The sequence below is a fragment of the Edwardsiella piscicida genome (assembly GCF_001896205.1).
Classification (GTDB): domain Bacteria; phylum Pseudomonadota; class Gammaproteobacteria; order Enterobacterales; family Enterobacteriaceae; genus Edwardsiella; species Edwardsiella piscicida.
This window is the reverse complement of record NZ_MPNU01000001.1, coordinates 1330945-1446287: the sequence shown is the minus strand read 5'-3', so window position 1 is coordinate 1446287 and position 115343 is coordinate 1330945. Positions and strand designations below refer to the sequence as shown.

The following is a 115343-nucleotide window of genomic DNA, read 5'->3' as shown; positions in this document are numbered from 1 at the left end:
CCGAACCACCGCAGCGTCTTCAGCGCTGCCGGACTGGAGGTGTGCGAATACGCCTACTATGACGCCGATAACCACTGCCTGGACTTTGCCGCCCTGCAGGAGAGCCTCTCTCAGGCACAGCCTGGCGACGTGGTGCTGTTCCACGGCTGTTGCCATAACCCGACGGGGATTGACCCGACCACGGCGCAGTGGGAGGCCCTGGCGGAGATGTCGCGTCGCAATGGCTGGCTACCGCTGTTCGACTTCGCCTATCAGGGCTTTGCCCATGGACTGGAAGAGGACGCGCAGGGGCTACGCCTCTTTGCGGCCCGTCACGACGAGCTGATCGTCTGCAGCTCCTACTCCAAGAACTTTGGTCTGTACAACGAGCGCGTCGGCGCCTGTACCCTGATCGCCGCCGATAGCGACAGCGCCGCCAACGCCTTCAGCCAGATCAAGGCGGTGATCCGCGCCAACTACTCCAACCCGCCGGCCCACGGCGGCGCTATCGTCGCCACCATTCTGGGCAACGACGCGCTGCGCGCCATTTGGGAGCAGGAGCTGACCGATATGCGCCAGCGTATCCAGCGGATGCGTCAGCTGTTCGTGAATACCCTGCAGGAGAAAGGCGCCGATCGGGACTTTAGCTTTATCATCCATCAAAACGGCATGTTCTCCTTCAGCGGGCTGACCAAAGAGCAGGTAGGCCGTCTGCGCGACGAGTTCGGCGTCTACGCCGTCAGCTCCGGGCGCATCAACGTGGCGGGGATGACGCCGGACAATATGGCGCCGCTGTGCGAAGCCATCGTTGCCGTACTGAAATAATCCCCATCGACGGCTGTGCCGCGGGCTACCCAGAGGGTGGCCCGTTTTTTTATCTCGCGGCCGCGCCCCGTTCACAAACGTGGGCAACGGTGCTATCCCCCCGCCCCCCATCAAGGGGGCGTCAGGCCAAAGGCCGGCGAGCGGGCTTCATCGTAAGGGCAGCGTTTATCGAGGATTATGGGGCAGCCCACGAAGGCCGCACGAATATAGTGCGGGTTATCATCAAACGAAGCGGGAAAATGCGACGGGAAAAACGCCAGCGCGGTGGCCTGCCGGCGCTGACCACGACACGTTATCGCTAACGCCTGGCGGAAGGCGCTACCGCCCCCCGGTCTCGCAGGGATGGGGTTTCCAGGTACAAAAAAGCGCGGCTCCAGGCCGCGCCTTCTACACGTCAGGCGGTACGCTTAGCGCATCATCTGAAACAGCGACATGCCCTGCATATCCGAGAAGACCTTATAGGAGGCCTGCAGCGAAACCTGGCGGAAAGAGTAGTCGGAGATGGCCTGCGTCCAGTCCACATCCTGCACGCTGCTGATACGCGTCTTATAGGTGATCGCATTCTCATCGCCGATGGCGTCCAGCGAGTCCAGCTCGTTCAGCTGGGTCCCCAGCTCGGCGCGTACTCGTGAGACGTTATTCAGCGAATTACGCAGCCCGCGGTTGGCCGAATCGAGGTCGTCTGACACCGCTTTCTTCGCGGCGTCATCTTTACCCTCCAGCGGCGTCTTCAGCGCATCAATCGCCTGCTGCAGCGAGGCAAAGATATCCTGCTCGCCCTTGCCAGGCTGGAACACCTGGTTGCCCGTATGGCTCACGGTCATGGTGCGCGCCGCGTCCACCTGCTGGGTCAGCGCCTTGTCACCGCCGCTATAGGTGACCTCGCTTGCCGCCCCCTTCGTGAACGGCGCTGCATCGCTCTTATAGCCAGCAAAGATGTAGCGCCCGTTGCCGTCGGTGCTGTTGGCCAGGTTAAGCAGCTGATCGCGCATACTCTCCAGCTGGGTGGCGATCGCCGCGCGATCGTCGTCGCTCTTGGTCCCGGAGGACATCCCGTCGACCAGCACCGGCGTGGCGTTCTGCAGCACGTTGGTCACCTGCTGCAGCACGCTCTCTTCCATAGAGGTGCTCTGACGCGCATAGCCACGGGCCATGCCGTACTGTTCGTTCATCGACTTAGCCTGGTTCAACCCCACCAGTTGGGAGGAGCCCAGCGGATCGTCCGAGGGGTTGATCACTTTCTTACCGCTGTCCAGCTGCGCACCGATGCGCTGCCACTCCGACTGCGCATCGAGAACGCCGCTCATATTCTGCTGATATATCATGCTAGTGCTTAAACGCATGGCGGTGTATCCCCTTATCGAATGTCAAGCAGAGCATTAAACATCGACGTGGCAGTCTGAATCACCTGCGCATTCGCCATGTAATACTGTTGAAAACGCACCAGATCGCCGTACTCTTCGTCCAGGTTGACCCCGGAAACGGACTGCTGCTCTTTGGTCAGCTGCTTCACCACGTTGCCCTGGGCCGTGCTGTCCACCTTGGCGCCGTTGGTCTGGTTACCGATAGTGCCCACCAGTCCGGCATAGGCGCCGCTCAGGGTAGCCTTGCCGCCGACGATCTTCTTATTCTGCAGATCCAGCATCTTCTGCGCGTTGGTGTTGTCGCCAACTTCGTCTTTCGTGCTCCCGGCGGCAATCTTCGCCGGATCGCTGATCTTGACGTCAAAACCGTTGATAACGGTGGAGGTGGTGCGCAGCTTAAAGCTGTCGTTCTCCGCCGGCGTGTCGTTAATCTTCACCTTCAGGCCGTCGAACTTCAGCACCGTATCGCCGCCGTCGGCCTCTGGCGCTATCGTCTGCTGGGTGCCATCCGCCAGGCGGGTGACGTTCCACTTACCGTCTTTAAAATCGATGCGATAGTCGGTGGCCTGCACCTTGGAGATATCGTCATAGCTGGCCGACAGCGACGCTTTCGAGGCGTTATTGGTATTGGCCAGGCTCTCCGGCTGACCAAAGCCAAACAGATCGCCGCCCTTGTCGCCGTTAAGGTCGAACCCTTCAGACTGAACCTGGTTAAACGCGTTGGCCATGCTCAGCGCAATCTGCCCCAGCTGGTTACGGGTATTATCCAGCGCCTCATTGCGGAAGCGGAAGATACCGGCCATGCTGCCGCCGCTGATGCGCGCTTCGGGCACTTCGCTCAGGCCGTTGCCGCGATCGTAGGCCAGCGTGGTCCGCGACGGATCGCTGCTGGAGGGCACCGCCTTCACGCTGTAGGCATCGCCACCCTGCACCAGCGACAGGCCGCCGGCAAACGAAATATTCATCGCCCCGTCCTGCATGCTGATATCGACGTTGACGATCTGATTCAGCTCGCTGGCCATTCTATCGCGCAGATCCAGCAGATCGTTGGGCGCGGTGCCGCCGCTGGCGCCGGTCAGCTCAGAGATACGGTTGTTCAGATTGGCGATTTGCTTGGCATAGTCGTTAATCTGTTCGGCGTTATTGCTCACCGTCGCGTTGGTGCTGCTTTCCAAATTACGCAGATACGCATCGGTGGTTTTAAACTGGGCCGTCAGGCCATTGGCATTGGAAATCACCGTCTGACGCGCGGCGGAGTCGCTCGGATAGCTCACCAGGTTTTGCAGGTTCTTAAAGAAGTTCTGCATATTGGCGGACAGGCTGTTAGTGCTGTCGGCCAGCAGATCGTCAATCTGGGAGATCTGCTTGTGATAGGTCGACGTCGTCGCGAACTCACTCTGTCCCTGGCGCAGCTGATTAACGATGAACTGGTTGTATTCGCGGTTGATCCCGCTGACCACCACCCCGTTACCGATAAAGCCGGCCGGCGTGCTGGTGCCGTTATTTTCGGCAAAGCTGACGCTTTGGCGGTTATAACCGGCGGTATACACGTTATTGATGTTGTTGCTGGTGACAGCAAGCGCCGTCTGCGCGGCGCTCAGACCGCTCATTGCGTTATTGATTAAGTTGGCCATGCGGTTTCCTTTGCACTAAAAAAGCCCGCTGCCGGGAAATCTACGGGCTCTTACTGTTACTCTGTTTATCGGCCGGGCGGCTCAAAACTTAAATCTTTTTCGCCGCCCGTCGCTGCGCAGCGGGGACTAAAACAGATTCGCCAGATCGTGGGTATAGGCCTGCACCACCCGGTGACCGGCCTGCTTGATCTGACCGATCAGCTGCACCAGCTTGCTGGCGTAGTTCGGGTCCGTGGCGTAGCCGGCGCGCTGCAGGGCATGCGCCGCCTGCTCCGGGGTATCGGCGTTGACCACCGCCGCGTAGCGCGGATTGTTGGTCAGCATGCCGATATAGTCATTGATCGCCTCGAAGTAGGAGCCGTAGACCCGGAAACGGGCGCGGGTTTTCACCGCCACGCCGTTCTCATACTCGGTGGTGGTGACCTCGGTGGTCGGACCGTCCCAGTTTTTCCCGGCCTTAATACCGAACAGGTTATAGCTGCGCCCGCCGTTGGCCCCCGGGATCTCCCGCTGCCCCCAGCCCGACTCCAGCGCGGCCTGCGCCATAATCAGCTGATGGGGGATCCCGCTCTGGCGGCTGGCCAGCTGGGCCGGCAGGCTCAGCTGGGAGACGAACTCACCGTTGCTGTTAGGCAGCGGCAGCGCCGCCCCGCCGTGGGGGATGCGCGGCATCGCGCGGCGCATCACCTGCTCCAGGGCATGAATGGGCATGCTATTAATGGTTTCGCCATCCAGCGCCATCGGCGCCACCCCGACGCTATCGGGGATATGCGCCTCGGCCTGATGGGCGCCGCGCATCTGCTTATACAGCATATCCGCGATCCCCATTCCCTTGCCGGCCGACATCTCCTGCGCCACCTGCTGATCGTAGAGCGAGGTGTACAGGCGGCTCTGTTCGCTGTCGAGGATCCCCTCCTGCGGCGTCGCCTGACGCATGCTTTTCAGCATCATCTGGACGAACATCCCCTCCATCTGGCGCGCGGTTTCCCGCAGCGCCTTATCAGAGCCGCCGGCCGCGCTGTACTTCAGCGAGTTGAGCGCCTGCGCGTCATAGGCCGCGCTGCTAAACGCCAGGCTATCGTCGGCCATTAGATGATCTCCAGCTTGGCGCGCAGGCAGCCTGCGCTTTGCATCGCCTGCAGGATCGACATCAGATCGTTCGGCGTCGCGCCCAGCGCGTTCAGCGCGCGCACTACGCTGTTCAGGTTGGCACCGGCCCGCACCTGATGCAGGGCTCCGCCGCTCTGATTGACCGAAATCTGGGTATTCGGCGTCACCACCGTCTGCCCGCCGCCAAACGGCGTGTTCGGCTGGCTGACGTTCAGCTGGCGATCGACGACCACCGACAGGTTGCCCTGCGCCACCGCGCACGAATCCAGTTCGACGTTGCGGTTCATCACCACCGACCCGGTGCGCGAGTTGATGATCACCTTGGCGTCGAAGGTACCGACGTTCACCTCGATATTCTGAATATTGGCCAGCGCACGTACCTGATTACTGCCCCCCTGCGGCACCAGCACCTGCACGGTGCGGGCGTCCAGCGGCGTCGCGGCACCCAGACCGTTGGCGCGGTTGATGGCATCGCTGATGTGCTGCGCCAGGGTGAAGTCCTCGTTATTCAGCTCCAGGTTAATCACGTTACTGTTGCCGAAGGTGGTCGGCACCGCGCGCTCAATGGTGGCGCCGCCGCTGATACGGCCGCCGGACAGCTGGTTGACCTGCACGCTGCTGCCGCCCGCCGACGCACCCGCGCCGCCGACCAGTACGTTGCCCTGCGCCAGCGCGTAGACCTGATTGTCTACGCCTTTCAGCGGCGTCATCAGCAGGGTGCCGCCGCGCAGGCTCTTGGCGTTACCCATCGAGGAGACCACCACGTCGATGGTCTGCCCCGGACGGGAGAACGGCGGCAGGTTGGCCGTCACCATCACCGCCGCCACGTTTTTCAGCTGCATGTTGGTTCCAGGGGGAACGGTGATCCCCAGCTGGGACAGCATGTTGTTCAGACTCTGCGTGGTAAACGGCGTCTGCATGGTCTGATCGCCGGTGCCGTCCAGTCCCACCACCAGGCCATAGCCGATCAGGGCGTTGTTACGTACGCCCTGGATGGAGGTGAGATCGCGGATACGCTCGGCCTGCGCCCCCTGGCTCAGCAGCCCCAGCGCCAGCAGTACGCCGGTCAGCCAGGCGCCGGCGCGACGCCAGCGGGTGTCTAGTCCAAAATTGCCCATAGCCAAATACCTATCAATAGGGGGAGAGATTGAGGAAGAAGCGCTGCATCCAGCCCATATTCTGCGCTTCATTGATATAGCCGCTGCCCACATATTCGATGCGTGCGTCCGCCACCTGCGTGGAGGGCACGGAGTTATTGCCGCTGATGGTGCGCGGATTGACGACGCCAGAGAAGCGGATGTATTCGGTGCCCTGGTTGATGGCGATCTGTTTCTCACCGACCACCTTCAGGTTCCCGTTGGACAGCACATCGTCCACGGTGACGGTAATGGTGCCGCTAAAGGTGTTGTTGGCGTTGGCGCCCCCTTTACCGTTGAACTGGTTATCACCGTTGGCCTCCATGTTGGCCCGCGCGTTGCCGAACAGACCCTCCAGATAGCGGGGCACGGTGGCGAAGTCGAACTTCGACGTCCCGTTGCGGCTGGCGTTGGCCGACGAGCTCTTGCTGGCGCTGACGTTTTCCTGCAGCACGATGGTCAGGATATCGCCGATATTGCGCGGGCGGCGATCCTCAAACAGCGGCTGATAGCCATAGTTCATCGGCTGGACGCCCTGGAAAATGGAGCCGTTGGGGCGCGGCGGGGTCGCCGGCGCCGGCGTGGCAGTCGTCGGCCCGGTCACCACCCGATCGTGGGGAATGTAGGCACATCCCGACAGCGCCAGCGCGCATAACAGCGCCACTCCCGAATGTTTTTGCATCGTTTTTCTGCCTTTTCTGCCATTACCGTCGATGTACGGTACCCCTCGGGTACCGGTGCGACAGACCCGGCGCATACCTGCGTCCGGGCCGGTCACCTGATTACAGCTGCGTCAGACGCTGCAGCATCTGATCAGAGGTACTGATCGCCTTGCTGTTGATTTCATAGGCACGCTGAGTCTGGATCATGTTGACCAGCTCTTCGGCCACGTTCACGTTGGAGGTCTCCACATACCCCTGGTACAGCAGACCGGCGCCGTTCAGGCCCGGGGTGCTCTCCGTCGGCGCACCGGAGCTTTCGGTCTCCTGGTACAGGTTCTCCCCCACGCTCTCCAGACCGGCGTCGTTGATAAAGGTGCTCAGGGTCAGCTGGCCGACCTGCTGCGCCGCCGCCTGTCCCTGCAGGGTGACGCTGACGATACCGTCACGGCCGATGGTCATACTGGTCGCGTTGGCCGGAATAGTGATGGCCGGCGTGACCTGAAAACCGCTGGCGGTCACCAGCTGGCCGTTCTGATCTACCTGGAACGAGCCGTCGCGGGTGTAGGCCTGGCTGCCGTCCGGCAGGGTCACCTGAAAGAAACCCTGCCCTTTGATCGCCACGTCCTTGCTGTTGTTGGTCTGCGACAGGTTGCCCTGGCTGTGCAGGCGCTCGGTGGCGACCGGGCGAACGCCGGTCCCCAGCTGCAGGCCGGACGGCAGGGTGGTCTGCTCTGACGACTGGGCGCCCGGCTGACGCAGGGTTTGGTACAGCAGGTCCTCAAACACCGCACGCTGACGCTTAAACCCATTGGTGCTGACGTTGGCCAGGTTGTTGGCGATCACGTCCATGTTGGTCTGCTGGGCTTCCAGCCCGGTTTTGGCGATGTATAGTGATCGGATCATGATTACTCCTGCGCTGTTAGCTCAGCGATAACAGCTGATTAGCTTTCTGTTCGTTGTCATCCACGCTGCGGATGACCTTCATCTGCATCTCAAAGCGGCGGGCGTTGGTGATCATGTTCACCATCGCCTCGACCGGCTGTACGTTGCTGCCCTCCAGCACCCCCGGCATCACCTTCACCGTCGGGTCCAGCGGCAGCTGGGCACCGCGCTTCTGCTCGGCCTCCGGCGTCAGGTGAAACATCCCGTCATCGCCGTGTACCACCTCTTGGGCGCTGGCCTTGACCAGCTTCAGACGGCCGATCTGGGTGGTGGCATTGGGCTGATCGCCCGCCCCCAGCGCGGTGATGGTACCGTCGGCGGCGATGGTCAGCTGCGCGCGATCGGGAATGGCGATCGGGCCGTTGTCGCCCATCACCAGGTGCCCCTGCGAGGTCAGCATCCCCTGCGGGTTAATCTGCAGGTTGCCGTTACGGGTATAGGCCTCGGCACCGTCGGGCATCTGCACCGCCAGCCAGCCATCCTGCTGCAGCGCCACGTCCAGCGGGCGCTCGGTGTAGTCCAGCTTGCCCATGCTCAGGTCGTGCATCGGCGTCGATGCGGTTACCAGCGTACGGGTCTCCACCGACTCACCGTCGACCGGCACGGCGCGCAGCGCCGCCAGCTGGGCACGAAACCCCGGCGTGGTGGAGTTGGCCATATTGTTGGCCGCGATGGCCTGCTGGTTCAGGGTCTGACTGGCAGCCCCCATCGCGGTATAAATCGCATGATCCATTTAACTCGCCTCGCTATGCCGCCCGCTAAGCGGGCGGCTGTCATCCAAAATTAACGCAGGTTGACCAGGGTCTGCAGGATCTGATCCTGCGTCTTGATGGTCTGGGCGTTGGACTGGTAGTTACGCTGGGCGACGATCATATCGACCAGCTGCTTGCTCAGGTCGACGTTGGAGGCCTCTACCGCCCCGCTGGTCAGCGAGCCGAGGCCGCTGGTGCCGGAGGTGCCGACGATCGGCTGGCCAGACTTGGCGCTCTCGCTCCACACGTTGTTACCTTCAGAGACCAGCCCTTCCGGCGCGGCGAAGTTGGCCATCACAATCTGCCCCAGCAGCTGTTTCTGCTGGTTGGTATAGCTGCCGGTGATGGTGCCATCGTCGTTGATCTGGTAACCGGTCAGCTCGCCGGCCTTGTAGCCATCCTGCGTTTTAGAGGTCACGCCGTCCTTGCCGGTGTTCTGCTGGCGAGTACCGGTAAAGTCCAGCTTGAAGGTCTGCGCCGGGGCGCCGTTGCTGGCGGCCATATTCAGGGTCAGCGGCGCGGTTCCCTTCGCCAGCTCACCGTTGCTGTCAAAGGTCAGATCCCCGGCGTCCTGCGGCTTCCCAGCCGGATCGGCGCTGTCGATGGAGTAGACCTTCCAGGTGGTGCTGATCGGCGCCGTCGTCGTTGACTCCCCTTTGACAAAGTACAGATTCATATTGTGGACGTTGCCCAGCGAATCGTAGGTGGTCATCGAGGTGGCGTAGGTATAGCTGTCAACCTTGCTAGGGTCGAAGGCGACGGTCTTATCGACGGCCTTATTCGCCGAGTTCAGGTTCAGCACCATGGTGCCCTGGGTGCTGGCCTTGGCCGGCATCAGCCCGGTCGGGATCTGGATCGGTACCGGATCGGCGCCCTGCTGAATGGTCGGCGGCGTCCCCGCGGCCGGATAGCCGGTCAGGTACATGCCCTGGGCGTTGGTCAGGAAGCCTTTGGCATCCTTGGAGAACTGCCCGTTACGGGTGTAATAGACGCTGCCGTTGGGATCCTGCATGCGGAAGAAGCCCTGACCGCTGATGGCCACGTCCAGACCACGGTTGGTGGTGGTGGTGGTCCCGTCTTTAAAGTCTTGGTTAACGCTGGCGACCGTGACCCCCAGACCCACCTTAGAGCCGGCAAACATGTCGGCAAAGGTGACGGAGCCTGATTTAAAGCCCACGGTCTGCGAGTTGGCAATGTTGTTGCCGATGACGTCCAGCTGGCTGGAAGCGGCGTTCATGCCGCTGATTGCCTGAGAAAATCCCATTTTAAAATCCTGTATCTAGAGTTCGGATAAAGGCCGGCACCCCGGCCGCCATTATAAGATCTGGCGTACGTCGGCCAGTGTGGCTGTTCCGGCCAGTCCCAGCTCCAGCAACGCACCTTTGTTGCTTTGGGTTACCCCATTTACCATGGCGAAATGCAGCGGCTGTACCACCGCCTGCTGGCCCTGGTTCGTGGCGCTGACGCTAAAGTTATACGCGCCGTCGGGCACCTCTACGCCGTCATCGCCCTTACCGTCCCAGGTGTAGCTAAACACCCCGGCGTTATGGCTACCCATATCAATCTGCTTGACCACTTTCCCGGTATTGTCGCTGATGGTCACCACCACGCTCTGGGCGCCGCTCTCCAGCTCAAAGCCAAAGGGGGTGGTGCTGACTTTCTCATCGCCCTCCCCTTTGCCGGTCAAGATGGTTTTCCCCGGGATCATCACGCCGTGACCGATCAGGCTAGAGGCCTGGATCGACTGATTGCTGTTGATCTGCCCGGAGATGCTGCCCAGGGTGGTATTCAGTTTTTCAATACCGCTGACGGTGCTGATCTGCGCCAGCTGAGTGGTCAGCTCGTTGTTCTGCAGCGGGTTGGTCGGATCCTGGTTGCGCAGCTGCGCCACCAGCAGAGTCAGGAAGCTGTTCTGTAGGTCCTGACCGTTATCCGCCACCAGCCCGCTTTTACTGCTGGCATTGACCGGTGAGCTGGTATCTACCGGATCGTTAAGCGATACCGAAATGGCCATCACGCCTCCCGCGATTATTGTCCAAGGGTTAAGGTTTTCATCATCAGTGACTTGGTGGTGTTCAGCACCTCAACGTTGGCCTGATAGCTACGTGATGCGGCGATCGAGTTCACCATCTCACCCACCACATCCACGTTGGGCATGCGCACATAGCCTTTGGCATCCGCCAGCGGGTTGCCCGGCTGGTACACCAGACGATCCGGCGCCGGATCGTCGACCACCTGAGAAACCTGTACGCCGCCGATCTCTTCGCCGGCGCCCGGCTTAACCTGAAACACCACCTGCTTGGCGCGGTAGGGTTCGCCGTCGGGACCGGTGACGCTATCGGCGTTGGCCAGGTTACTGGCCGCCACGTTCATACGCTTGGACTGCGCGGTCAGCGCCGAACCGGAAATATCAAAAATGGATAAAAGAGACATGGATTACCCCTGTTGCAGCACGGACATCATGCTTTTGATCTGGCCGCTGAGTACGGTGAGGTCGGTCTGATAACGCAGGCTGTTGTCGGCAAACTGCGTACGTTCGCGATCCATATCGACGGTGTTACCATCCAGCGACGGCTGATCCGGTACGCGGAACAGCAGATCCAGCGACGGCGGCTGCAGCGTCTGCGCCGGAATATGGCGCGATGAGGTGAGTGAAAGCGCAATGCCGCTGCCGTCAGGGCGCCCCTGTTCAAGGACCCGCGACAGCTGCGAGGCAAAGTCAATGTCCCGGGCCTGGTAGCCGGGGGTATCCGCGTTGGCGATGTTCGCCGCAAGGATTTCCTGACGCTGCGCACGCAGGTTCAGGGCCTCCTGTTGGAAACGAAACGCGGCATCCAGTTTATCGAGCATACCGTCTCCGCTATCGGTTAGCTGGGATGGCGGAAAAGCTCCCCCCACCCTGTGTCAATGACAATTTGGAGTGCATAGGATAGGACCGGTGCGGTAAAGCCGATGGCGGGAATAAGGCGTAAATGGCGCGCTATTTATCGCCTTTACTTTTGCGCTGCGCGGGTAAACTAGGGCGCGTCTCGACACTGTCCGCGGCGCCGATGCGCTGCTCGGTGCCAGAGTACAGCCGCATTCGGCGGACGCAGGCCATCGCCTGTCGACGCCCGTTTATTGACCGGGAGAACACCATGCTGCGATCCACGTTTGGCCTGATGGCCCCCCTTACCGCCGCGCTGTGGCTGGCGCCGCCAGCCTGCCTGGCGGCGACGCCGCTCCAAGAGGCGGTGCAGGGCTATTTTCAGCAGCAGTTTCCCGGCAGCGACTACCAGGTGAAGGTCAATATTCTATCGGCGCCCGATCAGTGGCCCAACTGCCTGCAGCCGCGGGTCAGTCAGCTTTCATCGCCCCGCCGCTGGGGTCGCCTTAGCGTGCTGGTACAGTGTCCGCAGGAGAAACGCTACCTGCAAACCGAGGTACAGGTAACGGGCAGCTATCCCGTCGCCATCCACGCGCTGTCGCGCGGGCAAAACCTGACGCCGGCGCAGCTGCGTCTGACCCGGGGTCGACTCGACAGCCTACCTCCCGGTACAATTCTGGATATTGCGCGGCTGTCCGGCGCCACCATGCTACGCAGCATCGGCGCCGGGCAGCCGATCGCCGCCACCATGCTGCGGCGCACCTGGGTGATCCGCGCCGGACAGCAGGTGCAGATCCTGGCCCAGGGCGATGGCTTCAATGTCAGCAGCGAGGGACGCGCGATGAACAACGCCGCGCTGGCCGATGTGGTACGAGCGCGTACCGCCTCCGGTCAGGTGATCAGCGGCAAGGCCAGCGGCCCTGGCACCCTGACGCTGGTTCTCTAGCCCGCCGCACGCGCGCGGGAGCCGGCCAGATTCAGCGATTGGCGAAATTATCGGTACATTTTTCTAAAGTTATTGATTAATTTGCCGATGGTATAGCTAAAGAAGAGAAAGACCGTATAACCACCCGCAACGCCAGGTGGACAGGTCAACCAGAGAGACCATAACGATGAGCATAGATCGTACCTCCGCACTGAGTGCCATCAGCCACCTTCAGGCCCGGGAGCCGCAGGATGCGGCGCAGCAGACCCGCAAGATAGCGACCAGCCAAGAGAGCGTTGTCGGTACCCAGGTCAAGCTGAGCGACGCACAGGCACGCCTGATGCAGCCCAACAGCCGCGACATCAACACCACCCGTGTTGAGGCGCTGAAACAGGCTATCCGCAGCGGTGAACTGAAGATGGATACCGGCAAAATCGCCGATGCCTTACTGCAGGATACGTTCGCCTATTTAAAGGATAAGTAATCTCCATGGCAGACACACTCGTTCACCTGCAGCAGATGGTTGAAAACCTGCAGGCCCTCAACGCCACCCTGGCCCAGGAGCAGCAGCTGCTGTGTGCCGGACAGGTAGACGCGGTGCGCCTACAGACGGTGACGCTGGAAAAAGAGAATCTGCTGGCCGATCTGCGCCACCTCGATCAACGCCGCCGCGACGATGCAGCCCAGCCGCCCTACGCCGAGCCGCAGCAGGCCGCTCTATGGCAAACGATCCTGACGCTGACCCGCCAACTGCATGACATGAATCAGCACAACGGTGACCTGCTTAACCGCCATTTATCCCATAATCAACAGGCGCTGGGTACGCTGAAAAGCCGTCACGGCCAAACCCTGTATGGTCCCGACGGACAGACCCAGAGCGGCCTGTTCAACGCCCGTAAACTGCGTGTTTAACGCTGGCCCTTTTGGCCAACGCCAGGCTGTGCCCTGAACAGGGCACAGACAGAGTATCGGGCGCCCCTATCGGCGCTCGTTCGATAATAAAATTAATGATAATTAACGATAACCTGCTGACTGACAACGTTGATCGGCGGGTAAATCGTCCCCTTTCCCGCCACCCACATCACCAGTCGCAGCGGCACGGCGGCGCTTTCCCCGTTTAATCCGGCAGAACGACCGGACAGACCATCCAGCGCCATGCAGCGTCGCGCGCTGCACAGCTGTAGCGTCAGCCCGTTCGGCGCCGGGCTCAATAGGGTTATCTGCCACACCACGTCATCAATCGCGGCCGCCGGCGGTACGCTCCCCGCCGGCGGCGCCAGCGGGGGCTGGTTACTGGCCATCCCCTTCTGACTCAGGATCCGACCATTACCGTCCGCAGACCAACTGCCGCCGCCGGCCTGTACCGCCCATGGCGCCAGCAAAATAGCCAGACAGAGTAGTCGCTTCATTTATTACGCTCCTTACTCCACGCCACCGATCGTCGAGGTCATGCGGATCTGGCGGTTGTCGCTGATCTCCAGGTTGGACAACACCACCAGCTGCGGCAGCGAGCGGTGCAGGAAGCGCGCCAGCAGCGGCCGCAGGGCATGATTCACCAGCAGCACCGGCGGTGCACCGAGCAGCTCTTGGCGCTGCAGCGCCTGACGGGCCTGATCCAGCAGGCGATCCGCCAGCCCCGGCTCCAGTCCGCCGCCGCCCTGCAGAGCCTGCAGCAGCAGACGCTCCAGCGGCGTATCCAGCCCAATCACCTGAATCTCACCCTCGCCCGGGAACCACTGCTGGCTGATGGCGCGCCCCAGCGCCACGCGCACCAGCGCGGTCAGCTCATAGGGATCTTTCTGTATCGGCGCGTGTTCGGCCAGGGTTTCAATAATGGTACGCATATCGCGGATCGAGACCTTCTCGGCCAGCAGATTCTGCAGCACCTTGTGCAGGATCGTCAGCGATACGACGCCGGGGATAAAGTCTTCCGTCAGCTTCGGCATCTCCTGAGAGACCCGATCCATCAGCTGCTGCGCCTCCTGACGACCAAACAGGTCGCTGGCGTGCTGGCTGATGATATGGTTCAGGTGGGTCGCCACCACGGTACTGGCCTCGACGACGGTGTAGCCCTGGATCTGTGCCTGCTCACGCAGCGCGCTGTCGATCCAGATCGCCGGCAGACCGAAGGCCGGATCGGTGGTGACCTGCCCTTCCAGGGTTCCGGCGGCGCTGCCGGGGTTGATCGCCAGCCAGCGCCCCGGGTGCGCCTCACCGCGCCCGGCCTCGATCCCCTTCAGCAGGATACGGTAGCCGGAGGGCTGCAGCTCCAGGTTATCGCGGATATGAACCACCGGCGGCAGAAAGCCCATGGTCTGGGCAAATTTCTTACGAATACTGCGGATACGTCCGAGCAGCTCGCCATTTTGCTGGAAATCCACCAGCGGGATCAGGCGGTAGCCCACCTCCAGACCGAGCGGGTCCTCCAGCTGCACGTCCTCCCAACTGGCCTCCATCACCGGCTGGCTCTCCTGCAGCGGCATCTGCTCCTGCTGAACCTCGGCCTTCGCCGCCCGCTTGCTCATCCACCAGGCGGTCCCCAGCAGCGCGGCGGTAAACAGCAGGAATACCAGGTTCGGCATGCCGGGCACCAGCCCTAACAGTCCGAGCACCGCGCCGCTTAAGATCAGCACCCGCGGGTTATTGAACAGCTGGGTCACCATCTGTTCGCCCACGTCCTGATCGGTGCTGACGCGGGTCACGATCACGCCCGCCGCGGTAGAGATCACCAGCGCCGGGATCTGGGCGACCAGACCGTCACCGATGGTCAGCAGGGTATAGGTTTCCGCCGCCTGGCTAACCGGCATACCGTGCTGGATAACGCCGATCAGCAGACCGCCGATGACGTTCAGCGCCATGATCATCAGACCGGCGATGGCATCGCCGCGCACAAACTTACTGGCACCGTCCATCGAACCATAGAAGTCGGCCTCTTGGGTGACCTCAGAGCGGCGCTTCTTGGCTTCTTCTTCACCGATAAGCCCGGCGTTGAGATCGGCGTCGATGGCCATCTGCTTACCCGGCATCCCGTCCAGCACAAAGCGCGCGCCAACCTCGGCGATACGCCCGGCCCCCTTGGTGATAACCATAAAGTTGATCAGCACCAGGATAATAAACACGACGATACCGATGGCGAAGTTGCCGCCCACCAGAAAGTGGCCGAACGCTTCGATCACCTGCCCCGCCGCCGCGCCGCCGGTATAGCCGTTCATCAGGATCACGCGGGTCGAAGCGACGTTGAGCGACAGACGCAGCAGCGTCGAAAACAGCAGGATGGTCGGGAAAGCCGCAAACTCCAGCGTTTTCTGGGTAAACATGGCCACCAACAGCACCATGATCGACAGGGCGATGTTAAAGGTGAACAGTAAATCCAGCACGAAGGGCGGCAGCGGCAGCACCATCATGGAGAGGATCATCAAAATAAGGATAGGCCCGGCCAAAACCTGCCATTGAGAGTCTTTCATATTGCCGGGTAGGCGCAGTAGCGCGGCCAGATTAGCCATCTATCGGTGTTCCTTCTTCGGAGTCAGTAACGCCAAAATCCAGTGCGGGCGGCACCGGTAAGTTTGCGGGTTTTTTCGGGGCCTGCCCCCCTTCGAGCCGCCAGCGCTTGAGTTGGTATACCCAGGCCAGCACCTCGGCCACGGCGGCGTACAGGGTGGCGGGAATGGCCTGGCCAATTTCGCTGTGACGGTAAAGCGCACGCGCCAGCGGCGGCGCCTCTAGCTGGGGAATGCGATGCTCCGCCCCCAGCGCCTTAATACGCTGGGCTATCTCCCCCGCGCCCTTGGCCAGTACCTTAGGCGCACTCATCTTGTTTTCCTGGTACTGCAGCGCCACGGCGTAGTGGGTCGGGTTAGTCACGATCACATCGGCCTTGGGGACATCGCTCATCATGCGGCGGCGCGCCGCGGCGCGCTGCTGCTGGCGGATCCGCCCCTTAACGTGCGGGTCCCCCTCTTGTTCTTTGAACTCATCCTTAATCTCCTGCTTAGTCATACGCAGCTTGCTCAGGTTGCTCCACACCTGATAAAACACGTCAAACCCCACCATCGGCAGCAGGCCCAGCACCACCAGCAGACCGCACATTCCCACCAGATGCAGGGCATCGCCCATCGCATCCAGCGTGGGCTCGGTGATCAGGCGCAGCATCCGCGGCCAGTAGTGCAGCAGAAACCATCCGCACACCCAGCCGACCAGCGTGGCCTTCAGGATCCCTTTCAACAGCTCGGCCAACACCTGGCTGGAGAACATGCGTTTAAACCCGCTCAGCGGGTTTAAACGATTCAAATCGCATTTGATGGAGCTGGGGCTGAACAAAAATCCGCCGATCAGCATCGGTGCGCACCAACCGACCAGCATCAGACCGAGCAGCACCGGCATCAGCGCCGCTACCGCCTGCTGTAGCAGCATGCCCAGCTGGATCAGCATCTGACGATCGTTACTCAACAGCAGGTGGTCGAAGTGCAGCCCCTGGGCTATCATCACCGCCAGCGCCCGCGCCAGATACTCGCCACCCAGCAGCAGGATAGCCAGCCCCGTCGCCAGCATCAGTATCGAGGTCAGCTCACGCGAACGCGGGATCTGCCCCTTCTCCCGGGCCTTTTCTATTCGGTGGGGTGTGGGGTCTTCGGTTTTTTCCAGATCGCTCTCTTCTGACACGGCGTCCCCGACTGCAATACCTAAAATTACGCAGTGCATAGCATGCCAGAGTAAAAATGAAGCGATGGCGAGAATAGACGCCGTGAAGCGGGTTTTATTGGCCGATCGCCCCGGCAGCCCGCGCCCCCAGGCGGCGGGCCGCGCAAAAGCCGCCACGCTTAAGGCTATTTTAAGTTTCTCTGCTTAGCCTTAGGCCATTTTTGAATTTGCCCCACGGGGCCATTGCCAGACGCCAGGAGTCCTCTTTGTCGCATAAAGGTCTTTCCGCCAGCTTTCTGACGGTCATACTGCTATTGGCCGGTTATTTTACGCTGATACTCAATATTCCCATCCTGCTCCATTTTTACCGCATCCTGCACGCGCTGGGGGAGTATCGCCTCGGCTTCGCCCTGTCGATCCCGGTGGTGCTGTTCGCGGCGTTAACCTGCGTGTTTATGCCGTTCAGCTTCCGGCCGATCCTGAAGCCCTTTTTTATTCTGCTGCTGGTGATCACCGCGCTGGCCAGCTACGCCCAGTACAAGTATCAGGTGATTTTCGACCGCTCGATGATCGAAAACATCTTTGAAACCAACAGCGCCGAGGCGGGCTCTTACCTAAATATCTATGTTATCGCCTGGGTGCTGCTCGCCGGGGTGCTGCCCGCCCTGCTGCTGCTGCGCACTCGCATCATCTATGGCCATAACGTCCTGCTGCGACTGGGGATCCGGCTGTTGGCCATGCTGATCTCACTGCTGGTCATCGCGCTGGTTGCCTGCCTGTACTACCAGGATTACGCCTCCGTCGGGCGCAACAACCGCAGCCTGAACCTGGAGATCCAGCCCGCCAGCTACCTGTACAGCACCGGACAATATATCAACCGCCGCTACCTCACGACGCCAATGCCGTTCCGTAAGGTGGGCGAAGACGCGAAGCTGGTTGAGCCGGCGGGCGAGAAGCCGACGCTGGTGTTCGTGATCCTGGGCGAAACCGCCCGAGCCCAAAACCAGTCTCTGGGCGGCTACGCGCGCGAAACCAACCCCTACAGCGCCAAACAGCCTGGGCTCATCTACTTCCGCAATGTCACCTCTTGCGGCACGGCGACCGCGATTTCGGTCCCCTGCATGTTCTCCAACCTGACGCGTGAGCACTATGATGGCAACATCGCGCGCAACAGCGACAGCGTGATCGATGTGCTGCACCGGGCCGGCGTCACCACCTTCTGGCGTGATAACGACGAGGGCTGCAAAGGCGCATGCGATCGCACGCCGAACGAGCTGGTGTCGACCAAGGCCGATAATCCGCTGTGCAACGGCAAGACCTGCTATGACGAGGTCATGTTGAATAACCTGCAGCAAAAGATCCCGGACGACGGCAAAAGCAAGCTGCTGGTGTTCCATCTGATCGGCAGCCACGGCCCGACCTACTATCTGCGCTATCCCGCGCGCTTCCGCGTCTTTATGCCCGACTGCGAGCGCAGCGATATTGAAAACTGCACCCAGCAGCAGCTGGTCAACACCTATGACAATACCCTGGTGTATACCGACTACGTAGTGAATCAGTTTATTGCGCGGCTGAAAACCTACGAGAAGCAGTACAACGTGGCGCTGTACTATGTCTCCGACCACGGTGAGTCACTGGGCGAGAAAGGGCTGTATCTGCACGGCACCCCTTATCAGTTCGCCCCGGCAGAGCAGACCCATGTCCCGATGTCGCTGTGGCTGTCGGACGGCTATGCCAAGGCCAATCGCATCAATCTGCAGTGTCTGCAGGAGGCCGCCCGTGACGGCAGCTTCTCCCATGACAATCTCTTCCCTACCCTGCTTTCTATGATGCATGTCACTACCAGCGCGGCAAATCCACAGTTGGATATTCTGCAACGCTGCCGTAACTGATCGCCACGCCGCCCCGTCCATCGGGGCGGCGTTATGCTTAACAGCGCGATACATATCACAATCCTCTCAGAACAACCTTTTTAATATCAACAGGTCACGCATAATATCCCAACGCGTATCACTCACCGCCAGCCTCTGAGCACCGGGCCATTCGCGCCCCGGCAACCGGCGGCTATCCCGGTACACTGGAACGGCCCCTACAGCCCGTAAAGAGAGGATCGGAACCCGTCATGATTAAGTGGCCTTGGCGCACACAGCTCCCTGCCCAGCAGGACAGTTATCCCTGGTCGGAGGCCTGCGCGATCCCGCTGCTGGCGGCGCTGAGCGACGACGAGCAGCGGCGGCTCATCGCCCTGGCGCGACAGGTGATCCGCCAGAAGCGCCTGGTCCCGCTGCAGGAGCTCCGAGTCACCCCGCTGATGGAGGCGCGCATCGCCCTGCTGTTTGCCCTGCCGGTGCTGGCACTGGGCATTGAATGGCTCGATGGCTTCCATGAAATCCTGCTGTATCCCGAACCCTACGTTCTGCACGAAGAGTGGGAGGACGATATCGGCCTGGTGCACTGCGGTCCCTCGGTACAGGCCGGTCAGTGCAGCGCCCAAGGGCCGATCGTGCTCAACTGGCTGGACGTCCGCGACTCCTTCGATCGCTCCGGCTATAACCTGGTGATCCATGAAACCGCGCACAAGCTGGATATGCGCAGCGCCGGGATCGCTAACGGGATCCCCCCGATCCCGCTGCGCGAGATCGCCGCCTGGGAGCAGGCGCTGCACGCCGCCATGGAGGCGATTCAGGAAGAGGCCGACCTGCTCGGCGAGGCGGGGGCCAGCCTGGACGCCTACGCCGCCAGCGAGCCGGCGGAGTGCTTTGCCGTCCTCTCCGAATACTTCTTCAGCGCGCCGGAGCTGCTGGCCGAACGCTTCCCTGCGGTCTACCACCACTTTGTCGGCTTTTACCGCCAGGATCCGCTGCAGCGCCTGCGCCAAAGCGGCCTTCTGCTCCCCTGACCCCCGCGTTCGGCGATAAAATCGCCGCTTGAAACACGTGCCCGAGGTTAGCTGTTGACAGGCTCCGACGGGATCGCTATGATGCGCCCCGTTGTCACGATTCCTCTGTAGTTCAGTCGGTAGAACGGCGGACTGTTAATCCGTATGTCACTGGTTCGAGTCCAGTCAGAGGAGCCAGATTCCTGAAAAGCCCGCCTTGCGCGGGCTTTTCGTTTTTGCGCTTCCCGTCAAAAGCGCCCCTTACGCCGCGCGGCGCTGCTATATTCGCCAAACGATCGCTCACCCCGGGATATTCCCTTTACAGCGGCGGCCCCCTTCGCTATGATGCGCCCCGTTGTCACAATTCCTCTGTAGTTCAGTCGGTAGAACGGCGGACTGTTAATCCGTATGTCACTGGTTCGAGTCCAGTCAGAGGAGCCAAATTTAGAAAAGCCCGCGTAAGGAAACTTATGCGGGCTTTTTGCATATCAATGACTCGATTGTTTCAAGCCACTCTCGCCTCCGCTCGCACGCGACTCTGGCAGCAAATGCACCTGCTATTTCCAACGCAGCTTTCCGCAGAGGGAAATAAGCATTTTGGCGAGATAGTGGTACCGAAAGTAAAGCTACGTAGGACTCTTGGTACAGAGCGCGCTTATTTGAAGAAATGCTCGTTAAGGCCAAGATCGGCTGCCCGGCTCGTCAGGGTGAAACGCCTTCTTTTCTCGCTGATACAACTGTTTCAGCGCTAAGGAGAAAATTCCGCCCTATCTCTAGCGCCACGCATAGAAAGCGATACAAGGGGGTCTCCCCGCTTACGATAGACTTTCAGCACAGCAGTCCTCCACGCGGTGACGACAGAGTAAAGACAACCTATCTCGGTGCAGAAGCGTGACGCTTTCATCGATACGGCTGCCGCTCAGAGAGTCGTTTATCATGCTGTAAGCCTGTTTCTACATGGAGAAGAATTTTGAGTCAGGGCGATTCGCGGGCCGTTTCCCCTGGGCATCTCTTACCATCAGGGCCACCCCCACCTTCCCCAGCTTGCTTAAAAGACGGAGCATGTCGTCCGTCAATTCACCGCGTAGGTATTCTCCTCACATTACGGTTCTGAGCCAATGTCATCGGTAAACGGGTAAGCGTCGTGAAGGTTTATCGGGCGGTAGAGCGGATCCTTCGCCATGCGCTCCCGCACCGAAGCGTGTATCAACGAACCCGCGGGAATAGCACGTGGTTCGCCCAGCGGCAAATAACGCCCCAGAAACGCGGGCCGTGAAGTACGCCACTCGCGCCAGCGTTTATTTTTGGGGATGAACTCAAGGATCCACCACAGCCCCGTCAAGGAACGGTGAAGTATTCCGGTCGCATCCGGGGGGACAAATATTTCACCGCCGAGACGCATTTTTCCTCCCATGCTGATCGTGCGACGCGTCTCTTCATCGTAGGTTAGGCCAGCCTTTTGCGCCTCTTCCAACATCCAGATGAGAGGATATTTGGAGAGTCCACTTTCACTTTCAGGATATCCTCCGCCAACATCAGCGTGAACGCCTGCAAACCAGACCTGCTGAATATCCTGGGCTATTTCGCTCTCTTTCCGATAAGGAATAGGACGGTAGGGTTGCGGGTCTATCCATCGGTTGAGACGAAACATACGCCGTCGCTCATCAATAGAAATAGCCTGCCGAAAACACTTCACCGCCTTGTTTGTTCGAGTGAAGCGAAGCGTTTGTATCTTCGGTAGCAGACAATCACGGTGAGGCACTATCACTGAAGATACGGTATCCCACACGCCGATAAATTCGATTCTCGCCGGCCGCCCGCCCGCAATACGGCCAAAGAGCCACGCATCCTCCAGCCCATCATCTGGAGCGGTGGCAACCCCGTCGCCACTGGCCTTTTTGTACGCCGTCAGGCCGTATTCAGCCAGATTACTCTGCTCCGGCGCGATGATGCCAATAGTTTCAATCAACGCGGCCAGAACACGTACCGTATAAGCACCTCGGCTGAACCCAAGCAGATATATTTTGTCGCCCTCATGCCAGTTCTGGCACAAAAAATCATATGCCTTGAGTACATCGTTATCCAGGCCATACCCTGTCCCCAGTCCTAATAATAGACGACACTGCTGTTTAAACCGTTGCCAAGGATTATCCAGCCCCAGCGTACCGACTCCCGGCGTATAGAAAACCTGTTGCTGCGTGTTTTTTTCTAGAATTCGATAAAATTTAAGTACGTTTGACATTGTCCGGTTTAGCTCATTACCGGTCCCATCGCAGCAAATAACAATACGCTTATCCATGCTTATCTCCCGTAACGTGATTTACAAAAATAGCATAGAATGCAGATGAGTACATTACGCCACGTAAAGAGTTTAGCTCAAGATTGTTATTAGTGCTTTTGTGTAAAACCAACTCAATAAAATCAAAACACGTTTAATTTCACTTAAAATACCCCAACAACATTGCTTAATGAATTTATAATCAAATCAAAATATACTTAATTAACGATAACTAGTTATGCCTATAGTTATTTATCTGTCCGAGCTCACAGCGGATGGGGTTCAATGGTAAAGTTATTCATCAGCGAATCACCTTATTTAGGTATCACCGGATAACGAAACCATCTCAGAAGCAAGCAGAATCGTTATCTAAAATAGCTTTCTAAAATGATAGTCATCGTAGCGCTATCGTTTCCTGATAATCAATGGAAAGACGTAGTATCGAATCTGAACAAAAAACCGCTTACTCTCCATCGATAACCACCTCTCTGATGCCATGCAGCATCCCTAACGCAATAACTTCGCAGCCATCGCTGTACACGACCTGATTCGAAAGAAAGTACGGCCAAATCAATATAGGGAAAGGAAGCCGTGTTGATATACCAACCACGGCCCCTAGCGTTGTCTTCTGGTGGGAAAAACTGGAGAGGTTAATTCTCACGCTAGAGATATTGATAGACTGAAGTGTAATTTACGATTTTTAATCAATAAGTTGCTTTACCATATACGCGAGGAGAGAGACGTTAAACTCAGCAACGTCAAGGTAACTGACCTTTTGCATTAACGGCCGCGTAGCCCCGGGCAGACAAGCGTGCCTGCTGTTCCAACGCCGACGCACTGCTGTGATTATCGGCAAACGAGCCGTAGACGACATCTTCAGCCTTTACAGCCGCGCATCCCTTCGCTATGATGCGCCCCGTTGTCGCAATTCCTCTGTAGTTCAGTCGGTAGAACGGCGGACTGTTAATCCGTATGTCACTGGTTCGAGTCCAGTCAGAGGAGCCAAATTCAGAAAATCCTGCTTAAGGAAACTTAAGCAGGACTTTTGCTATTTAGCCCTTTTTAAACGCACACGCTCTACAGTTCGCCAAAAAAATCAGCATATTGCTGTCAATCCATCCGAACGATCGCTAAACCGCATTTGCCACTTTACAGGCATCGCCCCCTTCGCTATGATGCGTCTCGTTGTCACGATTCCTCTGTAGTTCAGTCGGTAGAACGGCGGACTGTTAATCCGTATGTCACTGGTTCGAGTCCAGTCAGAGGAGCCAAATTCAGAAAAGCCCGCTTAAGGAAACTTACGCGGGCTTTTCGTCATCTACCGTCCTCTAACGCAGTTTTGCTATAAATCGCTAAATAAATCAGCGCATTGCTCTTATTGTAGTCAAACGCACGCGGGTAGCAATATCCCCCCTTTACAGCGGAGGCCCCCTTCGCTATGATGCGCCTCGTTGTCACAATTCCTCTGTAGTTCAGTCGGTAGAACGGCGGACTGTTAATCCGTATGTCACTGGTTCGAGTCCAGTCAGAGGAGCCAAATTTAGAAAAGCCCGCGTAAGGAAACTTACGCGGGCTTTTTGTCGTGTAGCCTCCCGCAGTCGTCCTGTCACGACAAATTGACAAAAAAATCAACATATTGCCTTAATTCCATCCGAACAGATCGATAAGGCGGTTTCCCCCTTTACAGCGGCGGCCCCCTTCGCTATGATGCGCCCCGTTGTCACAATTCCTCTGTAGTTCAGTCGGTAGAACGGCGGACTGTTAATCCGTATGTCACTGGTTCGAGTCCAGTCAGAGGAGCCAAATTCAGAAAAGCCCGCGTAAGGAAACTTACGCGGGCTTTTTGCTACCGTAGGATTCTCCAGCCGCAAGGCATAAAAAAGCGGGATCCCAGGATCCCGCCCGTTGCCGTTGTCTTACGTACGGCAGATTACTTCTCTTCTTTATGCTCGCCTTCGCCCAGCGCCTTCAGCCGCTTGGAGAGCTCGCGGCGCTCTTTGGACAGATCGGCGTTCTTGATGATGTACTCATCCACGCGATCCTCGTAGTTACCGCGCATATCGGCAATGATTGCCTGAATCGCTTCAACGCTCATGCCCGGCTTGATGTAGTCGCTCAGGTTGTCCAGCAGCAGAACGCGCTTCTGGTTATCGCGGATTTTCTTCTCAACATCCGCGATTTCGCGCTGCAGCTTGTTCTTGCGGCGGAAGGTACGCACGAATTCCAGTACGTTCTGGAACGTCGGCTTGTTTGCATTTTCCATATCAACACCTTTGCTTAAGTTAAAAAACCAAACCCGGCAGCCCATGGACTGGCGTTAATCGCTCTACTGCTGTTTGTACCATCGACGGGCGCACAAAAACAGCCCATTATCACAAGAAAATGGAATGACTGCCGAGTTTTTATGCAACAAGATGCGGCGTTACTTCGCAATCTCTCCACAAAATAAAAAAATCCGGGCACAGGCCCGGATTGGCATCATTGCGTCACGAATGACCGCTGACTTACTCCGCCAGCCATTCGGTATGGAACACCCCGTCCCGATCGGTGCGCTGGTAGGTGTGGGCGCCAAAGTAGTCGCGCTGGGCCTGAATCAGGTTGGCCGGCAGCACCGCGGCGCGGTAGCTATCGTAATAGGTGATCGCCGCGGAGAGGGTCGGTACCGGGATCCCCTGCTGTACGGCGTAGGAGACGACGTCGCGCAGCGCCTGTTGGTACTCATCCGCAATCGCCTTGAAGTACGGTGCCAGCAACAGGTTGGCCAGCGCCGGATTTTCGGCATAGGCATCGGTGATTTTCTGCAGGAACTGGGCGCGGATAATGCACCCGGCGCGGAAGATACGCGCGATCTCGCCAAAGTTCAGCGCCCAGTCATATTCGTCAGAGGCGGCCTTCAGCTGCTGGAAGCCCTGGGCATAGGAGACAATCTTGCCCAGATAGAGGGCGCGACGCACCTTCTCGGCAAAGGCCGCACGCTCAGCCGCCGGCAGCGCCTGCGCCTGCGGGCCACTCAGCACGCGAGAGGCCGCCACGCGCTGCGCCTTTAGCGAGGAGAGGTAGCGGGCAAAGACGGATTCGGTGATCAGCGTCAGCGGGATCCCCAGATCCAGCGCGCTCTGGCTGGTCCACTTGCCGGTGCCTTTATTCGCCGCCTCGTCCAGGATCACGTCGACCAGGTCATTCCCTTCGTCATCTTTCTTGGCGAAGATATCGGCGGTGATCTCGATCAGGTAGCTGCTCAGCTCACCCTGATTCCATTCGGCAAAGGTAGCGGCCAGCTCGTCGTTGCGCATCCCGACGGCGTGCTTCAGCAGGGAGTAGGCCTCAGCGATCAGCTGCATGTCGCCGTATTCAATGCCGTTGTGCACCATCTTCACATAGTGCCCGGCACCGTCCGGCCCGATATAGGTCACGCAGGCCTCACCGTCTTCGGCAACGGCAGCGATCTTCGTCAGGATCGGCGCGACCAGCTCATAGGCCGCCTTCTGTCCGCCGGGCATAATAGAGGGCCCCTTCAGCGCCCCCTCTTCACCGCCGGAGACTCCGGTACCGATAAAGTTAAAGCCCTGCGCCGATAGCTCACGGTTGCGGCGAATGGTATCCTGGAAGAAGGTATTCCCACCGTCGATCAGAATATCCCCCGGCTCCAGATAGGGCGTCAAAGAGGCGATGGTCTTGTCTGTCCCCTCACCCGCCTTCACCATCAGCAGAATACGGCGCGGCGTCTCCAGCGAGGCCACAAACGCCTGCACGGAATGGTATGGCACCAGCTTCCGCCCCGGATTCAGTGCCATCACCTCATCGGTTTTCTCGGGCGAACGGTTAAAAATCGACACCGTATAACCGCGGCTTTCGATGTTCAGCGCCAGGTTACGCCCCATCACCGCCATTCCCACTACACCGATCTGTTGTTTGGACATGACAAACTCCTGTGTAACACATACCGGCTGCGCCACCTGCGCAGCATAATTGTAGGTAATATGTTAACTCATCTTTGCACGTCAGGGGTATCGATTGCTGCCATCGGCCGATGAATGGCACGGATTGTGTAGCCTTTTATTTTTTAATAAACCTAACAATAGGTTTCAATAAAAACCTTATTGGTTGGAGTATTTTCATCTTAATCCGAGTAAAACGGCATGATATCAAATCATATAATGATATAGTTATGCCTAACTCACTTAATTTGTTGATATATTCTACTTTATAATCTCGACAGTTCATAACCACAATACTTAACTCAGCAGGTTCTCTAAGTTTGATATTATATCGAGAGAACACATCCCGCAATTTTAGAAATTTTAAGCCAATAATAAAATCCTTGCTTATTTTAACATATCGACTATTAGGATTATCTATTAGCAAATAATTGCCTATCCCCATATCCTGCTTCATAAACTTCATATGGTAAAAAGCAAAACATCCACCATACTTTGTCATATTACTTAAATCCATAACTTCAAAGGCAGGACTATGCAAAAATATATTTTTTGGCGATACAGGGAAAACCCACAAATCATCACACATATTGCAAAAAGTACTAGTAGATGGTAAGAACAACTCGCCTTTATTATCAATTAAATTAACACCATGCAAACTAAAATACTTATCATCACATTCATCATCTAGATATTTTTTTATTAAGAAATTAGCCGATGGATCAAATATAATATCACCATCAATCTTTACAGCATATTTTCTCGTCGTCATTGATAATGCATAATTATAATAATTGACTAAGCTATTAACACTGTCCGGCGGTAAGGATATATGCTCTTTAGAGCCTTGGGGGTATACTTTCGGAATATAATGATAAGCGCGAACTCTATCGCCAAAGGCTAAAATTGCTCGGGATATTTCAGACTCAGTATTATCAGTACAGTCATTAAAAACAATAACTATTTCATCAACCAAATCTAACCATGACTCAATAACAGCATAAATATACTCTCCCTCATTCCTAGCCCGAATAAATCCACTTAACCCTTTCTCCCGCTGATTACCATCCATCAAAGAGAAATCAACAACTGGTTGCTCAACTTTCAGAATCATTTCTTAACCCCCAAGGCATAGGATAGACCTTATTAGAGATATAGAATGTAAATACGAAATGGATACATTTCGCGAGTGCAAAAGCCACCGCAGCCCCAAGCAAAGAGAAATATGTCACACCGATAAATAATAGAGCCACGCCCAGCATGCCAGAGATAATTGTCGTCAGTGACAGATACTGCGTTTTTTTGGCATAAAAAATATAGTTAGTAACCATAAGATACATACCAGAAAAAATCTGTCCAAGGCAGACCCATCCAATAATCCTACCTGCCTCAGTATACTTATCACCAGCAATCATTACAACAATATATGGAGCAATAAAGAACGCCAATAACGCAATGAAAAGCAAAGACAGCATATAACAATATGTAACTTTCACGATCTTTAGTTTTTCGAAAAAACACTCATTTTTCAATCTATCAAATAACCATGGAACAAACGCTTTGTTGATTGCATCGAATATGACGGCTAATGCGGAACTTAGCTGAAGAGCAACCATATAGATTCCGACATCAGCAACACCAAGCTTATGATTAATAATAAACCTATCACTCATAGTTAGCAGCAACATGCCCAATGCATGAGGCAGGAGAGGCACCCCAAAAAGCAATGCTTCCTTTAGATACTTCAATCGAAAGGAGAAGGCATCAATTAATTTATCACGATAGAGAAGAGCCATGCTTAATACAGCACTTAAGGCCGAACTGATTACAATAGCATCTATGCGCCCTTCTCCGCTTTGCTGAAGAAAAACCACAAAAATAACTGACAGCAGCATATTTATAATGCCACTACCGACTTGTAACAAACCAAATAGCTTCGCTTTATTTCTAATCTGCCACTGGCCTAACCTCATATTTGTTATAAATAAAAATGAAGCGCCCAGTACCGCATACAATACCCACCCATCGGGTATTGATAATAATTTCGCCAACTGTGCTTTAAACAATATTCCAACAAGAGAAAGAAGCAAAAAGCTAACCAACAGGATCTGAAAGCAGCTTCCATTAAACCTCATCAGGACTAACTGATCGACATTCCCATCATAGTACTTACGATTTGCTGCACCTATTGTATTTAATCCAACGATTGCTGAAATTGCTGATAGAAATGTCTGAAACATCACAACCTGCCCATAGTCTGCAACCGATAGATTGCGGGTTAATATTGGCAAGAGTAAAAACGGGATCAGTGCATTTAATATATTCGATGTAAGATACACACCAATTCCTTTAAGTAAATTCACACCCCCTCCTAAGAAAAGAGAAAAACAAATAATTATATATTAAAATCGACATCATAAAAATCCTTATAATCCGCATCTTTTTCTGAGTATAAAAAACGGACAATAGCATCTCTTGCATTTTTTAACGAATCTTTTTTATAATAAGGATTATTGATTCCGGTTATTTTTTGATGAAAACTAACCGATTGACTTAGCTCAATCGCCGCGATGATTGCAGCTTTTGTACAGGCAGCATCAATCACGCTCTCACCATGAACCCGCCCCTTTTGCCGATCCCCAATATTAATTGTTGAAATATTTAACGAAGGTGCCTCAATAATTCCTGAAGAGGAATTTCCTATCAAGCCACAAGAATATTTCAATAAGGCCAAATACTCTTCAGAACTCACTGAGATCATATAGCGAGATGCACTACGTAAACAGAATGACTTAATAATATCAATAATCTTTTCCGATCCGGTATCGGCATTAGAGCCAATAAATATAAAATCATACTCTTCAGAAAATACTGTTAACGCCGCAATCAAGGCTAATGTTTGCTCCGTCAATGAGACTTTAGTCAGCGTTTCCGGGTGGAACACCACCACAAAATACGGCTTAACCAAAGAACCGAAACGAGACTCCAATTCCTGTTTATCAGGCAATGTGAGGCTAAGACAATTTTCAGCCCCTAATGCACCGATATTAATAACTGAGCTAGGATGCTCTCCTAATTGAATCACTCGCTTGCGGTATTCTTCTGTCGAAACAAGATGAAGACTACTCATTTTAGTGATTGCATGTCGAATAAATTCATCATAATTCCCTAACGTTTTCTCGCCACCGTGAAGATGAATCAGGGGAATATTATTCATAGCTGCCGCAGTGGCAACAGAAAAAATCTCATAACGATCACCTAAGATCATGACTGCATCATAATCTTGATTAGCGAAAATTGAGGCAAACGCATTTTGACAAAGCGACATTGAATTTATTATTTTTTCATTGCTTGATGAGTCTAAATTAATATCTATAACTTTACTTAAATCAAGTCCATCACTCGCGATATTTTGATATGTGCTCCCATATTTAGGGTCACAATGCATGCCTGTCGCGATGATGCTTAACTTGACCCCCTCCGTACGAGATAGCAATATTAATAATCGGCGTAAAATTCCATATTCAGCGCGTGAACCGGTAACACATAGTAAATGCTTCATGACAATACAGCCTCAATGTTTTCTTTCAGTTTAGAATAGGCCAATGGTGAAAAATGTAATCCATCATGGGTATATGATGCAGGTAAATTCCCATATTCATCATAAAACTCGCGTGAAAGGTCGATCCAATGAATAGATTTATCCACGCAAACCCTCCTTAAGACCATATTCAATTGAGTTATAATGTCATTATTTCGATCAACTCGCCCCCTCACTGGTGGTACTGCAATAAAATAAATAGCCACATCACTTTTTATTATTCTAATTTTATCAATAAACTCCCTGACCCATTCAGCAGAAAATGTAACATTCCAGTCATTGAGCACCATATCATTCGTACCCAGCATGATAATAGCAATATCACCAATGTTTTTTATTAAAGACCTATCTAAAATAAGATCAATATACTCCCGAGTATTAATTCCAGCAATACCCAAGTTATTTACTTTCTCACCATTAATATGATCAACCAGCCAATAATCAAAAATGGAATGTCCAAGCAATGTTATCGAATTCTTTAAACACATTAGATCTTTCTTTTCTGCGATTCTATTTATGATACTCTCTCGCAAAATTTCTTTTTTACGCCGCCGCATCTGTATATTTATAGCGACTTCAAAGTCATATCGGTCATCAATATCAAGAGAGTCTTCTTTATTCATTATAAAAGCGATACTATCACTACCAAAAAAATGCCGCCTCTTCAGATAAGCATCCGGCTTAGCCATAAATATAGCACCATTTGGAAAGTATTCTTTATTATCCTGCCGACGATATAAGCTAAAATCAATATCAAAATGTTTTAAAGTCAGATCTTCCGCCAATGGTTTAATAAGAGAAGATGGTTTATCACTTTGTACCATTGAGACTAAAAAACTATATTCCGATGAATAAAATAAAGCAGCAGCAGACTTAATATGCTCCGCAGTACGAAAAGGAGATGTTGGCTGCAGCAACGCAAAATACTGTATATCACTAACTTTACTCAAAACATCCTCAACCACCATATAGGATGTTGCTGAGTCAGAGGCTAGCGCCGCATCTCTAATAAAAACCTCTGCGCCAAATGACTCTGCAATGCTTTTATACTCATCTGAGTCAGTAGAAACAATAACTCTATCAAACACACCAGAGTTTATAGCAGCCTCAATAGTATACGCAATTAATGGCTTATCCATTAACATTAGAATATTTTTATTGTGCAATCCCTTTGAGCCTGAGCGAGCTGGAATAATGGCGACTTTCATATATATTATAGCTCCTGCATGCTCAAGTTAGAACAACAGATCAGTTCATCTTCACAAAAATCTCGCTCTGCAATGCTGCCTAAAACCTGATACCAATGCATAGGACTAATTCCATTACCTGGACGCTTAGTTGTAATATTCTCTAAAGTAAAAATCTCACCTTGCTTTATATTCCGTTTGGCAACGATCGATTTTCGAGCAACTATTTTATTCTTGCGTTCAGAATTAGTCACAATTTTATCATAGCTGCCTAATGCTAATTCAATAGCCCGAATCCCCTGACATAAGAGTCGCAATTCATCTGGCGTCACCGATGCTTTATGATCTGGGCCGGGAAAGTCTTTATTTAAAGTAAAATGCTTCTCTATGAAACAAATGCCATAAGGCACAGCCGCAATCCCTGAAAAATATCCAGGAGAGTGATCAGAGAATCCAATCTGATATTCTTTGAAAATACTCTTAAAACTAGATAATGTATTAAGGTTCACATCAGAATAGGGTGTCGGATATTCTGTATTACAGTGTAGAATGGTAATATCACTTGCTTTAATACCATTATTATGCAATACATGCAGTGCCATGTTAATTTCATCTAGCGTTGCCATTCCAGTCGATATGATAATTTTCTTATCAGAAATATCTAGTCTTGCTATTTTTTCAAGATAAGGAAGATTTAATAACTCTCCAGATGGGATTTTCCATACGCGTTGTTTTAATGAAGCAAGAAAATCGATTGAATCAAAATCAAACGGCGTAGAGAAAACATCCAGACCAAGATTTTTTGCATATTGTGACAGTTCAATAAAATCATCATAGGCAAGCTCCAATTTACGCGTCATCTCAAGCTGAGACTCTTCGCAGCCAGTTTGCTTTATCTGATACTCCGCCTTTGGTGCATACTTTGAAATCAGCAAATCCGCTTTAAACGTTTGAAACTTAACTGCATCCACCCCAGCGGCTTTTGCCTGCTCAACCATTTTTTTAGCTAGTAGAGGATCGCCATTATGGTTACAGCCAATTTCAGCAACGATATACACTTTATTCATCATAATTCTCTCTGATTAAACGTGTCGGGGAGCCCGCAACTACAACATTATCTGGAATATTTCTAATCACTACAGAGCCTGAACCAATGATTGAGCCATTGCCAATAGTTAGCTGTCCATTAATCACGCTACAACTCCCGACAAATGTTCTCTGGCCAACCTGAACGTCACCATTAAGAACAGCATTGGTTGATATATTAGAGCAACACCCAAGAGTGTTTCCATGCTCAACTAAAGCTCTAGTATTGATCACAACGGCATCATGTATTATCGTGTCACTATTGACTATACACATTTTACCAATATATATTCCATTGCCTAATGTAACATTGGGATCAATCAATGCTGATGAGTCAATTATATTGACCAACGATAATCCCTTGGACATTAATCGTTGGTAAAACCACCAACGATGCTTTGGCTCTCCGATACCGATAAAATAAACATAATCGTTAAAATCATCTATTTTTTCGATTGCATTAGCCAGAATTGGATATCCTTGATGAACGCCTTGCTTATACGTATCGATAAACCCAATCAATTCAAGCTGATTAACATCGATACTACTAATAATAGATTTAGAAAACCCGCCGGCACCTATAATTATCAATTTTCGCATGCCATAATCCTTTTTATTGCACTAAATCTCGATGCATGGAGATCCCATTGCCATCAACTTTGCTATATTTTCAGAGGTAACGGCATCGATATGTTTTGCTTTCACGGCAATACAATTCACCTTTGGCATATCGAACATATTAAACTGTACACTACTCGCTATTCCATACACATTGATCTTTGCGTATTTTTTACATAACGAAATAATGACATGCTCTGCGATGATATTGTCATATTCACTCGGCAGAAAAAAACCATTAAATAACATCACACGCTCTCTAGGGTGTGGGATATAATAAGTGTTATTATTTTTTTCTAAAAATTCAAGAATGCTTTTTTCTAGCTTAGCGACATGATTTTTTCCGCTAAGCATCTCGCTATATATTCCACCAAGAAAGAGTGATACTTCGCCATTGCTAACAATATGATTACTATCATCTATATTAAACAAATTTACCAACTGGGTATTTTGAATAATATTCTTGCGATCTTTATAGATCGTATGATGCAAGCATGATTCATTCAAGATCCTATGCTTATCAAACTTCCGTCTTAATAGCGTATGAACGACTAACTTCCATCGTTTCTGCGCCACATCATTATAATATCTTCCGTTATAGCTTATATTGACTGTCCCATCATCAAACGTCTCTATTCTTTTAAAGTTACCATAGGAGAGAACATAATGTATAAATGGATGATCGATATTGGCAAAATAAATAGTATCAAATGATTTGTTTTTCACAAATCGATAAATATCGATAAAGGTTTTCACTTTCAACGGTGCAAAGAAAGCCCGGGATTCTACCATATGCTTACCTAAGTCAGCATAATATTTTCGATTCACCTCATTATCTTTAGCGAAAAAATAAAATAGCTGTGCATCAGCATCTTTTTTTGCTTTATTTTTTCCGCAATCAGCGTTTGGAGTGGTGTCAAACAAATATACAGATCCACAGAGAAATCTCACATATTAATGTTAAAACAAGAAAATATAAAAAAACCGTAGCTATTTATCATAGCTACGGTTAAAACGTAACAAACTTTGTTGTAAAAGTGAACTGTTTTAAGCGTTATAATAGTCACGATACCAATTTACGAAAGCCTGTACCCCCGCCTTCACCCCCATCTGCGGGCGATAGCCGGTCACCGCGAACAGATCCTCGGTATCAGCATAGGTCTGGTAAACATCCCCCGGCTGCATCGGCATAAAATGCTTCAACGCCTCGATCCCCAGAGCCTCCTCCAGCGCCGTGATGTAGTCCATCAGGCGTACCGGGCTACCGTGACCGATATTATAGATACGGTATGGCGCGGAGCTGGCGGCCGGCGACCCCTGCTCGACCCGCCAGTCGGCATTCGGCTGCGGCACAACCTCCATAATACGCAGCACCCCTTCGACGATATCGTCGATATAGGTAAAGTCACGCTGCATATCGCCATGGTTGTAGATGTCGATAGGCTTGCCTTCCAGCATATTCTTGGTGAACTTGAACAGCGCCATATCCGGGCGCCCCCACGGCCCATAGACCGTGAAGAAGCGCAGACCGGTGGTCGGCAGTCCGTACAGATGGGAGTAGGAGTGCGCCATCAGTTCATTGGACTTCTTGGTGGCGGCATACAGGGAAATCGGGTGGTCGACGCGATCGGCGGTCGAAAACGGGACCTTGTTGTTCAGCCCATACACGGAGCTGGAAGAGGCGTAGACCAGGTGACCCACCTTACCATGACGGCAGCCCTCCAGCACGTTGACGTGTCCCAGCAGGTTACTCTGGGCATAGCTCAGCGGGTTAGTCAGCGAGTAACGAACCCCCGCCTGCGCTGCCAGGTGAACCACACGATCAAAGTGAGCGACACTAAACAGCGCCGCCATGGCCGCGCTGTCGGCGATATCGATCGGATGGTAGGTGAAGTTAGCATCGGCCTGAAGCGGCGCTAAACGCGCCTGCTTGAGCGACACATCGTAATAGTCGTTCAGGTTGTCGATGCCCTCGACCTGATGCCCCGCCGCCAGCAGACGGCCACAGAGATTGGCACCGATAAAGCCGGCGCAGCCAGTTACTAAAACACGCATAAATTATCCTGTAAAAATCTCCCCCCGGCTGAAACGACACGCACGCCCTAGGGCGCGCGTTGGAGGCAGGTGTTAGTCAGTACGATCCAATGGACATTATGCTAACCTCGCCAGCCAATATTGTCTTACAAAATTTGCCGGTAATGGTTAGTCATTGCCAAAGATATCGCGGGTGTAGACCTTGTCCGCCACATCATCCAGCTCCGGCGCCATGCGGTTCGAGATGATCACATCCGACATCGCCTTGAACTGCTCCAGGTCACGGATCACCTCGGAGTGGAAGAAGCTATCCTCTTTCATCACTGGCTCAAAGATCACCACTTTAATCCCCTTGGCCTTGATACGCTTCATGATCCCCTGAATCGAGGAGGCGCGGAAGTTATCCGAACCGCTCTTCATGATCAGCCGGTACACACCCACCACCTGCGGATTACGCGCAATAATCGAGTCGGCGATAAAGTCTTTACGCGTACGGTTGGCCTCAACAATCGCCTGGATCAGGTTATTGGGCACCGAGGAGTAGTTGGCCAAGAGCTGCTTGGTATCCTTCGGCAGACAGTAGCCGCCGTAGCCAAACGAAGGATTGTTATAGTGGTTGCCGATACGCGGATCGAGGCTAACCCCCTCAATGATCTGACGGCTGTTGAGCCCCAGCGCCTCAGCATAGCTATCCAGCTCGTTAAAATAGGCGACCCGCATCGCCAGGTAAGTGTTGGCAAACAGCTTGATCGCCTCTGCCTCCGTCGAATCAGTCAGCAGGGTCGGGATATTCTGCTTAATCGCCCCCTCCTGCAGCAGCGCAGCAAAGCGCTCCGCGCGCGCGGAGCGCTCACCGACCACGATACGCGACGGGTGCAGGTTGTCATACAGAGCCCGCCCCTCGCGCAGAAACTCCGGCGAAAAGATCAGGTTATCGATCCCCAGGCGCTCACGCAGCTGCTGAGTGAATCCGACGGGAATGGTCGACTTGATGATCATCACCGCCGCCGGATTGATCGCCAGCACATCACAGATCACCGCCTCTACGCTGGCGGTGTTAAAGTAGTTGCTCTTGGGATCATAGTCAGTCGGCGTCGCAATGATGACAAAATCTGCGCCGCGGTACGCCTCTTCCTTGTCCAGCGTCGCACGGAAGTTCAGGGACCGGTGAGTGAGGTACTCTTGGATCTCCTTATCCACGATCGGTGACTGACGCCGGTTAAGCATCTCGACCTTTTCCGCCACGATATCCAGGGCGACGACCTCATGATGCTGAGCCAGCAAAATTCCGTTGGACAGGCCGACGTAGCCCGTACCGCTAATCGCAATCTTCATCACATGCCTTTGTGTTAATAAAATTAATCTTGATACCCATTCGGGTTGCTCTGCTGCCAGCGCCAGGTGTCACGCATCATCTGATCCAGATCGTACTGCGCGCACCAGCCGAGCTCCCGCGCCGCCAGCGCTGGATCGGACCAGCATTCGGCAATATCACCGGCGCGACGCGGCGCAAAGCGATAAGGTATAGTAACCCCAGAGCACCTCTCAAATGCGGCAACGATATCCAAAACGGAATATCCTACCCCGGTTCCCAGGTTATACACTTTGTAGCTGGCCCCCTCATCGCGACGATCGAGCGCGGCCAGGTGACCCGTGGCCAGATCCATCACGTGAATATAGTCACGCACTCCGGTGCCGTCGTGGGTAGAATAATCATTACCAAAGATGGACAGGCAGGCCAGTTTCCCTACTGCCACCTGCGCAACATAGGGGATCAGGTTATTAGGGATGCCGTTAGGATCTTCACCGATAAGCCCCGACGGATGAGCCCCTACCGGGTTGAAGTAGCGCAACGCGGTAATACGCATCTCAGGTCTAGCGCGGGATACGTCCTGTAGGATCTGCTCAACCATCAGCTTGGAGGTACCATAGGGGTTGGTCGTCCCGCCGGTACGGCTGTTCTCCGTCAACGGCACTGACTCGGGATCGCCATACACCGTCGCAGAAGAGCTAAAAATAAAGCCCTGCACGCCGGCTCGACGCATCTCCTCTAGCAGTACCAGCGTACCGCTAACATTATTATCGTAGTACTCCAGCGGTTTTTCTACCGATTCCCCCACGGCCTTGAGACCGGCGAAGTGGATCACATCGCTAATAACGTGCTGGGCAAAAATTTGCTGCAAAATCGTCCGATCGCGCACATCGCCGCGGTACACGTGAGGCTGCCGATCGCAAATCTGCGCCACTCGCGTCAACGCCTGCGCAGAGGCGTTAACAAAGTTATCCAGTACCACCACTTCATCCCCGCGGGACAGCAGCGCCAGCACCGTATGAGAACCGATATAACCGGCGCCGCCGGTCACTAAAATTGCCATGCTAAATACCCTGAATCAATCAATTCGCGTCTGCAAATCCCGCAGCCAGGTGGTAAAGGCCTCTCCCTGCTGAGAGTGACTCAACCCACCGGCGACAAAGGCTTCAGCATACCCCAATTTCTCACCGCAGTCATAGGACCGCCCGACCTGGCGATAGGCCTCAACCGGACGGTGCTGCAGCAGGGTGGCGATAGCATCGGAGAGCTGGATGCGCTCCCAGGCGCCAAAGCCGGTGGCGGCCAAGATTGGCCAGATAGCAGCAGACAAAACATAGCGCCCGACCGCGGACAGGTCAGACTGGTATTTCTCGGCGTCCTCGGGTTTTTCTACAATCGAGGTCATACGGGCGCTCTGCCCCGGCTCCAACACCGCATCGGCACAGTTGATCACCGAGTACTCCGGCAGCACTTCTAGCGGCATCGGCTGCACCAAGACCTGACTGCGGCCACTCTCTTCGAAGCGCTTGACCATCGCCGCCAGGTTCTGGCTAGCGGGATCGAAGGTGCTGGTGTCTAGCCAGATATCCGGCAGCGCGACAATAAAGGGATGCTCCCCGACCAGAGGACGGGCGCAGAGGATGGCATGCCCCAGCCCCAGCGGCTTATGCTGACGCACGCTGTTAATAGTCACCCCCGGCGGACAGATGGAACGCACCTCATCCAACAGCTGACGCTTGACGCGCGCCTCAAGCAGCGCCTCCAGCTCAAAAGACGTATCGAAGTGGTTCTCGATGGCATTCTTAGAGGAGTGGGTCACCAGGATGATCTCTTTCACCCCCGCCTGAACACATTCGTGTACTACTTTTTGAATCAACGGCTTATCGACGATGGGCAGCATCTCTTTCGGGATGGCCTTAGTCGCTGGCAACATCTTCATCCCCAGTCCGGCGACAGGGATCACGGCTTTAAGTGTGGTCATTAGAATTAATCCTAACCAAGAAGTATCTTAATAAGCTTATCGCAGAAAACATCTTCATCAAATTTTCTTTCTGCTAGAATACGACTTTCTTTTCCCATTCGTTCAATTTCACTCTGATTCTCTATAAAATAGATCATCTTTTCAGCCAAAGCCTGAGCATTCCATGGAGGAACGAGGAAACCATTAACGCCATCTATTACCGTCTCTTTACAGCCTGGCACATTCGTAGTAATAATTGGACGGCCAATAGCCATAGCCTCCTGAGTACTTCGTGGAACTCCTTCCCTATATGACGGCAATACAAAAACACTCGTTTCTGTCAAAACTTCATGTATATTATTTGACACACCTCTAAAGTTAACATGGCCTTCATCAATCCAGCTTTTTAATTCTGTTTTACTTACACCACCAAGATTATCATCGATTCCACCCACAAAATCGAACTTTACGTTAGAGTATATTTCGCGCACATAATTTGCCGCCTTAACATACTCTCTAACACCTTTATCGATTAACAATCTAGAGACCATTGTAAAGCGAATTTCACGAGGGAGAGGTTGATACGAAAACTTATTCAAATCAACACCAATCCCGCCTATAACATAGGTGCATTTAACTCTAACATTATTATCAATAATAATTTCTCGCCTATCATCATCATTTAAGAAAATAACACAGCGAGAATGAGGCAATGCTAATTTATACAATAAAACCTGAGAGTGTCTTAATATTTTCTTCTTTAGCGAGTCGGCTTCTAACCGTCGAGTAAAACAATACCCTAAGCCTTCTAACATCGAGTAATTACATTTTACCCCTGCATAATGCGCAGCCAATGTACCAAAAATGACAGGTTTTGGAAAAAAAGAAAACGCAATGTCAGGGTTGATCTCTTTTATTTTTTTAATCATAGAGCATATGGTCACCACTGCTTGAAATGGATTGACGCTACTACGATTCAATTCATAAAAAACAACATGAATACCCAACTGATTAAGTTCTGATATTCTAGATGCATCTGTTTTTGGCAGCAATAAGTAAACAATATGCCCATCATGAATCAGCCGCTCAATCAACCTCAGCCTAAAGTTAAATATTGATGCAGCAGTGTTTGTTATTAATAGTATATTCACGAATAGGTCACCGAATCAAAATAACATAACATTATGAGTGCAATCATACTACCTTATTATATAACTGCATCCACTCATCGGACACTGCACATAATGAATACCGTGTTAAAATACGATCTCTGGCCTTATCTGAAATTATTGCTCTCTGCTCTGGCGTCAACTCTATTGCTGATTTTAATGCATTAGCTAAAAGCGTAGAATCAGCTTTTGGAACAAGAAACCCAGCATCACCAACAATTTCTTTTGTCCCACCACAATCCGTAGAGACTACGATACCACCGCAACTCATCGCTTCACACAAAACCAAAGGCATCCCCTCCCATGAAGACGACATTACATATATGTCCATTGCAGACATCAACTCTGCCACATCATATCTTAACCCGAGCCAACGGACACTACTCTCAATGCCTAATTCGATGGCTAATTGTGCTAATGACGCCTTATCCTCCCCAATACCTGCAATAGCTAACACTAAGGAACGGCCTTCACATTTGATTTTTGAAAAAGCCGACAGCAAGTTTTTATAATTTTTAGCTTCAGTCAGTCGGCCTACGGCAAGTATTAACACGTCATCATTAGACAGAAACAACTCACGTCTTTTATTTACTCTTTCACTTTCCGAATATTTATATTTATCAGTGTTAACTCCATTATACATAAGTATCATCCTCCCTTTTTTTACTGCATTAGCCTGCTCAAAAGATGTTACAGCCTCTTGGCTGACATTAGTAGATATTGAAGCAAGCCAATCTGTTAAACGATAGGACAACATTCGCCACCGCCCCCCTTCATTCGTATTATGAGCGGTACAAATCAATTTAAAGGATGGGTCAAGCATACGAAGAAAACGAGAGAATAAATTAGCATGGTACATATGACTATGAACAATCTGAGGGTTAAAATCTTTAATTATCCTCCTAGCACACCATAGCGCACGAATAAAACCAAATATATTTTTTTTCATATTTATTGAATAGACTCTTACATCTTTCAATAAAGGTTGCACCACCACCCTATCGGCGAGACTAATAACAATAACGTTCACTCCACGCAAAGAGAGCTTATCAGCCAAATCACAAACTTGTTTTTCAGCCCCTCCCATACCAAGTCCTGTGATAACAAAACAAATTCTATGAACATTATTCTGATTGAGCTCAATCATTTAACAGTCTCATCCATTTTTTACCAATATTATCCAAATGATACTTCCTTGCATTATCAATGGAGCAAGTTACCATTTCATTATATAATTTATCATCATCATAGACACTTGCAGCATATTCAACTTTATCGGAAAATCCAGAAACATCATTATTATCGATTAACCAGCCGGTTTTATTTTCAATAACAATTTCACTAGGTCCTGTATCGCAGTCAAATGCAATAATTGGCAAGCCCATTTCTTGCGCCTCTAACAAGACCATAGGGAAGCCTTCAAATCTAGAAGTCATTACATAAAACGCACTAATTGAATAATGTTCAATCACATTATTTGTGTTTGAATAAAACTCAACAAATTTAGAAATCCCTAATGAATTACATGTTTTTTTTAATTCTTCCTCATCCTCACCGCTACCGACGATACGCAACATCCAATCTTGTCGTTTCAAACAGAATATAGACCAAGACTTGAGTAATAAATCAAAACCTTTTTGATAAGTTAGTCGACCAACGGCCAACATGATTTTCTTTTTTCTTATGTCAACATCGCTTGCAAGACTGAATGGTACTGGGTTATAGATTCTGTTCACTTTTGCTTTGCAGAAGCATTTATCAAGCCAGAATTTTTTATCTCTCTCCGTCAACGTTATTATGTCATCGGCAAAACAGGCGGCTAATATCCTAGCAACTCGTCTAACCTTCTTCCCAAGATCAATCTTATAATTAAAATGCTCCCAGCAAATATTTCTAACACGTAAATATATAAAAGCAGGAATAGAATAAATGGAAAGCATAGACTCAACATTTATAAATACATCTATATTTTTTTTCTTTACAAAAGAACGCAAAAATAAAATAACCGAAGGCAAGCGAGTAATTCCTCGACCGGCATCATCGAATATATTACAAACAGATACATTACTATTTAAAGGGAAAAAGCTCTTCTGACCACACTGCAAACTAAGGATAGATACCTGGTATCCATTTACTGCCAAAAAATTCGCCAGGACGCTAGTCACCCGTTCAGTGCCACCTGATCGACTAATATCCCCAACAAAAAAGCATATATTCCTCATATTTTACATCTCTTTAAGATACAGTATAAAATAGCCTGAAAATATCGGACAACCGTTTTTATAAAACCTATCGGATTTTTTATAAAGCATCTTATAGGGATATATTTTAACATCGCAGTTCTTGAAATAAAATGGCCTCGAGCATTCATAGAAAAAGAGCTTTTGCTAAGACGGCCTACCACCGCCTGATCATGAAAAATACTAAAAGGCTCATCCAAATATATGAATTTATATTTCTTTGACACAAGCGAATAGAACCAAATTTCAGGAATAAACTTTACCCCATCAACAACTGGATATGGGAATTCCGAAATAATTTTGGTTTTAAACACATCAATTCTTTCACCAGAAATACCACTGGCGAATTCATCATACCAACTGGCAATGCCATCTCCGCCAACCTGAAATAAACTATCAGGTTTGCCCGTTGACTTTCGAATAGCCAAACAACGCAGTCCTATTAAATCTTGTCTTTCATCTAGCAATTTAACATATGGTTTTATCTTTAGCAGCGCAGAAGGTACTAACTCATCATCAGAATCCAGACCGATAAAAAACTCCCCTCGCGCCTCTTTTATTGCTCTATTCCATGCTGACTGTTTCCCAGCGTTATTTTGATAAATATAGTTAATGTGAATTTCCCCATCCTTAATGAAATCACTCACAATATCTTTTGTATTATCAGTTGAACCATCATCAACAATAATCCATTCTATATCATCATATCCTTGATGAAGAATGCTTTCATAGCAACGACGTAGGGTTTTTGCTCGATTAAATGTTGGAGTGAATACTGTAAGCATAAGAGTAAAAAGTTCCATCTGATTATTTTTTAATGCCAAGCTTAATCTTTGGCATTAAAAAAACAAAAAATAAAAAATAAAAACAGAACGGCGATATTATAACCAGCGAGGATCTTGGTAAAAATACTAGGCGCGTAAAGATCGCAGTCAATAAAACAAGCCAAAATAGATTCTTAGAAGCATTTTGTAAAGTAGAAAGCAAAAGTCCAAAGCTAAAAGCCAAGAGTGAAAAACCTAAAATATTTCTACCACCAAAAACATAGAAATCACTCATCAATGTCCAATCTAATCCAAACCCTCTAGCAAACAGACTTTCATCTAGCGTCTTAGCCATATAGTGTTGAAAACCAGTCATATAATATTCAACAGGTATAAAGATAGAAGTTATAGCACTAGCCCCTGGAAAAATAGTCTGAAAATAGCTTAATATTGGGTAATTACTAACCTTAGTTGATAGGTCAAACACCATTAGTGATACACCCTGATTAAAAAGGAAGGTAGATAAAAATTTCACTAATGAAAAATCAGAGAAACTTCCACTGCCTCGATATGACATTATTTGTATAAAGGCAGATAGTAAAATTACACTGATTAATGAAATGGTTAAAAACCTAAGCACGCCTAAATTTTTAGCACCATTTCGCCCAATCAACCAGACCAAAAGAAGAAGGCTAACTAACAATGGCCCTCGGGCACCAATAACGGTAGAGCAAATAATAGTTGTTATATATATCCCAACAAACCATTTTTTCCTATATCCAACAACTATCGCATAGGAAAAGCCAATAGCAAAAATAGTTTGGGCCAGACTACTTAATGGAAGACTATATGCCTTATCCTGCCAGAGTTTAGATGCTAAATACCCACCTCTAATAGCATCTAAAACTGTCGACATGAGTTCGATGAGAAATAACGGGCTTAATAAGAGTGCAACATTGCAAAGGCGCCGCATCCATTGATCATCTAATGCGATAGGTTTAAACGATAAATTACTAAAAAACGCTATTTTGTAGCCAAAATCCATAGAGCATAAAAAAACAAAAATATATAAAGTTAATGTTACTGCATCATAATCATTTAGCGTATAATTAACAAAGAAGTTCATGCTAAATACATTGACATCGCCGCCAATGAAAGCAATAAAAAACCTGCCACAGATAAACAATGAGAATGCAATCAAAAACAAACAATAAGTTGAGTTGATATATATCTTACAAACAAAGTTCGATATAAATATACAAATAATAAATAATGGTAAAGCAAGCTCCAATAGCCTTAATTCACTACCATCGTGTTGAAAAAACAGAAAAAACAAAACTGGAATCATTAATACATAAATAATAAGCTGAAAAAAAACAAATCTCTTATTATTGTTGTTGACCATTAGCAAGTTATCCCATTAACTGGTTTTATTTATTTTGAAAACTTCTTTTTCTACAGCCTTAGTTAATCTGGCAAAGAGAGTTTTCCTGAAAACATAATATAAGAGAGGTTTTATTTCTCCAGCAGCAAAAACTCTCGATGGAATGATCCTACTAATATAAAAGCAAGACTCTTTAGCTAAAATAGCATCTTCATGATATAGCCTTGCACATTTAGATACATGTGAAATATATAAGTTCGATAATAATATTGCCCATTGTTTCTTACTCTTAGCAAGATAATATATCCGAATATATCTTAGGATACCAAACTCGCTATCATTTAGATCACTCAACCTTAAATTAGAGGTTATCCCTGAACTATTTTTCCTATATTTAATTATCGGCACCCGAGTATCAATTATTTTTTTTGACCGCGCTATTAATATTGGGATAATCAGTTGATCTTCAAACCGACGGCCTTCATCAAAGCAAACATGGGAAAATAATGTTTTTTTATAAATAAAACGCCAGGCGAACCAGTCTGACTTTTTAAAAACACTAATAGGATTATTTAAAATAAAATCGTCTTCTTGTGCTGAGATGTTACCTATTCCCTCCTGAGCTGAAATAGGATCGCCATCGGTATCAACCGATATATACGAAAATGATAAGCAATCTGGATTATGCCTTAATAGCTTCCCTTTGATGACATCGTAAATACCATCAGTCCACATATCATCTGAATCTAAAAATGCAATATATTTACCGCTAGCGACTGATAAACCACTATTTCTTGCACTAGACAACCCTCCATTAGCCTTATTGATATTTACAAACCGATATTTTTCTTCATACTCATTTATAATATCAATAGATTTATCTGTAGAGCCATCATTAACAATAATCACCTCAAGAGACTCATCATATTGATTGAATACTGAATCAAGGCAAGCATGCAAATACATACTTGTATTATACACAGGAATAATTATAGACAGTAATTTCATACTTTACCGATTATCTCTCTCATCAATCCCTTTTTATACAAAACAAAAGAGAGTAAAAACAAAGCAATGATTTCAACAAAAACAACCGATAGCGAGGCACCTATTGCTCCATATGTTTTAGCCAGGAAATAACATAATGGCAAATGGATAATCACACAAACAATTGGCATGATCGTATATTCTTTTTTATACCCACAGGGTAATAAAATATAATTACCAAAAACCGTTGCTGTTAAAACCAACAAATATATCGGAGAATATATTACAAATAATGTTGACACCATTTCATATTTATCGCCATAAATTAATGTTGAGAGTGGCCCAGAAAAAATAGCCATTACAACACCAATAAATAATGCGGATCCTCCCTGAAAAACTAAGATCCTCTTGACTAACAAGAAAGCATCACGTCTGCTCGTAATAAATAAATTACTCAATCTAGGATAGAATGCATTCCCCAATATAAGGAAAACACCTAATACAGCCCCTTTAATTCTATCTGCTGCAGTATATATACTCACTTGATCGATAGTACTAACTGCGGCGATGATAATACCACTGCTTATTGTATAAAGATTTATTGATATCATAGCTACAAAAACACTATAGCTATCTTTTATGGTTAGAATAATATCATTAAGACTTACAGAGACGAACTTTATTTTTTTTGATTTATAGATAATCAGGCATGCTATAGCTCCACCGATAAAACCGGTTGCCGATTGAATAATAACGGCTGCAGAGACATCCTCTGCCCCCTGAACGAATATAAAAAACAAGGGTAACGTAATTAATCTCGCGAACAAAGTTACCTTCGTCACTGAGGATAACTCCTCAATTCCTTGAAAGTACCACACTGGCATGATAACGGTGCCAACAAGCATGATTAAAATATAAACCAACTGAGGCTTAAATATTCCATTAGACTGAAAGTAAACGAGAAATAGTATGACCGAACTAATCAATACACAAAGCATCAATTTTGTATATATTGTAGTCCAAAAAACATGAGAAATATAATTAGCATCACCTTGGTTTTGCGCTATTTTTTTTGTTGATGTAAAGTTAAAACCAAAATCGACAAACAAAACACAGTACTGTGAAATATTCAATACTAGACCATATATACCGAACTCATATAGCCCTAACGTTCTCGTCAAGTATGGAATTGTGAGCAACGGGACTACATAACTACTTCCTTGTAAAATAAGTAGATATATTATATTTTTCCTTAAAAGGGACATAATTTAATCGCTTAAACTGGATATTTTGTTATAGAAAAGTAATTTTAATTACTAAAGAAATAAACACATATCTACGCTACCGCCCTTGGCTCTACAGCTACCAATGCACTGACTACTCTGTAACGACGTTCCTGTTGCGTTTACACTCATACCTTACTGCAGCAATTAATTACAAAACAACAAGTTACAAGAAAACACTCATTTACAACATCTGTGCAGTCTCTCTTCTCTGCCATGGCACCTCACCAACGGTGAAGTGCCGTACCAATTTTTATACGTAACAGCAACCGAGACAAGTCAAAACATATCGTATTTCTATTTTTAAGGCCGTTTGATGTTTTATCACACAATTATTTCTACGATACCAATCGCACACCACCGCTGTAACGCGGGATTGTATCGGCATGACTTTTGAACCGCCCACCCTTCACATCCTTGATGTGTACCAAGCACGATCTCCTACACTATCAAGGAGTTCTAGAGACAAAAAAGGCAGGCCACTCGGCCTGCCCTCTCACGTCTGGTATGCCCTTAGCGGTGTAGCGGCACCATAAACTCGGTGGCGACGATCACCACCACCAGGCCGACCAGTACCGGTACAGAGGTGCGTTTCACCACCTCAAAGGGGGAGATCTTGGCCATCCCGGAGACGGCGACCACCACGCCGGAGACCGGTGACAGGGTGCGGCCCAGGTTGGAAGCCTGCAGCATCGGAATGGTCAGGTAGGCTGGGTTGATGCCCATCTGGCCAGACAGCTTGGGGATCAGTTCGACAAAGGCGTAGAACGGCGCGTTGCCGGAGCCAGTGGTCATCGCCGCCAGCATGGTGATCACCACCAGCACCAGCATCATGATGATGCCGCCGGTGCCGAAGGACTGCGCCAGCTCGATCAGGCTGCTGATAAAGCCGACGGTGCTCAGCCCCTGGGCAAAGACCCCGGCCGCCACCAACAGCATCACCACGCTGGCAAAGGCATCCGCCATCCCGCGGTAGGCCACCTCCAGCCCGCTATAGACCTTTTTAGCGTCGAAGCTGCGCAGAAACTCAATCACCGATGCCAGCAGCATGCAGATAACCAAGACGCTGATGATATGCAGATGCGGCCCCCACTTGCCGTCGAACACCAGCACGCCGATGATCGGCGTAAAGGGCAGAATGGCGTAAAACGACGGCGCCGTAGTGGTGATCTCGCTGACATCCAGCATCTCGTGCTGCGCCTGCTCCTTGTTATCCAGGTAACGCTGCCAGAAATAGTGGGCAATCGCCATGCAGACGATGGCGGTGATAGAGATGGGCAGGGTTGTTTTAAAGGCAAAGTCGATCAGCGGCATTTCAGACGCCTTCGCGGCCAGCACCACGTCGCCGGAGGTCGGCGCCAGGATGATCGCCGCCGGCGAGGCACAGATAGCGGCCGCCGCACCGCGGCTGATCCCCACGTTGACCATCACCGGGAACAGGGTCGCCATCAGCAGTACCCCCAGCCCGGTGGCTGACGAAACGGCCAGCGACATCAGGCAGGCGACAAAGTAGGCCGCAATCATCAAAATATAAGGCGAGTTGATGTAGCGCAGCGGGCGTGAGGCCAGCTTGACCACCATATCGTTAGCGCCGATATGGGTCATATAGGCGGCAAAGCCGCACAGCATCATGATCATCATGCCGAGGTCGCCGCCGCGGCTCATCAGCAGAACTTTGACATACTCAACGATATCGGTCGCGCGCCAGCCGGTCGACTTTGCGCTGGCGGGCAGGACATCGTGCCCCATCAGCGCGCTGATGATCAGCAGCAGCAGGCCGCCGGTCATCAGTACCCCGGTGGGGGAGTATCCTTTAATAATGTAACGCCCGACGCCAACGGCGACCACGACCCCAATCAGTAGCTCAAGCATATTCTTCCTCAACAGATAGACAGGCGGGCTTAGCCACACCCCAGACAGGCATTGTTTCTGCCTTTATTAATTGTCAATTCCTTTTAACACGGTCAAAACTACCGCACTGTGCCCAAATGATAAGATTATTTTACTGATATTGGTCAAGTTTTTCCGATGTGACGACGCGGCGTACGGGGAGAGTGTGATGCAGGTATATTTTTATCCCGCCGAACCTCCGCGTCGTCGGGCTACGCGGAGGTTCGGCGAGAGGAGAGCGTTATTCGCGGCGCTTCTGCAGCCACTGCTTCAGCGCATCGCGCGCCTGCTGCTCCAGCGAGCCGCGCAGCGCTTTATCGACATCCATCTGATAGTTAAGCTGCTGCCAGTCGCCGTAGATATGCAGTGGAATTGACGTCTTCTGCAGCGAATCGATCAGGGTGCCGTGACCGCGCCAGCCCTGCAAGACCCGGACGCCCAGATTGATATCACAGCGCTGGGCCGCCAGATCGACGCTGCCGCTGCCGCCGAGATCCAGCAGCGGTGACCGCCCATTCAGCGAGTTCAGGGTGAGAAGACCGCTGCGCAGCGCCGCCTCCGCCTTCAGGCTCTGGAAGGTGGTAAAGGTGTCCACGCTCTCCCCTGCCTGTATATCGCGCCGATCGCGCACCACGGCCTGCTGGATCAGCTGGGCGATGTTCATTCCCTCCAGCCGGGCATTATCTATCGCCAGGGAGAGCGCGCCCTGCCAGCGCCGCTGCAGGCTGACAATGGAAAGCCCCTCACCCTGCAGATGGCCGCTGAGCGACAGTGAGCCGTCGATAAACGCCGGCAGCGCCAGCGCCTTGAGCAGCGGCGCCAGGCTGATCTGGCGCAGTCGGGGGTCAAGCGTAACCTGTACCGCCTGGCCCGGCCGACTTTGCAGCGTGCCGCTGATGGCGAAGTCCCCCGCCCCCAGGCGACCGCTCAGGCTCTCCAGCGTTCCCGTCCCCCGACGGTTGTTGGCCTGCAGGGAGAATCCCTCTATGGTCATGCCGTGGTAGGTCGCTCGCTTAGCCTGAATATTCAGCCAGGCGCTAAAATCACGCAGGAACGCCATCTCGTCGCTGCTCTCCGGTGCCGCCACCTGCGACACCACCGGCGGCGGCGGCGGCGTATTGCCGGCATCGGCGTTGGCGGTATCCGCGCTTTGCGCCTGCCAGCCGCTCAGGCCGTCCCAGTTCAGGTTATCCGCCTGCAGCGTTACCCGATATTCAGGAATGGCGGCCAGCGTCCCCTGGATCTCACCGCGCAGCTGGCTGTCATTGGCGCTCAGCGTCAGATCGCTCAGGGTCACGGCGGCCGGCGCCGCGCTATAGCTCAGGGTCATGCTGCCCTGCCCGGCAATTCCCGCCGACGGCAGCCCGGCGCCGCTGTAGCGGTACTCCAGGTGATCGACCCGCGCCCGGTACTGCTGGGGATAGCGGCTCAGATCGACGTCCGCCTGTAGGCTAAGCTGCAGATCGCGCTGATCGCGGTTGATACGGCTGGAAAAGTCGACGCTGGCATGGCGGGTCGCATCCTGCTGGATATTCAGCTCAATATCGCGCAGGTTGATGGGCTCTCCGTCGGGGGCCTGCCAGATCACCAGGCTGTCCTCAACCTTCACCTGATGAATGTTCAAACGCCATGCCATATCGCTGATGGGTTCGCTGCGCACCGCCGGCGAACGCGGCGCATTCGGCAGCGGCGTCGGCTCGCTGTCCGGCGTCAGGCGGATCACCGCCCCCTTCAGCATCACCCGGCGCACCTCCAGCTGATGCGAGAGCAGCGGCCACAGACGCACGTCAAGGCGCATGTTATCGGCCGCGATCACCGGCTGGGCGGCGCCGTCTGCACGCAGCGACATACGATCGGAGAGGATGCTCAGCTGCGGCCAGACGCGCCAGCGCAGATCGCCGTCCAGCGTCAGTACATAGCCGGTACGCTGCTGCACCTGCTTGATCATGTAGACCCGGAAGTCATTGGGATTGATCAACAGCAGCAGCGCGCTGATGCCCGCCGTCACCACCACCAGCAGGATCATTAATGTGGTGAGAAGTCGTCTCATGCCATCCTCAGTCTTGGTCGTCCGTTACGGTCGGCGGCTCAGTCTTTATCGATTCGGCTGGCTACCGCGCCCTGCTGCCCTTTGTACTTGGCATCCTCTCGGCGATTATAGGGACGCGCCGCCGGGGCGGAAAGCGGTTCAAAGCTCAGCGCACCGATCAGCATCCCCGGGCGCAGCGCCAGCGGCAGCTTACCGGAGTTAAAAAATTCCAGCACGATGCAGCCCTGCCAGCCGGGATCGATGCGATGGGCCGTAACGTGGACCATCAGCCCCAGGCGCGCCAGCGAGGAGCGTCCGTCCAGCCAGCCGACCAGATCGTCCGGCAGCGTGACGGATTCATAGGTGACAGCCAGCGCCAGCTCACCCGGGTGCAGGAAAAAGGCCTCATCCTCCCCCAGCTGGATCTCATCGCTCATCACCCGCTCCAGGGCCTCGGCGACCTCTTGCTTGGGGCCGCTCAGATCGATATAGGCCGCCGTATGTCCCTGAAAGACGCGAAACCGGTTCCCCAGACGCACGTCCACGGTGGCGCCGCTAATGCGTTCCTGAGGCGGACGCGGGGTAATGCTCAGCCTGCCGTCATCCAGCCATGCCTCTATATCGCGGTCACACAGTCTCATGATAGTTCTTCTCCGTCTCATCGCCACGCAGCACGGCTGCAGATGAGAATATCTTACCCGATCCCCCTCTTTTTCCGAAATGATTCAGAGACATTGCCCCCTTGGCGCCCAGGGATGCACCGTAAAAAATCGGGCGATGGGCTTTGCCGTCGTGGGATAAACCATTAACATCATGGCGGATATAGCAACGCGTACAGGGAGCGTGCGATGGGAAGTCTGCGTCAGGGAATGGGATATGTGTTGGTCGCCGCCGCGCTGTGGGGCAGCTCCGGCGTCTGCGCACAGTATATTTTGCAAAAAACCGGGCTCTCCGCCCAATGGCTGACCATGTTTCGCCTGACCTTTTCCGGGGTGATCCTGCTGGTGGTCTCTTTGCTGAACGGTGACCGGGTGTTCGCACCGCTGCGTCGGCGTCAGGACATTGTCAGCCTGCTCTGGTTCACGCTGCTGGGCGCCATCATGGTGCAGCTGACCTTTCTGATGACCATCGAGCGCGCCAACGCCGCCACCGCCACCATTCTGCAGTTTCTGTCGCCGACCATTATCGTGGCCTGGTTTGCCGCGGTCAGACGCCAGCGCCCGGGGCTGCTGGTGATGCTGGCCATCGGCACCTCGCTGGGAGGCACCTTTTTACTGGTGACCCACGGCGATCCGACCTCGCTCTCCATCTCACGCGCCGCGCTGTTCTGGGGGATCGCCTCCGCCTTTGCCTCCGCCTTCTACACCACCTATCCCTCTGGGCTTATCGCCCGCTTTGGCACCCTACCGATCGTCGGCTGGAGCATGCTGCTGGGCGGCCTGATGCTGATGCCCTTCTTCGCCGGCGAAACCGCGCAGGTACGGATGGACAACGCCACCCTGCTGGCCGCCTTCTACCTGATCATCATCGGTACGGCGCTGACCTTTAGCCTGTATCTGAAGGGGGCACAAATCATCGGCGGCGCCAAGGCCGGTATTCTCAGCTGCGCCGAGCCGCTGTGCAGCGCGCTGCTGTCGCTGCTGCTGCTGGGGATCACCTTTGGCGCGCTGGACTGGCTGGGGACGCTGCTGATCATCGCGTCGGTGGTGCTGATCTCGCGCGATGCGCGCGCGCGGGAGGGAACGTTGGAATCGCTGGCGCCGCAGGACGGCGCACGCTGACGGCCAAAAGCCGCGGCGGGTGCGCCATCGGCGGGCTTATTCGAAGAACTGGCTGATCTTCGCCTTGAGGATATCGATGGCGATGCGGTTTTTACCGCCGCGCGGCACGATGATATCGGCGTACTGCTTGGAGGGCTCGATAAACTGCAGGAACATCGGGCGTACGGTCTTCTGGTACTGGGCCATCACCGACTCCATGGAGCGCCCGCGCTCATTCACGTCACGCTTCATGCGGCGCATCAGGCAGATATCCAGCGGCGTATCGACAAAGATGGAGAAGTTCAGCTCGTTGCGCAGACGGGCATCGGTCAGCAGCAGGATCCCTTCCAGGATGATCACCTTCTTCGGCTCAAGGTGAATGGTCTCCTGAATACGGGTGTGCTCAACGTAGCTGTACTGCGGCAGCTCGATGGCGTTCCCCTGTTTCAGCATCTGCAGGTGCTGAAACAGCAGGTTGTGATCCATGGCGCTCGGATGGTCATAGTTGGTCTTGACGCGCTCCTCCATGGTCAGGTGACTCTGGTCTTTATAGTAGCTATCTTCCGGGATGACACCGATATGCGCCTCACCGACCTGCTCGCGCAGTTCGCGGTAGAGGGTACTGGCAATCAGGCTTTTGCCTGAGGCGGATGCGCCTGTGATGCCAATAATGACGCACTGGTGGGTGTTGTCAGTCATGTGTTAAGACCTGGTATGTATAAGTGTTCGACGGGGCAAGGCACGAAAGGATCGGGATGACCGGTGCCTGAGACGCGGCAATTATAGGGAGTCTGCCCGGCGGACGCCAGTCCAATCGGCGCCGCAGCGGCGGTAAAAAAAAAACGGGCGTCCGCAGCGGCGCCCGTTATGACACGCTGAATCCCGACGCTTATACGGCGCGGAAGGCGATTTCGGTCGGAATCGATTCGCCGCCCCAGTACAGCTGAGCGGCCACGTCGGCGGCCAGTCGGCGGTAGATGGCGCTGAATTCGCTGTCAGGACGACTGCTGACCGTCGGCTCGCCGCGATCCAGATCCTCACGCAGCGAAATATGCAGCGGCAGCTGCCCCAGCAGGCGGGTATGGTACTTCTCCGCCAGCTTCTGCGCGCCGCCGGTGCCGAAGATCGGCTCATGGAAGCCGCACTGGCTACAGATGTGCATGCTCATGTTCTCCACGACGCCCAGCACCGGCACGTGCACCTTCTCGAACATCACGATGCCCTTCATCGCATCCAGCAGCGCGATATCCTGCGGCGTTGTCACCACCACCGCCCCGGTTACCGGGATGCTCTGCGCCAGCGTCAGCTGAATGTCACCGGTCCCCGGCGGCATATCCAGCACCAGGTAGTCCAGATCCGGCCACAGGGTATCCTGCAGCAGCTGCAGCAGCGCCTTGCTGGCCATCGGACCGCGCCACACCATGGCGTTGTCATCCGTAACCAGATAGCCGATAGAGTTACTGGCCAGGCCATGGGCCATGATCGGCGCCATATGCTGTCCGTCCGGCGACGTCGGACGCTCATGGGCGGTGCCCAGCATGGTCGGAATCGACGGGCCATACACATCGGCGTCCAGAATACCGACCCGGGCGCCCTCGGCGGCCAGCGCCAGCGCCAGGTTAACCGCGGTGCTGGACTTGCCGACCCCGCCCTTACCCGAGCTGACGGCGATGATATTACGTACGCCCTTCACCCCCGGCTGGTCATTGGCCCGCTTCAGGGTGGCAATATTGTGCGCCAGACGCCAGGCGACGCGCTGCACCCCCGGTAGCTGCAGCAGCGCAGGCGTAACGCCGGCCTGCAGAGCATCAAAGCCGCTCTGCCAGGCAAAGGGCATCATCAGTTCAATATGCAGGACGCCATCCAGCAGGGCGCAGTGGTGCAGCGCTTTCAGCGCGCTCAGCGGATGATTCAGCGTAGGGTGGGTAAAACCATCAAGGATTGCGCCGACCTGCGCGCACAGCGTTTCAGGCATGGACTGCTCATGGGATTTATCGCTCATCCCGACTCCTTCTTTCGTTATTATAAACCGCCCGTTCAGTCTACCAGAACTGATGGCCGAGCGCGCAGTGGATCCGCCGCCGAATTTTAGGCGCTGTCCGCCCGCCAACGCCGCCCGCGGCGCCAGAATCGCGGGGTGCGGCCTAGCGACCGACGGCGCAATCGGGTAACATCAGAGGTTACCTTCCATTGTTTAACCGAGAGATACAAAATCCACTATGGCTTCAGTCACTGATACAACAGGATCACGCAAAATTCTGGTGACCTGTGCGCTCCCTTACGCTAACGGCTCCATTCACCTCGGCCACATGCTTGAGCATATTCAGGCGGACGTGTGGGTGCGTTACCAGCGAATGCGCGGCAATCTGGTGCACTTTATCTGCGCCGATGATGCGCACGGGACGCCGATCATGCTGAAAGCCCAGCAGATGGGGATCGCGCCGGAGCAGATGATCGCCGAGGTCAGCAAAGAGCATCAGCAGGATTTTGCCGACTTCCAGATAAGCTATGACAACTATCACTCGACCCACAGTGAAGAGAACCGTCAGCTGGCGAGCCTGATCTATACCCGTCTGAAAGAGAACGGCTTCATTAAGAACCGCACCATCTCTCAGCTCTACGATCCGGAAAAGGGGATGTTCCTGCCGGACCGTTTCGTTAAGGGCACCTGTCCCAAGTGCCAGTCCGCCGATCAGTACGGCGACAACTGCGAAGTGTGCGGCGCCACCTACAGCCCCACCGAGCTTATCAACCCGAAGTCCGTGGTCTCCGGCGCGACGCCTATCCTGCGTGAATCGGAGCACTTCTTCTTCGATCTGCCATCCTTCGGCGCGATGCTGCAGGCGTGGACCCGCTCCGGCGCCCTGCAGGAGCAGGTGGCCAATAAAATGCAGGAGTGGTTTGAGTCCGGCCTGCAGCAGTGGGACATCACCCGCGATGCGCCTTACTTTGGCTTTGAGATCCCCGATGCGCCGGGCAAATATTTTTACGTCTGGCTGGATGCGCCCATCGGCTATATGGGGTCATTCAAGAATCTGTGCGACAAGCGCGGCGACCTGAACTTTGATGATTACTGGGGTAAAGAGAGCGACGCCGAGCTGTACCACTTTATCGGCAAGGACATCGTCTACTTCCACAGCCTGTTCTGGCCGGCCATGCTGGAAGGCAGCGGCTTCCGTAAGCCGAGCAACGTCTTTGTACACGGCTACGTCACCGTCAACGGTGCCAAGATGTCCAAATCGCGAGGCACCTTCATTCAGGCGCGTACCTACCTGAATCATCTGGATCCGGACTGCCTGCGCTACTACTATGCCGCCAAGCTCTCCGATCGTATCGACGACATCGACCTGAACCTGGAGGACTTTGTTCAGCGCGTCAACGCCGATATCGTCAACAAGGTGGTCAACCTGGCCTCGCGCAACGCCGGCTTTATTACCAAGCGCTTCGACGGCCAGCTCTCCGATACCCTGGCCGATCCGGCGCTGTACCAGACCTTTGTCGATGCGGCGGCAGAGATCGCCAAAGCCTACGAGGCGCGCGAGTCGGGTAAGGCGATCCGCGAGATCATGGCCCTGGCCGATCTGGCCAACCGCTATGTCGATGAGCAGGCGCCGTGGGTGGTTGCCAAGCAAGAGGGGCGCGATGCCGATCTGCAGGCCATCTGCTCCATGGGCCTCAATCTGTTCCGCGTGCTGATGACCTACCTCAAGCCGGTGCTGCCAGCGCTGAGCGCGCGCACCGAGGCCTTCCTCAACGCAGAGCTGCGCTGGGACGCTATCGCCGAACCGCTGCTCGGCCACCGGGTAAACCCGTTCAAGGCCCTGTTTAACCGCATTGAAATGAGTAAAGTTGACGCCATGATTGAAGAAGGCAAACTCGCCGCCGCTGCCGCGGCGAAACCCGCCGCCAGCGGCCCGCTGGCTGACGATCCCATCCAGGACACCATCACCTTCGACGACTTCGCCAAGGTGGATATGCGCATCGCCCAAATCGTCAGCGCCGATCGGGTGGAAGGCTCCGACAAGCTGCTGAAGCTGCAGCTGGATCTGGGCGGCGAAACCCGCCAGGTCTTCTCCGGTATCCGCAGCGCCTACCCTGATCCGCAGGCACTGGTCGGCCGTCTGACGGTGATGGTCGCCAACCTGGCGCCGCGTAAGATGCGCTTCGGCATATCCGAAGGCATGGTGATGGCCGCAGGCCCAGGCGGGAAGGATATCTTCCTGCTCAGCCCTGACAGCGGCGCCCTGCCGGGCCAGCAGGTGAAGTAACCCCGCGCTGTCCGTTCCACGCCCCCAACCCGCTGCGGCGGGTTTTTTATTGTCCCCGCGTCGGCGGTGCGCCCCCCGGGAAAAACCGCAAAAAAACGCCCCGGGGCACAGGCACCCGGAGCGCTTTTTCGCGATAAGTCGCTTAGTCGATCTTGGTCGTCGGGAAGGTCATCTCGCTATAGCGGACAAAGCGGGTTCCCTGCGTCAGCTTATAGCCGAACCAGATGATCAAGAACAGCGGCAGGCCGATATAGGTCGCGGTCACGCCGTACCAGTCGATGCGATCCTCCAGGAACGCCTCATAGTTCTGTCCCAGCGTGATGATCAGGCACAGCACAAAGGCGAAGATCGGCCCCAGCGGGAAGAAGCCGGATTTATACGGCAGCGCGTTCAGGTCGAGTCCCGCCATCACGTAGCCGCGACGGAAGCGGTAGTGGCTAATGGCGATCCCCAGCCAGGCGATAAACCCGGTCATCCCCGAGGTGTTCAGCAGCCACAGGTAGACCTCCTGGTTGCCGAACATCGAGGTCAGGAAGCACAGGCCGGCGACTACCGTGGTGGCATACAGCGCATTGCGCGGCACGCCGCCCTTGGACAGACGACCGAAAATGCGCGGCGCCTTACCCTCTGTCGCCAGGGTGTACAGCATGCGCGTCGAGGCATACATCCCGGAGTTACCCGCCGACAGCACCGCCGTCAGGATCACCGCGTTCATCACCGCCGCCGCAGACAGCAGGCCGGCATTCTTGAACACCAGGGTGAACGGGCTGACGGAGATATCCTTCACGTCATTGCGCAGCAGGCTGGGGTCGGTATAGGGGATCAGCAGGCTGATGATCAGGATAGCAAACACATAGAACAGCAGGATTCGCCAGAAGACCTGACGCACCGCCATCGGAATATTTTTGCCCGGATCCTTCGACTCCCCGGCGGCAATGCCGATAAGCTCGGTGCCCTGGAAGGAGAAGCCGACGATCATCGCCACCCCGATCATCGAGGCAAAGCCCCCGGCAAACGGCGCATCGCCGACGGTCCAGTTATGGAAACCGGCGCCGTCGCCGCCCTTCATGATGCCGACGATCATCATCAGCCCCACGGCGATAAAGATGATCACGGTGCTGACTTTGATCAGCGAGAACCAGTACTCCGCCTCGCCAAAGCCCTTCACCGAAATATAGTTCAGCAGGAAAATCAGGCACAGGAACAGCGCGCTCCAGATCCAGCCGGGAATATCGGGAAACCAGTAGCCCATCACCAGCTGTGCGGCCACCAGATCGACGGCGATGGTAACCGCCCAGTTATACCAATAGTTCCAGCCCAGCGCGAAGCCGAAGCCCTCTTCCACGTAGCGTGAGCCGTAGGTAGAAAACGAACCTGACACCGGCATAAACGCCGCCAGCTCACCCAGGCTGGTCATCAGGAAGTACACCATCATCCCGATGATGATATACGACAACAGCGCACCGCCGGGGCCGGCCTGGGATACCGTAGCGCCCGATGCGACAAACAGCCCAGTACCAATAGAACCGCCGATAGCGATCATCGACAAGTGCCGCGCTTTTAACTCCCGGCGCAGCGCCGGTCCTTGTCCCGCGTCGGGGACGGTAGTTTTTGTCTGAGCCATTAGAACCCTATCGTTGTTTTGCGTTGAATCATGAAACCAGGCGGGATTGTAACAAATCCATCTGCGGCGGGAAGTAACAATCTAACGATAATAAGAGAGCTTCATGATGGTTGGCGGATTATTAGCGAGTGGCTAATCGAGTGTGCAATAAAAATACACAAAGATCACAATAAGCTACGGCAGCAGCCTCTGCTGCCGCCGTCGCAGAGGCTACGCCTGACAGTAGCTCAGAAAACGGGCCAGCGCCTTGGAGATATGCTTCTGGCGGTGGTGGATCAGATACAGCGAGCGATGCAGGTTGATCTCCGGCAGCGCGACCTCGACCAGCGTCCCGTTGCTCAGCTGCTCCTCGATCACCCGACGCGACAGGCAGCTGATGCCAATGCCATAGCGCACCGCATGCTTGATGGCCTCGGAGTTTCCCAGCTCCATCACCAGATCGAAGTGGGGTAAATGGGAAAGCAGCAGATGTTCAACCACCTCGCGGGTGCCGGAGCCGGTCTCACGCAGGATCCACGGTGCATCCGCCAGGCGGGCCAGGGTGACCGGCTCACGCAGCAGCGGATGATCCGGCGCGGCAAACACCACCAGCTCATCCTCTAGCCAGCTTTGGGTGGTCAGCTCCGGCATGTGGCACGGCCCCTCGATCAGCCCCAGATCGGCGTTAAACTCCGCCACGGCGCTGATCACATCATGGCTGTTGCCCACGTGCAGCTCCAGCGGCGTCACGGGAAAATCGCGACGGTAGGCGGCCATCATCGGCGGCAGAATATAGTTACCGATGGTGCTACTGGCGGCAATGCGCAGCGCCCCGCTCTCGCCCTTAAACAGCTGTTCGATTTCGCTGGCCTGCTCCAGCAGCGCCATCGCCTTCGGATACAGCAGGCGGCCATGCTCGTTGACTACCAGCCGTTTGCCTACGCGATCGAACAGACGCACCGACAGCTGGGTCTCCAGATCCGACAGCGCCGCGCTCACCGCCGACTGCGAAAGCGCCAGCACCATGGATGCCTGCGTGGTCGAACCGCTTTTCAGTACTTCTGTAAAAACTTCCAGTTGTCGCAAGGTAATGTGCATAGACAGATCCAAACCGTTTCAACCAACGCGCCGTCCCCGGCGCCGATAGCCCTGTGACCCGACGACGACGGGGCCGCTCTCTGCGTCAAATGTCGCTTACGCAGCGCCAACTATAGATAAATTAGAAAGAATTTACTACTTAAAGCGATTAATATCGCGTGTCCGGCCTCCCCCGCGCAGGGAGGCCGACGCAGGATCAGCGCACCACCAGCACGGAGATGCTGGCGTGGCGCACCACGCGGGCGGCGTTAGAGCCGAGTAGGTAGGTTGACATGCTGGGACGGCGTGAGCCGATCACGATCAAATCCGCACCGCACGCCTCGGCCTCTTTCAGGATCTCATCGTAGATAGAGCCCCAGCAGACCTTGACGCTGGTGCGCGCCGGCGACAGCGGCAGCGATGCCGCCAGCGCCTCCAGCCGTTTCTCGGCCTGCTGCAGCGCCGTGTCACGCAGCTCAGCGATCTGCTGGGGATACTCGCTCATAAAGATCGTGGGAACCGAGGGATGAACGTGCAGCAGACGCAGCGCGGCCTGAGACTGCTCGGCCAAAAACAGGGCGTGCTTCAGCGCGACCTCCGTCAACTGAGGTTCTTCCAAATCAACCGGTACCAAAATCATGTTATAGGTGCCATCCATAATGGATCTCCTTTATTGATGATTGATGTAAATGATTGATAGTTAACCCAGCTACTGTTACTCCGGCGCACCCGTCACGCGCGTGGCCAGTGCGCCGTCCGGGCACGCACGGCGTCGGAGGGGGCACCCCGGACAATGCCGGCGGAGGGCATCACGCCCGCGCGCCGCCGCAGGATCCCGTCTGACTATAACACAAACGGGTGATTTATTCGCCGCCGCCCCGCCCTGAGCACCCCCGGCCACCCGTTGACTCGGCACAATTACACTATACTCAACGTAGGCAGTCTGAACACGACAGCGGCGGGCGGGAGGCTACCATGGAAACCCTGTATGGTTATCTGATCGGTGCGCTGGTTACCCTGGCGATCTGCGCCTTTGCCTGGGCCAAGCGCGGGTGGCGCGGCGGTACGCTGGCCTTTGTCCTGCAGGTGGCGCTGGCCTACGGCTTTTACTATGGCGCCTGGCTGCTCTCTCAGGGCAACACGGTCACTGCGGCGCTGGCGGCGCTGCTGTCGCCCCTGTGCGTCCTGCTGATCATCATCAATACCAATGCGGCCACCCCGCCGGATGCCTGAGCCGCGCGCATTCGGTGGGGGATCATTTAGCAAATATGTCTATAAAACATAATACCATTATCGATTTAGAATTTAGCCATTGTCTCTTTAAGCTTGACGGCTCTTAAATTCACAATAATACAGTTCACCATAACAATGACAGAAAACAGATCGCACGCTTCACACCAGACCCATGCCCTGCTGCGCCTGCTCCCCGGGCTGCTGCTGACCGGCATCATCACCGCCGTCTCCATGTGGGCCGGCGCCCTACCCTGGGTTGAGCAGCTCGGCTTTGGCGCCCTGACCCTGGCCATCATTCTCGGCATTCTGATCGGCAACAGCGTCTACCCGGCCCTGAGCATCCCCTGCTCCGTCGGGGTCCATCTGGCCAAACAGAAATTCCTGCGCCTGGGGATCATCCTGTATGGTTTCCGCCTGACGTTTCAGCAAATAGCCGACGTCGGTCTGACCGGCATTGTCACCGATGCGCTGACCCTCAGCTCCACCTTCCTGCTGGCGCTGTGGCTGGGGCGTAAAGTCTTTAGCATGGACAAGCAGACCGTGATGCTGATCGGCGCCGGCAGCAGCATCTGCGGCGCGGCGGCGGTCATGGCCACCGAACCGGTGGTCAAAGCCGACGCCAGCAAGGTTTCCGTCGCCGTCTCGACCGTCGTTATCTTCGGCACCATTGCCATCTTCCTGTACCCCTGGCTCTATCAGCTCAACGCCCACTACCAGTGGGTCGCGATGACCCAGGAAAGCTTCGGCATCTATATTGGCTCGACGGTACATGAGGTGGCCCAGGTGGTCGCCGCCGGACGCGCCATCAGCGACGACACCGGCAACGCCGCGGTGATCGCCAAAATGATCCGCGTGATGATGCTGGCGCCGTTCCTGCTGATTCTGTCCAGCGCGCTCAGCCGCGGCGCCGGCAACGCCAGCGGGAAAAAAGCCCCGATCACCATTCCGTGGTTCGCGGTTATCTTTATTCTGGTCGCCGGCGTTAACTCCTTTAATCTGCTGCCCGGCGCGCTGGTGCACGCGCTGATTACCCTGGATACCATCCTGCTGGCCATGGCCATGGCCGCCCTGGGCTTGACCACCCACATTAGCGCCATCCGCCAGGCCGGCATCCGCCCCATCATCCTGGCCAGTCTGCTGTTCGCCTGGCTGATTATCGGCGGCGGCGCCATCAACGTCGTGATCCAGCGCTGCCTGTAAGCAACAGCCTCCGCGCCCTGTTAACCCATGGTTAGCAGGGTGTTTTTGTTTTGGGTAAAAAACTACGCTGCCCGGGCGTTCAGTGCCATAATAGCGCCATCGCAACAGGAGATAACCCTATGAAATATATTGGAGCTCACGTCAGCGCCGCCGGAGGGCTAGATCAGGCCCCCGCCCGCGCCCATGCGCTGGAGGCCACTGCATTTGCGCTGTTCACCAAGAACCAGCGCCAGTGGAAGGCGGCCCCGCTGACGGACGATGCCATTGACACCTTCAGGGCCGCCTGCGCGCGCTATGGCTATCAGCCGCAGCAGATCCTGCCGCACGACAGCTACCTGATTAACCTGGGCCACCCGGTCACCGAGGCGCTGGAAAAGTCGCGCGGCGCCTTTATCGATGAAATGCAGCGCTGCGCCGATCTGGGGCTGACCCTGCTCAACTTTCACCCCGGTAGCCACCTACTGCAGATCGACGAGCGCGACTGCCTGTCCCGTATCGCGGAGTCGATCAACCTCGCCCTCTCTCAGACCCAGGGGGTGTGCGCGGTGATCGAGAACACCGCCGGTCAGGGCAGCAACCTGGGCTTCCGCTTCGAGCACCTGGCGGCCATCATTGAACAGGTCGAGGACAAATCGCGCGTCGGGGTCTGCATCGATACCTGCCACGCCTTCGCCGCAGGCTATGATCTGCGCGACGAGGCAGCCTGCGAGGAGACCTTTGCCCAATTTTCCCGCACCGTTGGCTTTACGTACCTGCGCGGCATGCACCTCAACGATGCGAAAAGCGCCTTCAACAGCCGGGTTGACCGGCACCAGAGCCTGGGTGAAGGCAATATCGGCTATACGGCGTTCCGCTGGATCATGCGCGATCCGCGCTTTGACGGTATCCCGCTGATCCTAGAAACCACCGATCCCGACCGCTGGCAGGATGAGATAGCCTGGCTCAAAGCGCAGCAGGCGGCGGCATAATCGCTCGCGGGCGGACACCGGCCCACCGCGAGCCAGAAACAGAGACAAAAAACGCAGCCCTTGGGCTGCGTTTTTCACATGATGGCGCAACGGCCCTTACGCAGACGGCAGCGTAACCGGCGCCGGTAGTGTCATCGCGCGATTGGCGATGGCGTGGCGCATCAGCGCCGCGCCGCAGGAGAGCAGCAGACCGGCCAACGCGGAGAGCATCACAGCGCATTTTAGCGACTTCGCTGACGGCTGACGTATGTACTCCAATATCCCATTAGCATGGCAATGCATCTACGATGCAGGATTTTCGCCATACGTTTTTACGTTTTATGGATAGCTTCTACGCCAGACATCATTCACTGTAAAAATAGATACGGTGGTCTATATAGTTCAGTCTAAATGGAGAGTTGAAATGTTTAACAATTGAACAACTCACATAATCCACACTACATTAGCCTAAAGTGATCTACTCATTCACGCGGCTATCTCTATACCCTGCAGAACCAAGGCAATCACGACACACTAACAACCTCAGATAATTGCAGGGATAAATATATAATTGAATGATTATCGCCAAAACTGACCATTTCCATTCAAATATAAATACATCTTCAATAGTTAAAAAATATATCAATTTTCAGAATGGAAAAATCAATACATTATAAACTCTTAATATAATCAGGACGATGTATTCCCCTTATCTGAGGGAAATCACCCCACTCAATAACATCCTGGCTTAATCGATCGTTAAAATATCCACGATAAAATTCAGTATCCAACCCATGAGAATCAACAGCAAGATCTTCCTTTAAAGATTTTAAATGGAAAAAAACAATGCCATTGTTTTTTTCCTTTAATTTATGAGAGAAAACCTCATAGTTATATGCATGCTTAAAAAACGTATTTTTTGACACTTTAAAAATACCATGATCATAACCCGCAGTAAGAGGAGCACTTTTCCTTAATGCCAACTCACCCATATCATTATACTTTAAGTTAATACCAAAAAAATAATTATACTCATCACTAGGTTTTTTTGATAAAATATATTCTCTTATTTTGAGAAATGCATCTGCAATCAAGATACAATCACCATCGACTTTCATTACATATTCTTTGGTCGTTTTTGACAATGCAAAATTATAGTAATTAACTAAACTTCGCTCATCCCTAGGATCTAATGCCACATGCGCGAGACTACCTGGCGGAGCCACAGAGGGGATGTAATGAAACACCTTTATTTTATGTGGGTATTTTAGCCGCATTTTCTCACAGATTTCCGGCGTAGAATCTGTACAGCGGTTATGCACAATGATCAGTTCATCCAATTGTTCAATATAGCTTTCTATCGAGCTTTCTAAATAACGCTCTTCATTATATAAACGCATAATACCCGATATTCCAGTACCTCTCGCCTTCGTTAATGAAGAGCGATCGAAGTGATATTCATCTCGACATCGATAGATATTTTTCTCATGTATAACCCGTCTCCAGCGGAAATAGAAAATCTTTATATTCTCAACAATTATTGATATTACCTTATTAATAATCCAAGAAAAGCTTTTTCCTTTCAGCCTAGATAAAGGAGGCATATTATCACCATATGTAAATATTTTTTTCAGATGATAACATCAATCCTTACAATATAAAATACTTGCTTATTATAACAGTTTAAAAAGCTAAAAAAATGCTATAATAAGAAATAAAAAACCAAAAATAACGTTAGCAACTAAGAATTTCAAATAAATACATCTATAGGCGACCTAATAAGATGGGGAGGTGACACACTCCCCATATATACTGCCCTATTGATTAATGAGATTCCATTTCTCTACTAACGATGGCGTGGCGCATCAGCGCCGCGCCACAGGAGAGCAGCAGACCGGACAACGCGGAGAGCACCACGATCAGCGCCCCCTTCGGCGCCTCTTTCTGCACCGGAACGCTCGGCAGCATCAGATACTTAAACGGCTGCACCGTCAGCGCATTCAGGTGTACCTGACTCAGTCGCTCGATATACATCTGGCTGTTCTTCAGCCCGGCGTTAAGCTCGCTCAGATCCGTCTGGCTGCGCTCGATATCCAGCTTCTGACGCAGGCCATTGGTGCCCAGCGAAATCGGGAAATCATCGTCATCCTTAAACGTAGCACCGTTGCCGTACAGCGGCTTGCTGATCCCCGCCGCCTGCGCCACCGCCAGCGAATAGTTCAGACGACGGATCTTCACCTGCTGCGCATTCTTCAGCCGCTGCAGCGTCAGCTGATACTGCGCCTTCTCCCGCGTCAGGGTCTGATCCAACTGGCTCTTAATATTATAGCGCAGATCGTCCACCACCCGCGCGGCGACAAAGTCAATGTATCCCTGCAGCAGCGCATGGGCCTCCTGAGAGCTATGAGCGCTGACCCCCAGTCGGTAGTAGGTGTACTCTTTACTCTCGGTCGCCTGATCCAGCTGGCTGTTCTTCAGGGTGAAGCCTTGCTGCGTGAGCGTACTGAGCAAACGCTCACGCGCCAGCGGATCGGGCAGCGCGGCCGCCTGCGTTTTATAGTAATCCGTCTGAGCAATATATTCGCGACGCACGATCTGCGATTCATATAGCTGCACAAAGCGGGCCATTAGCCAGCCCGGCGTAGCGTCGACCTTGATATCCAGCAGCGCCAGCTGGTTTAGCTCGCTGTTCATCGCGGACAACTCACGCGCCTGGGCCGGGATCAGCTCGGCATAGCTGGTCCACCTTTGCGGCAACTGTGTCTTGACAATAAATCCCAGCAGGGCGCACAGCAGCACGGTGCCAAGAATCATCCACTTGGCCTTGAACAGCACCAGCAGCAGGGAAAGCAGATCGATCTCACTCTGCATCTGTGCACGCGGCGGCGTAAGCGCAGCGCCAGAAGACGATACAGAATTAGACAAGTTAGACAAATTAGACAAGTTGGACAACGGCATTTCTCCCGCGCGGGGAGCCTCCCTTTCGAAACGGCGAATACACCGCTCCGCCCCGGGAAATGGCCCGAGCGACAGGAGGCGATGCTCTGTTTGGCAAGTATTATTTCTAAATGAAATATAATTTCATTATTTATTGGATTGGAATAATCCTATTCCTATGGATTCTATCTAAGAATTTTCTATCAGGCAATCTGTTGTATGATGATTGCACTTTAGCAAGACGCTAACGCCGCCGACGCGCGGTGCGGCGAGGGGCTCGCTTAGACGGCGCGGGCTGCGGCCAGGCGGGCAATTCCCCCTCCGGCAGCGGCGGCTGCAGGATAGGAAACACTGGCAGCGCGGCCAGCAGACGGCTACCGTAGGGTTTGCTCAGCAGGCGACGATCGTAGATGACGATCTCGCCGCGACAGGCGTGGCTGCGGATCAGTCGCCCAACCTGCTGGATCAGGGTAAAAGAGGCGCCTGGCAGGCTCTGCACCTCAAAGGGATAGCGGTTACGCGACTTCAGCCACTCCCCCTCCGTCAGGATCACCGGGCTGTCTACCGGAGGAAAGGCCACCTTGTGGATATGCACCTGGGTCAACAGCTCGCCCTTCAGATCCAGCCCCTCGGCAAACGACTGCAGCCCGACCAGCGCGCTCTGTGTCCCGGCGCGCACCCGGCGACAGTGCTCCTCCACCAGGCGATAGCGGGGGCGGTCCCCCTGCACCAGCAGCCCCAGGCGCAGATCCGGAACAAAGCCTAAAAAAGTCTGCATCGCCCGCTGACTGGCAAACAGCACCAGCATGCCGGTGTGCTCACCGCGCAGCCAGGCCGTTCGGAAAACATGAGCCATCTGACGCAAATGCTCCCCCTCCTGCGCCAGCGTAGGCTCCAGCGTCATCTGCGGGATCACCAGACGCCCTTGGTGTACATGGTCAAACGGCGAGTCTAACGCCACAAAGCGATCGCCGGCCTGGCTATTCAGGCCGGAGAGTTCGCTGATACGGTCAAAGCGGTTCAGGGAGCGCAGGGTCGCCGAGGTGATCACCGCGTGGGGAATGCGCCGCCACAGTAAGCGCTCCAGCTGATCGCATACCCGGATCCCGACGCAGTGCAGATAGCGGTGGTGCACGCCGTCGCTGACCTCCTGCGTCAGCCATTTGGAGATCGGTGCATTGGAGGCCTGCGCCAGCGACGCCAGGCGCCACAGCTTGCTCAGCGCCTCTAAGTAGCTGAACGCCCGACTCATCTGCAGCAGCGCGCGCTGCAGGCGCAGCACATCGTGACTGCCGGTTTTTTCCTGCAGATCGTTCATCATGAACTCGCTGAGGCCGCGCAGACCATCGCACAGCTTGTACAGGCGCTGGGCCAGTTCGCTCAGCGCGTCGGGCAGCTGGCCCAAAATAAATCGGTACTGTTCCTCCTCCGCCAGCAGCGCGGCGGCGGCGCGATCGAAATCCGTCAGCAGCTGACGCAGCTCCGCCGTATGCGCCTGCAGACGCTCGCTGTTCAGCAAGCGCGGAGGATTCTTGGGCTGATACTGCGCCTGGCACTGTTCGATATGACGTACGATCATATCGATCTGTCCCTGCACAAACAGGGCCGTGATCTCACCCTCCATCTCCAGCGCATCGCGGGCGACATCGGGCAGATGGTGCCCCTCATCCAGCACCAGCAGCAGATCCTTCGGCGGCGGTAGCACCGATTCGCTCTCCAGCGCCGCCATCACCAGCGCATGGTTGGCCACCACCACATCGGCGCTTTCAATTTCACGCCGCGCCAGAAAAAACGGGCAGTCACGAAAGTGGGAACAGCTGCGGTTCAGGCAGCTAGCCCGATCGGTGCTCATCTTGGCCCATAGCCCCTCCTCCAGATTATCATGCAGATGATCGCGCAGCCCATCCCAGCGGCGGCTCTCCAGCTCTCCCAGCAGACGCCGGCACTGCGCCCGCTCCTCCTCGCTGCTCGGCTGCAGCGCATCATCGATAAACAGCAGTAGAGACCCCTGCCCATCCTGATGATCGGAGAGCGCCGCCAAATTACGCGGACACACGTAGCGGCCGCGGCCAAAGGCGGCGGTAAAGGTCAGATCGGGAATAATTCGCCGCAGCAGCGGCAGATCCTGGGTATAAATCTGATCCTGCAGCGCCACGTTGGCGGTGCTCACCACCAGCGGCTTCTGCTGCGCCCGACTGATGGCGATGCCGGGTAACAGATAAGAGAGGGTTTTACCGACGCCGGTCGGCGCTTCGATCACCAAATGACGGGCGTCGATGCCGCTCAGCGCCCGCGCGACCTCAGCGATCATCTGCCGCTGCTGCGGGCGGGTGACAAAATCGGGAATTTGCTGCGCCAGGGCCTTATACCACTGGGAGATCTGGGTTTTGAGTGCGCTGGAAAGGGTCATTGATACTCGCTGCGGGAAACATGGCGCGCTATTGTCGCACAGCGGGCGGACAAAATCAGCCGCCTGCGCCGCTGCGCCCCCTGCGCCGATCAGCGGCGCAGTACGTTGCTCAGCAGATCGCGCAGCTCATCCAACTGCATCGCCAGCTGCATATTCAGCCACAGGTAGCCATAGATCGGCGCCTCTTCGTCGCTGTGCGCCTGCGCCTGCGCGATCAGCGTCTTCAGCTCCGCCACCATCGGCTCCATCTCCGGCAGGCGCTCCAGCGTCTCCTCCACCCGTCCGCTGAGCAGCATCTCCGACAGCCCGTGCAGGGCGTTGATGGTCAGCTTCTGAAACGTCCGCAGCCGGGTGGCATTCAGCATAATAAAGTGGCTTTCACGGCTGGCCCAATAGGCATCGGTCATCATCTCCAGCGTGGCCACCAGGTTACGGGTGATCACCTGAATGGCGTCGAACACCGCTTTATCCACCTTGGTCTCCCGGGCGCTGGGCGCCAGCAGGCCGCGTACGGTGCCCAGATCGGAGAGAATGCGCTGCTGGCGTTCGGTCAGCTGCGGGCGCTCAACCATATTGGGTGAAACATAGGCGCTATAAATGTTACTCATGCAGGTCAGGCCATGGTTCATCTTTAAGCGCCAGTGGGTGAAGGCCCGCTGCGGATAAATGCTGGCAAACAGCAGCGCCAGCAGCGAACCGATGATCACGTTGACGCTGCGCAGCAGCGCCGTCTGGATATCGCCGGGTCCGGCGGCGCACACCACGCCCAGCGTGATGCCGATCAGCAGCCCCATATAGGGGCGCTTGCCCAGGGCCGCAATGCCGCAGACAAACATCACGACGGCGCACCACGCCAGCATCAGGCTCATCGAATAGAGCTCAAGATAAAGCGCCACCAGCCCCGATGCGGCGCCGAACACCGTCCCCATACAGCGCTGCAGCGCCCGGACGGTCACGTTGCCCCAGAAGGAGATCGGCCCGATCACCACCACCATGGTGATCAGCGCCCAGGCCCCCTCAGGCACCGCCAGCAATCGGATCAGAAGGAAGGTTAATACGAAAGAGATCGCCATGCGCACACCGTGCACAGCTCGGTAGTGCCCATAGATGAAGGAGTCAAACGGGGTGATACTTTTATTTAAACGCACGGAAACGACCTTGGATCAGGCTCTCAACAGAGATGAACCTTTAGTGTAACGGAAATCTGCGGCATAAAGAAATGCCCAGCACCCTTATCATCACCCCTGGAACTGACCTACCCTCCGTTGATTAACACACCGCGATGCTAGTAATGTCTTCATAAGCCACATGAGGACATCACCATAAAGAAGCGTTTTTCCGACGCACAGAACATCAGTATTTTCCGCGAGCTTGAAGCCAGCGTATTCGCCTGATCATGCTGCCGCAAACACGCTATTTCCGATGCCACCTACTACATCTATGGACTACCTCCGTTTTGCAAGTACTGAATCTGGTTTTGGGTTGTTGCTTACATCTATCCGGCATCAGGAAAATCTGTGCCCAAATGGGTAATTCGCACACAATCGCCTCAACAACTGGACGGCCTCTGAGGCCAGTATAAAAATCAGGTTCCGATTGTGCAGGTGCAACCTGTCACCATTTCTCAGTACGCTGCAACTTTTTCTGGCAGGGGATTAATTTCACACTACCTGATACTCGGTCTCATTTTTCAGCATCGACCAGATTATTCGCGCGTTTTTGTTAGCGACCGCCACGGTCGTTTTATTAAATCCGCGCCGCTCCTTTAACTGGTTAACCCACTGATTCATATGGCCATCATTGTTATTCGTGGCAACCCTGACGACAGCGCGGGCACCATGAATAAAAAGTGTCCGCAGATGCTTGTCGCCTTTTTTCGTCATATTCATCAGCACCTGCCTGTCGCCACTCGAATGCTGGCGTGGAACCAGACCCAGCCATGCAGCAAAGTGGCGGCCATTCTTAAATTCAGTTCCTTTGCCAATAGCAGCAACAACGGCCGTGGCCGTTTTAGGGCCGATGCCTTTAACTCTGGCGATACGCTGACAGGCTTCTGATTGTCTGAATACTGTTTCAATTTCCTTATCAAAAAAATGGATCCGACGCTCGAGATCGTTAAAGAGATCATAGAGCTCGGCAATTGTTCTGCGCATACGGGAACTTAGACTGTTTTCTGCATCTTCAAGGATAAGAGGAATAGCCCGGCGAGCTCTGGAGACAGCACTGCCAATGGGGATCCCCCGGTCAAGTAACAGCCCTCTTATTTGACAGACTGTAGCAGTGCGGTGATTTACAATACGCTGCCTTGCCCGGTGTAAAGCCTGGATATCCTGCTGTTCGGGGCTTTTTGGCGGCACGAACTGCATTGTCGGTTGCATCAGAGCCACTGCGATGGCCTGTGCATCATTACCATCATTTTTTGCCCGCGGACAAAGGGTTTTACATACTGAGGACTGATGACCTTTACTTTGTGCCCCAGTTTCTCAAACTCACGCTGCCAGTAAAATGTCCCGGTGGACGCTTCGATCCCAATCAGACATGCAGGAATATTGGCCAGCGTCTGGAGCAATTCTTTTCGGCCAGTTCGTTTCGTATAAACCGGTTTGCCGGCCTGGTTTAACCCGCAGAGCTGAAAAACATTTTTAGCCAGATCAATACCCAGAAATACGATATTCATGGTGATTCTCCTGGTGAGCACATTTCGTACAGTTAACCGCAGCGGGAGGAGGTAGTCCATCCCATTACCTGGAGCAAGAGTATGGCGATATGGCGATATGGCGATATGGCGATATGGCGGTGCCCGAGATTAAGCGTCTAAAGTCGCTTGAGGAATAGACACAGAACAGATTTATTGAAAGTTTTAATGGGCGCTTGCGCGGCGAATGCCTGAATGAGCACTGGTTCAGTGACGTCAGTCATGCCAGGAAAATCATCAGCGAATAGCATCAGGATTATAGCGAGTGTCGCCCGCACTCCACGCTGAATTATCCGACGTTGCCTGAATTTGCGGCGCCTAGAGAAAGGGGAATTTTGAAAGTAAAGGATCCGACATCACTAACTTAGCGTTGTATCTAATCCAGGTGGCAGGTCAACCGTCCTAACAGTTCTGCACACCTGCCGCGTTACTCTATCCACGCTAGCCACACTGGACTGACCCCATTCTGAGTTTCGATCGCACCACCAATATTGCAGTAGCCTATGTGCCCTATCTTGCGTTCTCCCTGTATGGTTTTCACCTAACGTTGCTGGCAACAAACGCCTTGACATCTTAGTAGACACTGAACCAGCATAACCGTTATCGACCAGTAATTATCCATATGACTGCAACAAATTATAATAAGTTGGAATATACCTGTAAAAATAACGATAGCATGATGTTTGGATTCAATTTTGTCCTATTATTTATAAATACTGTTTCTTCTAAACAATTTTCTTCTTGTAGAGATCCTGGTCGCATGTGATTCTGAGCGAAATGACCTCAAGGCAAGAATCATACTCATCAAATTTCTCTTTTGCTAGTCTCTCAAACAATGAGTTTTGGTAATCATTTCCATTAAAAACAACGAGTCAATCTAATAAGATTGACTAAATGATGAATCAATTATAAAATTCGACAGAGGTTATAAAATGTGGAAGCATACATGTACAATGATATGGTAATGATCATCTGGGCAGGCGGCATTGTTGTTGCAGCGGTTATAATGATGAATTTATCGTTTTTTTCGTTTATGGATAAAATGGATAAACGACCGTTGAATCACCTCGATGGATTGAGGGCTATTTTAGCTATAATGGTAGTATTTCATCACTTCTTTTTTAATTATTTTTACTCAAAAACAGGAGTGTGGGTAATTAATGGGAACTATTTTTTTTCATTTATAGGAAAATTTGCTGTTGGCATTTTTTTCATTCTGTCAGGATACCTTTTCTCAAACATCTCTATAAATCGAATTTCTTGGTGGTTCTCATTTTACAAGAAACGTTTTTTAAGAATAGTTCCAGTAACCATACTATCATCATTGGGATGTATTTTAATATCATACATATATGGGACCCAAAGCAATGAACATTTGCTAAATATAATACCATGGTTTGATGGTGGAGTATTCAATGAAAGAAATCCTTTATTTGGCATGTCCAATAGTAATATTATTAATGCTGGAGTAACATGGTCATTAGCATGGGAGTGGCGCTTATATTTCACACTGCCATTAATTTCATTACTAATCCCATTAAACAAAAGAGCAATTATAGGAATAAGTTCTGCCATACTAGCTTTTATATTTTTCATATATACTAAAATAGCCCATCCAGAGCTAAACTCGGGGGGATATCTTGCCATTTTTTTCTTTTCAGTTGGTTTTTTCTGCAAGCATTTTCATATGCAATTATTAAACAGGCTAAAGTCTAATATTGCAATCCAAAGCATAGTTATTATTTTATTGTTTATAATCCCTTTTACTGGTAAATTATCCACTGCAATCTCTCCACTTTTTGCAGCTTTATTATTTATAATGACTTGTCATGGGGCTACATTTTTTGGAGTATTAAATATAAAAGGACTTAAGAGGTTGGGTGTAACAAGCTACAGCTTGTACTTAATTCATGGTATTTTTTGGTACATCGGATTTAAAACTATCCTATCGGGAGAAAATATAATGCTCTTATCACCATTCGTATTTATTGCGATAATACTAACTTCTATTTTTATATCATACACCATAGAATATCCAATATATAATCTATCAAAAAGAGCAAAATCAAGAAAAACAAATTAATATAAAATATAGCATAGTGGATTTTAAATCGCTCACTATCAATGATAGAATAGAAGTTTCGACGTATATTTCACTAAAGTGAGATAGTTTTACCTGATATGAAACATCATCATCACATTGCGAATAATGGATAGACTCAACAAAGAAGACGATAGCTAGCATATAATTGGAGAGTTTTAGCAGAAAGATGGAAGGGCCTGATGCCATCATTTTATGACAAAAAAGATTGGCCCTTTATTAAAAATGATGACATAGATTTAAGCTAATTTTTTCCAAAATTTTTAAACCTAACCCCATCATGGATACAGTGGTATGGCAAACTCATCATTATAATTAAATATAACTATCCACATCATTCCTCAACTGGCAAAGCACTTTCTGAGGATGCTCTCCATCTTCAGTGAGTGAAAAATGAGTTCTATATAGATAGTATAATAAAAATAGCCTGTTAGATTTATATAACTTCACAGGTTATCCTACCCCTGCAAAATTTGATAGGCTATGGAACTCGATTGGCCATATATAGGACCTGTTATGTAAATTATTCCTAGCAAGAGTCAACTCATTTATCTGTATGTCCACTATCGGTGAGCGGCCTTAACGTTCCTAGGGTTGTACATCTAAAGTTCACAAAACAGGCAGTTCTTTAGCATAAACATTGACCGTGAAGAGAAGCATTGCATCATCGAACGCTATATTAGTTTTCTAAACTCAATGAAGTTATGATTTATGCACTCAATATGTATTTCCTATCCGCATGTACAATGCATCACAGATATGCATCAAGCAATGTACAACAGATAGCAAAGACTGGCATAATAAATTATCACAATAAATCAACCATATACAATATAAGGCGCATACGAAGGTGACAGTGAAAAACAGAAGCATACAAAATACATTCCTCTTTCACGACTATGAAACCTTCGGTCAGCATCCGGCGCGGGATCGTCCCGCACAGTTCGCCGGCGTGCGCACCGACGCCGACTTCAACATCATCGAAGAGCCCCAGGTGTTTTACTGCCGTCCGGCCGATGATTACCTGCCCCAGCCCGACGCGGTGATGATCACCGGGATCACCCCGCAGACGGCGCTGGCGCAGGGGGTTTGTGAGGCCGAATTCGCCGAGCGTATCCACCAGATGTTCAGCGTGCCGGGCACCTGCGTCGTAGGCTATAACAACATCCGCTTCGACGATGAGGTGAGCCGCAACCTGTTCTATCGCAACTTCTTTGACCCCTACGCCTACAGCTGGCAAAACGGCAACTCGCGCTGGGATCTGCTGGATGTGGTGCGCACCTGCTACGCCCTGCGCCCCGAGGGGATCGTCTGGCCAGAAAACGAACAGGGGCTGCCCAGCTTCAAGCTGGAGCACCTGTCCCAGGCCAACGGCATTGAGCACAGCAACGCCCACGACGCCATGGCCGATGTCTACGCCACCATCGCGCTGGCCAAGCGAGTCAAACAGGCCCAGCCGCGGCTATTCGACTATCTGTTCCAGCTGCGCAACAAAAACCGGGTAGCGCAGCTTATCGACATCGCTGCGATGACTCCCCTGGTGCATGTCTCCGGCATGTTCGGCGCCCTGCGCGGCAACACCAGCCTGATCGCACCGCTGGCCTGGCATCCCGAGAACAAAAACGCGGTGATCGTCTGCGATCTGGACAGCGATATCACCCCGCTGCTGACCCTGGACGCCACCGCCCTGCGCGAACGGCTCTACACGCCGCGCAGCGACCTGGGCGACGCCGCACCGGTGCCCATCAAGCTGGTCCACATCAATAAATGTCCGGTGCTGGCGACGGAGAAAACCCTGCTCGCGGACAACGCCGCCCGCCTGGGGCTCGATCGCCAGCGCTGCCGGGATAATTTAGCCCTGCTACAGCAGCACAGCGAGATCCGTGACAAGGTGGTATCCCTGTTTGCCGATGCGCCGCCCTTCCCACCGTCGGACGACGTGGACAGCCAGCTGTACGACGGCTTCTTCAGCGACGCCGATCGCCAGGCGATGCAAATTATTCGCGCCACCCAGCCGCAGAACCTGCCGGCGCTGGATCTGCGCTTCAGCGATCCGCGCATCACGCCGCTGCTGTTTCGCTACCGCGCCCGTAACTACCCGACAACGCTGGATGAGAACGAGAGGCGCCGCTGGCAGCAGCATCGCCAAGCCATGCTGACGCCGCAGCGCGTACAGGATTATCTACAGACGCTGGAAATGCTGTACAACCGCTATGAGGATCAGCCGCAGAAGCTGACGCTGCTGCGGGCGCTGTTTGATTATGCCCGTGAATTAGTAGGATAATAATCTGCGCCGAAAGGATGCGGCCGTCGTCACCTGCATGGCGTTTACTGTGGCATCCTGCGCACTCTTTCCACTCTGCCCATGGCGGAGTGGCCGATAACCCGGCTCCGCGACGGAGCAGACAATCAAGGCTGAACTATGTGGCTGCGCAATGGACCGCTGCTGGCGGTGCTGTCGTTTATTCTGTGGGGGATCACGCCGCTATACTACAAGCTGCTGAACGATGCCAACGCCTTCGAACTGCTGGCCCAGCGTCTGTTCTGGTCTGTTCCCCTGCTGCTGGCGCTGCGTCTGCTGTTCAAGCAGCGCACCTCCTGGCGCGCTGCCTGGCAGGATAAACGCTCGCTGTACTGCTGCCTGCTGGGCGGCGCCATCATGAGCGTCTCCTGGACCACCTTCATCTATGCCCTGACTCACCACCTGGTGCTGGACGCCAGCCTGGGTTACTTCACCAATCCGCTGTTCGCCATCGCGCTGGGCGTCATCTTTCTGCACGACCGGCTAACGCGCTTTCAGCGCATTGCGGTGCTGCTGGCCATCATCGGCCTGACCTACCAGATAATCCTGCTGGGGCGGGTGCCAGTGCTGGCGCTGGTCATGGGCATCACCTTTGCCTTCTACGGCCTGGTGCGTAAGTATATCCGCTACGACATTATGACCTCCCTGACGCTGGAGACCGTCTGGATGCTGCCGCTGGCGCTGGGGATCACCCTCTGGCTGCAGATCAACGGCGGCAGCGATCTGGGCGGCCTTAGCCTGTCGGAGTATTCGCTGTATATTCTGACGGCGCCGGTGACCTATGCGCCGCTGCTGCTGTTTGCCGCCGCCATCAAGCGCACCTCCCTGACGGTGGTGGGGCTGGCGCAGTATGTCGAACCCTCTCTGCAGTTTCTGCTGGCGGTGCTGGCCTTCGGCGAACCGATCAACCTGCCCAAGATGATCAGCTTCTCACTAATCTGGCTGGGGCTAGCGCTGTGTATCTATGAGCTGTTTCGTCGCCCGCGTCGGCACAGCGCGCTAACGCGGGACGGCGCGGCGACGGAGACCGGAGCGCCCCCCCTGCGCAGCGCAGAGAAACCCTAACCCGTTCGCGCCCTCCTTCGCGCCGGGCAACCCGGCGCGATCCTCGTCTACGACGGCGTCAATACCCCATCGAATTGGCATGGCTGCCATAGAGCGAATTCATGATGTGATCAGTAGCACATTTTACCGATTAATTGTATGATGATTGTGTTTTCGTTTTTGGGTACACTATGATGTCAAATCCACTTTCTCTTTGCTGGCAATACGCACGCGCCTTCGTGCTGATTTACCTGTGTCTGTTTGCCGGTAATGCGCTCGCCACCCTGTTACCAATCAAGATCCCGGGCAGCATCATCGGTATGCTGATCCTGTTTGCCCTGCTGGCTTCGCAGATTATGCCGGCCACCTGGGTCAAGCCGGGATGCAGCCTGTTTATTCGCTATATGGCGCTGCTGTTCGTGCCGATCGGCGTGGGCGTCATGCAGTATTACGACGTGCTGTGCCGCCAGTTTGGCCCCATCGTGGTCTCCTGCGTGGTCAGCACCCTGATCATTATGGTGGTGGTAGCCTACTGCTCACACCTGGTGCATCGCGAACGGCCCGACGACGGCGAGCAGCCCCTGAGCCATCCACAGGAGAGTAAACAATGATGACCGTCATGCTGAATATCTGGTGGTCACTGCCGCTGACGCTGGTGGTCTTCTTTGGCGCCCGGCGTCTCGCCCAACGCCTGAATATGCCGCTGCTCAACCCGCTGCTGGTCTCCATGGCGGTGATCATTCCGCTGCTGCTGCTGCTGCATATTCCCTACAAAAACTACTTTGCCGGCAGCTCGGCGCTCAACAGCCTGCTGCAGCCGGCGGTGGTGGCGCTGGCCTTCCCGCTGTATGAGCAGCTGCACCAGATCCGCGCCCGCTGGAAGTCCATCATCACCATCTGCTTTATCGGCAGCGCTACCGCGATGATCACCGGTACCGCCATCGCCCTGTGGCTCGGTGCGACGCCGGAGATCGCCGCCTCGGTGATGCCGAAATCGGTCACCACGCCGATCGCGATGGCCGTCGCCCAGTCTATCCACGGGATCCCGGCCATCAGCGCCGTCTGCGTGATCTTTGTCGGGATCTTAGGCGCCGTATTTGGTCACACCCTGCTGAACGCCATGAATATCCGCACCAAGGCGTCGCGAGGGCTGGCCATGGGGACGGCATCCCACGCCTTAGGGACCGCCCGCTGCGCAGAGGTCGACTACCAGGAGGGCGCCTTTAGCTCTCTGGCGCTGGTTATCTGCGGGATCATTACCTCTCTGCTGGCGCCGTTTCTGTTCCCGATACTGCTGCATATCTTCTGATAACATTGTCACAGCGGAGAGCGCCGATCGGCGCTCTCCGCCTTCGCCAACCGTTTTTACGTTAAAAAAGTTGAAATAAATCTCTAATTCGAGACCAAAATTACAGTTATTGCATCAAAAAAGTGATTATTATCACAAATGTCACCTATTCGCTTCCTTACAATAGCCTCCCGTAACTCATAAGAGGCTTTCCCATGCACGCACGCTTTGCCGCTGCATTCAGCCAGCTGCCTGCCGAACTCCAGGCGGCGCTTACGCCAGTGATGGCGTCTGACACCTTCAACGCCGTGATCACCGCAGCCCAGGTGGATGCTATTGGTCATGCCTGTCACCTGGATCGCCAGGCCCTGAGTTTTGCCCTGCTGCCGCTGGCCGCCGCCTGCGCCCTGACGCCGATCTCGCATTTTCAGGTCGGCGCGATCGTCCACGGCGCCAGCGGTAACCTCTACTTCGGCGCCAATATGGAGTTTTCCGGCGCACCGCTGCAGCAGACCATCCATGCGGAGCAGTGCGCGATCACCCACGCCTGGCTACGGGGCGAAACGGCGCTGGCGTCGATCACCGTTAACTGCACGCCCTGCGGTCACTGCCGCCAGTTTATGAATGAACTGAACAGCGGTACCGCGCTGCCGATCCATCTGCCGGGCCGCCGCGCCGCCACGCTGGGCGACTACCTGCCCGATGCCTTTGGCCCGCGCGATCTGCAGATAAAAACCCTGCTGCTGGACGCGACCCATCACGGACTGGCGCTAGACAATGCCGCCGGCGATCCCCTGCTGCAGGCCGCCCTGGACGCCGCCAACGCCAGCCATGCGCCGTACAGCCAGGCCTACAGCGGCGTGGCAGTCGAAACCGACCGCGCCGTCTATGCCGGCCGCTATGCGGAAAATGCCGCCTTTAATCCCAGCCTGCCGCCGCTGCAGGCCGCCCTGATCCTGCTGAACATGTCCGGCGACAGCGTCGACGCTATCCGCCGGGCCGCGCTGGTGGAGTCCCGTCAGGCGCCCCTGTCGCAGTATGCGGCGACGCGCGCCACCCTGCAGGCGCTGGGCTGCGACGATCTGCAGCACCATCCGCTGTAACCCTGGCGCCAGGGCTCCCCTGGGAGCCTTGGCGTGTGACCGCCACGCGTTCCCTCTCCGCCGTCACTTTCGCGCGCCAAAATCATTGTTACGAAACATATATTAAATGAATAGTTTTGATAACAAACATTGAACAATGGCGCTCTCTCTTTTAGGATCTTCAGCGTGTTATTTCATCCCGTTAACATAAGAGCGTACTTATGGATCTGGAACACGAAAGTAAACGTCCGCTGTATATTCCCTATGCCGGCCCCATCCTGCTTGAATTCCCGCTGTTGAATAAAGGCAGCGCCTTCAGCGAAGAAGAGCGCAATAACTTTAACCTGAGCGGCCTGTTGCCTGAGGCCATCGAAACCATCGAAGAGCAGGTTGAGCGCGCCTATCGCCAGTTTTGCGATTTTCAGAACGCCACCGCGCAGCATATCTACCTGCGCAATATTCAGGACACCAACGAGACCCTGTTCTACCGCCTGCTGCGCGGCCACCTTAGCGAGATGATGCCCATCATCTATACCCCGACGGTCGGTGAGGCCTGTGAGCACTTTTCCGATATCTACCGACGCGCCCGCGGGCTGTTTATCGCCTATCCCAACCGCGATCGCATCGATGACATGCTGCAAAACGCCACCAAGCAGAACGTAAAGGTGATCGTGGTCACCGATGGCGAGCGCATCCTCGGCCTGGGCGATCAGGGCATCGGCGGCATGGGGATCCCTATCGGTAAACTGTCGCTGTACACCGCCTGCGGCGGCATCAGCCCGGCCTATACTCTGCCCGTGGTGCTGGACGTCGGCACCAATAACCCACAGCGCCTCAACGATCCGCTGTATATGGGCTGGCGCCACCCGCGCATCACCGGCGATGAATATAACGCGTTCGTCGAGGCGTTCATTCAGGCGGTCAAGCGCCGCTGGCCGGATGTTCTGCTGCAGTTTGAGGACTTCGCTCAGAAAAACGCCATGCCGCTGCTGAGCCGCTATCGCGATCAGCTCTGCTGCTTTAACGACGACATTCAGGGCACCGCGGCCGTCACCCTAGGCAGCCTGATCGCCGCCAGTCGCGCCGCCGGCAGTCGTCTGCGCGATCAGACCATTACCTTCCTCGGCGCCGGATCTGCCGGATGCGGCATCGCGGAACAGATCATCGCCCAGATGATCGCCGAGGGGCTGAGCGACGAAGAGGCGCGGGCGCGCATCTTCATGGTCGATCGCTTCGGACTGCTAACCGATCGCCTGCCCAACCTGCTCGACTTCCAGAGCCGCCTGGTACAAAAACAGCAGGCGCTGGCCGGATGGCAGACGGAGAGCGAGGGGATCTCCCTGCTCGACGTGGTACGCAACGCCCACCCCACGGTGCTGATCGGCGTATCGGGTCAGCCGGGGCTGTTCAGCGAGGCGATCGTGCGCGAAATGCACAGCCACTGCCCCCGCCCCATCATCATGCCGCTCTCCAACCCCACCTCCCGGGTAGAGGCCCGTCCAGAGGATATCATCAACTGGACCGATGGCGCGGCGCTGGTCGCCAGCGGCAGCCCCTTCGACCCGGTGCTCTATCAGGGAGAGCGCTACCCGATAGCCCAGTGTAACAACGCCTATATCTTCCCCGGCATCGGCCTGGGCGTCCTGGCCAGCGGTGCGCGGCGGGTGACCGACGGCATGCTGATGGCCGCCAGCCGCGCGCTGGCCGACAGCTCGCCGCTGGCGCGCGACGGCCACGGCCCCCTGCTACCGGATCTGAAGGATATCCAGCAGGTTTCACGCGACATCGCCTTTCAGGTCGCCAAGGCGGCCCAGCGCCAGGGCGTCGCAGTGCTGACCTCAGACGAGGCGCTGCTGCAGGCCATTGACCATAACTTCTGGCTGCCGATATACCGTAGCTATAAGCGAACCTCGTTCTAACGGCCCCCCTGCGGTGTCCCGTCACGGGCCACCGCCCACCTCGCCCTCGCGCCCTTGCGGCCCGGAGCACTTTCCTGCGCAAATAACCGCCATCCGCCCTGCGCGCGCGCCTTATGGCTTGCGCCGCGTCGGCGGGTAAAGTAGCCTCGGGAGAGAGCGAATAACTGGAAGTACGCCATGTGGTGGAAGCGACTCATATATGGCCTGATCGGCGTTGGCATCCTCTCGGGGCTGGCGGCGCTGGCGCTTGACCGCTGGATAAGCTGGGTCACGGCCCCCTATATCTACGAAGACGTGCAGGACCTGCCGCGCCGTGAGGTCGGCGTGGTGCTGGGAACCGCTAAATATGTGGCTCCCGGGGTTATCAACCAGTATTACCGCTACCGTATCCAGGGCGCGCTGAATGCCTATAACAGCAATAAGGTCAGCTACCTGCTGCTGAGCGGCGACAATGCCCTGCAAAGCTACAATGAGCCGGTGACCATGCGCCGGGATCTGATCGCCGCGGGAGTACCGAACGGCGATATCGTGCTGGACTATGCCGGCTTCCGCACGCTGGATTCCATCGTGCGCGCCCGTCGGGTCTTCGATACCGATGACTTTACTATCATCACCCAGCGCTTCCACTGCGAGCGGGCGCTGTTTATCGCAATGCATCTGGGAATTCAGGCCCAGTGCCTGGCGGTGCCCTCGCCCAAAGATATGCTGCTGGTGCGCCTACGCGAAATTGGCGCCCGCCTCGGCGCGCTGACCGATCTCTACCTACTGCAGCGCCAGCCGCGCTTTCTTGGCCCGCCGATCCCGATTCCAGCGGTACATAAGGTCGCCGCCGACGCCCAGAGCTACCCGGCGGTGCTGCCTGAACAGCTGCAGGCGCTGGAGCAGCAGCCCCATCACCAGACGACCCCCTAGCCGGCGCAGATCGCGCGCTACAGCGCCTGCGCCAGCGGGCGCGGCTCGCCCAGCAAAAAGCCTTGCAGATACTGCACCCCCAGACTGCACAGAATCTCCATCTGCTCACGCGATTCAACATACTCGGCAACCACCTGCAGCTGCCGCTCACGGGCGATATCGCAGATAGACTTGATGATCAGACGGTCTAGCGAGCTGCTGACGATATCTTTGACAAACATACCGTCGATCTTCACCACGTCCGCGTTAAGGTACTTCAGGCGCTGATAGTTGGAGAGCCCGGTGCCGAAATCGTCGATGGCGATCTTAAAGCAGTAGTCGCGCAGGGCGCGCACCGTCTCCAGCGCGGCGTTTTCATCCAGTAAATACTGTTGTTCGGTGATCTCAAAGATCACCGCCTGCGGCCGCACCTGATAACGCTCAAACAGGGCGATGATCTGCGCGGCCACGCCGTTTTGCATCAGCGTCAGCGGCATCAGGTTTACCGAAAAACAGGTGCTGGAGCTGTCCAGCCCGGCGCGGTGAATATGGCGCACCACGTTTTCGATGATCAGCAGATCAAACTGCGCGCACAGGTTGAACGCGGTGATAAAAGGAATGAATTTCCCCGGCAGCACCAGCTGCTCACCGTCCTGCAGCCGGGCCAGGATCTCATAATAACGCTGCCCCTCGCGGTGGACGATGGGCTGGGCATACAGCAGCAGCGCATTCTCCTGCAGCGCGCGGGTGATCTTCTGCAGCCAGAAGACCTGTTCGTTCACCGCGGCGTTGGCGTCGGCCTCATTGCCGTACAGCGGGAGGATCACATTGTCCCGACAGGCCCGCTCCGCCAGGTAGCTCAGTTGCCCCACCACGGCGTGGATCGACTGACGATGGGCATCGAACGGAGAGTACGCCACGCCATACTGCAGCGTCACCGGATGCTGCTGCCACACCAGCGCCTGCGCTATCAGCGTCGCGCGAATGGCGTTAATGCGCGGCAGATCGGCGTCGGCCTGCAGGTAGATCAACAGCTCCGCCCCCGGCATCTGGTACACCCGCTCCCCGGGCCGCAGCAGGGGTGCCAGATGCGCCGCCAGCTGGCTTTTGGTCGCCGCTCGCATCGTCATGCCGTGGCACCGGCTCAGAATATCCAGGTTACTCAAGCGCAGAATGCACAGGGTGCCGCAAGGGCGACGCGCCAGATAATCATTCAGGGCGCGGAAGTTAGGGAGATCGACCAGCCCGTCGCGCCGTCGCAGACGCAGACGTAGACGCAGACGCAGGTACAGGCGGCGCATCCTGTCGTTGCGCGTAATCACCTGTGCCATATAAACCAAGGCGATGCTAAAGGCGATCAGCGCGGATGACAGGAAGGCCAGCTGATAATGGCGGTTGCCCAGCTGGATAAAATTAGCGCTGCAGGCCAGGAGTCCCAGCACCGTCAGCGCCCACAGCAGCAGCACCGCTCGGTAGCGGAAATGGAACGACGCAAAGACAAACAGCACGAACAGCAGCGGCGTCAGATAGCCCAGATTGACGTGGGACGCCGGCGGGAAACAGAGCGCCCCCATCGCCGCGACATAGATCGGTAAAAACAGGCCGCGAATGTCGCGCCGCAGCGCGCGCCGGCAGTCGAGGAGAAAGGCCCGCAGACTGCCGGGGTTGAGCAGCATACGCAGCAGGTAATACAGCGCCGGCGTCAGCGCTACGCAGCTCAGGATCATGCCCTCCAGCGCCAGCAGAGCAAAGGGGAGATCCCGCGGCGGCGCGGCGGCGGTACCTATCGACAGCGGCGTCATCAGCGTACCGCCCAGCAGCATCATCAGCCAGCTGCCGATGGGATAAAACAGGCCGAACCCCAGCAGGCGGATCGCCAGCCGCGTCCCCCCGCCCCGATTAAGATCGCAGCGCCCGCGCTTTCCCAGCAGACGCTGGCTGAGGTGGGCGATCGGCGACAGCGGCAGCAGCAGCGCACAGCCCAGCGCGAGGGCCCCGGCGAAAGAGAGCGAGGGCAATAGCAGCGCGAACAGCAGCAGCGCCAGCGACAGGGAGGGCAACGCCCGCGGGCCAAACAGCATGACCAGCGCGGCGGCGAGCGCCATCGGCAACGGCAGCAGAAATAGCGCCTGGCCATTGACGACGGCGTGGGGGGAGAAAAACCAGGTCAGCGGCAGCAGCAGTACGCTGAGCGAGGCAGGCAGCGCATATTGACCTAAGCAACGGGTGACTCTTTGCATCACGTTGACCGATACCCTAAAAAAACGATCCAATGGACAAGGTGCCATCCGCAGCAGAGGGCAGACCGGCCTCACGCGCGCCCACGGCCAGCGGCGCGGAGTATGACGGCGTGAATCGGAAACCATTCCGATCGGGACGACTCCCCGCGTAGGGTGTCGCTCACAATCGGTGATTATCCAACAGGTGATAACCTAACACCTTCCGTCGTTTTAACGCTGCAGCATCACCGATGCGGCGGATCATAAAACCTATCCCGCGGCACAATGCGAATAAACGCGGGCACCGCGCTTTCTAGGTTAAATATTTTATATTTAAATAATATCGCGTCATCACGGTGATGCAAAAAACGCAGTGCGTTAAATTTATTTATAAAAATCAAATTATTATAATAAGATCTTGATCACGGAAATAAAATAAACCTCAGAAAAAATCACGCTAGGACTGAGGTAAATAGCGCTGAATACAAACATAAAAAGAATAAAAACCGCAGGATAAATCCTGCAGTAAAGATAAAAATAGAAGCCTGTTATTTTTAATGGCTGTACGAGAGGAGGTCAAGCGCAATAGCGAAATTGACAATTACGACTTGTAGAATATGCTGGGGCGACGTCGGGGGCCCCCGCGTCCTCAGACGCGCAGAGACAGTCCGGTCAGACGGCGCCACAGCCACTCTACGGGCCCCTGACGGAAGACGCGCAGCCAGAGCGTCGCAAACAGCAGACAGCCCCCCCACACCGGCGGCACCCACAGCAGCAGCGCCGCGCGCCCGGCGTGATTGAACAGCCCCCATCGATAAAACAGCGTAGTGCAGATCAGCGTCTGCAGCAGATAGTTGCTCAGGGCCATACGCCCAACCCGCTGCAGCGCGGCGGTCAGCCGCCAGCGCGACAGGCGCGGCCAAGCGGCGTAGATCAGCGCCACATAGCCCAGCATCATCAGCGGCGCCGCCAGCTCACCGGGCAGCTGTAGCAGGTAGCCGCACCAGCGAAAGTCCCAGCGCAGATACCACTGCAGACCACTGCCCAGCGCCTGAAGCGCCAGCCCGCTCAGCAGCAGCCCGGCCCCGCAGCGCCGGTAGTGGGCAGAGGAAAAGCGGCCGCGCAGCCAACCGCAGCGCATCAGTCCCGCGCCCAGCAGCATCACGCCGCACAGCTGCCAGCCATACTGCACCGCCAGCGCCAGCAGATTGCTTATCAACAGCTCGCTGCGGTTACGCCAGGCCTCGACGCCCCCGCGCAGCTTCCAGTAGGTCTCATACTGGATCTCGGCATAGCCGACCTGCCAAAAGCCGTGTGGCTCCGCGCGGCTCATCGCGGCCAGCAGCAGCAGCATCCCCAGCCCGACGGCATACAGCGTCGCCCCGCGGTACAGCAGAGCGCGGGCCGAATCGGCGTCGCGGATCGTCCGCCAGCACATCAGGCCGATCAGGCCATAGGCCAGGAGAATGTCGCCATCCCACAGCAGCAGGGTATGCAGCAGCCCAAACAGCATCAGCCATCCCAAACGCGCCTGGATCCAGCGCCCGCCGCGCGGCAGCTGTAGCTGCAGGCCAGCGCCGAACAGCAGCGCGAACAGGGCCAGAAACTTGCCCTGCACCGTCAGGCTGAGCAGCAGCCATACCCCCTGATCCCAGGCGGAGGGGATCCCCTGATAGGCGGGGTTCAGGTACGCCGCCTTTGGCAGGGCAAAGCCGACGATATTCATCAGCAGGATCCCCAGCAGCGCGAGGCCGCGCAGGGCATCCAGCGCCGCGATCCGGGGCGCTCGTCCCCGCTGCGCCGCCGCAGGCATCTCGGCCATGGTGATCCTCTCCGTGGTTTACAGACGAGAACGCCGGCATCGCGCCGGCGTTCTCATGTTTCCTGAGCCCGCGCTAGACGTGGTGGCGCACCGCGCGCAGAAACTCCTGCCGGGTATTTTGACTGGTTTTAAACAGCCCGCCAAGCGAGGTGGTGGTGGTCGCGCTGGTCGCATCGCGTACGCCGCGGGCCTTGACGCAGTAGTGCACCGCATCGATGGAGACGGCGACGTTCTTGGTCCCCAACAGCGTCTGCAGCGCCACCAGAATTTGCTGGGTCAAACGCTCCTGCACCTGCGGACGCTGGGCGAAAAAGCGGACAATCCGGTTGATCTTGGACAGCCCAATTACCCCCTCTTTCGGGATATAGGCGACCGTCGCCTTACCGTCGATGGTGACGAAATGGTGTTCGCAGGTGCTGGTCAGCGTAATATCGCGCACCGTCACCATCTCATCGACATGCATTTTATTTTCAATAATGGTGATTTTAGGGAAGTTAGCGTAATCCAGTCCGGAAAAAATTTCGTCCACGTACATTTTGGCGATCCGCGACGGCGTCTCCGCCAGGCTGTCATCCGACAGATCCAGATTCAACAGTCTCATGACTTCGGTCATGTGCGCCTCAATCTGTGCCTTACGCGTATCGCGCGCCAGCGGCTCACCGCGCAGCGGGGTTTCCAGCCCACGCGCCAGCAGCGCCTCGTGCACCAGTGCAGCTTCTTTACTTAGCGATGACATCACTTATCTCCCGATACTTCTTATCTCTGCGCCGGAACATCGGCCCCGCGCCAGCCTCCCCACACCGATGATGCCATTCTGGCTCTGCACCGATATTGCGCCGCGTCGTTACGGAACACGGCCTAACATGATACAGATCACGGCAATGCGTTGTCTCCCACTGTAGTGAAGTCCGGCGCCTTAATCCAGCGCAATCCCCTCTGCCGACGGCCAAGCGCGCGATCCGTGTATTCCAGCGCGACGCCGGCGCGCTGGCTCACCCGCGCCGGGCGCCGCTGTCGCCCGTGATCGCGCGCGGTAAATTCGTTATTGCCTATCGCAGAAATCCGCGCCGCTGCGCAAAGCGCCCTCCCCCGCGCCGCACGGCCGGGTCAGATTCTCCCCAGGGCGATAATCTGCCATAATGGGCCCACCGTTTACTTATCATCCCGCCGCCGGCGGGTGATCACGTCGGAGATTACGATGGATTGTTGTACCCCCCCGGATCTGCTTTCCCTGCAACAGGCGCTGGATCGACTGCTGAACGACGCTCAGCCGATCGCCGATGACGAAGAGGTCTCCCTGGCCGACGCCGCCGGGCGCATCAGCGCACAGCCCATTGTCTCACCGCTGGATGTACCGCCCTTTGCCAACTCCGCGATGGACGGCTATGCCGTACGGCTGGCCGATCTGGGCAGCGCTCAGCCGCTGCCCATCGCCGGTAAGGCGTTTGCCGGCGCACCGTTTCAAGGCGACTGGCCGGCGCACAGCGCCATACGCATCATGACCGGTGCCGCCGTGCCGGCGGGAGCCGAGGCGGTGATCATGCAGGAGCAGGCCCAGCTGGGGGAGCAGGGCGTCAGCTTTAGCCATCCCGCGCAGCCGGGGCAAAATATTCGCCTGGTGGGCGAAGATATCCGCCGCGGCGCCGTGGTGCTGGACGCCGGCGTACGCCTGGGCTGCGCCGAGCTGCCGCTGCTGGCCTCGCTGGGGATCGCCCACGTCCGAGTCCTACGCCGCCTGCGCGTCGCGCTGTTTTCCACCGGCGATGAGCTGCAGCCGGTCGGCAGCGCGCTGGCGGCGGGGCAAATCTACGATACCAACCGCTTTGCCGTTACCCTGATGCTCAAACAGATGGGCTGTGACATCCTCGATCTGGGCATCGTCCGCGACGATCCGCAGGCGCTGCGCGACGCCTTCCGCCGCGCCGATGCGCAGGCCGATCTGGTGATCAGCAGCGGCGGCGTCTCCGTTGGCGAGGCCGACTTCACTAAACAGATCCTCGATGAGGTCGGTACCATCAGCTTTTGGAAGCTGGCGATGAAGCCGGGAAAACCCTTTGCCTTTGGCCGCCTGCGCCACGCGCTGTTCTGCGGTCTGCCGGGCAACCCGGTCTCCGCCGCCGTCACGTTCTATCAGCTGGTGCAGCCGCTGCTGGCGCGTCTCTCCGGCCATAGCCACTGGCAGGCGCCGCCGCGTCTGAAGGCCCGCACCCTGAGCCCGCTGAAAAAGGCGCCGGGGCGTCTCGACTTTCAGCGCGGCATCGTCAGCAGCAATGCCCAGGGAGAGCTGGAGGTGCGCAGTACCGGTCATCAGGGGTCCCACGTTTTCAGCTCCTTCGCCGCGGCCAATGCCTTTATCGTGCTGGAGCGTGAGCGCGGCGCCGTCGCCGCCGGCGAGACGGTGGATGTCGAGCTGTTCAACCCGCTGCTGAGGAGCTGAGATGGGCGATCCTGTACCGCTGCCTCCGCTGAGCGATGCGGAAACCCTGCGCTATAACCGCCAAATCGTACTGCGCGGCTTTGACTTTGACGGCCAGGAGCGCCTCAAGGCCAGCCGAGTGCTGATCGTCGGCCTCGGCGGGCTGGGCTGCGCCGCCGCTCAGTACCTGGCGGCGGCCGGCGTCGGCCACCTGACGCTGCTCGACTTCGATACCGTCTCGCTGTCTAACCTGCAGCGGCAAATCCTGCATACGGACGCGCGCATCGGGATGGATAAAGTGGCCTCGGCCCGGCAAGCGCTGGCCGATATCAACCCCCACATTCAGCTGACCGCCGTCGCCCATCGCCTGGATGATACCGCGCTGGCGCAGCAGATAGCGCAGGTCGACGCCGTGCTGGACTGCACCGATAACGTCGAAACCCGCGAGTGCCTCAACCGCCTGTGCCGCGGCGCGGCGACTCCGCTGATCTCCGGCGCGGCCATCCGTATGGAGGGGCAGGTCTGCGTCTTCACCTACCAGCCGGGCGAGCCCTGCTATCGCTGTCTGAGCCGCCTGTTCGGCGCTAACGCCCTCACCTGCGTTGAGGCGGGCGTCATGTCGCCGCTGGTCGGGATCATCGGCGCGACCCAGGCCATGGAATGCATCAAGCTGCTGTGTCGCTTTGGGGAGATCCCGCGCGGGCGCCTGATGCTGTACGACGCCATGGCCTCACAGTGGCGCAGCATGGCGCTGACCGCCAGCCCGGCGTGCGAGATCTGCGGGAGCCAGAGCGCCGGCTGACGCCGTGGGCGTAACACTTTTCTCCCGCCGGTGTTACGCTCTTTCTATTCACTTACGTTTGCCGCCGGGTCAACCCTGGAGTCCCCATGAATCATTGCTCCGCCCTGCTATGCGTCGGCATCCTGCTACTGCCGCCGCAGATCTTGGCCGCGACGCCAGACCCGCGAGCAGAGGCACGGGTCCGCTCCAATAACATTATCCTGCTAGAGGGCGATCTGCTCGGCACCGTGCGCGACGTGCAGCAGGAGGTCATCCAGTCCGAGGGGGGTCTGGAGCGCGATCTGCGGATTACCTTCGACGAGCACGGGCAAATCAGCGCCGCCTGGCAAGGCTATGGCCCCAATCCGCTGTGGCAAAGCCAGCTGGATCGCGATGGCTGGGGCGGCTGGATCAGCCGCAGCGTGGTTGCTCTGCAGATGGGGAAAACGCAGTCCCTCAGCCAGCAGGTCTGCGTCTATAAGCGCGATGCCGCCGGGCGGATCACCAAAGCGACCCAGGTAGAAGCGGGTAACGGCACCCTGGGCATCACCCGCCAATACTATGTTTATACCCCGGATGGCCGGGTGCGCTTCTACCTTTCCCTGGGGCAGTCGCCGGGCTACGGGCTCTACTTCTACCGCCCTGACGGCCGACTGCGTCTGGTTATCCGCCACAACGGCCTCTCAAGCTCGCGCTTTACCGCCGATGGCCGCGATCTGGGCGGGCTGACGCAAACCCCCTTCATCACCTACCTGATGACCTGCCAGCGCTGGGACAGCGCCGGGAACTGCCGCCTGATAGCCAAACAGGAGCAGGTGCACGCCGTGGTCCAGGGCGAGGAGAGAACGCTGAGCACCCGCTATCTGCTGCGCCAGACTCTCCGCTACCGCGCGCCCTGAGCCTGCCGCGGCGCGGTGCCAAAGCCTATGCGCCCGCCGAGCTGACGCACGACGGCGCCTCAATAGGCGTCGGGCACGGCGTTAACCGGGGACGAGAGGCTCATCGAAAACGTCGGGCGATCGGCGGCAATACTGAACGGATGTCAGCGCCGCTCATGCGGTATCGACTAACGCGTCGGCGATAAAGTAACCCGTTGTTAATCCGTGATAGCTCAGGTAATGTCATTCGTATATGGCGTTGATCCCTGGAGAAATGGAGAAATATGAAAGTACTGGGACTGTTGGGCGGGATGAGCTGGGAATCCACGATTCCCTATTACCGGATGATCAACGAACACGTGAAAGCGCAGATGGGCGGTTTACACTCGGCAAAAATCGTTCTGTACAGCGTAGATTTCCATGAAATCGAGCAACTGCAGCATCGCGGCGATTGGCAAGGCGCCGGGCACATTCTGGCACAGGCGGCGACATCGCTGCGCGCGGCGGGTGCCGAAGCGATCGCTATCTGCACCAACACCATGCATAAGGTGGCTGAGCAGGTAGCACAGGCCAGCGGCCTGCCGCTGATCCATATCGCCGACGCGACGGCGCGACAAGTGCAGCGGCAGCATATCCGCCGCGTCGGGCTATTGGGCACGCGTTTTACCATGGAGCAGGATTTTTATCGCGGGCGGCTACAGGATAAGTTTGGCATTGACGTGGTGACGCCGGCAGCAGCGGATCGCAACAGCGTACACCGGATTATCTATGAGGAGCTGTGCCTGGGGCGCATTCTCGATGCGTCGCGCCAGGAGTATCGGCGCATTATCAGCAGCCTGGAGCAGCAGGGCGCGCAGGGCATTATTTTCGGCTGTACCGAAATCGGCCTCTTGGTCGGTCCACAGGACGCCACGGTGCCGGTCTTTGACACCACGGCGATCCACGCGCACGCCGCGGCGGAGTACATTCTCGCCCGTTAAGTTCAGCGGCCGCCGCCATGCGCGCCGCCGTCTCACGTGCGAAGCGCTGCATCCAGAAAACGCCGTGGCCGCACTCCCTCGCCGGCCACTATCGCGGTGTGCATCGGCCAGCGGCGCCCCGGCGAGTATGGGCGGTAAAATCCAAATAACGCAGATGTATCTATTGAGCGCTCCGCCGCCGCTGGGCACCTCGGCGGTATAGCTCGCCCGCTCCCGTCTCGCTCCCCTGCGCCGCTATCGGCTATTCAAGGCCGCTCGTCAGCACCGGGCGCTCACGCAGCGTGTGTTCAGCGGGTGCGGATCGCACCCCATTCCGCCCTCACGGCAAGGCCTATTCAACATCCGCGGGATAAGGCCGCCGATGCCTCTCGGCGTACGCCCACGATACTACCGTCAGCGACGTCGCCGGAGAGCTAGCGCGGCATTTTCTGAGACGCCATTCAGCATCACGCACCATAGAAAAACCCCCTGCCAGCATAGCGCTCACAGGGGGTTAGCTTATCGGTTCAGCCCCGCACACGCATGGGGCTGAATTCCGGCGCCGTCACGCGGAGGTCGACAGACGGTAGGCCGGCGCCAGCTGACGGTAGGCCGTATGCCACTGACTGTAGCGCTCCGGATCGGCCCACAGCGCCTGATGCAGACGCGCCATCACCACCGGGTCACTCAATAGCGTCAGACGCTCCGCCTTGCCCAGGGTTCGCGGCGACTCGGCCAGCGCATGGGCCACCCGAGCGTCCCTGTCGCGGGCAATCAGCGGATGATTGCGGTGACGCGCCGTGGCCATACCGCAGGCCAGCGCGTTATACAGCGGATCCAGCAGGGCGTGCATAAAGCCATCGTCAAGCAGACGCTGATGGTTCAGTGCCACATAGCGTTCGGTGGCGGCCATCTCGACCGGCGGCTGATACTCCTCGGGGATCAGGAACAGCTTGGCGCGTTTGCACTGCAGCCCCAGGGTACGACGGCTGGTGATCACCGAGACGAACGGCGACAGGATCAGCGACACCACGATGGGCGACAGCCACCATAAGAAGCGCAGATCCAGCACCGCCATGCCCCCGGCCCAGACCAGCCCCAGCAGCATCTGCGATCCGTGGCGACGGAAAGCCTCGCTCCAGGGCGTGGCGTCGTCGTCACGCTGCGGCGACTGCCAGGTGATCGACCAACCAAGGAACGCGCTGACCACAAAGACGGTGTGGAAGATCATCCGCACCGGCGCCAGCAGCACCGAGAACAGCATCTCCAGCAGCATTGAGGCCAGCAGACGCAGCGGCCCGCCGAACTGACGCGACCCCTTGGCCCAGATCAGCACCACGCTCAGCAGCTTGGGCAGGAACAGCAGCACCAGGGTCGTCGAGAACAGGGCGATAGCCAGCTCTGGACGCCACTGCGGCCAGACGGGGAACAGCTGACGCGGCTGCAGGAAATACTGCGGCTCCATCAGCGTGTGCACCACCTGCAGCGCAGTCGACAGCATCAGGAACAGGAACCACAGCGGCGCCGACAGGTAAGACATCACCCCGGTCAGGAACACCGCGCGGTGCACGGGGTGCATACCCTTGACGAAAAACAGCCTGAAGTTCATCAGGTTGCCCTGACACCAGCGGCGGTCGCGCTTCAGCTCATCCAGCAGGTTGGGCGGCAGCTCCTCATAGGAGCCAGGCAGATCGTAGGCTATCCAGACGCCCCAGCCGGCGCGACGCATCAGCGCCGCCTCGACGAAGTCATGGGAGAGGATCGAGCCGGCAAACGTTCCGCTGCCGGGCAGCGGCGCCAGGGCGCAGTGTTCGATAAACGGCTTCACGCGGATAATCGCGTTGTGCCCCCAGTAGTGGGACTCCCCCAGCTGCCAGAAGTGCAGACCGGCGGTAAACAGCGGACCGTATACGCGGGTAGCAAACTGCTGAATACGCGCATACAGCGTATCCATACCGGTGGCCTTCGGCGCGGTCTGGATGATACCGGCGGTCGGGTTGGCCTCCATCAGGCGAACCAGTCCGGTCAGGCACTCACCGCTCATCACGCTGTCGGCGTCCAGGATCACCATGTAGCTGTAGTTTCCGCCCCAGCGACGGCAAAAGTCGTCGATGTTGCCGGACTTACGCTTCACGCGGCGGCGGCGGCGGCGGTAGAAGATATGCCCCGCGCCGTCGACCTCTTGGCACAGCTCCATCCAGGCCTTCTGCTCGGCCACGCAAATGTCCGGATCGCTGCTATCGCTCAGGATAAAGACGTCAAAGTGCGCCAGCTGGCCGGTCGCCACCACGGATTCATAGGTGGCGCGCAGCCCGGCGAACACCCGCGAGACGTCTTCGTTGCAGATAGGCATGATCAGCGCGGTCCGATGCGCCGGATCGATCGGCTCATCGCCGACGGTACTGGCGGAGATACTGTATTTATCTCGCCCGATCAGCAGCTGCAAAAAGCCCATCAGCGCCGTCCAGAAGCCGGCGGAAACCCAGCAGAACAGAATGGCGAACAGGATCAGTATGCCGAACTGCAGCGCATAGGGCAGCAGCTCCAGCGTGTACTGCATCAGCGGCTTACCGTGGAAAATCGACATCGGATCGACCATATTCCACCCCTGATAGGGCAGGATGGTCTTCATATACCAGGTGGCGATTGCCGTTTGTCCAAAGGTCAGCAGCAGCAGCACCCAGCGACGCAGAGATCCCATCCGGCGCCAGCGCTTGTCGGCCTCGGCCTCCTGATGGCTCTGAAACGTATGCTTGGGCGGCGGCGTACGCCCCAGCAGTCGCTCCCACAGACGGACGAACGGGTTGGTGCGCCAGATCTCCGGGAACATGGAGGTACGGCGGATCGTCGGCATGGCCTTGATGGCGGTATGACCCGCCTGATCCTGCACCAGCGCCGCTCGCTTATGCTCCCCCTCGCGCCAGCCCAAATCGAGGCGGGCGGCCACGGAGCGCAGCGCCGCGTCGGCGCCTTCGCCGGCATCGGCGCCCGCACCGGCGAGCGATAGATGAACATCCTCCACGGAGCGCGGCTGATGGGAAAGGTGCTGATCGAGCGCGGCCCGTTGCTCCGCGCCCGGCGCCAACGCCTGTAGATAGGCGTTGGCATTTTCCTGAGATTTATTCATTGGCAGGTAACTGATAGCTCCAGGTTTCACTCAGCGGCTTACCGTCCTTGATCAGATAAGCGCGCATTTCCACCGGCTTCTTCGGATCGTTAACCTTGAAGCGCAGCGTCAGACGCCATCCCTTGGTCACTGGATTATAGTGCAGACTGTTCTCCAGCAGCTTGGTATTGTCGTCGGTGGTCACCTGCGTCGTTACCGGCGCATCCGGCTCCAGCCCTTTCAGTACCGGGCCAACAAAGTCCACCAGCAGCGCGGTGCTGCCGTCCGCTTCGCGGATCAGGTTGGACTGCTTCACGTCACCGGCGGAGCGCAGGGTGCTTTTCACCCAGGCCAGATCGGGGTTATGCAGCTTGGCCTCGTCGCGGGTAAAGATCAGGCGGTAAGCCACGTCCAGCGGCTTCCCGATCGGCGGCAGGCTGTCCGGGATCCAGAAGGCGACGATATTGTCGTTGGTTTCATCGGCGGTCGGGATCTCAACCAGCTCAACCTTACCTTTACCCCAGTTACCGCGCGGCTCAATCCAGGCGCCCGGACGCAGATCGTAGCGGTCATCCAGATCCTGATAGGCGCTGAAGTCGCGGGTACGCTGCAGCAGGCCGAAGCCTTTCAGGTCGTCGACGCTGAAGGTGCTGACAGAGAGGTGTTTCGGGTTATTCAGCGGACGCCAGATCCATTCGCCGTTGCCGGAGGCGATCGACAGCCCCTCGGAGTCATGCAGCTGCGGACGGTAGTTCACCGTCGGCGACGGCTGATTGGCGCCGAACAGGTACATGCTGGTCAGCGGAGCGATGCCCAGCACCCCCACCTTATCGCGCAGGAAGACGCGGGCCTGCACATCCACCACGGTATCCGTCCCCGGGCGCAGGATAAAGCGGTAGGCGCCGGTCGCACGCGGTGAGTCCAGCAGGGCAAAAATCACCAGGTGCTTATCCTGCGGCTTCGGACGCTCGATCCAAAACTCGCGGAAACGCGGGAACTCTTCGCCAGAGGGCAGCGCGGTATCAATCGCCAGGCCGCGGGCAGACAGGCCATAAACCTGCCCTTTACCGATCACGCGGAAGTAGCTGGCGCCGAGCATGCTCATGATCTCGTCGTCTTTACCCGCCTTATTGATCGGGTAAAGCACCTTAAACCCGGCGAACCCCAGATCCTTCACCGCATCCTTGTCATGCTTAACGGAGCCAAAGTTGAAGTAATCCGGGTTGTACTTGATCTCCTTCACCGACGTCGCCGTTACCTCATTGATCTTCACCGGCGTGTCGAAGTACATCCCCTGGTGGTAAAAGGCCAGGCGGAACGGGTTCTTCTGCCCTGTCCAGTACAGTTTGTCGTTGTTGAACTGAATCTGCTGATAATCAGCAAACTTCATATTGCGAAACTCGGACGGCAGATTGCTTTTGGGTGCCTTATAAGACTGCTCCGCCAGCTTCTGTGCCTGTGCGGCAACGTCATCCAATGAAAATGCCCACGCCTGCGCGCTGGCAAACATCATTAACATTGATACAGCCAGCCCGGAAACAGAGCGCGATGTCGGCCGGATGGAGATTAAACGTGTAAGCACATACCCCCCTGATGGTGCTCAACCAAACCTAAAAACATGGTAATTAAGTTACTTGCTGCGGCTATAGTAATGGATTAGTTACCCTACAGACAACAAGCGGATAATACTCCCGGGGCCATCGGCCCGGCGCATCCAGCCACACGCATGAAACGCTGAACAATTTTACATAAAAAACAATAAATTAAAATAGTTCCACTGCTAATACTTCTGTCCACTTTTAACCATTTAGCGGCTAAACTATTTGCGCTGTAGATTTAAAAATGCACACCTGAATAGAGTGCAGCATAATAAGTTTCCAGAAAGCGTTTTTTTATCCATAAAATATTTTTCGGACGATCGCCTGAATTGTCGTTAATTTGCGACAGAGGAACAAATTGGATTGTCGTTAATTTGAGACAGTATGAAAGGATTTCTCATTTAGCGCAGGCGGAAGGCTCCGCCTGCGGATCGTGCTTAGGGTTTAATATACAGAAAACCCTGCTGCTGATGCTCCACCAGCGACAGCATTCCCGCCGGCACCGTCTGTACCCCCATCAAGAGCTGATCGGCGGAGATCCCGTTCGCCCGCATGCTATTCTCACAGCCAAACAGCACGATCCCCTGCATCTGCAGCGTCTCCCAGCGCGGCGACTCCTCGCTGTCCGCCAGCAGCGTACTGATGGCCGAGCCGTTGAATAGAATATGAATTTCCGTCGGCTGACCATCGCGAATCGCCATCAGGTTACGGGCGTTATTGAATGCGTGCAGACAGTTGGCAGCCTCAGAGACGTGAAAAATCACTTTCATGGTTTGCATCAGCGTTAACCTTATCTAAAGCAGCGCCCCCCGGCCGATCGCCGGAGGCCGCGTTATTCACTAAAAAATGCGGTGCGCACGGCCTGCCGCCGTACCGCTCCCGTCTGACCATAGCAGCCAATACGGCGTATGTCATTGTCCCCCCATAGGTTAGTCAGCCCGCGCCGAGTAAATTTTTTGCCACGCGCCTTGCAGCTCTGCGAATTCCGTCAACAATAAAACATCATCAGGATCGTCGTCGTCGCGGGCACCCGCTCGACGGCCCTCCCCTCTTTACCCGACCGGAAGGAGCACACCATGGATATGTATCTAACGCTGGATGAAGCTATCGACGCCGCGCGTGAGGCATTTTTAGCCGAGCATGACGACGATACCCCGCAGGTCAGTCAGCTTAACCTGCAAAAATATATCCTGCAGGACGGCGATACCCTGTGGATGGCCGAGTTTCATCAGGATACGCAGGAGGAGGGCGACGGCGTCGCGCTGTTCTTTGGCGCCGCGGCGCAGGCGATTTTTGACGACGACTATGACGACGGCGAAATCACCGAGGAGTGGCAGGAGGAGAGCACCCTTTATCAGTGGGACGACGACGACTTTCAGTATCAGCCGCCGCTGGACAGCGAAGAGGGCGAAAGCGCCGCCGCAGAGTGGGATGAGCAGAACTGATCCGCGGCGCTCGTCGACAGCGCGCCGCCCTGGTGCCGCACCCCGCGGCGGGATGCGGCGATGGCGCGTTAAAGACGAGTGCCCAGCTGCTGACGCAGATAGGCGCCGGCGCCAAGCAGACCGGGATTGTCGTGCACGATCAGAAAGACCGGGATCGGCGCGAGATACGCCTTAAAGCGCCCCTTGTCCTCGAACGCCTGACGAAAGCCGGAGTCGCGGAAAAACGCCAGAAAACGCGGCACGATCCCGCCGGCGATATACACCCCGCCAAAGGTGCCCATATTCAGCGCCAGATTGCCACCAAAGCGCCCCATCATCACACAGAACAGCGACAGCGCCCGTCGACAGTCCGGACAGCGGTCGGCCAGCGCCCGCTCGCTGACCTCCTGCGGCGTCAGGGACTGCGGCGTCCGCCCCGCAACCCGGGCGACGGCGCGATACAAATTGACGAGACCGGGGCCTGAGAGCACCCGCTCGGCGGAGACCCGCCCCAGGTCGGCGCGCAGCGCCGTCAGCAGCGCGTCCTCTTCATCGCTACCGGTCGCGAAATCCACGTGTCCCCCCTCACCCGGCAGGCTGATCCAGCGATCTCCGGCCCGGATCAGGTGCGCGACGCCCAGCCCGGTACCGGCGCCGTAGATGGCGATAGGCCGATCAGGCTGCGCCGTCTGGCCGCCCAGCTGCAGCAGACTCTCCGCGGGGAGCACCGGCACCGCCATGGAGACCGCGGTAAAGTCGTTGATCACCGACAGGTGCGCCAACCCCAGCGAACGCTGCATCGCGCTGATGGAAAACGCCCAGCTGTGATTGGTCATCGCCACGCGATCGCCGGTGATCGGGCAGGCGATCGCGATACAGGCCGACGTCACCGATACCGCCTGCGCCTGCAGGTAAGTCCGGATGACCGACTCCAGGCTATCGAACTGCTGTCCCGGGTAGCTCTGCACCGCCTGGAGACACCCGGTGTCGAGACAGCACAGCGCCAGGCGGGCATTGGTCCCGCCCACATCGCCAACCAACGCAAAACGGCTCATTTTCCGTCACTCCCCTTATCTTTCTGCCCGCCTCTGCGCGGGATCGTCTCTGCCACCCCGCCGCACCGACGGAGCGCCTATGTCTATCATCGCGCAGTATGCCATCATCCGACGGCGGGGGACTCATCCCTGCGCCTCATCCCCCTAGCGGCACAGTCTGACCCGCCGCCTTCGTTGCGAGCACCGGCCCCCAACCTCACACGCGCGCGTCGCTCAGCCTAGCACAGGCGACGCGGTGGACCTATTTAGCGACGTCTCCGGCATACGGATAACTCTCAAAAAGGCATCGACGGCCTCTGCGCCCCACCGACGGGGGAACAAAACCGCTACACTGGGCGATATCCCGCTGCGGCTCGATGTATCTGGAGAGAGAAATGGCAAAACATGGTTATCTATTGCTGGCGGCGCTGTGGCTGCTCAGTGCCCCCCTGCAGGCCGACACGGATCTGCACCTGCTGCCGGGGGTCAAACTGTCCGTCGATAATCCGCTGGAGGAGGCGTTGGAGCCGCTGGACGACTGGTCGGAAAATGCCCTAGAGCCGCTGAATGATTGGTCGGAAAAAGCGCTGGAACCATTGGATGACTGGCCGGAGAACGCGCTGCGCCACCGGAAATGGCGCGGCGATCGGGACGACCAAGGGCGTCGCCCGATCTGGCATCGCCATCACGATGATGACGATGATGATGACGATTAACCGGCCAGCATGGTGATCAGCAGGTACAGGTTAAGTCCGACCACCAGAAAGACGATCACCCTTCCCAGCGCCTGCACCAGCCGGCTATTGACCATATCCCCCATCAGCGCACGGTTACCGGTGAAGGCCAGCAGCGGCAGCAGCGCCAGGGCGATCCCGAAGCTCAGTAAAACCTGACTGAGCACCAGAATACGGGTGGCATCCAAGCCGGCCAGGATCACGATAAACGACGGCAGCATGGTCACCGCGCGGCGCAGCCACAGCGGAATGTGGAAATGGACGAATCCCTGCATGACGACCTGCCCCGCCAGCGTCCCCACCACCGTCGATGAGAGACCCGCCGCGACCAGGCTCAGGCCAAAGATCGTGGCGGCGGCCTCGCCGAGCAGCGGCTTCAGCGTCAGGTACGCCTGATCCAGCTCACTGATCCCGCTGTGCCCGTTAAAGTGGAAGGCCGCCGCCGCTGTCGCCATCATGGCCAAGTTAACGAAGCCGGCGATGGTCATGGCTATCGCCACGTCCAGCTTGGTTGACGCATAGCGCTCCGCCCGGCTACCTTGGCCGCCTTTTTGGGTCAGCGACGAGTGCAGATAGATAACGTGCGGCATAATCGTCGCCCCCAGGACGCCGGCGGCCAGCACCACCGCATTCTGCGTCGGCAGATCCGGCAGCAGCATACCCTTAGCCAGGCCGGCCACGCTTGGCCGCGAAAAGACCAGCTCGACGATATAGGCGGCGGCGACAAACAGCAGCAGCGCCCCGATCACCAGCTCCAGCGGCTTTTGGCCGCGGCGCTGTAGCCCCAGGATCAGAAACGTCGCGATCCCGGTCAGTACCGCCCCCTGCAGCAGGCTGACGCCCAGCAGCAGCTTAAAGCCGATGGCGGCGCCGATAAACTCCGCCAAATCCGTGGCCATCGCGATGATCTCGGCCTGTACCCAATAGGCCCATACCGCCGGGCGCGGGAAACGATCGCGGATATGCTCTGCTAGGTTCTTTCCCGTCGCAATCCCCAGCTTGGCCGACAGCAGCTGAATCAGCATCGCCATCAGGTTAGCCCATACCACAACCCACAGCAGGGTGTAGCCGTATGAGGCGCCGGCCTGGATATTGGTGGCAAAGTTACCCGGATCGATATAGCCAATGGCGGCAATGAAGGCAGGCCCCATCAGTGAGATCTTAATCCGGCGCGCCGGGGAGCGTGTGACGCCGTCTACGGTCCGCGTGTTTAACATAGGATGCCCTTACTGCCGTTGTTTCTATTACCTCTCAGTATAGATAGGTGATAATGATTATCAACTGCGTTTTTACGTTAATACCTATCCCTGCAATCGGTATATTCAATGAGCAGCTGAAAATAATTTCACAGCAAAGGGCAATCACCGCGTAATTCTGCTATGCTAATCACACTCGCACAGCCGCCGTCCCGCGTGGTTTATATCGTGCGTGGCCGTTATGCGTTCCCCTTCCTCCCCGCAGCCTCTGCGCAGATTTGTTACTTTTCTAACTTTTTTTACTTACCAAGTGAAAACAATTTCAATAAATGCAATCAATGTCTCGTTTTTAGTTCCAGCGTTACATAGAATTAGCTGCGAAATTTAGCCTGCCTCATAATTTGGAGCAAAGTATGTCCCCCATTCTGCACTTTTTACTGGCCCTTGTGGTGGTGGCGGTACTCGCCCTGCTGGTCAGCCATGACCGCAAGAGCATCCGCGTGCGCTTTATTATTCAGTTGCTCGTGGTGGAAATTCTGCTGGCTTACTTCTTCCTGAACTCCGACATCGGCCTGGGGTTCGTCAAAGGCTTCTCTGGCTTCTTCGAGACGCTGCTCAAGTTCGCCGCGGAAGGTACCAACTTTGTCTTCGGTAACATGAGTGATAAAGGCCTGGCCTTCTTCTTCCTGAATGTTCTGTGTCCGATCGTCTTCATCTCTGCGCTGATCGGTATCCTGCAGCACATCCGTGTCCTGCCGATCGTTATCCGCGCTATCGGTACCGTTCTGTCCAAGATCAACGGCATGGGCAAGCTGGAATCCTTCAACGCCGTCAGCTCGCTGATCCTCGGCCAGTCTGAAAACTTCATTGCCTATAAAGACGTGCTGGGCAAAATGTCAGAGCGCCGCATGTACACCATGGCGGCAACGGCGATGTCTACCGTATCGATGTCCATCGTCGGCGCCTATATGACCATGCTGGATCCCAAGTATGTGGTGGCAGCGCTGGTATTGAACATGTTCAGCACCTTTATCGTGCTGTCCCTGATCAACCCCTACTCTGTTGAGGGTGAGACGGATCTTCAGCTGAAAAACACCCACGAAGGACAGAGCTTCTTCGAAATGCTGGGGGAATATATCCTGGCCGGCTTTAAGGTGGCGATCATCGTCTCTGCCATGCTGATTGGTTTTATCGCCCTGATCGCGGCCGTCAACGCCCTGTTTGACACGCTGTTTGGCATTAGCTTCCAGGGTATCCTCGGCTACGTGTTCTACCCGTTTGCCTGGATCATGGGGATCCCGAGCGGTGAAGCCCTGCACGCCGGCAGCATCATGGCCACCAAGCTGGTCTCCAACGAGTTCGTTGCCATGATCGATCTGCAGAAAATCGCCGGTGAGCTGTCGCCGCGCGGCCTGGGGATCCTGTCGGTATTCCTGGTCTCCTTCGCCAACTTCTCCTCCATCGGTATCGTTGCCGGCGCCATCAAGGGGCTGAATGAGCACCAGGGTAACGTGGTCTCCCGCTTCGGTCTGAAGCTGGTCTATGGCTCTACGCTGGTCAGCATTCTCTCTGCGTCCATCGCGGGTCTGTTCCTGTAATTTTCCCCACGCTATCGCGATACCAGGCGCCCTACGGGGCGCCTTTTTTGTTGCCCTATCCCCCTGCTCACCCGCCGTTCCCTGAGTCCATAGGGAGGCTAAGAGGCTAAGAGGCTAGAGGCTAGAGGCTAGAGGCTAGAGGCTAGAGGCTAGAGGCTAGAGGCTAGAGGCTAAGAAGCGGAGGATACCCGGCGCGGCGCGCAAAACCGCAGAGAAAGGGCAATAAAACGACAAAAAAAGGCCGACATCGCTGTCGGCCTGATATTTTGGTGGAGCTAAGCGGGATCGAACCGCTGACCTCTTGCATGCCATGCAAGCGCTCTCCCAGCTGAGCTATAGCCCCACGTATTCGTGGCCCCTGACACAGGCCAACGCCTGCCGGGTAAGTTTGGTGGAGCTAAGCGGGATCGAACCGCTGACCTCTTGCATGCCATGCAAGCGCTCTCCCAGCTGAGCTATAGCCCCACGTAACCGTGGCCCCTGACACAGGCTAACGCCTGCCGGGTAAATTTGGTGGAGCTAAGCGGGATCGAACCGCTGACCTCTTGCATGCCATGCAAGCGCTCTCCCAGCTGAGCTATAGCCCCACGTTAGTGGTCGTTCCCAAACCCGGTGTACCTTACCCACTCTCTCTGGAAAAGAGTGGTGGAGCTAAGCGGGATCGAACCGCTGACCTCTTGCATGCCATGCAAGCGCTCTCCCAGCTGAGCTATAGCCCCGTACACACCGCTTCATCGCGGGAACGGGGCGCATGATAGGGCAAGGCTACCGGCACTGTCAACGGCTAATTACCTTTCCTGCGTTAAGCGCGGCAAAAGCCGCCAAGTCAGTCTATTTACTCAACAATTCTGCCCAGCGATCCACAATTTTGCCTTTTCCCGTCTGGCGTCATCCCCTAACATTGAGTAAACATGTAACTCGTACAGTTAAATGATACGACTTACTTCTCTCTATTCAGGAATGCAGCATGAACAAGGAGTGGTACTCGGCTAAAGAGCTGGTCGGCATCGGAGGATTTCCATCGACCCCGCAGGCCATCAACCAGCGAGCGAAGTCCGAAGGCTGGCGCCGACAGCGCCGCAGCGGCGTCCAGGGCAAAGCGGTGGAATATCACATCAGCAGTTTTCCACAGGAGGTGGTCGACGAGCTGCTGGCCCGTGACGAACAGGCGCAGTATCTGATCAGCAGCAGCCAACCGGAAAAGGTGTGGTATTCCATACTGCTACAGATGAGCGAAGAGGAGCGCCAAAAGGTCACCTCGCTGATTCTGCGTATCGGCATCAACGAGTTTCTGCGCCGCCTGGGCGACTGAAGTCGTGCGGGCGAGTGGCAATAAAAAAACCGGCCAGAGGCCGGTTTTCGCTCTCTCGCGAGAGAGACGCTTACTGCTGCGCCGCACGCTCGTCGATAAACGCCAACGCGCGATCGATACGCGCCAGCGCACGCTGCTGACCGATGGCGTGAATGGTCACGTCAACGCTCGGCGACTGTCCCTGACCGGTCACCGCGACGCGCAGCGGCATCCCGACCTTACCCATCCCAACCTCCAGCTCATCGGCCGTTGACTGAATCGCGTGGTGAATAGACTCCACCTGCCAGTCAGCGATAGCGGCCAGCTTGGCACGCGCCAGCGCCAGCGGCTGACGCGCGACCGGACGCAGGTGCTTCTTCGCGGCGTCGGCGTCAAACTCGCTAAACTCCTCGTAGAAGTAGCGGGCCTGCTGCGCCATCTCTTTCAGCGTCTTGCAGCGCTCGCCCAGCAGGGTCACGATCTCGGTCAGCTGCGGCCCCTTGGCGAGGTCATAGCCAGCCTGCGCCACGTGCCAGGCCAGGTGCTCGGCGACCTGCTCCGGCGGCAGATGGTTAATATAGTGGTGGTTCAGCCACTGCAGCTTTTCGGTATTAAAGGCGCTGGCTGACTTGCTGATGGCGTCCAGGGTAAAGAACTCCGTCATCTCCGCCACGCTGAAGATCTCCTGATCGCCGTGGGCCCAGCCCAGACGCACCAGGTAGTTCAGCAGCGCCTCCGGCAGATAGCCATCGTCACGGTACTGCATGACGCCGACGGCGCCGTGGCGTTTGGACAGCTTTTTACCGTCGTCGCCCAGGATCATCGAAACGTGGGCATACTCCGGCACCGGCGCGCCGAGCGCCTTAAGGATGTTGATCTGGCGCGGCGTGTTGTTGATGTGATCTTCACCGCGGATAACGTGGGTGATCCCCATATCCCAGTCATCGATCACTACGCAGAAGTTATAGGTCGGTGAACCATCGGTGCGGCGGATGATCAGATCGTCCAGCTCCTGGTTACTGAATTCGATCGGGCCACGGATCTTGTCATCAAAAATGACGGAGCCTTCCTGCGGGTTGAGGAAGCGCACCACGTGCGGCTCATCGTCGGCATGGTGGCTATGGTCATGGCGGCAGCGACCGTCATAGCGCGGCTTCTCTCCACGGGCCATCTGATCTTCGCGCAGCTGCTCCAGGTGCTCTTTGGAGCAATAGCATTTATAGGCGGTTCCCTGCTCCAGCATCTGATCGATCACCTGGTTGTAGCGATCGAAACGCTTGGTCTGGTAGTACGGACCCTCATCCCAATCCAGATTCAGCCAGTTCATGCCATCCATGATGGCATCGATAGCCTCCTGCGTGGAGCGCTCCAGGTCGGTATCTTCAATACGCAGGACAAACTCGCCCTGGTTATGGCGGGCATACAGCCAGGAGTAAAGCGCAGTACGGGCGCCGCCGACGTGCAGATAGCCGGTCGGGCTGGGCGCAAAACGGGTTTTAATTTTCATGTGAACGTGGCCTTGTTACGCAGGTTACCCACCCTTTCCCAGTATAGGTAAGCGGGCTGCAAAATATCTGTGGGCGGCATTTTACCATTACCCCTCAATTCCTCAACGTCGTTAGGCAATTCCGCACGCGGCGCCCGCGCTCAGCGTCAGCCTGCGCCGCCGACCTACGTCCTCACCCGCCGGCCGCGCCGGGATCGGCGGAGAAAAGACGCTAAATCCACCCCTTTTGGCTAAGTCTGCGACACGTTGGGCGTTTTTCCGGCGAACGACAGTTTTTCTTGAAAAAAGCGTTGACCATTTTCCGCGGCTCCCTATAATGCGGCCTCACACAGCGGGGGTGATTAGCTCAGCTGGGAGAGCATCTCCCTTACAAGGAGAGGGTCGGCGGTTCGATCCCGTCATCACCCACCACTCTTTTAGAGTGTCCCGCCGTGTAGCGCCATACAGATTGGGTGATTAGCTCAGCTGGGAGAGCACCTCCCTTACAAGGAGGGGGTCGGCGGTTCGATCCCGTCATCACCCACCAATCTTTATTGCGCGAATCAGGTTTCCAGAGGGGTGATTAGCTCAGCTGGGAGAGCATCTCCCTTACAAGGAGAGGGTCGGCGGTTCGATCCCGTCATCACCCACCAATCTGAAACCTGAACAATCCGGCATCTCAAGAAGTGGGTGATTAGCTCAGCTGGGAGAGCACCTCCCTTACAAGGAGGGGGTCGGCGGTTCGATCCCGTCATCACCCACCACTTCTTGAACGCAGGACGCCAGCAGTACCGTTGTGGGTGATTAGCTCAGCTGGGAGAGCACCTCCCTTACAAGGAGGGGGTCGGCGGTTCGATCCCGTCATCACCCACCACTCGGGTCGTTAGCTCAGTTGGTAGAGCAGTTGACTTTTAATCAATTGGTCGCAGGTTCGAATCCTGCACGACCCACCATTCATTCAATGAAATGATGGTTTTTAAGCGTAAAGACTCACCTCGCTGAGGTATGTTCCACCGCGTACTTGCCATCTTATGAATGAGACTGCGGCAGCACAATTCCAGCTGAATAGAGTACTGACCTACCGGTTACAGATTGGGTGATTAGCTCAGCCGGGAGAGCACCTCCCTTACAAGGAGGGGGTCGGCGGTTCGATCCCGTCATCACCCACCAATCTGACCGTTCTTTCCTTTCCGTTCATTCCTGATTTCCACCCCACCTTAGTACATCAGTCTTTCCCGATCTTTATCCACGACAAACGCCACGCTATGCCCTCGGTACGCCACCCCGCGCGACAGGCTATCCATGCGTCACGACGGCGCCGCAGCGCCGTACCCGTATCGCTACCAGATCAGCACGATCACCATCAGCAGTATCACAATCCCGATCAGCAGCAGCGTGGCCGGCGAGCGGGCCTGCGCGCGAACGCTGCCCGGGATCCACTGCGCCGGGATAAAGCCAAAGACCGGCTGAGGGTTGAGCACCGACGTCACCGGCGGCGGGTCGTCTTCGGCCCCCTCGGGCGGTACGACCAGCTGGCTGGTAACGATCACCTGGTTTTCCAGCGGTGAGCGCAGCGGATCGGCCTGCAGCGTCGATTTACCCAGGGACGAAAACAGCTTATCGGCCCCTTCTTTGACCTCCAGCGCCCGTTCGACGTTAGCCATCTCCGATAGCATGCGGCCGTGCTCCCCCAGGGTGACCCGCGATACCGCCTGTCCCGTCGACGCCGTCGCCATCGCCGCCGCGCCCCGCTGGGCGCTGGTCAGCGGAGACTCCCGTCCCGCGGCGGTGGCCGAGCTCGGCTCACTCTGGCTAAACGCCTGCAGCAGCGTACGCTCACGCTGCAGCGCCGTCAGGGCGCGCAGCGTATTTTCACGCTGCGCCGGGGTTAAATCACCGCGGTTTAACACCTGCAGCAGCCGTTCGATGCGTGCATCCAACAGCTCTGCGCTCAGCTGTCCTCCGCCGTGCGCCTGCGGCGACATACCGCCCGCCATATCTATCGGCCCCAACGCCATACCTTCCTCTCCACTGATTGCTGCCAGTCGGGATATATAACGGCGCAAACGCACGCCAACTTTAACCTATCCCTTCATCACCGCCCGCTGTCTGCTCACGAAAGCGGCAGCCAAGGGGCGACGGGGGGCCGCTATGCCCCCAGCATACGCAGCATCTGCGCCTCATCGATTACCTCGATGCCCAACGCATTGGCCTTCGCCAGCTTGGAACCCGCCGCCTCGCCGGCGATCACCAGATCGGTCTTCTTCGATACGCTGCCGCTGACCTTCGCGCCCAGCGCCGTCAGTCGGTCCTTCGCCTCATCGCGCGACAGTACGCTCAGTGAGCCGGTCAATACCACGGTCTTACCGGCAAACGGGCTGTCGATCGCCGGCGCCGACTGCGCCGGTGCGCCCTCTGGCCAGCGAATGCCGACCTCGTCGGAGATCAGCTCATCGATCACCTGGCGATTATGCGCCTCACTCAAAAAGTGGACGATGTGGCTGGCGACCACTTCGCCCACCTCGGGAACGCGCTTGAGGCTCTCCAGATCCGCCGCCCGCAGCGCCTGTAGAGAGCCAAAGTGGCTGGCCAAATTGGCCGCCGTCGCCTCCCCCACCTCGCGGATGCCCAGCGCAAAGAGAAAACGGGCCAGCGTGGTTTCCCGTGAGCGCTCGAGGGCGGCGATAAGCTTGGTAGCCGACTTGGGCCCCATCCGCTCCAGGCCGGTCAGCTTACCGGCGCTCAGACGATACAGATCGGCGGGCGTAGCGACATACTCTTTATCCACCAGCTGCTCGATGACCTTATCGCCCATCCCCTCGACATCCATCGCGCGGCGCGACACAAAATGCTTCAGCGACTCCTTGCGCTGCGCGGCGCAGATCAGGCCGCCGCTGCAGCGTGCCACCGCCTCGCCCTCCGTCCGCTCCACCTCAGAGCCGCATACCGGACAGTGGGTCGGAAAGCCGATCTCAAGGGCATCGCGCGGACGCATGGCCTCCACCACCCCCACCACCTGCGGGATCACGTCGCCGGCGCGGCGTACGATCACCGTATCGCCGATCCGCAGATCCAGGCGCTCGATCTCATCCGCGTTGTGCAGCGTCGCGTTGCTGACGGTCACCCCGGCCACCTGCACCGGCTCCAGACGCGCGACCGGCGTGATGGCACCGGTGCGGCCGACCTGAAACTCAACCCCGTTTAGCCGCGTCATCTGCTCCTGTGCCGGAAACTTAAACGCCGTCGCCCAGCGCGGCGCGCGGGCGACAAAGCCCAGCCGCTCCTGGATGGCGATATCGTCCACCTTGATCACCACGCCGTCGATATCAAAGCCTAAGCCTGGCCTATCCTGCTCGGTCTGCCGATAGTAGGCCAAGACCTCCGCGCTGCCGCAGCACAGCTTTACCCGCTCGCTGACCGGCAGTCCCCAGGACTTAAAGCGCTGCAGACACTGATAGTGGCTGTCCGGCAGCGTCCCCCCCTCCAGCAGGCCTGAGCCGTAGCAGTAGAAGGTCAGCGGGCGCTGCGCGGTGATGCGCGGATCGAGCTGTCGCAGCGATCCGGCGGCGGCGTTGCGCGGATTGGCAAAAATCTTCGCGCCGCGCCGGCGCGCCTCTTCGTTCATCGCCTCGAAGCCATCCTGCGGCATGAAGACCTCGCCGCGTACCTCGATGCGCGTGGGGATCGCCTCCCCCTGCAGACGCAGCGGAATGGCGCGGATGGTTTTCACGTTGGCGGTGATATCTTCACCGGTGCTGCCATCGCCACGGGTCGCCGCCCGGACCAGCATCCCCTGCTCATACAGCAGGCTGACCGCCAGCCCGTCCAGCTTTGGCTCACAGCAAAAGGTCAGCGGCTCGCCGCTTTTCAGCCGCTCATGCAGGCGCTTGTCAAATGCCTGATAGCTTTCCTCATCAAATACGTTATCCAACGAGAGCATCGGCACCTCGTGGTGCACCTGGCCAAAGGCCGCCAGCGGCGCGCCGCCGACGCGCTGGCTCGGCGAATCCGCCGTCACCAGCGCCGGGTGTTCGGCCTCCAGCTGCTTAAGCTGCGCCATCAGGCGATCGTACTCCGCATCGGTAACCTGCGGCTCGTCCAAAACGTAGTATTGATACTCATGATGGCGCAGCGCGTCACGCAGCTGTTCGAGTTGTTGTTCAATCGTGGGAGTCATAAGCCACCATTTAATGATAAAAAACCCCCGGAGTACGGGGGTTTTGGTAAGGCGCTGGCGCGATCACGTCACGCGGTGCGGCCCAGGTTCTCCAGCACCGTACGAATACGCGCCTTATAGGTTTCTAGCTTTTGCGGGGTCATCATCCGCCGCTCATCGTCCAGCACCACGCCGCCGACGTCGTCGGCAATGCGCTGTGCAGACTGCAGCATCAGCTTAAAGTTCTGGCTGGCATCGCCATACGAGGGCACCATCATGAAGATCGACACGCCCGGCGTAGAGAAATCCGCCATATTCTCGACGTCAAAGGTTCCCGGCTTCACCATGTTAGCCATGCTGAACAGCACCGGCCCACTGCCCGCTGGGTTAAGGTGACGATGGAAGATTTTCATCGCACCGTATTGGAAACCGGCCTGCAGCACGCTTTGCAGCAAAACCTCGCCGCCAATGCTGCTGCCCTGATGCGCCGCAACGTGCATCACCAGTACCGTCTCCCGAACCTTGCCATCCTCCGCCGCCGCGGGGCGTTCGCCCGCCGCTGTCGCCGCGCAGGGCGCTGCAGGCTCGCCGTCTACCGCGGCAGACGGCGCCGCCAGCGGCGCCTCATCGTCAGGCTCGACGGCCAACAGCGGATCGCCCAGCAGGGGATCGACCGTCTCGTCGCGGCGCGGCGTCGGTGACGCTAGCGGCTGCGTTTCGCTCTCCCGCCGCGCCAGCGGATCGGGAGGTGCGTCGCTCTCTTCGCCCAGCGCGCCCATGGCCGGCTCCACCGGATGGGGAAGCGGAGTTCCGCCGCGCTGCACGCGCACCTCACCGACCCCTTCATCCATTTCAGAGAACGGTTTCTCGTCGCGCCGCGGCTTTTGACGTTTGTTCGGACGATCGCGAAACAGCGCAGAGCGTTCCTTACGGCTGGTCCATAGGCCGTGCAGCAACAACGCTATTATGGCAACCGCGCCAACAACAATTAATATCAGACGCAAATCCTGCATCATCGCAATCTCTGTTGTTTTATTACATTGCCATTTTGGCAAACCCTCAATCTATAAATGTATTGGGGTGTTGGGACAAGTGCAAGTCTGGACTAAACTTTCTGTTAATAAAGATGATTTTTCCTTCTATTTTGCTCTTTTTTCAGTCAAGTCCTAACTGGTAACCCACGGCATCCGCCGATATCATAAGTCATCGGGCTACGCCATTGGCCGCCGTCACACCGCGGCGCGCGGCGCGGCCCGAGCAACCACGGTAACGGCATAAGACGGAGTTAAATGAACACGATATCCCCGGCCGGCGGCGCACCGTCGCCGACCCACGCCAACGGCGTATACTACTTTGCCCAGGGCTGGCGCCTGATCCGCCTGCCCGGTATCAAGCGCTACGTGCTGATGCCGCTGCTGGTCAACATCATCCTGATGGGACTGGCGTTTTGGTGGCTCTTTGATCGTCTCGGACGCTGGATTCCGGCGCTGATGAGCTATGTCCCCGACTGGCTGCAGTGGCTGAGCTACCTGCTGTGGCCCCTGGTCGTCATCTCGGTTTTGCTGGTGTTCAGCTATTTCTTCAGCACCCTGGCCAACTGGGTCGCCGCCCCCTTTAACGGCCTGCTGGCGGAGCAGCTTGAAGGGCAGCTGACCGGCAAGCCGCTGCCGGACAGCGGGCTGTGGAGCGTAATGAAAGATCTGCCGCGCATCCTGAAGCGTGAATGGATTAAGCTGGCCTATTACCTACCCCGCGCCTTGGTGCTGCTGCTGCTGTACCTGATCCCCGGCGTCGGCCAGACCCTGGCCCCCGTGCTGTGGTTTCTGTTCAGCGCCTGGATGATGGCGGTGCAATACTGCGATTATCCCTTCGACAACCATAAGGTCAGCTTCCCGCGCATGCGCGATGCCCTGCGCGCTGACAAGGTCGACAACCTGCAGTTTGGGGCGCTGGTCAGCCTGTTTACCATGATCCCCTTCGTCAATCTGGTGATCATGCCGGTCGCCATCTGCGGCGCCACGGCCATGTGGGTCGATCGCTATCGCGCCGAGCTGGCCCTCCATCGCTAATCCTGCCGCGGCGCACGCCCCTGCGGGTGCGCCGCCCGCATCGTTATCGTGATCCCTCATAACGATATAATCTTTATTTACTTCCTATTAACGGGTTATTGCGTATGCTGCTAGCAGTATGACGGATAAAGACGACTGCAGAGGAGCGGCCATGAGCAAAATCTATCAAGATAACTCCCATACCATCGGACATACCCCGCTGGTACGTCTCAATCATATCGGCAACGGGCGTATCCTGGCCAAAGTGGAGTCGCGCAATCCCAGCTTCAGCGTTAAAGATCGCATCGGCGCCAACATGATCTGGGACGCCGAAAAGCGCGGTATTCTGAAGCCCGGCGTCGAGCTGGTTGAGCCGACCAGCGGCAACACCGGCATCGCTCTCGCCTTTGTCGCCGCGGCCCGCGGCTACAAGCTGACCCTGACCATGCCCGAAACCATGAGCCTGGAGCGACGTAAGCTGCTTAAGGGGCTGGGAGCCGAGCTGATTCTGACCGACGGCGCCCTGGGAATGAAAGGGGCTATCAGCAAAGCCGAATCGATTGTCGCCAGCGATCCGGCGCGCTATGTCATGCTGCAGCAGTTCAGCAATCCGGCCAACCCCGAGATCCACCGCCAGACCACCGGGCCGGAAATCTGGCAGGATACCGATGGCCAGGTTGATGTCTTCATCGCCGGCGTCGGCACCGGTGGCACCCTGACCGGCACCGCCCGCTATCTGAAGCAGGATCGCGCTAAAAATGTCAGCATTGTGGCTGTCGAGCCGGACGACTCTCCGGTGATCAGCCAGGCGATCGCCGGGGAACCCATTGTCCCCGGACCGCACAAAATCCAAGGCATCGGCGCCGGTTTTATTCCCGATAACCTCGATTTAGCGCTGGTCGATCGCGTAGAGCGCATCGGCAACGATGAGGCCATCGCCATGGCGCGCCGCCTGATGCGTGAAGAGGGTATCCTCGCCGGAATCTCCTCCGGCGCCGCCGTCGCCGCAGCCGAACGGCTGGCCAATATGCCGGCGTTCCAGGAGAAAACCATCGTGGTGATCCTGCCCTCCTCGGGCGAACGTTATCTGAGCACCGCCCTGTTTGCCGGCCTGTTTCCCGAGCCGGAATGAGCGGCGAATGCGATGGCATGAATTGTTCAAAGGAGCACCCGTTTGGGTGCTTTTTTTGTGGAGCAGTTCAAATTTTACCACCCCCTCTCCTTGCTTTTATCGCCGGGGTCTAGTATTTAACCAGACCATTATTTTGAAGCGCAAAATTATTCGCGCTTTGTATGAAAAAGCCGCTGAATCGATTTAACGATACAGACGGCGGCCTTAACCGGGGTAAGCTGAGCACCGTCAGCCGGTCAGGAGAGGGAGAGCCCCTTTATCCCGTCCGCGGGGAGACCCACGGCGCCAGCGTACCGGATACGCACCTAAAGGCAGGCTAAAGCCAAGCGATTGCGCTAGACTTTAGCTCCACAACATTCAACATAAAATAGTTGGGGAAACCTATGTTCCAGCAAGAAGTAACTATCACCGCTCCGAATGGTCTGCATACCCGCCCTGCCGCTCAGTTTGTGAAGGAAGCCAAAGCATTCGCTTCTGACATCACCGTCACCTCCAACGGTAAAAGCGCCAGCGCCAAAAGCCTGTTCAAACTGCAGACGCTGGGTCTGACCCAGGGTACCGTCGTCACCATCTCTGCAGAGGGTGAAGACGAGCAGAACGCCGTTGAGCATCTGGTAAAACTGATGGCCGAGCTTGAGTAAGTCTGACGGCTCAGCATTCCAGGTAAAACCAGTCTAACGTCAAAGGTAGGGTTATGATTTCAGGTATCTTAGTATCACCGGGCATCGCTTTTGGTAAGGCGCTTCTTCTGAAAGAAGACGAGATTGTCATCAGCCGTAAGAAAATCACTGCCGACGAAGTCGAGCAGGAGATTGCCCGCTTCAAGGACGGCCGCGACAAAGCCGCCCAACAACTGGAAGCCATTCGTCAGAAAGCCAGCGAAACCCTCGGGGAAGAGAAAGCGGCGATCTTCGAAGGGCACATCATGTTGCTGGAAGATGAAGAGCTTGAGCAGGAAATCATAGCCCTGATTAAAGATAACGCCATGAGCGCCGAAGCGGCGGCCCGTGAAATTATCGAAGGCCAGGCCACCGCCCTGGAAGAGCTGGACGATGAATACCTGAAAGAGCGTGCGGCCGACGTACGCGACATCGGTAAGCGTCTGCTGAAGAACATTCTCGGCATGACCATCATCGATCTGGGCGCGATTCAGGACGAAGTCATTCTGGTCGCGACCGACCTGACGCCGTCTGAAACTGCGCAGCTGAACCTGGACAAGGTGCTGGGCTTCATTACCGATCTGGGTGGCCGTACCTCCCACACCTCCATCATGGCCCGCTCCCTGGAGCTGCCGGCGATCGTCGGCACCAGCGATGTGACTCAGCAGGTGAAAAACGGCGACTATCTGATTCTGGACGCGGTCAACAACAAGGTCTACCTGAACCCGACCGCCGAGACGATCGACGCGCTGAAAGCCGTCCAGACCCAGTACATCAATGAGAAAAACGAACTGGCCAAGCTGAAGGATCTGCCGGCGATCACGCTGGATGGTCATCAGGTTGAAGTCTGCGCCAACATCGGTACCGTGCGCGACGTCGCCGGCGCCGAACGCAACGGCGCAGAGGGCGTTGGCCTGTACCGTACCGAATTCCTGTTCATGGACCGCGACGCGCTGCCGACGGAAGAAGAGCAGTTCCAGGCGTATAAGGCCGTTGCCGAAGCCATGGGCTCGCAGGCGGTGATCGTCCGTACCATGGACATCGGCGGGGACAAAGATCTGCCCTACATGGACCTGCCGAAAGAAGAAAACCCGTTCCTGGGCTGGCGTGCAATTCGTATCTGTCTGGATCGCAAAGAGATCCTGCATGCCCAGCTGCGTGCCATCCTGCGCGCCTCGGCCTTTGGCAAGCTGCGTATCATGTTCCCGATGATCATCTCGGTCGAAGAAGTACGCATGCTGAAGGCGGAGCTGGAGCTGCTGAAAGCGCAGCTGCGCGAAGAGGGTAAAGTCTTCGATGAAACCATCGAAGTCGGCGTGATGGTCGAAACACCGGCCGCCGCCACCGTCGCCCATCATCTGGCGAAGGAAGTTGACTTCTTTAGTATTGGGACAAATGACTTAACCCAGTATACTCTAGCAGTAGATCGTGGCAATGAGCTGATATCTCATCTCTATAACCCGATGGCGCCGTCAGTGTTGACCCTGATTAAACAGGTGATCGATGCATCTCACGCGCACGGCAAGTGGACCGGCATGTGCGGTGAACTGGCTGGCGATGAGCGTGCTACACTGCTTCTGTTGGGCATGGGGCTTGATGAGTTCAGCATGAGTTCAATCTCAATTCCGCGCATCAAAAAAATCATTCGCAATGCGAACTTTGAAGATGTGAAGGCATTGGCAGAAGAGGCGCTGCGTCAGCCGACGGCTGACGATTTGATGAGCGTGATCAATACGTTTATCGAAGAAAAGACCCTTTGCTGATGGCGAAAGCTGGAACGCCGCCCAATATTACTTGCTTAGGAGAAGATCATGGGTTTGTTCGATAAACTGAAATCGCTGGTTTCAGACGACAAGAAAGAAACGGGCAGCATTGAGATTTTTGCGCCCCTGTCCGGTGAGATCGTCAATATTGAAGATGTGCCTGACGTCGTCTTTGCTGAAAAGATCGTCGGTGACGGCATCGCAATCAAACCGACCGGTGACAAAATGGTCGCCCCGGTTGATGGCACCATCGGTAAAATCTTTGAAACTAACCATGCTTTCTCTATCGAGTCCGACAGCGGCGTAGAGCTGTTTGTACACTTCGGCATCGATACCGTTGAACTGAAAGGCGAAGGCTTCAAGCGCATCGCCGAAGAAGGTCAGCGCGTGAAGAAGGGCGACGTGGTCATCGAGTTCGATCTGCCGCTGCTGGAAGAGAAGGCCAAGTCTACCCTGACGCCGGTCGTCATCTCCAACATGGATGAGATCAAGGAGCTGATCAAGCTGTCCGGCGACGTTGTCGTCGGCGAAACGCCGGTGATCCGCATCAAGAAGTAATCGCACTGAGCTGCAAACAGAAACGGCGCCCACGGCGCCGTTTTTTTTTATCCCCACCGCGCGCGGCGCACGCGCCGCGCAACGCCAGAGCGGGCCGACGGCCCGCGGCTATCACAGCGTCAGCAAACGCGTCGCGGACGGCGCGAAGTAATAGCTTCCGCTGACCGGCTTGCTGAAACGCAGCAGCTGATCGTGTTTGCCGTCCAGCTCGCCGAACATGCTCAGCAGCTGCTTTTCAATATTGTGCAGCTGTGCGCAGTAGGCGATAAACATCAGGCCATGCTTCCCGCTGGCGGTACCGTAGGGCAGGCTCTGACGGATGATCTTCAGCCCTTTGCCATTCTCTTTCAGATCGACGCGGCTCACGTGTGAGGTATCTGGGCGCTCGCTGGGGTCCAGCTCTTCGCTCTCCTGCTTAGTACGCCCGATAATCTGCTGTTGCTGATCGACGCTGAAACGAGACCACTGACGCAGGTTATGCTCCCAGCGCTGCACCAGCACATAGCTGCCGCCGGCGTCTACGCCGTCGGCAATCACGCCGACGGCCGGGCGGGCATCGCCGGCCGGGTTCTCGGTGCCATCGATAAAGCCGCTCAGATCGCGCTCATCGACCCAGCGGAAACCATGGATCTCTTCCTCGACCTCAATGGCATCGCCAAAGGCGGCCAGCGCTGCCTGCGCCAGCGAAAAGTTAACGTCATGACGCAGCGACTGGATGTGGATCAGCAGATCGCGCTGCGTCGCCGGCGCCAGCCCCTTACCCAGCGGCTCGAAGGGTTTCAGCGCAGCCCCCTCCTCCTCATTGGCCGTCATTTCACGCCACAGCGCATGGCCAAAGGCCACTACCGCCCCCAGATGCGCATCGGGATAACGCTGTTGCAGCGCCTGCAGCTGGGTAATAAACGTTTTACATCCCTGACGCAATCCATCCAGATCGCCTTGCGCCATGGCTTCGATAAAAATACCGAAGCGGCAGTGCTCCGGCAGAATGCCGCTCTGAGGCTGAGACATGAAGCTCTCCATTACTGTACAGTCTAAATAATCGGTGTTTTCTGCTACGCCGCCACCGGGAAACAGTGGCCCGGCTACGCCAGACCATGCATATATTACGCCATACCTTATGCATTCCTTTGCTGTAAAACAAACAATAGAGCGTGTTACTGCGCATCCGCCTGCCAGACAATCTGGCTCACCGTCCATGATTTCAGCACGTCATCCGGCGGCATCAGCCCCGCCGGGCCGCCCCACTGCCCGTGGAACAGGTAGCTGACCCGTGCGCTCTGCGGCGCGCGGCAGATCACCGACGTCGCTTCCGCCGCCGCCACCCGCCGACACTCGCCGTCATAGGCCCGCGCATACAGCGCGGCAAAGGGCGTCCCGACCCGCGCCCCCCAGGCGGTGGCGAGATCCGCACTGTCCACCGTAATACGCGTCACCGTCGCGTCACCGGCGATCGTCATCGCCACCTTATCCTGCGCCATGGCCTGGAAAAAGCGCGTTACCTGCCCGTTATCGATCCCCATTCCGCTGCGTAGCGTGTACGCCCCGTCCAACCCCTGGCTGACGGCCTCTTGCTGCATCGGCGTACTGGCCGACACCCCGCCAACGCCGTCGTTATCGATATGCAGACCCGATGAAAACCAGTGAAAGGGCGACAGCGTAGACCAGGAAAATGAACTCAGCGTCGAGCAGCCGCTCAGCATCAGCGGCGCCACGACGATCCAGAAACGAAAACCCATCGGTTAACTCCTTGCGAGTACGGCCATTGCCGTATGACAGAATACCTGGTGATTGGAGTGGTGAAACGGTAAAAAGTTGCCGCGATGGCGGGAAAAACGCCGCGGCAGCGCGCCGCCAGCGTGGGCAAAACAGAGCGCAGGCCACCGCGCCAAACGGGCGGCGGCGGCGCATGGGGGGCGCAAAATGCGCCGTTAATACTCCTGATCGATGATCAGGCGCTTACCCAGACACAGCACGTCCTGCGTCTCATACTCCAGCTTCTCATACATGCTGATCGCCGCGTCGTTATCCGCGTCGATCATGATCCGCACCTGCGGACAGCCGCGCGCCAGCAGCTTTTTCTCCAAACGGCTGGCCAACGCATTGGCGATGCCGCGGCCGCGAAAGTCCGGGTGCACGCACAGATAGTAAGCCGATCCGCGATGACCGTCATAGCCGCCCATCAGGGTGCCGACGATCTCGCCGCCCACCTGCGCGACCAGAAACAGATCGGCATCGTGATTCATCTTGCGCT

Annotated in this window: 94 protein-coding genes, 17 tRNA genes and 2 pseudogenes (2 of these 113 only partly in view); 46 read left to right on the top strand and 67 right to left on the bottom strand. The window is 55.7% G+C overall.

Features of this window, described 5'->3' with window-relative positions:
• Positions 1–804 carry the 3' portion of an amino acid aminotransferase gene (locus BRD58_RS06570; RefSeq protein ID WP_069578415.1) on the top strand. It extends 390 nt beyond the left edge of the window, so the window shows 804 of its 1194 coding nt (coding positions 391–1194); the start codon falls outside the window, past its left edge; its stop codon occupies positions 802–804.
• A 407-nt stretch (positions 805–1211) separates the two neighbouring features.
• Here BRD58_RS06570 and flgL read toward each other — a convergent pair whose 3' ends face one another.
• The 11 genes from flgL to flgB form a co-directional block, all read right to left on the bottom strand.
• Complete coding sequence (gene flgL / locus BRD58_RS06565; RefSeq protein ID WP_015461247.1) at positions 1212–2147, bottom strand: flagellar hook-associated protein FlgL; 936 nt, start codon at positions 2145–2147, stop codon at positions 1212–1214.
• Positions 2148–2161: 14 nt separating this feature from the next.
• Positions 2162–3802 carry a flagellar hook-associated protein FlgK gene (flgK, locus tag BRD58_RS06560; protein WP_015461246.1) on the bottom strand — a complete coding sequence of 547 codons (1641 nt, stop codon included), beginning with the start codon at positions 3800–3802 and terminating at the stop codon, positions 2162–2164.
• A 126-nt stretch (positions 3803–3928) separates the two neighbouring features.
• The gene (gene flgJ / locus BRD58_RS06555; RefSeq protein WP_015461245.1) at positions 3929–4891 is read right to left on the bottom strand and encodes a flagellar assembly peptidoglycan hydrolase FlgJ; all 963 of its coding nucleotides are present in this window, start codon (positions 4889–4891) and stop codon (positions 3929–3931) included.
• Entirely contained in the window at positions 4891–6030 is a 1140-nt protein-coding gene (locus BRD58_RS06550; RefSeq protein WP_073382007.1) for a flagellar basal body P-ring protein FlgI, read from the bottom strand. Before BRD58_RS06550 ends, flgJ begins: the two co-directional genes overlap by 1 nt.
• A gap of 13 nt (positions 6031–6043) precedes the next feature.
• Positions 6044–6730: a flagellar basal body L-ring protein FlgH gene (gene flgH, locus BRD58_RS06545; protein WP_012848090.1), complete on the bottom strand. Its 687-nt coding sequence runs from the start codon at positions 6728–6730 to the stop codon at positions 6044–6046.
• A 100-nt stretch (positions 6731–6830) separates the two neighbouring features.
• Entirely contained in the window at positions 6831–7613 is a 783-nt protein-coding gene (gene flgG / locus BRD58_RS06540; RefSeq protein WP_012848089.1) for a flagellar basal-body rod protein FlgG, read from the bottom strand.
• Between the two features lie 16 nt (positions 7614–7629).
• Positions 7630–8385 (bottom strand): flagellar basal body rod protein FlgF, encoded by a 756-nt coding sequence (locus BRD58_RS06535; protein ID WP_012848088.1) that lies wholly within the window; start codon positions 8383–8385, stop codon positions 7630–7632.
• Positions 8386–8435: 50 nt separating this feature from the next.
• Entirely contained in the window at positions 8436–9668 is a 1233-nt protein-coding gene (gene flgE / locus BRD58_RS06530) for a flagellar hook protein FlgE (RefSeq protein ID WP_073382004.1), read from the bottom strand.
• A gap of 51 nt (positions 9669–9719) precedes the next feature.
• Entirely contained in the window at positions 9720–10418 is a 699-nt protein-coding gene (gene flgD / locus BRD58_RS06525; RefSeq protein ID WP_012848086.1) for a flagellar hook assembly protein FlgD, read from the bottom strand.
• Between the two features lie 14 nt (positions 10419–10432).
• Positions 10433–10837: a flagellar basal body rod protein FlgC gene (gene flgC, locus BRD58_RS06520; protein WP_012848085.1), complete on the bottom strand. Its 405-nt coding sequence runs from the start codon at positions 10835–10837 to the stop codon at positions 10433–10435.
• A 3-nt stretch (positions 10838–10840) separates the two neighbouring features.
• Complete coding sequence (gene flgB / locus BRD58_RS06515) at positions 10841–11254, bottom strand: flagellar basal body rod protein FlgB (protein WP_012848084.1); 414 nt, start codon at positions 11252–11254, stop codon at positions 10841–10843.
• A 287-nt stretch (positions 11255–11541) separates the two neighbouring features.
• Between flgB and flgA the strand changes: the two genes are divergently transcribed.
• The 3 genes from flgA (at position 11542) to BRD58_RS06500 (ending at position 13107) form a co-directional block, all read left to right on the top strand.
• A complete protein-coding gene (flgA, locus tag BRD58_RS06510) occupies positions 11542–12216 on the top strand; it encodes a flagellar basal body P-ring formation chaperone FlgA (protein WP_015683295.1) in 675 nt (224 codons plus the stop codon).
• A gap of 166 nt (positions 12217–12382) precedes the next feature.
• Complete coding sequence (gene flgM / locus BRD58_RS06505; protein ID WP_012848082.1) at positions 12383–12679, top strand: flagellar biosynthesis anti-sigma factor FlgM; 297 nt, start codon at positions 12383–12385, stop codon at positions 12677–12679.
• 5 nt (positions 12680–12684) lie between these two features.
• Entirely contained in the window at positions 12685–13107 is a 423-nt protein-coding gene (locus tag BRD58_RS06500; RefSeq protein ID WP_012848081.1) for a flagella synthesis protein FlgN, read from the top strand.
• A 92-nt stretch (positions 13108–13199) separates the two neighbouring features.
• Here BRD58_RS06500 and BRD58_RS06495 read toward each other — a convergent pair whose 3' ends face one another.
• Genes BRD58_RS06495 through flhB form a run of 3 tightly spaced genes read right to left on the bottom strand, consistent with a single transcriptional unit; the run spans position 13200 to position 16857 of the window.
• Positions 13200–13604, bottom strand: coding sequence for a flagellar protein FlhE (locus BRD58_RS06495; protein WP_012848080.1), 405 nt, complete (start codon positions 13602–13604; stop codon positions 13200–13202).
• Between the two features lie 12 nt (positions 13605–13616).
• Positions 13617–15698: a flagellar biosynthesis protein FlhA gene (gene flhA / locus BRD58_RS06490; RefSeq protein ID WP_012848079.1), complete on the bottom strand. Its 2082-nt coding sequence runs from the start codon at positions 15696–15698 to the stop codon at positions 13617–13619.
• Positions 15691–16857 (bottom strand): flagellar biosynthesis protein FlhB, encoded by a 1167-nt coding sequence (gene flhB / locus BRD58_RS06485; RefSeq protein ID WP_015461243.1) that lies wholly within the window; start codon positions 16855–16857, stop codon positions 15691–15693. The genes flhA and flhB overlap by 8 nt, the downstream gene beginning before the upstream one ends.
• Before the next feature lie 245 nt (positions 16858–17102).
• On the opposite strand from flhB, the gene BRD58_RS06480 reads away from it, so the two are divergent.
• The 4 genes from BRD58_RS06480 to BRD58_RS06465 all read left to right on the top strand — a co-directional run bounded on the left by BRD58_RS06480 (position 17103) and on the right by BRD58_RS06465 (position 20155).
• Positions 17103–18728 carry a phosphoethanolamine transferase gene (locus BRD58_RS06480; protein WP_069578412.1) on the top strand — a complete coding sequence of 542 codons (1626 nt, stop codon included), beginning with the start codon at positions 17103–17105 and terminating at the stop codon, positions 18726–18728.
• 230 nt (positions 18729–18958) lie between these two features.
• Positions 18959–19735, top strand: coding sequence for a DgsA anti-repressor MtfA (gene mtfA / locus BRD58_RS06475; RefSeq protein WP_073382000.1), 777 nt, complete (start codon positions 18959–18961; stop codon positions 19733–19735).
• A 101-nt stretch (positions 19736–19836) separates the two neighbouring features.
• A tRNA-Asn gene (locus tag BRD58_RS06470) sits at positions 19837–19912 on the top strand.
• Positions 19913–20079: 167 nt separating this feature from the next.
• Positions 20080–20155: transfer RNA gene (locus BRD58_RS06465), tRNA-Asn, on the top strand.
• 661 nt (positions 20156–20816) lie between these two features.
• Here BRD58_RS06465 and BRD58_RS06460 read toward each other — a convergent pair.
• The gene (locus tag BRD58_RS06460) at positions 20817–22013 is read right to left on the bottom strand and encodes a DUF2235 domain-containing protein (RefSeq protein ID WP_073381996.1); all 1197 of its coding nucleotides are present in this window, start codon (positions 22011–22013) and stop codon (positions 20817–20819) included.
• A gap of 908 nt (positions 22014–22921) precedes the next feature.
• Between BRD58_RS06460 and BRD58_RS06455 the strand changes: the two genes are divergently transcribed.
• The 4 genes from BRD58_RS06455 to BRD58_RS06440 all read left to right on the top strand — a co-directional run bounded on the left by BRD58_RS06455 (position 22922) and on the right by BRD58_RS06440 (position 23795).
• Positions 22922–22997, top strand: a tRNA-Asn gene (locus BRD58_RS06455).
• A 190-nt stretch (positions 22998–23187) separates the two neighbouring features.
• Positions 23188–23263 (top strand) — tRNA-Asn (locus tag BRD58_RS06450).
• 190 nt (positions 23264–23453) lie between these two features.
• Positions 23454–23529: transfer RNA gene (locus tag BRD58_RS06445), tRNA-Asn, on the top strand.
• Between the two features lie 190 nt (positions 23530–23719).
• Positions 23720–23795, top strand: a tRNA-Asn gene (locus BRD58_RS06440).
• 127 nt (positions 23796–23922) lie between these two features.
• On the opposite strand, the gene BRD58_RS06435 is transcribed toward BRD58_RS06440, so the two are convergent.
• The 23 genes from BRD58_RS06435 to dcd form a co-directional block, all read right to left on the bottom strand.
• On the bottom strand, positions 23923–24255 hold the full coding sequence (locus BRD58_RS06435; protein ID WP_015461239.1) for a DUF496 family protein: 333 nt from the start codon (positions 24253–24255) through the stop codon (positions 23923–23925).
• A gap of 241 nt (positions 24256–24496) precedes the next feature.
• The gene (gndA, locus tag BRD58_RS06430) at positions 24497–25912 is read right to left on the bottom strand and encodes an NADP-dependent phosphogluconate dehydrogenase (protein ID WP_073381993.1); all 1416 of its coding nucleotides are present in this window, start codon (positions 25910–25912) and stop codon (positions 24497–24499) included.
• A gap of 136 nt (positions 25913–26048) precedes the next feature.
• Complete coding sequence (locus tag BRD58_RS06425) at positions 26049–27044, bottom strand: hypothetical protein (protein ID WP_071890270.1); 996 nt, start codon at positions 27042–27044, stop codon at positions 26049–26051.
• Positions 27028–28293 (bottom strand): lipopolysaccharide biosynthesis protein, encoded by a 1266-nt coding sequence (locus BRD58_RS06420; RefSeq protein ID WP_073381989.1) that lies wholly within the window; start codon positions 28291–28293, stop codon positions 27028–27030. The genes BRD58_RS06425 and BRD58_RS06420 overlap by 17 nt, the downstream gene beginning before the upstream one ends.
• A gap of 32 nt (positions 28294–28325) precedes the next feature.
• Entirely contained in the window at positions 28326–29492 is a 1167-nt protein-coding gene (gene neuC / locus BRD58_RS06415) for a UDP-N-acetylglucosamine 2-epimerase (protein WP_012848070.1), read from the bottom strand.
• Positions 29489–30739: a cytidylyltransferase domain-containing protein gene (locus BRD58_RS06410; protein ID WP_015461235.1), complete on the bottom strand. Its 1251-nt coding sequence runs from the start codon at positions 30737–30739 to the stop codon at positions 29489–29491. Before BRD58_RS06410 ends, neuC begins: the two co-directional genes overlap by 4 nt.
• A 5-nt stretch (positions 30740–30744) precedes the next feature.
• Positions 30745–31785, bottom strand: a complete 1041-nt coding sequence (neuB, locus tag BRD58_RS06405) for an N-acetylneuraminate synthase (RefSeq protein WP_015461234.1) — start codon at positions 31783–31785, stop codon at positions 30745–30747.
• On the bottom strand, positions 31778–32404 hold the full coding sequence (locus tag BRD58_RS06400) for an acetyltransferase (protein ID WP_071890267.1): 627 nt from the start codon (positions 32402–32404) through the stop codon (positions 31778–31780). The genes neuB and BRD58_RS06400 overlap by 8 nt, the downstream gene beginning before the upstream one ends.
• Before the next feature lie 21 nt (positions 32405–32425).
• Positions 32426–33346 carry a glycosyltransferase family 52 gene (locus BRD58_RS06395; protein ID WP_173790607.1) on the bottom strand — a complete coding sequence of 307 codons (921 nt, stop codon included), beginning with the start codon at positions 33344–33346 and terminating at the stop codon, positions 32426–32428.
• A 123-nt stretch (positions 33347–33469) separates the two neighbouring features.
• Positions 33470–34477 carry an NAD-dependent epimerase gene (locus tag BRD58_RS06390; RefSeq protein WP_015461231.1) on the bottom strand — a complete coding sequence of 336 codons (1008 nt, stop codon included), beginning with the start codon at positions 34475–34477 and terminating at the stop codon, positions 33470–33472.
• Positions 34478–34624: 147 nt separating this feature from the next.
• A complete protein-coding gene (gene ugd, locus BRD58_RS06385) occupies positions 34625–35791 on the bottom strand; it encodes a UDP-glucose 6-dehydrogenase (protein WP_012848063.1) in 1167 nt (388 codons plus the stop codon).
• 23 nt (positions 35792–35814) lie between these two features.
• Entirely contained in the window at positions 35815–36831 is a 1017-nt protein-coding gene (galE, locus tag BRD58_RS06380) for a UDP-glucose 4-epimerase GalE (RefSeq protein WP_015461230.1), read from the bottom strand.
• Between the two features lie 15 nt (positions 36832–36846).
• Positions 36847–37749, bottom strand: a complete 903-nt coding sequence (locus BRD58_RS06375) for a sugar phosphate nucleotidyltransferase (protein ID WP_069578400.1) — start codon at positions 37747–37749, stop codon at positions 36847–36849.
• An 11-nt stretch (positions 37750–37760) separates the two neighbouring features.
• Entirely contained in the window at positions 37761–38879 is a 1119-nt protein-coding gene (locus tag BRD58_RS06370; RefSeq protein WP_069578398.1) for a glycosyltransferase family 4 protein, read from the bottom strand.
• Positions 38880–38922: 43 nt separating this feature from the next.
• Positions 38923–40044, bottom strand: a complete 1122-nt coding sequence (locus BRD58_RS06365) for a glycosyltransferase (RefSeq protein ID WP_012848059.1) — start codon at positions 40042–40044, stop codon at positions 38923–38925.
• On the bottom strand, positions 40037–41119 hold the full coding sequence (locus BRD58_RS06360; protein WP_071890265.1) for a glycosyltransferase family 4 protein: 1083 nt from the start codon (positions 41117–41119) through the stop codon (positions 40037–40039). Before BRD58_RS06360 ends, BRD58_RS06365 begins: the two co-directional genes overlap by 8 nt.
• On the bottom strand, positions 41116–41961 hold the full coding sequence (locus BRD58_RS06355) for a glycosyltransferase family A protein (protein ID WP_236721578.1): 846 nt from the start codon (positions 41959–41961) through the stop codon (positions 41116–41118). Before BRD58_RS06355 ends, BRD58_RS06360 begins: the two co-directional genes overlap by 4 nt.
• Positions 41945–43306, bottom strand: a complete 1362-nt coding sequence (gene wzy, locus BRD58_RS06350; RefSeq protein ID WP_012848056.1) for an O-antigen polysaccharide polymerase Wzy — start codon at positions 43304–43306, stop codon at positions 41945–41947. Before wzy ends, BRD58_RS06355 begins: the two co-directional genes overlap by 17 nt.
• A gap of 15 nt (positions 43307–43321) precedes the next feature.
• Positions 43322–44293: a glycosyltransferase family 2 protein gene (locus BRD58_RS06345; protein WP_069578395.1), complete on the bottom strand. Its 972-nt coding sequence runs from the start codon at positions 44291–44293 to the stop codon at positions 43322–43324.
• Positions 44290–45537 carry an oligosaccharide flippase family protein gene (locus BRD58_RS06340; protein ID WP_071818508.1) on the bottom strand — a complete coding sequence of 416 codons (1248 nt, stop codon included), beginning with the start codon at positions 45535–45537 and terminating at the stop codon, positions 44290–44292. Before BRD58_RS06340 ends, BRD58_RS06345 begins: the two co-directional genes overlap by 4 nt.
• A gap of 531 nt (positions 45538–46068) precedes the next feature.
• Complete coding sequence (gene dcuC / locus BRD58_RS06335) at positions 46069–47427, bottom strand: anaerobic C4-dicarboxylate transporter DcuC (RefSeq protein WP_012848053.1); 1359 nt, start codon at positions 47425–47427, stop codon at positions 46069–46071.
• Between the two features lie 259 nt (positions 47428–47686).
• Entirely contained in the window at positions 47687–49495 is a 1809-nt protein-coding gene (gene asmA, locus BRD58_RS06330) for an outer membrane assembly protein AsmA (protein ID WP_073381986.1), read from the bottom strand.
• A gap of 38 nt (positions 49496–49533) precedes the next feature.
• Positions 49534–50115, bottom strand: a complete 582-nt coding sequence (dcd, locus tag BRD58_RS06325) for a dCTP deaminase (protein WP_012848051.1) — start codon at positions 50113–50115, stop codon at positions 49534–49536.
• A gap of 207 nt (positions 50116–50322) precedes the next feature.
• Between dcd and BRD58_RS06320 the strand changes: the two genes are divergently transcribed.
• Positions 50323–51255 carry an EamA family transporter gene (locus tag BRD58_RS06320; protein ID WP_041692726.1) on the top strand — a complete coding sequence of 311 codons (933 nt, stop codon included), beginning with the start codon at positions 50323–50325 and terminating at the stop codon, positions 51253–51255.
• Positions 51256–51291: 36 nt separating this feature from the next.
• Here the strand turns inward: BRD58_RS06320 and udk are convergent, their stop codons facing one another.
• On the bottom strand, positions 51292–51933 hold the full coding sequence (udk, locus tag BRD58_RS06315; RefSeq protein ID WP_012848049.1) for a uridine kinase: 642 nt from the start codon (positions 51931–51933) through the stop codon (positions 51292–51294).
• Positions 51934–52123: 190 nt separating this feature from the next.
• Complete coding sequence (gene apbC, locus BRD58_RS06310; protein ID WP_012848048.1) at positions 52124–53236, bottom strand: iron-sulfur cluster carrier protein ApbC; 1113 nt, start codon at positions 53234–53236, stop codon at positions 52124–52126.
• Positions 53237–53453: 217 nt separating this feature from the next.
• Between apbC and metG the strand changes: the two genes are divergently transcribed.
• On the top strand, positions 53454–55502 hold the full coding sequence (metG, locus tag BRD58_RS06305) for a methionine--tRNA ligase (protein ID WP_069578393.1): 2049 nt from the start codon (positions 53454–53456) through the stop codon (positions 55500–55502).
• 142 nt (positions 55503–55644) lie between these two features.
• Here metG and BRD58_RS06300 read toward each other — a convergent pair whose 3' ends face one another.
• The 3 genes from BRD58_RS06300 to BRD58_RS06290 all read right to left on the bottom strand — a co-directional run bounded on the left by BRD58_RS06300 (position 55645) and on the right by BRD58_RS06290 (position 58840).
• A complete protein-coding gene (locus BRD58_RS06300) occupies positions 55645–57126 on the bottom strand; it encodes an amino acid permease (RefSeq protein ID WP_034168009.1) in 1482 nt (493 codons plus the stop codon).
• Positions 57127–57336: 210 nt separating this feature from the next.
• On the bottom strand, positions 57337–58203 hold the full coding sequence (gene yieE, locus BRD58_RS06295) for a DNA-binding transcriptional regulator YeiE (protein ID WP_012848045.1): 867 nt from the start codon (positions 58201–58203) through the stop codon (positions 57337–57339).
• 196 nt (positions 58204–58399) lie between these two features.
• The gene (locus BRD58_RS06290) at positions 58400–58840 is read right to left on the bottom strand and encodes a universal stress protein (RefSeq protein WP_012848044.1); all 441 of its coding nucleotides are present in this window, start codon (positions 58838–58840) and stop codon (positions 58400–58402) included.
• A 317-nt stretch (positions 58841–59157) separates the two neighbouring features.
• Between BRD58_RS06290 and BRD58_RS06285 the strand changes: the two genes are divergently transcribed.
• From BRD58_RS06285 to nfo, 3 genes are all read left to right on the top strand, one after another.
• Positions 59158–59415, top strand: coding sequence for a DUF2545 family protein (locus tag BRD58_RS06285; RefSeq protein ID WP_012848043.1), 258 nt, complete (start codon positions 59158–59160; stop codon positions 59413–59415).
• 135 nt (positions 59416–59550) lie between these two features.
• Entirely contained in the window at positions 59551–60615 is a 1065-nt protein-coding gene (locus BRD58_RS06280; RefSeq protein ID WP_073381982.1) for a YeiH family putative sulfate export transporter, read from the top strand.
• 119 nt (positions 60616–60734) lie between these two features.
• Entirely contained in the window at positions 60735–61583 is an 849-nt protein-coding gene (gene nfo / locus BRD58_RS06275; RefSeq protein WP_069578391.1) for a deoxyribonuclease IV, read from the top strand.
• Positions 61584–62233: 650 nt separating this feature from the next.
• Here the strand turns inward: nfo and BRD58_RS06270 are convergent.
• From BRD58_RS06270 to BRD58_RS06250, 5 genes and pseudogenes are all read right to left on the bottom strand, one after another.
• The gene (locus BRD58_RS06270; protein ID WP_071890263.1) at positions 62234–63166 is read right to left on the bottom strand and encodes a glycosyltransferase family 2 protein; all 933 of its coding nucleotides are present in this window, start codon (positions 63164–63166) and stop codon (positions 62234–62236) included.
• Positions 63167–63386: 220 nt separating this feature from the next.
• Positions 63387–64433 (bottom strand): LPS O-antigen length regulator Wzz(fepE), encoded by a 1047-nt coding sequence (gene wzz(fepE), locus BRD58_RS06265; protein ID WP_069578389.1) that lies wholly within the window; start codon positions 64431–64433, stop codon positions 63387–63389.
• A 310-nt stretch (positions 64434–64743) separates the two neighbouring features.
• Positions 64744–66909, bottom strand: a complete 2166-nt coding sequence (gene dinG / locus BRD58_RS06260) for an ATP-dependent DNA helicase DinG (protein WP_069578386.1) — start codon at positions 66907–66909, stop codon at positions 64744–64746.
• Between the two features lie 89 nt (positions 66910–66998).
• Positions 66999–68057 carry an FUSC family protein gene (locus tag BRD58_RS06255; protein WP_012848035.1) on the bottom strand — a complete coding sequence of 353 codons (1059 nt, stop codon included), beginning with the start codon at positions 68055–68057 and terminating at the stop codon, positions 66999–67001.
• Between the two features lie 513 nt (positions 68058–68570).
• A pseudogene (locus BRD58_RS06250) lies at positions 68571–69586 on the bottom strand (IS110 family RNA-guided transposase).
• A 158-nt stretch (positions 69587–69744) separates the two neighbouring features.
• On the opposite strand from BRD58_RS06250, the pseudogene BRD58_RS06245 reads away from it, so the two are divergent.
• The 9 genes and pseudogenes from BRD58_RS06245 to sanA form a co-directional block, all read left to right on the top strand.
• Positions 69745–70010, top strand: a pseudogene (locus BRD58_RS06245) (integrase core domain-containing protein); the annotation flags it as partial.
• Positions 70011–70538: 528 nt separating this feature from the next.
• Entirely contained in the window at positions 70539–71687 is a 1149-nt protein-coding gene (locus tag BRD58_RS06240; protein ID WP_225857619.1) for an acyltransferase family protein, read from the top strand.
• A gap of 874 nt (positions 71688–72561) precedes the next feature.
• Entirely contained in the window at positions 72562–73989 is a 1428-nt protein-coding gene (sbcB, locus tag BRD58_RS06235; RefSeq protein ID WP_069578381.1) for an exodeoxyribonuclease I, read from the top strand.
• Positions 73990–74127: 138 nt separating this feature from the next.
• Positions 74128–75072 (top strand): EamA family transporter RarD, encoded by a 945-nt coding sequence (gene rarD / locus BRD58_RS06230; protein ID WP_012848028.1) that lies wholly within the window; start codon positions 74128–74130, stop codon positions 75070–75072.
• A 173-nt stretch (positions 75073–75245) separates the two neighbouring features.
• Positions 75246–75662: a CidA/LrgA family protein gene (locus tag BRD58_RS06225; protein ID WP_034165001.1), complete on the top strand. Its 417-nt coding sequence runs from the start codon at positions 75246–75248 to the stop codon at positions 75660–75662.
• Positions 75663–75670: 8 nt separating this feature from the next.
• Positions 75671–76360: a CidB/LrgB family autolysis modulator gene (locus BRD58_RS06220; protein ID WP_015461209.1), complete on the top strand. Its 690-nt coding sequence runs from the start codon at positions 75671–75673 to the stop codon at positions 76358–76360.
• A 194-nt stretch (positions 76361–76554) separates the two neighbouring features.
• Complete coding sequence (cdd, locus tag BRD58_RS06215; protein WP_012848025.1) at positions 76555–77442, top strand: cytidine deaminase; 888 nt, start codon at positions 76555–76557, stop codon at positions 77440–77442.
• A 200-nt stretch (positions 77443–77642) separates the two neighbouring features.
• Complete coding sequence (locus tag BRD58_RS06210) at positions 77643–79340, top strand: NAD-dependent malic enzyme (protein ID WP_012848024.1); 1698 nt, start codon at positions 77643–77645, stop codon at positions 79338–79340.
• A gap of 177 nt (positions 79341–79517) precedes the next feature.
• On the top strand, positions 79518–80252 hold the full coding sequence (gene sanA, locus BRD58_RS06205) for an outer membrane permeability protein SanA (RefSeq protein WP_012848023.1): 735 nt from the start codon (positions 79518–79520) through the stop codon (positions 80250–80252).
• A gap of 17 nt (positions 80253–80269) precedes the next feature.
• On the opposite strand, the gene BRD58_RS06200 is transcribed toward sanA, so the two are convergent.
• The 3 genes from BRD58_RS06200 to folE all read right to left on the bottom strand — a co-directional run bounded on the left by BRD58_RS06200 (position 80270) and on the right by folE (position 85008).
• Entirely contained in the window at positions 80270–82471 is a 2202-nt protein-coding gene (locus BRD58_RS06200) for a sensor domain-containing phosphodiesterase (RefSeq protein WP_073381978.1), read from the bottom strand.
• A gap of 628 nt (positions 82472–83099) precedes the next feature.
• Positions 83100–84272 (bottom strand): DUF418 domain-containing protein YeiB, encoded by a 1173-nt coding sequence (yeiB, locus tag BRD58_RS06195; protein WP_015461206.1) that lies wholly within the window; start codon positions 84270–84272, stop codon positions 83100–83102.
• Between the two features lie 73 nt (positions 84273–84345).
• A complete protein-coding gene (gene folE / locus BRD58_RS06190) occupies positions 84346–85008 on the bottom strand; it encodes a GTP cyclohydrolase I FolE (RefSeq protein WP_012848018.1) in 663 nt (220 codons plus the stop codon).
• Positions 85009–85470: 462 nt separating this feature from the next.
• Between folE and moeA the strand changes: the two genes are divergently transcribed.
• The 4 genes from moeA (at position 85471) to BRD58_RS06170 (ending at position 89327) form a co-directional block, all read left to right on the top strand.
• Positions 85471–86709, top strand: coding sequence for a molybdopterin molybdotransferase MoeA (gene moeA / locus BRD58_RS06185; RefSeq protein ID WP_069578379.1), 1239 nt, complete (start codon positions 85471–85473; stop codon positions 86707–86709).
• A 1-nt stretch (position 86710) separates the two neighbouring features.
• Positions 86711–87490, top strand: coding sequence for a molybdopterin-synthase adenylyltransferase MoeB (gene moeB, locus BRD58_RS06180; RefSeq protein ID WP_015461204.1), 780 nt, complete (start codon positions 86711–86713; stop codon positions 87488–87490).
• Positions 87491–87576: 86 nt separating this feature from the next.
• Positions 87577–88368, top strand: coding sequence for a hypothetical protein (locus BRD58_RS18210; RefSeq protein ID WP_225857615.1), 792 nt, complete (start codon positions 87577–87579; stop codon positions 88366–88368).
• Between the two features lie 263 nt (positions 88369–88631).
• Complete coding sequence (locus BRD58_RS06170; protein WP_069578377.1) at positions 88632–89327, top strand: aspartate/glutamate racemase family protein; 696 nt, start codon at positions 88632–88634, stop codon at positions 89325–89327.
• A 544-nt stretch (positions 89328–89871) separates the two neighbouring features.
• On the opposite strand, the gene mdoH is transcribed toward BRD58_RS06170, so the two are convergent.
• From mdoH to BRD58_RS06155, 3 genes are all read right to left on the bottom strand, one after another.
• Positions 89872–92433 (bottom strand): glucans biosynthesis glucosyltransferase MdoH, encoded by a 2562-nt coding sequence (mdoH, locus tag BRD58_RS06165; protein WP_012848012.1) that lies wholly within the window; start codon positions 92431–92433, stop codon positions 89872–89874.
• Positions 92426–93922 (bottom strand): glucan biosynthesis protein G, encoded by a 1497-nt coding sequence (locus tag BRD58_RS06160; protein WP_225857735.1) that lies wholly within the window; start codon positions 93920–93922, stop codon positions 92426–92428. Before BRD58_RS06160 ends, mdoH begins: the two co-directional genes overlap by 8 nt.
• 525 nt (positions 93923–94447) lie before the next feature.
• Positions 94448–94789: a DsrE family protein gene (locus tag BRD58_RS06155; RefSeq protein ID WP_012848009.1), complete on the bottom strand. Its 342-nt coding sequence runs from the start codon at positions 94787–94789 to the stop codon at positions 94448–94450.
• A gap of 297 nt (positions 94790–95086) precedes the next feature.
• On the opposite strand from BRD58_RS06155, the gene BRD58_RS06150 reads away from it, so the two are divergent.
• Complete coding sequence (locus BRD58_RS06150) at positions 95087–95455, top strand: MysB family protein (protein WP_012848008.1); 369 nt, start codon at positions 95087–95089, stop codon at positions 95453–95455.
• Positions 95456–95523: 68 nt separating this feature from the next.
• On the opposite strand, the gene glk is transcribed toward BRD58_RS06150, so the two are convergent.
• Positions 95524–96489, bottom strand: a complete 966-nt coding sequence (gene glk, locus BRD58_RS06145) for a glucokinase (protein ID WP_012848007.1) — start codon at positions 96487–96489, stop codon at positions 95524–95526.
• 374 nt (positions 96490–96863) lie between these two features.
• Here glk and BRD58_RS06140 point away from each other — a divergent pair, with 374 nt between their 5' ends.
• On the top strand, positions 96864–97184 hold the full coding sequence (locus BRD58_RS06140) for a hypothetical protein (protein ID WP_015683290.1): 321 nt from the start codon (positions 96864–96866) through the stop codon (positions 97182–97184).
• Here the strand turns inward: BRD58_RS06140 and BRD58_RS06135 are convergent.
• Entirely contained in the window at positions 97181–98419 is a 1239-nt protein-coding gene (locus BRD58_RS06135) for an Nramp family divalent metal transporter (RefSeq protein ID WP_015461196.1), read from the bottom strand. The genes BRD58_RS06140 and BRD58_RS06135 overlap by 4 nt on opposite strands.
• A gap of 392 nt (positions 98420–98811) precedes the next feature.
• Between BRD58_RS06135 and BRD58_RS06130 the strand changes: the two genes are divergently transcribed.
• Positions 98812–99996 (top strand): NupC/NupG family nucleoside CNT transporter, encoded by a 1185-nt coding sequence (locus tag BRD58_RS06130; RefSeq protein ID WP_012848004.1) that lies wholly within the window; start codon positions 98812–98814, stop codon positions 99994–99996.
• A 267-nt stretch (positions 99997–100263) separates the two neighbouring features.
• Here BRD58_RS06130 and BRD58_RS06125 read toward each other — a convergent pair.
• The 4 genes from BRD58_RS06125 to BRD58_RS06110 all read right to left on the bottom strand — a co-directional run bounded on the left by BRD58_RS06125 (position 100264) and on the right by BRD58_RS06110 (position 100715).
• Positions 100264–100339: transfer RNA gene (locus BRD58_RS06125), tRNA-Ala, on the bottom strand.
• 46 nt (positions 100340–100385) lie between these two features.
• A tRNA-Ala gene (locus tag BRD58_RS06120) sits at positions 100386–100461 on the bottom strand.
• Positions 100462–100507: 46 nt separating this feature from the next.
• Positions 100508–100583, bottom strand: a tRNA-Ala gene (locus BRD58_RS06115).
• Between the two features lie 56 nt (positions 100584–100639).
• Positions 100640–100715, bottom strand: a tRNA-Ala gene (locus BRD58_RS06110).
• A 248-nt stretch (positions 100716–100963) separates the two neighbouring features.
• Here BRD58_RS06110 and BRD58_RS06105 point away from each other — a divergent pair.
• Positions 100964–101308: a DNA-binding protein gene (locus tag BRD58_RS06105; RefSeq protein WP_012848003.1), complete on the top strand. Its 345-nt coding sequence runs from the start codon at positions 100964–100966 to the stop codon at positions 101306–101308.
• Positions 101309–101378: 70 nt separating this feature from the next.
• On the opposite strand, the gene gltX is transcribed toward BRD58_RS06105, so the two are convergent.
• On the bottom strand, positions 101379–102794 hold the full coding sequence (gltX, locus tag BRD58_RS06100; protein WP_015461195.1) for a glutamate--tRNA ligase: 1416 nt from the start codon (positions 102792–102794) through the stop codon (positions 101379–101381).
• 335 nt (positions 102795–103129) lie between these two features.
• Between gltX and BRD58_RS06095 the strand changes: the two genes are divergently transcribed.
• The 7 genes from BRD58_RS06095 to BRD58_RS06065 all read left to right on the top strand — a co-directional run bounded on the left by BRD58_RS06095 (position 103130) and on the right by BRD58_RS06065 (position 103943).
• Positions 103130–103205, top strand: a tRNA-Val gene (locus tag BRD58_RS06095).
• Between the two features lie 39 nt (positions 103206–103244).
• Positions 103245–103320, top strand: a tRNA-Val gene (locus BRD58_RS06090).
• 30 nt (positions 103321–103350) lie between these two features.
• A tRNA-Val gene (locus BRD58_RS06085) sits at positions 103351–103426 on the top strand.
• A 35-nt stretch (positions 103427–103461) separates the two neighbouring features.
• Positions 103462–103537 (top strand) — tRNA-Val (locus BRD58_RS06080).
• Positions 103538–103571: 34 nt separating this feature from the next.
• Positions 103572–103647, top strand: a tRNA-Val gene (locus BRD58_RS06075).
• Positions 103648–103650: 3 nt separating this feature from the next.
• Positions 103651–103726 (top strand) — tRNA-Lys (locus BRD58_RS06070).
• Positions 103727–103867: 141 nt separating this feature from the next.
• Positions 103868–103943: transfer RNA gene (locus tag BRD58_RS06065), tRNA-Val, on the top strand.
• Positions 103944–104113: 170 nt separating this feature from the next.
• On the opposite strand, the gene BRD58_RS06060 is transcribed toward BRD58_RS06065, so the two are convergent.
• The 3 genes from BRD58_RS06060 to zipA form a co-directional block, all read right to left on the bottom strand.
• Positions 104114–104791, bottom strand: a complete 678-nt coding sequence (locus tag BRD58_RS06060; protein WP_073381975.1) for a 3-phytase — start codon at positions 104789–104791, stop codon at positions 104114–104116.
• A 131-nt stretch (positions 104792–104922) separates the two neighbouring features.
• Positions 104923–106950: an NAD-dependent DNA ligase LigA gene (ligA, locus tag BRD58_RS06055; protein WP_015461193.1), complete on the bottom strand. Its 2028-nt coding sequence runs from the start codon at positions 106948–106950 to the stop codon at positions 104923–104925.
• Between the two features lie 68 nt (positions 106951–107018).
• Complete coding sequence (gene zipA, locus BRD58_RS06050) at positions 107019–107945, bottom strand: cell division protein ZipA (protein ID WP_034168001.1); 927 nt, start codon at positions 107943–107945, stop codon at positions 107019–107021.
• Between the two features lie 273 nt (positions 107946–108218).
• Between zipA and cysZ the strand changes: the two genes are divergently transcribed.
• The 5 genes from cysZ to crr all read left to right on the top strand — a co-directional run bounded on the left by cysZ (position 108219) and on the right by crr (position 113089).
• On the top strand, positions 108219–108998 hold the full coding sequence (gene cysZ / locus BRD58_RS06045; RefSeq protein ID WP_012847998.1) for a sulfate transporter CysZ: 780 nt from the start codon (positions 108219–108221) through the stop codon (positions 108996–108998).
• 151 nt (positions 108999–109149) lie between these two features.
• Positions 109150–110109, top strand: coding sequence for a cysteine synthase A (gene cysK / locus BRD58_RS06040; protein ID WP_012847997.1), 960 nt, complete (start codon positions 109150–109152; stop codon positions 110107–110109).
• A gap of 383 nt (positions 110110–110492) precedes the next feature.
• Entirely contained in the window at positions 110493–110750 is a 258-nt protein-coding gene (ptsH, locus tag BRD58_RS06030; RefSeq protein ID WP_005283926.1) for a phosphocarrier protein Hpr, read from the top strand.
• Positions 110751–110803: 53 nt separating this feature from the next.
• Positions 110804–112531: a phosphoenolpyruvate-protein phosphotransferase PtsI gene (ptsI, locus tag BRD58_RS06025; protein WP_012847995.1), complete on the top strand. Its 1728-nt coding sequence runs from the start codon at positions 110804–110806 to the stop codon at positions 112529–112531.
• A 48-nt stretch (positions 112532–112579) separates the two neighbouring features.
• Positions 112580–113089: a PTS glucose transporter subunit IIA gene (gene crr, locus BRD58_RS06020; protein ID WP_012847994.1), complete on the top strand. Its 510-nt coding sequence runs from the start codon at positions 112580–112582 to the stop codon at positions 113087–113089.
• Positions 113090–113200: 111 nt separating this feature from the next.
• On the opposite strand, the gene BRD58_RS06015 is transcribed toward crr, so the two are convergent.
• The 3 genes from BRD58_RS06015 to BRD58_RS06005 all read right to left on the bottom strand — a co-directional run.
• A complete protein-coding gene (locus tag BRD58_RS06015) occupies positions 113201–114100 on the bottom strand; it encodes a Dyp-type peroxidase (protein WP_012847993.1) in 900 nt (299 codons plus the stop codon).
• A gap of 146 nt (positions 114101–114246) precedes the next feature.
• On the bottom strand, positions 114247–114828 hold the full coding sequence (locus BRD58_RS06010) for an RpoE-regulated lipoprotein (protein ID WP_012847992.1): 582 nt from the start codon (positions 114826–114828) through the stop codon (positions 114247–114249).
• A 192-nt stretch (positions 114829–115020) separates the two neighbouring features.
• A protein-coding gene (locus tag BRD58_RS06005) for a GNAT family acetyltransferase (RefSeq protein ID WP_012847991.1) crosses the window boundary here: on the bottom strand, positions 115021–115343 show its 3' portion. Its footprint extends 103 nt past the window's final position; the window shows 323 of its 426 coding nt (coding positions 104–426); the start codon falls outside the window, past its right edge — the gene reads right to left on this strand; the stop codon is at positions 115021–115023.

Excerpts from the sequence above, each read along its gene's own strand:
- flgL (WP_015461247.1), bottom strand. The coding sequence starts at position 2,147 with ATGCGTTTAAGCACTAGCATGATATATCAGCAGAATATGAGCGGCGTT.
- flgK (WP_015461246.1), bottom strand. The coding sequence starts at position 3,802 with ATGGCCAACTTAATCAATAACGCAATGAGCGGTCTGAGCGCCGCGCAG.
- flgJ (WP_015461245.1), bottom strand. The coding sequence starts at position 4,891 with ATGGCCGACGATAGCCTGGCGTTTAGCAGCGCGGCCTATGACGCGCAG.
- BRD58_RS06550 (WP_073382007.1), bottom strand. The coding sequence starts at position 6,030 with ATGGGCAATTTTGGACTAGACACCCGCTGGCGTCGCGCCGGCGCCTGG.
- flgH (WP_012848090.1), bottom strand. The coding sequence starts at position 6,730 with ATGCAAAAACATTCGGGAGTGGCGCTGTTATGCGCGCTGGCGCTGTCG.
- flgG (WP_012848089.1), bottom strand. The coding sequence starts at position 7,613 with ATGATCCGATCACTATACATCGCCAAAACCGGGCTGGAAGCCCAGCAG.
- BRD58_RS06535 (WP_012848088.1), bottom strand. The coding sequence starts at position 8,385 with ATGGATCATGCGATTTATACCGCGATGGGGGCTGCCAGTCAGACCCTG.
- flgE (WP_073382004.1), bottom strand. The coding sequence starts at position 9,668 with ATGGGATTTTCTCAGGCAATCAGCGGCATGAACGCCGCTTCCAGCCAG.
- flgD (WP_012848086.1), bottom strand. The coding sequence starts at position 10,418 with ATGGCCATTTCGGTATCGCTTAACGATCCGGTAGATACCAGCTCACCG.
- flgC (WP_012848085.1), bottom strand. The coding sequence starts at position 10,837 with ATGTCTCTTTTATCCATTTTTGATATTTCCGGTTCGGCGCTGACCGCG.
- flgB (WP_012848084.1), bottom strand. The coding sequence starts at position 11,254 with ATGCTCGATAAACTGGATGCCGCGTTTCGTTTCCAACAGGAGGCCCTG.
- flgA (WP_015683295.1), top strand. The coding sequence starts at position 11,542 with ATGCTGCGATCCACGTTTGGCCTGATGGCCCCCCTTACCGCCGCGCTG.
- flgM (WP_012848082.1), top strand. The coding sequence starts at position 12,383 with ATGAGCATAGATCGTACCTCCGCACTGAGTGCCATCAGCCACCTTCAG.
- BRD58_RS06500 (WP_012848081.1), top strand. The coding sequence starts at position 12,685 with ATGGCAGACACACTCGTTCACCTGCAGCAGATGGTTGAAAACCTGCAG.
- BRD58_RS06495 (WP_012848080.1), bottom strand. The coding sequence starts at position 13,604 with ATGAAGCGACTACTCTGTCTGGCTATTTTGCTGGCGCCATGGGCGGTA.
- flhA (WP_012848079.1), bottom strand. The coding sequence starts at position 15,698 with ATGGCTAATCTGGCCGCGCTACTGCGCCTACCCGGCAATATGAAAGAC.
- mtfA (WP_073382000.1), top strand. The coding sequence starts at position 18,959 with ATGATTAAGTGGCCTTGGCGCACACAGCTCCCTGCCCAGCAGGACAGT.
- BRD58_RS06460 (WP_073381996.1), bottom strand. The coding sequence starts at position 22,013 with ATGGATAAGCGTATTGTTATTTGCTGCGATGGGACCGGTAATGAGCTA.
- BRD58_RS06435 (WP_015461239.1), bottom strand. The coding sequence starts at position 24,255 with ATGGAAAATGCAAACAAGCCGACGTTCCAGAACGTACTGGAATTCGTG.
- gndA (WP_073381993.1), bottom strand. The coding sequence starts at position 25,912 with ATGTCCAAACAACAGATCGGTGTAGTGGGAATGGCGGTGATGGGGCGT.
- BRD58_RS06425 (WP_071890270.1), bottom strand. The coding sequence starts at position 27,044 with ATGATTCTGAAAGTTGAGCAACCAGTTGTTGATTTCTCTTTGATGGAT.
- neuC (WP_012848070.1), bottom strand. The coding sequence starts at position 29,492 with ATGAAGCATTTACTATGTGTTACCGGTTCACGCGCTGAATATGGAATT.
- BRD58_RS06410 (WP_015461235.1), bottom strand. The coding sequence starts at position 30,739 with ATGAAAGTCGCCATTATTCCAGCTCGCTCAGGCTCAAAGGGATTGCAC.
- neuB (WP_015461234.1), bottom strand. The coding sequence starts at position 31,785 with ATGAATAAAGTGTATATCGTTGCTGAAATTGGCTGTAACCATAATGGC.
- BRD58_RS06400 (WP_071890267.1), bottom strand. The coding sequence starts at position 32,404 with ATGCGAAAATTGATAATTATAGGTGCCGGCGGGTTTTCTAAATCTATT.
- BRD58_RS06390 (WP_015461231.1), bottom strand. The coding sequence starts at position 34,477 with ATGCGTGTTTTAGTAACTGGCTGCGCCGGCTTTATCGGTGCCAATCTC.
- ugd (WP_012848063.1), bottom strand. The coding sequence starts at position 35,791 with ATGAAGATTGCGATTAGCGGTACGGGCTACGTCGGCCTGTCCAACGGA.
- galE (WP_015461230.1), bottom strand. The coding sequence starts at position 36,831 with ATGGCAATTTTAGTGACCGGCGGCGCCGGTTATATCGGTTCTCATACG.
- BRD58_RS06375 (WP_069578400.1), bottom strand. The coding sequence starts at position 37,749 with ATGACCACACTTAAAGCCGTGATCCCTGTCGCCGGACTGGGGATGAAG.
- BRD58_RS06365 (WP_012848059.1), bottom strand. The coding sequence starts at position 40,044 with ATGATTGAGCTCAATCAGAATAATGTTCATAGAATTTGTTTTGTTATC.
- BRD58_RS06360 (WP_071890265.1), bottom strand. The coding sequence starts at position 41,119 with ATGAGGAATATATGCTTTTTTGTTGGGGATATTAGTCGATCAGGTGGC.
- wzy (WP_012848056.1), bottom strand. The coding sequence starts at position 43,306 with ATGGTCAACAACAATAATAAGAGATTTGTTTTTTTTCAGCTTATTATT.
- BRD58_RS06345 (WP_069578395.1), bottom strand. The coding sequence starts at position 44,293 with ATGAAATTACTGTCTATAATTATTCCTGTGTATAATACAAGTATGTAT.
- BRD58_RS06340 (WP_071818508.1), bottom strand. The coding sequence starts at position 45,537 with ATGTCCCTTTTAAGGAAAAATATAATATATCTACTTATTTTACAAGGA.
- dcuC (WP_012848053.1), bottom strand. The coding sequence starts at position 47,427 with ATGCTTGAGCTACTGATTGGGGTCGTGGTCGCCGTTGGCGTCGGGCGT.
- asmA (WP_073381986.1), bottom strand. The coding sequence starts at position 49,495 with ATGAGACGACTTCTCACCACATTAATGATCCTGCTGGTGGTGGTGACG.
- dcd (WP_012848051.1), bottom strand. The coding sequence starts at position 50,115 with ATGAGACTGTGTGACCGCGATATAGAGGCATGGCTGGATGACGGCAGG.
- BRD58_RS06320 (WP_041692726.1), top strand. The coding sequence starts at position 50,323 with ATGGGAAGTCTGCGTCAGGGAATGGGATATGTGTTGGTCGCCGCCGCG.
- udk (WP_012848049.1), bottom strand. The coding sequence starts at position 51,933 with ATGACTGACAACACCCACCAGTGCGTCATTATTGGCATCACAGGCGCA.
- apbC (WP_012848048.1), bottom strand. The coding sequence starts at position 53,236 with ATGAGCGATAAATCCCATGAGCAGTCCATGCCTGAAACGCTGTGCGCG.
- metG (WP_069578393.1), top strand. The coding sequence starts at position 53,454 with ATGGCTTCAGTCACTGATACAACAGGATCACGCAAAATTCTGGTGACC.
- BRD58_RS06300 (WP_034168009.1), bottom strand. The coding sequence starts at position 57,126 with ATGGCTCAGACAAAAACTACCGTCCCCGACGCGGGACAAGGACCGGCG.
- yieE (WP_012848045.1), bottom strand. The coding sequence starts at position 58,203 with ATGCACATTACCTTGCGACAACTGGAAGTTTTTACAGAAGTACTGAAA.
- BRD58_RS06290 (WP_012848044.1), bottom strand. The coding sequence starts at position 58,840 with ATGGATGGCACCTATAACATGATTTTGGTACCGGTTGATTTGGAAGAA.
- BRD58_RS06285 (WP_012848043.1), top strand. The coding sequence starts at position 59,158 with ATGGAAACCCTGTATGGTTATCTGATCGGTGCGCTGGTTACCCTGGCG.
- BRD58_RS06280 (WP_073381982.1), top strand. The coding sequence starts at position 59,551 with ATGACAGAAAACAGATCGCACGCTTCACACCAGACCCATGCCCTGCTG.
- nfo (WP_069578391.1), top strand. The coding sequence starts at position 60,735 with ATGAAATATATTGGAGCTCACGTCAGCGCCGCCGGAGGGCTAGATCAG.
- BRD58_RS06270 (WP_071890263.1), bottom strand. The coding sequence starts at position 63,166 with ATGCCTCCTTTATCTAGGCTGAAAGGAAAAAGCTTTTCTTGGATTATT.
- dinG (WP_069578386.1), bottom strand. The coding sequence starts at position 66,909 with ATGACCCTTTCCAGCGCACTCAAAACCCAGATCTCCCAGTGGTATAAG.
- rarD (WP_012848028.1), top strand. The coding sequence starts at position 74,128 with ATGTGGCTGCGCAATGGACCGCTGCTGGCGGTGCTGTCGTTTATTCTG.
- BRD58_RS06225 (WP_034165001.1), top strand. The coding sequence starts at position 75,246 with ATGTCAAATCCACTTTCTCTTTGCTGGCAATACGCACGCGCCTTCGTG.
- BRD58_RS06220 (WP_015461209.1), top strand. The coding sequence starts at position 75,671 with ATGCTGAATATCTGGTGGTCACTGCCGCTGACGCTGGTGGTCTTCTTT.
- cdd (WP_012848025.1), top strand. The coding sequence starts at position 76,555 with ATGCACGCACGCTTTGCCGCTGCATTCAGCCAGCTGCCTGCCGAACTC.
- BRD58_RS06210 (WP_012848024.1), top strand. The coding sequence starts at position 77,643 with ATGGATCTGGAACACGAAAGTAAACGTCCGCTGTATATTCCCTATGCC.
- sanA (WP_012848023.1), top strand. The coding sequence starts at position 79,518 with ATGTGGTGGAAGCGACTCATATATGGCCTGATCGGCGTTGGCATCCTC.
- BRD58_RS06200 (WP_073381978.1), bottom strand. The coding sequence starts at position 82,471 with ATGCAAAGAGTCACCCGTTGCTTAGGTCAATATGCGCTGCCTGCCTCG.
- yeiB (WP_015461206.1), bottom strand. The coding sequence starts at position 84,272 with ATGGCCGAGATGCCTGCGGCGGCGCAGCGGGGACGAGCGCCCCGGATC.
- folE (WP_012848018.1), bottom strand. The coding sequence starts at position 85,008 with ATGTCATCGCTAAGTAAAGAAGCTGCACTGGTGCACGAGGCGCTGCTG.
- moeA (WP_069578379.1), top strand. The coding sequence starts at position 85,471 with ATGGATTGTTGTACCCCCCCGGATCTGCTTTCCCTGCAACAGGCGCTG.
- moeB (WP_015461204.1), top strand. The coding sequence starts at position 86,711 with ATGGGCGATCCTGTACCGCTGCCTCCGCTGAGCGATGCGGAAACCCTG.
- BRD58_RS18210 (WP_225857615.1), top strand. The coding sequence starts at position 87,577 with ATGAATCATTGCTCCGCCCTGCTATGCGTCGGCATCCTGCTACTGCCG.
- BRD58_RS06170 (WP_069578377.1), top strand. The coding sequence starts at position 88,632 with ATGAAAGTACTGGGACTGTTGGGCGGGATGAGCTGGGAATCCACGATT.
- mdoH (WP_012848012.1), bottom strand. The coding sequence starts at position 92,433 with ATGAATAAATCTCAGGAAAATGCCAACGCCTATCTACAGGCGTTGGCG.
- BRD58_RS06160 (WP_225857735.1), bottom strand. The coding sequence starts at position 93,922 with ATGTTTGCCAGCGCGCAGGCGTGGGCATTTTCATTGGATGACGTTGCC.
- BRD58_RS06155 (WP_012848009.1), bottom strand. The coding sequence starts at position 94,789 with ATGCAAACCATGAAAGTGATTTTTCACGTCTCTGAGGCTGCCAACTGT.
- BRD58_RS06150 (WP_012848008.1), top strand. The coding sequence starts at position 95,087 with ATGGATATGTATCTAACGCTGGATGAAGCTATCGACGCCGCGCGTGAG.
- glk (WP_012848007.1), bottom strand. The coding sequence starts at position 96,489 with ATGAGCCGTTTTGCGTTGGTTGGCGATGTGGGCGGGACCAATGCCCGC.
- BRD58_RS06140 (WP_015683290.1), top strand. The coding sequence starts at position 96,864 with ATGGCAAAACATGGTTATCTATTGCTGGCGGCGCTGTGGCTGCTCAGT.
- BRD58_RS06135 (WP_015461196.1), bottom strand. The coding sequence starts at position 98,419 with ATGTTAAACACGCGGACCGTAGACGGCGTCACACGCTCCCCGGCGCGC.
- BRD58_RS06130 (WP_012848004.1), top strand. The coding sequence starts at position 98,812 with ATGTCCCCCATTCTGCACTTTTTACTGGCCCTTGTGGTGGTGGCGGTA.
- BRD58_RS06105 (WP_012848003.1), top strand. The coding sequence starts at position 100,964 with ATGAACAAGGAGTGGTACTCGGCTAAAGAGCTGGTCGGCATCGGAGGA.
- gltX (WP_015461195.1), bottom strand. The coding sequence starts at position 102,794 with ATGAAAATTAAAACCCGTTTTGCGCCCAGCCCGACCGGCTATCTGCAC.
- BRD58_RS06060 (WP_073381975.1), bottom strand. The coding sequence starts at position 104,791 with ATGGCGTTGGGGCCGATAGATATGGCGGGCGGTATGTCGCCGCAGGCG.
- ligA (WP_015461193.1), bottom strand. The coding sequence starts at position 106,950 with ATGACTCCCACGATTGAACAACAACTCGAACAGCTGCGTGACGCGCTG.
- zipA (WP_034168001.1), bottom strand. The coding sequence starts at position 107,945 with ATGATGCAGGATTTGCGTCTGATATTAATTGTTGTTGGCGCGGTTGCC.
- cysZ (WP_012847998.1), top strand. The coding sequence starts at position 108,219 with ATGAACACGATATCCCCGGCCGGCGGCGCACCGTCGCCGACCCACGCC.
- cysK (WP_012847997.1), top strand. The coding sequence starts at position 109,150 with ATGAGCAAAATCTATCAAGATAACTCCCATACCATCGGACATACCCCG.
- ptsH (WP_005283926.1), top strand. The coding sequence starts at position 110,493 with ATGTTCCAGCAAGAAGTAACTATCACCGCTCCGAATGGTCTGCATACC.
- ptsI (WP_012847995.1), top strand. The coding sequence starts at position 110,804 with ATGATTTCAGGTATCTTAGTATCACCGGGCATCGCTTTTGGTAAGGCG.
- crr (WP_012847994.1), top strand. The coding sequence starts at position 112,580 with ATGGGTTTGTTCGATAAACTGAAATCGCTGGTTTCAGACGACAAGAAA.
- BRD58_RS06015 (WP_012847993.1), bottom strand. The coding sequence starts at position 114,100 with ATGTCTCAGCCTCAGAGCGGCATTCTGCCGGAGCACTGCCGCTTCGGT.
- BRD58_RS06010 (WP_012847992.1), bottom strand. The coding sequence starts at position 114,828 with ATGGGTTTTCGTTTCTGGATCGTCGTGGCGCCGCTGATGCTGAGCGGC.